Source organism: Actinoplanes sp. CA-252034, assembly GCF_050956125.1.
In the GTDB taxonomy this organism is placed as follows: Bacteria; Actinomycetota; Actinomycetes; order Mycobacteriales; family Micromonosporaceae; genus Actinoplanes.
Genome location: NZ_CP191846.1, coordinates 190001 through 304099 on the forward strand (window position 1 = coordinate 190001; position 114099 = coordinate 304099).

The 114099-nt window shown below is 68.9% G+C and carries 100 protein-coding genes, 1 tRNA gene, 2 rRNA genes, 5 pseudogenes and 1 riboswitch (2 of these 109 only partly in view); of the genes and pseudogenes, 71 read left to right on the top strand and 37 right to left on the bottom strand.

What is annotated here, in order from left to right; all coding sequences use genetic code 11:
• Both ACQPZW_RS00885 and rrf read left to right on the top strand, forming a co-directional pair.
• Nucleotides 1–2660, top strand: a 23S ribosomal RNA gene (locus ACQPZW_RS00885) (it extends 449 nt beyond the left edge of the window).
• A 124-nt stretch (nt 2661–2784) separates the two neighbouring features.
• A 5S ribosomal RNA gene (gene rrf, locus ACQPZW_RS00890) occupies nt 2785–2901 on the top strand.
• 247 nt (nt 2902–3148) lie between these two features.
• On the opposite strand, the gene ACQPZW_RS00895 is transcribed toward rrf, so the two are convergent.
• The gene (locus ACQPZW_RS00895; protein WP_433792956.1) at nt 3149–4360 is read right to left on the bottom strand and encodes a phytase; all 1212 of its coding nucleotides are present in this window, start codon (nt 4358–4360) and stop codon (nt 3149–3151) included.
• 1034 nt (nt 4361–5394) lie between these two features.
• On the bottom strand, nt 5395–5661 hold the full coding sequence (locus ACQPZW_RS00900) for a hypothetical protein (RefSeq protein WP_433792957.1): 267 nt from the start codon (nt 5659–5661) through the stop codon (nt 5395–5397).
• A gap of 228 nt (nt 5662–5889) precedes the next feature.
• On the opposite strand from ACQPZW_RS00900, the gene ACQPZW_RS00905 reads away from it, so the two are divergent.
• Nucleotides 5890–6636 (top strand): hypothetical protein, encoded by a 747-nt coding sequence (locus tag ACQPZW_RS00905; RefSeq protein ID WP_433792958.1) that lies wholly within the window; start codon nt 5890–5892, stop codon nt 6634–6636.
• 27 nt (nt 6637–6663) lie between these two features.
• Here the strand turns inward: ACQPZW_RS00905 and ACQPZW_RS00910 are convergent, their stop codons facing one another.
• From ACQPZW_RS00910 to ACQPZW_RS00940, 7 genes are all read right to left on the bottom strand, one after another.
• Nucleotides 6664–7269: a hypothetical protein gene (locus ACQPZW_RS00910; RefSeq protein WP_433792959.1), complete on the bottom strand. Its 606-nt coding sequence runs from the start codon at nt 7267–7269 to the stop codon at nt 6664–6666.
• Between the two features lie 540 nt (nt 7270–7809).
• Nucleotides 7810–8556 carry a transposase gene (locus ACQPZW_RS00915; RefSeq protein WP_433797365.1) on the bottom strand — a complete coding sequence of 249 codons (747 nt, stop codon included), beginning with the start codon at nt 8554–8556 and terminating at the stop codon, nt 7810–7812.
• A complete protein-coding gene (locus tag ACQPZW_RS00920; protein ID WP_433792960.1) occupies nt 8445–8978 on the bottom strand; it encodes a transposase in 534 nt (177 codons plus the stop codon). The genes ACQPZW_RS00915 and ACQPZW_RS00920 overlap by 112 nt, the downstream gene beginning before the upstream one ends.
• Before the next feature lie 505 nt (nt 8979–9483).
• Nucleotides 9484–10392: a hypothetical protein gene (locus ACQPZW_RS00925; protein ID WP_433792961.1), complete on the bottom strand. Its 909-nt coding sequence runs from the start codon at nt 10390–10392 to the stop codon at nt 9484–9486.
• Nucleotides 10389–10952, bottom strand: coding sequence for an RNA polymerase sigma factor (locus ACQPZW_RS00930; protein WP_433792962.1), 564 nt, complete (start codon nt 10950–10952; stop codon nt 10389–10391). The genes ACQPZW_RS00925 and ACQPZW_RS00930 overlap by 4 nt, the downstream gene beginning before the upstream one ends.
• A 219-nt stretch (nt 10953–11171) precedes the next feature.
• Entirely contained in the window at nt 11172–11882 is a 711-nt protein-coding gene (locus tag ACQPZW_RS00935) for a hypothetical protein (protein WP_433792963.1), read from the bottom strand.
• Nucleotides 11883–11892: 10 nt separating this feature from the next.
• A complete protein-coding gene (locus tag ACQPZW_RS00940; RefSeq protein WP_433792964.1) occupies nt 11893–12519 on the bottom strand; it encodes a hypothetical protein in 627 nt (208 codons plus the stop codon).
• A 422-nt stretch (nt 12520–12941) separates the two neighbouring features.
• Between ACQPZW_RS00940 and ACQPZW_RS00945 the strand changes: the two genes are divergently transcribed.
• The 4 genes from ACQPZW_RS00945 (at nt 12942) to ACQPZW_RS00960 (ending at nt 16259) form a co-directional block, all read left to right on the top strand.
• Nucleotides 12942–13169: a hypothetical protein gene (locus ACQPZW_RS00945; protein ID WP_433792965.1), complete on the top strand. Its 228-nt coding sequence runs from the start codon at nt 12942–12944 to the stop codon at nt 13167–13169.
• Nucleotides 13170–13559: 390 nt separating this feature from the next.
• Nucleotides 13560–14279, top strand: a complete 720-nt coding sequence (locus ACQPZW_RS00950; protein ID WP_433792966.1) for an IS6 family transposase — start codon at nt 13560–13562, stop codon at nt 14277–14279.
• Nucleotides 14280–14881: 602 nt separating this feature from the next.
• The gene (locus ACQPZW_RS00955; protein WP_433792967.1) at nt 14882–15115 is read left to right on the top strand and encodes a hypothetical protein; all 234 of its coding nucleotides are present in this window, start codon (nt 14882–14884) and stop codon (nt 15113–15115) included.
• Complete coding sequence (locus ACQPZW_RS00960; RefSeq protein WP_433792968.1) at nt 15105–16259, top strand: sigma-70 family RNA polymerase sigma factor; 1155 nt, start codon at nt 15105–15107, stop codon at nt 16257–16259. The genes ACQPZW_RS00955 and ACQPZW_RS00960 overlap by 11 nt, the downstream gene beginning before the upstream one ends.
• A 34-nt stretch (nt 16260–16293) precedes the next feature.
• On the opposite strand, the gene ACQPZW_RS00965 is transcribed toward ACQPZW_RS00960, so the two are convergent.
• Complete coding sequence (locus tag ACQPZW_RS00965; RefSeq protein ID WP_433792969.1) at nt 16294–16869, bottom strand: hypothetical protein; 576 nt, start codon at nt 16867–16869, stop codon at nt 16294–16296.
• A 118-nt stretch (nt 16870–16987) separates the two neighbouring features.
• On the opposite strand from ACQPZW_RS00965, the gene ACQPZW_RS00970 reads away from it, so the two are divergent.
• From ACQPZW_RS00970 to ACQPZW_RS00990, 5 genes are all read left to right on the top strand, one after another.
• Nucleotides 16988–17254 (top strand): hypothetical protein, encoded by a 267-nt coding sequence (locus ACQPZW_RS00970; RefSeq protein ID WP_433792970.1) that lies wholly within the window; start codon nt 16988–16990, stop codon nt 17252–17254.
• The gene (locus ACQPZW_RS00975; protein WP_433792971.1) at nt 17247–20915 is read left to right on the top strand and encodes a M4 family metallopeptidase; all 3669 of its coding nucleotides are present in this window, start codon (nt 17247–17249) and stop codon (nt 20913–20915) included. Before ACQPZW_RS00970 ends, ACQPZW_RS00975 begins: the two co-directional genes overlap by 8 nt.
• Nucleotides 20916–21360: 445 nt before the next feature.
• A tRNA-Lys gene (locus ACQPZW_RS00980) sits at nt 21361–21432 on the top strand.
• An 85-nt stretch (nt 21433–21517) separates the two neighbouring features.
• Nucleotides 21518–21850 (top strand): hypothetical protein, encoded by a 333-nt coding sequence (locus ACQPZW_RS00985; protein WP_433792972.1) that lies wholly within the window; start codon nt 21518–21520, stop codon nt 21848–21850.
• A gap of 508 nt (nt 21851–22358) precedes the next feature.
• The gene (locus ACQPZW_RS00990) at nt 22359–22796 is read left to right on the top strand and encodes a hypothetical protein (RefSeq protein WP_433792973.1); all 438 of its coding nucleotides are present in this window, start codon (nt 22359–22361) and stop codon (nt 22794–22796) included.
• 5 nt (nt 22797–22801) lie between these two features.
• Here ACQPZW_RS00990 and ACQPZW_RS00995 read toward each other — a convergent pair whose 3' ends face one another.
• A complete protein-coding gene (locus tag ACQPZW_RS00995) occupies nt 22802–23578 on the bottom strand; it encodes a L,D-transpeptidase family protein (RefSeq protein ID WP_433792974.1) in 777 nt (258 codons plus the stop codon).
• Nucleotides 23579–23706: 128 nt separating this feature from the next.
• Here ACQPZW_RS00995 and ACQPZW_RS01000 point away from each other — a divergent pair, with 128 nt between their 5' ends.
• Both ACQPZW_RS01000 and ACQPZW_RS01005 read left to right on the top strand, forming a co-directional pair.
• Entirely contained in the window at nt 23707–24306 is a 600-nt protein-coding gene (locus tag ACQPZW_RS01000; protein ID WP_433792975.1) for a CGNR zinc finger domain-containing protein, read from the top strand.
• A 42-nt stretch (nt 24307–24348) separates the two neighbouring features.
• Nucleotides 24349–25140, top strand: a complete 792-nt coding sequence (locus ACQPZW_RS01005) for a zf-HC2 domain-containing protein (protein WP_433792976.1) — start codon at nt 24349–24351, stop codon at nt 25138–25140.
• On the opposite strand, the gene ACQPZW_RS01010 is transcribed toward ACQPZW_RS01005, so the two are convergent.
• From ACQPZW_RS01010 to ACQPZW_RS01020, 3 genes are all read right to left on the bottom strand, one after another.
• On the bottom strand, nt 25137–25370 hold the full coding sequence (locus ACQPZW_RS01010) for a hypothetical protein (protein WP_433792977.1): 234 nt from the start codon (nt 25368–25370) through the stop codon (nt 25137–25139). The two genes, ACQPZW_RS01005 and ACQPZW_RS01010, sit on opposite strands and share 4 nt — an antisense overlap.
• A gap of 60 nt (nt 25371–25430) precedes the next feature.
• Nucleotides 25431–25883: a large conductance mechanosensitive channel protein MscL gene (gene mscL, locus ACQPZW_RS01015; RefSeq protein ID WP_433797366.1), complete on the bottom strand. Its 453-nt coding sequence runs from the start codon at nt 25881–25883 to the stop codon at nt 25431–25433.
• An 88-nt stretch (nt 25884–25971) separates the two neighbouring features.
• On the bottom strand, nt 25972–26325 hold the full coding sequence (locus ACQPZW_RS01020) for an STAS domain-containing protein (RefSeq protein WP_092549777.1): 354 nt from the start codon (nt 26323–26325) through the stop codon (nt 25972–25974).
• A 165-nt stretch (nt 26326–26490) separates the two neighbouring features.
• Between ACQPZW_RS01020 and ACQPZW_RS01025 the strand changes: the two genes are divergently transcribed.
• Genes ACQPZW_RS01025 through ACQPZW_RS01070 form a run of 10 tightly spaced genes read left to right on the top strand, consistent with a single transcriptional unit; the run spans nt 26491 to nt 36341 of the window.
• Complete coding sequence (locus tag ACQPZW_RS01025) at nt 26491–27327, top strand: STAS domain-containing protein (RefSeq protein ID WP_433792978.1); 837 nt, start codon at nt 26491–26493, stop codon at nt 27325–27327.
• A 1-nt stretch (nt 27328) separates the two neighbouring features.
• Nucleotides 27329–27748 carry an STAS domain-containing protein gene (locus ACQPZW_RS01030; protein WP_433792979.1) on the top strand — a complete coding sequence of 140 codons (420 nt, stop codon included), beginning with the start codon at nt 27329–27331 and terminating at the stop codon, nt 27746–27748.
• Nucleotides 27745–28149, top strand: coding sequence for an ATP-binding protein (locus tag ACQPZW_RS01035; protein ID WP_433792980.1), 405 nt, complete (start codon nt 27745–27747; stop codon nt 28147–28149). The genes ACQPZW_RS01030 and ACQPZW_RS01035 overlap by 4 nt, the downstream gene beginning before the upstream one ends.
• Nucleotides 28146–29177, top strand: a complete 1032-nt coding sequence (locus ACQPZW_RS01040) for a SpoIIE family protein phosphatase (RefSeq protein WP_433797368.1) — start codon at nt 28146–28148, stop codon at nt 29175–29177. The genes ACQPZW_RS01035 and ACQPZW_RS01040 overlap by 4 nt, the downstream gene beginning before the upstream one ends.
• Nucleotides 29174–30514, top strand: coding sequence for an ATP-binding protein (locus ACQPZW_RS01045; protein WP_433792981.1), 1341 nt, complete (start codon nt 29174–29176; stop codon nt 30512–30514). The genes ACQPZW_RS01040 and ACQPZW_RS01045 overlap by 4 nt, the downstream gene beginning before the upstream one ends.
• Complete coding sequence (locus ACQPZW_RS01050) at nt 30511–32046, top strand: SpoIIE family protein phosphatase (protein WP_433792982.1); 1536 nt, start codon at nt 30511–30513, stop codon at nt 32044–32046. The genes ACQPZW_RS01045 and ACQPZW_RS01050 overlap by 4 nt, the downstream gene beginning before the upstream one ends.
• 59 nt (nt 32047–32105) lie before the next feature.
• On the top strand, nt 32106–32642 hold the full coding sequence (locus ACQPZW_RS01055; protein WP_433792983.1) for a PadR family transcriptional regulator: 537 nt from the start codon (nt 32106–32108) through the stop codon (nt 32640–32642).
• The gene (locus tag ACQPZW_RS01060) at nt 32639–33328 is read left to right on the top strand and encodes an ABC transporter ATP-binding protein (RefSeq protein ID WP_433792984.1); all 690 of its coding nucleotides are present in this window, start codon (nt 32639–32641) and stop codon (nt 33326–33328) included. Before ACQPZW_RS01055 ends, ACQPZW_RS01060 begins: the two co-directional genes overlap by 4 nt.
• A 59-nt stretch (nt 33329–33387) precedes the next feature.
• Nucleotides 33388–34851, top strand: coding sequence for an FtsX-like permease family protein (locus tag ACQPZW_RS01065; RefSeq protein WP_433792985.1), 1464 nt, complete (start codon nt 33388–33390; stop codon nt 34849–34851).
• Nucleotides 34848–36341, top strand: a complete 1494-nt coding sequence (locus ACQPZW_RS01070; protein WP_433792986.1) for an ABC transporter permease — start codon at nt 34848–34850, stop codon at nt 36339–36341. Before ACQPZW_RS01065 ends, ACQPZW_RS01070 begins: the two co-directional genes overlap by 4 nt.
• Nucleotides 36342–36649: 308 nt before the next feature.
• On the opposite strand, the gene ACQPZW_RS01075 is transcribed toward ACQPZW_RS01070, so the two are convergent.
• Nucleotides 36650–38713, bottom strand: coding sequence for a S9 family peptidase (locus ACQPZW_RS01075; RefSeq protein ID WP_433792987.1), 2064 nt, complete (start codon nt 38711–38713; stop codon nt 36650–36652).
• Between the two features lie 107 nt (nt 38714–38820).
• Here ACQPZW_RS01075 and ACQPZW_RS01080 point away from each other — a divergent pair, with 107 nt between their 5' ends.
• Nucleotides 38821–39795, top strand: coding sequence for an FAD-binding oxidoreductase (locus tag ACQPZW_RS01080; protein WP_433792988.1), 975 nt, complete (start codon nt 38821–38823; stop codon nt 39793–39795).
• Entirely contained in the window at nt 39792–39932 is a 141-nt protein-coding gene (locus ACQPZW_RS01085) for a hypothetical protein (protein WP_433792989.1), read from the top strand. Before ACQPZW_RS01080 ends, ACQPZW_RS01085 begins: the two co-directional genes overlap by 4 nt.
• 220 nt (nt 39933–40152) lie before the next feature.
• Here the strand turns inward: ACQPZW_RS01085 and ACQPZW_RS01090 are convergent, their stop codons facing one another.
• The 3 genes from ACQPZW_RS01090 to ACQPZW_RS01100 all read right to left on the bottom strand — a co-directional run bounded on the left by ACQPZW_RS01090 (nt 40153) and on the right by ACQPZW_RS01100 (nt 45417).
• Complete coding sequence (locus tag ACQPZW_RS01090; protein WP_433792990.1) at nt 40153–40767, bottom strand: dihydrofolate reductase family protein; 615 nt, start codon at nt 40765–40767, stop codon at nt 40153–40155.
• A gap of 1531 nt (nt 40768–42298) precedes the next feature.
• Nucleotides 42299–42859 (bottom strand): dihydrofolate reductase family protein, encoded by a 561-nt coding sequence (locus tag ACQPZW_RS01095; RefSeq protein ID WP_433792991.1) that lies wholly within the window; start codon nt 42857–42859, stop codon nt 42299–42301.
• A 521-nt stretch (nt 42860–43380) separates the two neighbouring features.
• Entirely contained in the window at nt 43381–45417 is a 2037-nt protein-coding gene (locus ACQPZW_RS01100; protein WP_433792992.1) for a SpoIIE family protein phosphatase, read from the bottom strand.
• 112 nt (nt 45418–45529) lie between these two features.
• On the opposite strand from ACQPZW_RS01100, the gene ACQPZW_RS01105 reads away from it, so the two are divergent.
• The 5 genes from ACQPZW_RS01105 (at nt 45530) to ACQPZW_RS01125 (ending at nt 53492) form a co-directional block, all read left to right on the top strand.
• On the top strand, nt 45530–49924 hold the full coding sequence (locus tag ACQPZW_RS01105; protein WP_433792993.1) for a HAMP domain-containing protein: 4395 nt from the start codon (nt 45530–45532) through the stop codon (nt 49922–49924).
• A 61-nt stretch (nt 49925–49985) separates the two neighbouring features.
• A complete protein-coding gene (locus ACQPZW_RS01110) occupies nt 49986–50534 on the top strand; it encodes a response regulator (protein WP_433792994.1) in 549 nt (182 codons plus the stop codon).
• A gap of 144 nt (nt 50535–50678) precedes the next feature.
• Nucleotides 50679–52160, top strand: coding sequence for a pectate lyase (locus tag ACQPZW_RS01115; protein ID WP_433792995.1), 1482 nt, complete (start codon nt 50679–50681; stop codon nt 52158–52160).
• 61 nt (nt 52161–52221) lie between these two features.
• Nucleotides 52222–52734 carry a SigE family RNA polymerase sigma factor gene (locus ACQPZW_RS01120; RefSeq protein WP_433792996.1) on the top strand — a complete coding sequence of 171 codons (513 nt, stop codon included), beginning with the start codon at nt 52222–52224 and terminating at the stop codon, nt 52732–52734.
• The gene (locus ACQPZW_RS01125; protein WP_433792997.1) at nt 52731–53492 is read left to right on the top strand and encodes a hypothetical protein; all 762 of its coding nucleotides are present in this window, start codon (nt 52731–52733) and stop codon (nt 53490–53492) included. Before ACQPZW_RS01120 ends, ACQPZW_RS01125 begins: the two co-directional genes overlap by 4 nt.
• Nucleotides 53493–53528: 36 nt before the next feature.
• Here ACQPZW_RS01125 and ACQPZW_RS01130 read toward each other — a convergent pair whose 3' ends face one another.
• Nucleotides 53529–53855: an STAS domain-containing protein gene (locus tag ACQPZW_RS01130; protein ID WP_433797370.1), complete on the bottom strand. Its 327-nt coding sequence runs from the start codon at nt 53853–53855 to the stop codon at nt 53529–53531.
• Between the two features lie 125 nt (nt 53856–53980).
• On the opposite strand from ACQPZW_RS01130, the gene hemL reads away from it, so the two are divergent.
• The 6 genes and pseudogenes from hemL to ccsB all read left to right on the top strand — a co-directional run bounded on the left by hemL (nt 53981) and on the right by ccsB (nt 59857).
• A complete protein-coding gene (gene hemL, locus ACQPZW_RS01135; protein ID WP_433792998.1) occupies nt 53981–55324 on the top strand; it encodes a glutamate-1-semialdehyde 2,1-aminomutase in 1344 nt (447 codons plus the stop codon).
• Nucleotides 55321–55971 (top strand): annotated as a pseudogene (locus ACQPZW_RS01140) (histidine phosphatase family protein); the annotation flags it as partial. The gene hemL and the pseudogene ACQPZW_RS01140, both read left to right, overlap by 4 nt.
• A gap of 4 nt (nt 55972–55975) precedes the next feature.
• Complete coding sequence (locus tag ACQPZW_RS01145) at nt 55976–56536, top strand: TlpA family protein disulfide reductase (RefSeq protein WP_433792999.1); 561 nt, start codon at nt 55976–55978, stop codon at nt 56534–56536.
• Nucleotides 56536–57327, top strand: a complete 792-nt coding sequence (locus ACQPZW_RS01150) for a cytochrome c biogenesis CcdA family protein (RefSeq protein ID WP_433793000.1) — start codon at nt 56536–56538, stop codon at nt 57325–57327. Before ACQPZW_RS01145 ends, ACQPZW_RS01150 begins: the two co-directional genes overlap by 1 nt.
• Complete coding sequence (resB, locus tag ACQPZW_RS01155; protein ID WP_433793001.1) at nt 57324–58916, top strand: cytochrome c biogenesis protein ResB; 1593 nt, start codon at nt 57324–57326, stop codon at nt 58914–58916. Before ACQPZW_RS01150 ends, resB begins: the two co-directional genes overlap by 4 nt.
• On the top strand, nt 58916–59857 hold the full coding sequence (gene ccsB, locus ACQPZW_RS01160) for a c-type cytochrome biogenesis protein CcsB (protein ID WP_433793002.1): 942 nt from the start codon (nt 58916–58918) through the stop codon (nt 59855–59857). Before resB ends, ccsB begins: the two co-directional genes overlap by 1 nt.
• Here ccsB and ACQPZW_RS01165 read toward each other — a convergent pair.
• On the bottom strand, nt 59854–60693 hold the full coding sequence (locus ACQPZW_RS01165) for a hypothetical protein (protein WP_433793003.1): 840 nt from the start codon (nt 60691–60693) through the stop codon (nt 59854–59856). The genes ccsB and ACQPZW_RS01165 overlap by 4 nt on opposite strands.
• Before the next feature lie 74 nt (nt 60694–60767).
• Between ACQPZW_RS01165 and ACQPZW_RS01170 the strand changes: the two genes are divergently transcribed.
• The 3 genes from ACQPZW_RS01170 to ACQPZW_RS01180 are packed head-to-tail and all read left to right on the top strand — an operon-like array spanning nt 60768 to nt 63864.
• Entirely contained in the window at nt 60768–62228 is a 1461-nt protein-coding gene (locus tag ACQPZW_RS01170) for a menaquinone biosynthesis decarboxylase (RefSeq protein ID WP_433793004.1), read from the top strand.
• A 50-nt stretch (nt 62229–62278) separates the two neighbouring features.
• On the top strand, nt 62279–63208 hold the full coding sequence (gene mqnP, locus ACQPZW_RS01175) for a menaquinone biosynthesis prenyltransferase MqnP (RefSeq protein WP_433797372.1): 930 nt from the start codon (nt 62279–62281) through the stop codon (nt 63206–63208).
• 32 nt (nt 63209–63240) lie between these two features.
• Nucleotides 63241–63864 carry a UbiX family flavin prenyltransferase gene (locus ACQPZW_RS01180; RefSeq protein ID WP_433793005.1) on the top strand — a complete coding sequence of 208 codons (624 nt, stop codon included), beginning with the start codon at nt 63241–63243 and terminating at the stop codon, nt 63862–63864.
• 4 nt (nt 63865–63868) lie between these two features.
• Here the strand turns inward: ACQPZW_RS01180 and ACQPZW_RS01185 are convergent.
• Nucleotides 63869–64135, bottom strand: a pseudogene (locus ACQPZW_RS01185) (BldC family transcriptional regulator); the annotation flags it as partial.
• A 211-nt stretch (nt 64136–64346) separates the two neighbouring features.
• Here ACQPZW_RS01185 and ACQPZW_RS01190 point away from each other — a divergent pair.
• From ACQPZW_RS01190 to ACQPZW_RS01205, 4 genes are read left to right on the top strand one after another with little or no spacing between them, the layout of a single operon-like run.
• Nucleotides 64347–64796, top strand: a complete 450-nt coding sequence (locus ACQPZW_RS01190; protein WP_093620032.1) for an Lrp/AsnC family transcriptional regulator — start codon at nt 64347–64349, stop codon at nt 64794–64796.
• Between the two features lie 8 nt (nt 64797–64804).
• Nucleotides 64805–65902: a PLP-dependent cysteine synthase family protein gene (locus tag ACQPZW_RS01195; protein ID WP_433793006.1), complete on the top strand. Its 1098-nt coding sequence runs from the start codon at nt 64805–64807 to the stop codon at nt 65900–65902.
• A gap of 33 nt (nt 65903–65935) precedes the next feature.
• On the top strand, nt 65936–67219 hold the full coding sequence (locus tag ACQPZW_RS01200; RefSeq protein WP_433793007.1) for a hypothetical protein: 1284 nt from the start codon (nt 65936–65938) through the stop codon (nt 67217–67219).
• 56 nt (nt 67220–67275) lie between these two features.
• Nucleotides 67276–68733 (top strand): hypothetical protein, encoded by a 1458-nt coding sequence (locus ACQPZW_RS01205; RefSeq protein ID WP_433793008.1) that lies wholly within the window; start codon nt 67276–67278, stop codon nt 68731–68733.
• Here ACQPZW_RS01205 and ACQPZW_RS01210 read toward each other — a convergent pair.
• The 4 genes from ACQPZW_RS01210 to ACQPZW_RS01225 form a co-directional block, all read right to left on the bottom strand.
• Entirely contained in the window at nt 68717–69346 is a 630-nt protein-coding gene (locus ACQPZW_RS01210; RefSeq protein ID WP_433793009.1) for a putative glycolipid-binding domain-containing protein, read from the bottom strand. The two genes, ACQPZW_RS01205 and ACQPZW_RS01210, sit on opposite strands and share 17 nt — an antisense overlap.
• A 317-nt stretch (nt 69347–69663) precedes the next feature.
• Nucleotides 69664–71556 carry a DEAD/DEAH box helicase gene (locus ACQPZW_RS01215; protein ID WP_433793010.1) on the bottom strand — a complete coding sequence of 631 codons (1893 nt, stop codon included), beginning with the start codon at nt 71554–71556 and terminating at the stop codon, nt 69664–69666.
• 280 nt (nt 71557–71836) lie between these two features.
• The gene (locus tag ACQPZW_RS01220; protein WP_433793011.1) at nt 71837–72133 is read right to left on the bottom strand and encodes a hypothetical protein; all 297 of its coding nucleotides are present in this window, start codon (nt 72131–72133) and stop codon (nt 71837–71839) included.
• A 2108-nt stretch (nt 72134–74241) separates the two neighbouring features.
• Nucleotides 74242–75948, bottom strand: coding sequence for a C40 family peptidase (locus ACQPZW_RS01225; protein WP_433793012.1), 1707 nt, complete (start codon nt 75946–75948; stop codon nt 74242–74244).
• A 200-nt stretch (nt 75949–76148) separates the two neighbouring features.
• Between ACQPZW_RS01225 and mqnE the strand changes: the two are divergent.
• The 8 genes and pseudogenes from mqnE to fliQ all read left to right on the top strand — a co-directional run bounded on the left by mqnE (nt 76149) and on the right by fliQ (nt 82067).
• A pseudogene (mqnE, locus tag ACQPZW_RS01230) lies at nt 76149–77317 on the top strand (aminofutalosine synthase MqnE).
• A gap of 19 nt (nt 77318–77336) precedes the next feature.
• Nucleotides 77337–77744 (top strand): hypothetical protein, encoded by a 408-nt coding sequence (locus ACQPZW_RS01235; protein WP_433793013.1) that lies wholly within the window; start codon nt 77337–77339, stop codon nt 77742–77744.
• Between the two features lie 12 nt (nt 77745–77756).
• Entirely contained in the window at nt 77757–78074 is a 318-nt protein-coding gene (locus tag ACQPZW_RS01240) for a DUF4229 domain-containing protein (protein ID WP_433793014.1), read from the top strand.
• 64 nt (nt 78075–78138) lie between these two features.
• Nucleotides 78139–78465: a PadR family transcriptional regulator gene (locus tag ACQPZW_RS01245; RefSeq protein ID WP_433793015.1), complete on the top strand. Its 327-nt coding sequence runs from the start codon at nt 78139–78141 to the stop codon at nt 78463–78465.
• A gap of 184 nt (nt 78466–78649) precedes the next feature.
• Nucleotides 78650–78708: riboswitch (cobalamin riboswitch) on the top strand.
• Between the two features lie 111 nt (nt 78709–78819).
• Nucleotides 78820–79749, top strand: a complete 930-nt coding sequence (locus ACQPZW_RS01250) for an ABC transporter substrate-binding protein (protein ID WP_433793016.1) — start codon at nt 78820–78822, stop codon at nt 79747–79749.
• A 38-nt stretch (nt 79750–79787) separates the two neighbouring features.
• Complete coding sequence (locus ACQPZW_RS01255) at nt 79788–80807, top strand: FecCD family ABC transporter permease (RefSeq protein ID WP_433797373.1); 1020 nt, start codon at nt 79788–79790, stop codon at nt 80805–80807.
• 80 nt (nt 80808–80887) lie between these two features.
• A complete protein-coding gene (locus ACQPZW_RS01260) occupies nt 80888–81670 on the top strand; it encodes an ABC transporter ATP-binding protein (protein ID WP_433797374.1) in 783 nt (260 codons plus the stop codon).
• A gap of 127 nt (nt 81671–81797) precedes the next feature.
• On the top strand, nt 81798–82067 hold the full coding sequence (fliQ, locus tag ACQPZW_RS01265; RefSeq protein WP_093620045.1) for a flagellar biosynthesis protein FliQ: 270 nt from the start codon (nt 81798–81800) through the stop codon (nt 82065–82067).
• A 161-nt stretch (nt 82068–82228) separates the two neighbouring features.
• Here the strand turns inward: fliQ and ACQPZW_RS01270 are convergent, their stop codons facing one another.
• From ACQPZW_RS01270 to ACQPZW_RS01300, 7 genes and pseudogenes are all read right to left on the bottom strand, one after another.
• On the bottom strand, nt 82229–82381 hold the full coding sequence (locus ACQPZW_RS01270) for a hypothetical protein (RefSeq protein WP_433793017.1): 153 nt from the start codon (nt 82379–82381) through the stop codon (nt 82229–82231).
• A 73-nt stretch (nt 82382–82454) separates the two neighbouring features.
• Nucleotides 82455–82688: pseudogene (locus tag ACQPZW_RS01275) on the bottom strand (S8 family peptidase); the annotation flags it as partial.
• The gene (locus tag ACQPZW_RS01280) at nt 82685–83449 is read right to left on the bottom strand and encodes a VOC family protein (protein WP_433793018.1); all 765 of its coding nucleotides are present in this window, start codon (nt 83447–83449) and stop codon (nt 82685–82687) included. The pseudogene ACQPZW_RS01275 and the gene ACQPZW_RS01280, both read right to left, overlap by 4 nt.
• A 109-nt stretch (nt 83450–83558) precedes the next feature.
• Nucleotides 83559–84299, bottom strand: coding sequence for an ABC transporter permease (locus ACQPZW_RS01285; RefSeq protein WP_433793019.1), 741 nt, complete (start codon nt 84297–84299; stop codon nt 83559–83561).
• A complete protein-coding gene (locus ACQPZW_RS01290; protein WP_433793020.1) occupies nt 84296–85177 on the bottom strand; it encodes an ABC transporter ATP-binding protein in 882 nt (293 codons plus the stop codon). The genes ACQPZW_RS01285 and ACQPZW_RS01290 overlap by 4 nt, the downstream gene beginning before the upstream one ends.
• Complete coding sequence (locus ACQPZW_RS01295; RefSeq protein WP_433793021.1) at nt 85174–85563, bottom strand: winged helix-turn-helix domain-containing protein; 390 nt, start codon at nt 85561–85563, stop codon at nt 85174–85176. The genes ACQPZW_RS01290 and ACQPZW_RS01295 overlap by 4 nt, the downstream gene beginning before the upstream one ends.
• Nucleotides 85560–86192, bottom strand: coding sequence for a transporter (locus tag ACQPZW_RS01300; RefSeq protein WP_433793022.1), 633 nt, complete (start codon nt 86190–86192; stop codon nt 85560–85562). Before ACQPZW_RS01300 ends, ACQPZW_RS01295 begins: the two co-directional genes overlap by 4 nt.
• A 62-nt stretch (nt 86193–86254) precedes the next feature.
• Between ACQPZW_RS01300 and ACQPZW_RS01305 the strand changes: the two genes are divergently transcribed.
• Nucleotides 86255–86683 carry a GNAT family N-acetyltransferase gene (locus ACQPZW_RS01305; RefSeq protein ID WP_433793023.1) on the top strand — a complete coding sequence of 143 codons (429 nt, stop codon included), beginning with the start codon at nt 86255–86257 and terminating at the stop codon, nt 86681–86683.
• Between the two features lie 239 nt (nt 86684–86922).
• Here the strand turns inward: ACQPZW_RS01305 and ACQPZW_RS01310 are convergent, their stop codons facing one another.
• Nucleotides 86923–87789 carry an LLM class flavin-dependent oxidoreductase gene (locus tag ACQPZW_RS01310; protein ID WP_433793024.1) on the bottom strand — a complete coding sequence of 289 codons (867 nt, stop codon included), beginning with the start codon at nt 87787–87789 and terminating at the stop codon, nt 86923–86925.
• Nucleotides 87789–89795 carry a HelD family protein gene (locus ACQPZW_RS01315; RefSeq protein WP_433793025.1) on the bottom strand — a complete coding sequence of 669 codons (2007 nt, stop codon included), beginning with the start codon at nt 89793–89795 and terminating at the stop codon, nt 87789–87791. The genes ACQPZW_RS01310 and ACQPZW_RS01315 overlap by 1 nt, the downstream gene beginning before the upstream one ends.
• A gap of 306 nt (nt 89796–90101) precedes the next feature.
• On the opposite strand from ACQPZW_RS01315, the gene ACQPZW_RS01320 reads away from it, so the two are divergent.
• The gene (locus ACQPZW_RS01320) at nt 90102–90953 is read left to right on the top strand and encodes a menaquinone biosynthetic enzyme MqnA/MqnD family protein (protein ID WP_433793026.1); all 852 of its coding nucleotides are present in this window, start codon (nt 90102–90104) and stop codon (nt 90951–90953) included.
• Between the two features lie 77 nt (nt 90954–91030).
• Nucleotides 91031–92548: a hypothetical protein gene (locus tag ACQPZW_RS01325; RefSeq protein WP_433793027.1), complete on the top strand. Its 1518-nt coding sequence runs from the start codon at nt 91031–91033 to the stop codon at nt 92546–92548.
• 10 nt (nt 92549–92558) lie between these two features.
• On the opposite strand, the gene ACQPZW_RS01330 is transcribed toward ACQPZW_RS01325, so the two are convergent.
• The 3 genes from ACQPZW_RS01330 to ACQPZW_RS01340 all read right to left on the bottom strand — a co-directional run bounded on the left by ACQPZW_RS01330 (nt 92559) and on the right by ACQPZW_RS01340 (nt 97404).
• The gene (locus ACQPZW_RS01330) at nt 92559–93506 is read right to left on the bottom strand and encodes an aldo/keto reductase (protein WP_433797375.1); all 948 of its coding nucleotides are present in this window, start codon (nt 93504–93506) and stop codon (nt 92559–92561) included.
• Between the two features lie 117 nt (nt 93507–93623).
• A complete protein-coding gene (locus ACQPZW_RS01335; RefSeq protein WP_433793028.1) occupies nt 93624–94436 on the bottom strand; it encodes an SWIM zinc finger family protein in 813 nt (270 codons plus the stop codon).
• Nucleotide 94437: 1 nt separating this feature from the next.
• Nucleotides 94438–97404 (bottom strand): DEAD/DEAH box helicase, encoded by a 2967-nt coding sequence (locus ACQPZW_RS01340; RefSeq protein ID WP_433797377.1) that lies wholly within the window; start codon nt 97402–97404, stop codon nt 94438–94440.
• A gap of 125 nt (nt 97405–97529) precedes the next feature.
• Here ACQPZW_RS01340 and mqnC point away from each other — a divergent pair, with 125 nt between their 5' ends.
• The 16 genes and pseudogenes from mqnC to nuoL form a co-directional block, all read left to right on the top strand.
• Nucleotides 97530–98768, top strand: coding sequence for a cyclic dehypoxanthinyl futalosine synthase (gene mqnC, locus ACQPZW_RS01345; protein ID WP_433793029.1), 1239 nt, complete (start codon nt 97530–97532; stop codon nt 98766–98768).
• A 247-nt stretch (nt 98769–99015) separates the two neighbouring features.
• The gene (locus tag ACQPZW_RS01350) at nt 99016–99756 is read left to right on the top strand and encodes a demethylmenaquinone methyltransferase (protein WP_433797379.1); all 741 of its coding nucleotides are present in this window, start codon (nt 99016–99018) and stop codon (nt 99754–99756) included.
• A 49-nt stretch (nt 99757–99805) separates the two neighbouring features.
• The gene (locus ACQPZW_RS01355) at nt 99806–100066 is read left to right on the top strand and encodes a hypothetical protein (RefSeq protein ID WP_433793030.1); all 261 of its coding nucleotides are present in this window, start codon (nt 99806–99808) and stop codon (nt 100064–100066) included.
• A 120-nt stretch (nt 100067–100186) separates the two neighbouring features.
• Nucleotides 100187–101482 carry a geranylgeranyl reductase family protein gene (locus ACQPZW_RS01360; RefSeq protein WP_433793031.1) on the top strand — a complete coding sequence of 432 codons (1296 nt, stop codon included), beginning with the start codon at nt 100187–100189 and terminating at the stop codon, nt 101480–101482.
• A 91-nt stretch (nt 101483–101573) separates the two neighbouring features.
• The gene (locus ACQPZW_RS01365; RefSeq protein ID WP_203896409.1) at nt 101574–101939 is read left to right on the top strand and encodes an NADH-quinone oxidoreductase subunit A; all 366 of its coding nucleotides are present in this window, start codon (nt 101574–101576) and stop codon (nt 101937–101939) included.
• A 6-nt stretch (nt 101940–101945) separates the two neighbouring features.
• Entirely contained in the window at nt 101946–102617 is a 672-nt protein-coding gene (locus ACQPZW_RS01370) for a NuoB/complex I 20 kDa subunit family protein (protein ID WP_433793032.1), read from the top strand.
• On the top strand, nt 102614–103321 hold the full coding sequence (locus ACQPZW_RS01375; RefSeq protein WP_433793033.1) for an NADH-quinone oxidoreductase subunit C: 708 nt from the start codon (nt 102614–102616) through the stop codon (nt 103319–103321). Before ACQPZW_RS01370 ends, ACQPZW_RS01375 begins: the two co-directional genes overlap by 4 nt.
• Complete coding sequence (locus ACQPZW_RS01380; RefSeq protein WP_433793034.1) at nt 103318–104643, top strand: NADH-quinone oxidoreductase subunit D; 1326 nt, start codon at nt 103318–103320, stop codon at nt 104641–104643. Before ACQPZW_RS01375 ends, ACQPZW_RS01380 begins: the two co-directional genes overlap by 4 nt.
• Nucleotides 104640–105464: pseudogene (gene nuoE / locus ACQPZW_RS01385) on the top strand (NADH-quinone oxidoreductase subunit NuoE); the annotation flags it as partial. The gene ACQPZW_RS01380 and the pseudogene nuoE, both read left to right, overlap by 4 nt.
• A gap of 8 nt (nt 105465–105472) precedes the next feature.
• On the top strand, nt 105473–106789 hold the full coding sequence (nuoF, locus tag ACQPZW_RS01390; RefSeq protein ID WP_433793035.1) for an NADH-quinone oxidoreductase subunit NuoF: 1317 nt from the start codon (nt 105473–105475) through the stop codon (nt 106787–106789).
• Nucleotides 106789–109287 carry an NADH-quinone oxidoreductase subunit G gene (locus tag ACQPZW_RS01395; protein ID WP_433793036.1) on the top strand — a complete coding sequence of 833 codons (2499 nt, stop codon included), beginning with the start codon at nt 106789–106791 and terminating at the stop codon, nt 109285–109287. Before nuoF ends, ACQPZW_RS01395 begins: the two co-directional genes overlap by 1 nt.
• A gap of 11 nt (nt 109288–109298) precedes the next feature.
• Nucleotides 109299–110669 (top strand): NADH-quinone oxidoreductase subunit NuoH, encoded by a 1371-nt coding sequence (nuoH, locus tag ACQPZW_RS01400; RefSeq protein WP_433797380.1) that lies wholly within the window; start codon nt 109299–109301, stop codon nt 110667–110669.
• A 1-nt stretch (nt 110670) separates the two neighbouring features.
• A complete protein-coding gene (gene nuoI, locus ACQPZW_RS01405; protein WP_433793037.1) occupies nt 110671–111246 on the top strand; it encodes an NADH-quinone oxidoreductase subunit NuoI in 576 nt (191 codons plus the stop codon).
• The gene (locus tag ACQPZW_RS01410) at nt 111243–111986 is read left to right on the top strand and encodes an NADH-quinone oxidoreductase subunit J (protein WP_433793038.1); all 744 of its coding nucleotides are present in this window, start codon (nt 111243–111245) and stop codon (nt 111984–111986) included. Before nuoI ends, ACQPZW_RS01410 begins: the two co-directional genes overlap by 4 nt.
• Complete coding sequence (nuoK, locus tag ACQPZW_RS01415) at nt 111983–112282, top strand: NADH-quinone oxidoreductase subunit NuoK (protein WP_093620071.1); 300 nt, start codon at nt 111983–111985, stop codon at nt 112280–112282. Before ACQPZW_RS01410 ends, nuoK begins: the two co-directional genes overlap by 4 nt.
• A gap of 11 nt (nt 112283–112293) precedes the next feature.
• Nucleotides 112294–114099, top strand: the 5' portion of a protein-coding gene (gene nuoL / locus ACQPZW_RS01420) for an NADH-quinone oxidoreductase subunit L (RefSeq protein WP_433793039.1). Its footprint extends 114 nt past the window's final position; only the first 1806 of its 1920 coding nucleotides appear in the window; the start codon lies at nt 112294–112296; the stop codon falls past the right edge of the window.

Consider the following 114099-nt stretch of genomic DNA (forward strand, 5'->3'; position numbering starts at 1 on the left):
AACACCCGAGTAGCAGCGGACTCCTAGAATCTGCTGTGAATCTGCCAGGACCACCTGGTAAGGCTGAATACTTCCTGGTGACCGATAGCGGACAAGTACCGTGAGGGAATGGTGAAAAGTACCCCGGGAGGGGAGTGAAATAGTACCTGAAACCGTTCGCCTACAATCCGTCAGAGCCTTTAGGGGTGATGGCGTGCCTTTTGAAGAATGAGCCTGCGAGTTAGTGGCATGTGGCGAGGTTAACCCGTGTGGGGTAGCCGTAGCGAAAGCGAGTCTGAATAGGGCGCTTTTAGTCGCATGTTCTAGACCCGAAGCGGAGTGATCTAGCCATGGGCAGGTTGAAGCGTGGGTAAGACTGCGTGGAGGACCGAACCCACCAACGTTGAAAAGTTGGGGGATGACCTGTGGTTAGGGGTGAAAGGCCAATCAAACTCCGTGATAGCTGGTTCTCCCCGAAATGCATTTAGGTGCAGCGTCGCGTGTTTCTTGCCGGAGGTAGAGCACTGGATGGTCTAGGGGGCCCACAAGCTTACTGAAATCAGCCAAACTCCGAATGCCGGTAAGTGAGAGCGCGGCAGTGAGACTGCGGGGGATAAGCTTCGTAGTCGAGAGGGAAACAGCCCAGATCGCCAGCTAAGGCCCCTAAGCGTGTGCTAAGTGGAAAAGGATGTGGGATCGCATGGACAACCAGGAGGTTGGCTTAGAAGCAGCCACCCTTTAAAGAGTGCGTAATAGCTCACTGGTCAAGTGGTTCCGCGCCGACAATGTAGCGGGGCTCAAGCACACCGCCGAAGCTGTGGCATTCACACTTTACCCCGCTCCAGGACTTGTTTCTGGGGTGCAGGTGTGTGGATGGGTAGGGGAGCGTCGTATGGCGGGTGAAGCGGCGGAGTGATCCAGCCGTGGACGCCATACGAGTGAGAATGCAGGCATGAGTAGCGAATGAAGGGTGAGAACCCCTTCCGCCGGATGACCAAGGGTTCCAGGGCCAGGCTAATCCGCCCTGGGTGAGTCGGGGCCTAAGGCGAGGCCGAGAGGCGTAGTCGATGGATAACGGGTTGATATTCCCGTACCCGCAAAAGAGCGCCCAAGACGAACTTCGTTGTACTAACTACTTGAACAATTCAATGGCTTCGGCCGGCGATGCGGGAGACTAGGACCTTGACGGGTAGTAGTTTAGCGATGGGGTGACGCAGGAAGGTAGATGATCCCGGCCGGTGGTTGTGCCGGGGTAAGCGTGTAGGACGTACCGTAGGCAAATCCGCGGTGCATATAGTCTGAGACGTGATGCCGAGCCGTTCTGGTGAAGTCATTGATCCTATGCTGCCGAGAAAAGCCTCTAGCGATGTTCTGAGCGGCCCGTACCCTAAACCGACACAGGTGGTCAGGTAGAGAATACCAAGGCGACGGGTGAACTGTGGTTAAGGAACTCGGCAAATTGCCCCCGTAACTTAGGGAGAAGGGGGCCGGACGCGTGAAGCCCCTTGCGGGTGGAGCGTGGTATGGCCGCAGAGAGCAGGGGGAAGCGACTGTTTACTAAAAACACAGGTCCATGCCAAGTCGTAAGACGATGTATATGGACTGACGCCTGCCCGGTGCTGGAACGTTAAGGGGACCTGTTAGCTCTTCGGGGCGAAGCGGAGAACTTAAGCGCCAGTAAACGGCGGTGGTAACTATAACCATCCTAAGGTAGCGAAATTCCTTGTCGGGTAAGTTCCGACCTGCACGAATGGCGTAACGACTTCCCCACTGTCTCAACCACAGGCCCGGCGAAATTGCAGTACGAGTAAAGATGCTCGTTACGCGCGGCAGGACGGAAAGACCCCGGGACCTTTACTATAGCTTGACATTGGTATCCGAATTTAATTGTGTAGGATAGGTGGGAGCCGGTGAAGCTCGGACGCCAGTTCGGGTGGAGGCATTGTTGAAATACCACTCTGTTGGGTTTGGGTATCTAACTTGCGGCCCTGATCGGGTCGAGGGACAGTGTCTGGTGGGTAGTTTAACTGGGGCGGTTGCCTCCTAAAGGGTAACGGAGGCGCCCAAAGGTTCCCTCAGCCTGGTTGGCAATCAGGTGTTGAGTGTAAGTGCACAAGGGAGCTTGACTGTGAGACTGACGGGTCGAGCAGGGACGAAAGTCGGGACTAGTGATCCGGCACTTGCGTGTGGAAGCGGTGTCGCTCAACGGATAAAAGGTACCCCGGGGATAACAGGCTGATCTTCCCCAAGAGTCCATATCGACGGGATGGTTTGGCACCTCGATGTCGGCTCGTCGCATCCTGGGGCTGTAGCAGGTCCCAAGGGTTGGGCTGTTCGCCCATTAAAGCGGTACGCGAGCTGGGTTTAGAACGTCGTGAGACAGTTCGGTCCCTATCCGCCGTGCGCGTTGGATACTTGAGAAGGGCTGTCCCTAGTACGAGAGGACCGGGACGGACGAACCTCTGGTGTGCCAGTTGTTCCGCCAGGAGCATGGCTGGTTGGCTACGTTCGGAAGGGATAACCGCTGAAAGCATCTAAGCGGGAAGCCTGCTTCGAGATGAGGTATCCCACCACCTTGAGTGGGTAAGGCTCCCAGCTAGACTACTGGGTTGATAGGCCGGAGATGTAAGCACGGTAACGTGTTGAGTTGACCGGTACTAATAGGCCGAGGGCTTAACCACCCTATACATTGCGCTTGCGTCCACTGTGTGATTCACAGCAAACGAACAACCACCTTGACGGTTGGTCGGCCAGGAATGGCCGGCTCCGGAGAGTTGCTGGTTCTTCGCTGTTGCTGAAAGGTGTTTCGGTGGTCATAGCGGAGGGGAAACGCCCGGTTACATTCCGAACCCGGTAGCTAAGCCCTTCAGCGCCGATGGTACTGCACTCGGGAGGGTGTGGGAGAGTAGGACGCCGCCGGACTCAACGTATGGAAAGGCCCACCCGGGTAACGGGTGGGCCTTTCTGCTTTCCCGGGGCAATCCGGAGCCGTGCCAGGCCGAATGCCGGCGGACGGGTTACCTCGCTGGACGCGGAGCGGGCTGGGTGCCGTCGCGGCGCAGCCGGGAGCTCGGTGGTGCGGTTGTGGGAGTTGTGGCACGTACCGAATCTGGGTTTTGAAAAGGCCGGGCCTCTCCGCGGAGAGAAGCCCGGCCTGGTTGTCTCTGCGTCAGGAAGGCAGGCCCAGCGAGCGCCAGTCGACGAACTTGAAGTTCGTGCTGGTGCGGCCGTCCGCCGGAGTGTTCTCGCCGTCGTGGAGGACCAGGAGGCCCCTCGGGTAGCCCGGGAGGGCGACCGCGGTGACGGCGGCGCCGTCGGAGTGCTGGACGCCGTCGACGTTGCGACCGTCGGTGACCGAGAAGATGGTCAGCGGCTTGTTGGTACGGCGGTCGTAGACGAAGAAGCGGCTGTCACCTTGACTGGAAACGATCAGGTAGCCGCTGCGCTTGCCGGTGGGGTAGATGGCGGCGCCTTCGACGTCGGCGGTGATGCGGCCGCCGAAGCCGTTCACATACTCGACGGTGCACTCCTCCGTCTCCGGGTCGTAGGTGGCCGGCTGGCCGAACTCGCGGACCCGCTCGACCACCCGCGGGATGCTGCTGAACGTGCCGCCGGTCAGGTTGATGCGCCAGAGGGCGACGTCCTCCTGGGCGGCGTAGAGCACGCCCGCCTCCGCGTCGATGACCATGCCCTCGACCTGCGGGTCCTCGCCGGGCTCCAGGCACGGGGTCCAGCGCTCGCCGTTCGGCAGGCGGAACTCGCGCGGCAGGTCCAGGGTGTCGGTGGTGCGGTAGGTGACCTTTCCGTTCTTCTCCTCGAGTCGGAAAATGCCCAGCCGCGTGCTGTGCCGGCGGCTCACCACCGCGTAACGGTCGTAGACGGCGACGCCGTAGCCGGTCGCCTGCTCTTCGACCTCGGCCTCGTCCTTGGAGAAGAGCAGCGGGACATCGGCCGAAGTGATGTCGGTGAGGCCGTTCGCCTCGATCTTGTAGATGCGCAGCTTGTCGAGGCCGCGGTCGGTGACGACGGCGACGTCGATCCTCTTCCGGCCGAGCTTGAAGCCGCTCAGGATGTCGACGTTGTTGAAACGGCCGCCGTCGGGTGTGGCGATCGACTGGATCTCGCGGCCTTTGAGGTCGTAGACGCGCAGGCCGCCGTTCTTGGCGGTGCCGATGACCAGACTGCGGCCCTTGTCAGCCGGGTTGATCCAGATCGCGGGGTCGTCGGCGTCCGCGTCACCGCCGGCCTCGTCGTCGAAGAGGCTCGGGGTCTCGACGGTAGCGGTGATCTCCCGGGGCGGGCGCTCCGCCGCATACGCCGGGAAACCGGCGGCCAGAGTGGTCAGGGCGACGAGCGCGGCAATGCCGGTGGTCCGTTGCATGACCGGTGACGATTCCCGATCCACCTGACCAGGGGGTGGCTGATTGTTGAACACCGAATCCCCCGTTACCTATCCGTGACCGTGATTCCCGAGCGAAGTCGTCGCTCTTCGCATCGCACCTGATGACGGATTGAACAGTAGCCGAGGGAAGGTAACAAGAGATGCGACCGATGATCGCCCCGATCGTGACCCTGGTAGGCGCGGTCACGCAGGCGGTGGTCCGCCGATCAGGGACAGGCCGTTGGAGTCAGCGCGGCGATTTCTCCCTGGTTCTATCCGCACAGGTAGTGACACTTGTCACCGCAAGGGCTCGATTCCGGAGCGAGAGCCCGCCAGTGGGCCACGTTGGTTCGCGGTGCTGCTTCCCGTGATGCTGTGCTCGACAGAGCGCATTTCCCTGTGAGATCAGGGCGATACTTGATCGATGCCACAGATCAACCTGACGAAAGTCCTCGAGGCGACCCACGCCAGGTCGGATTGCGGCTCCGAGGTCGCTCGCCCGTGGGCCCGGTCCGGTTGCCGGAGCCCGAGGCGGCAACGAGGCCCCGCGCACGTCGGAACACCCGAGAATGGCCTCTGAAATGCGGAAACACGTGCTTCGGGGTATCCCGGTGGGCTTCAAGGTCGTACGCCGGCAGTCTGTCTGCTGCGGGCTGCTAGCTCAATGGCAGAGCTGTGGACTTTTAACCCCAGATTAGCTTCGCTGACTCCCTGACCTCCCCGTTGACCTGGATGTTTGCGCCTGCCTTGCATCCACTGTGTACCCCGGCTGCTCCTGTCTTGCTCGGCGGTTGAGATCCGGATAGGGCAAGTTCGAGTGGGACTTCGACACTAACGTCGCTGTCTCCGCTCGTCGGTTTCGCCAAGCCGCGCCTTCTTGCTCCGGAGCCGATATCGCTCGCAGATTGGCGCGCCGTCCGGAGCGGCGATACCCATGCAGACGGCGGTGCGCCGGCAGTACTACTGCCGGCACACCGCCGCTATCTGTGGTGCTCGTAGGTCTCTCGACCTGGACGGGATCTGCGAACTGACGGTCAGTCGAATTGCAGTGTTAGCCGGATCCATATCACCGTGGCCGCTGCCATGGCAGCAATTCCCCACCATCGGGCGCGGGGTAGTAGAAACCACCAGGCGGTGACCGGCCCGGCCAGGCAGGCGAGGGCACCGATGCTGTACAGCGCGAACCACAACTGCCAGGGGTCCTCAGCGAATCGTCCGCCGCCGTATTGGACCAAGGCCATGAAGCCACAGGCAAAGCCTCCGACGGCGCCCACAGCCATCAGTGCACCGGCGATGGTCACGCGAACCGGCAGGGGCAGCCGCGGTCGTCTGCCGCCAGAGGCTGGGGTGCCCATGAGTGACGCTAACACCTCACTCATCGGATGATCCGGACCTTGTCGGTACCGACGAACAGCCGCCGGATGAGGGCGGTGCCGGTGTGCGGGGCTGCAGACCCGGACACCGATGCCCGGGCACCCGGCCAAGGTGGGCCCCGGCAGGCGGTTGATCAAGGTCTTTATGTTGGGGCGGTGACAGCCACGAGAACGCTCGCCGTCGCCCTCGCCGCGGTACTCGGTGTGGGCGGCTGCGCGAAAGCCGGCACCAGCCCCGCCGAGACCGCACCGGCCGATGACGCCAAGGAGGTGATGCGTGTCGGCGACGCCGTCTACCTGCGCTACTTCCTGTACGGCAACGCGGAGCTGCGCGACCAGTACATGACGTTGTACAAGCAGCACGGCGCCACGGCGGCCCAGCTCAAGGACTTCGAGAAGATGAACGCGCTGCTGGACGGCAAGCGGTGGGTGCGCGCCGACGAGAAGAAGTTGACGGCGGCGGCGGCGATCGACGAGCAGAGCGGCCTGGACGCCATGACGCCGCTGCCGAAGGCCGGGGAACACGACCTGCCGAAGGTGGGCGCGCTGCTCACGGCGGTGACGACGGCGGCGCGGTCCGGCGACACGATCACCGGGACGCTCGACGCCACCAAGGTCGACCCGGACGCGAACCTGCTGTTCAGCGAGCCCACCTACCTGTACGGCCCGGCGGCGAGGACCATGTCGTACCAGGCGGTGCTGGACGGGCAGGAGCGGCTGACCGAGTTCACCGTGACGATGCCGAGCCAGCTGGTGTCCGAGCCCGCCGAGGGCCACGAAGCGGAGCCGCCGCTGGTCATCAAGATCTCGGGGTACGGCGAGACGGCCGCTCCCACCGCTCCGAAGGACGCGCCGGAGCTGCCGCAGTCCGCCTACGAGGTGCTGTCCCGCGACATCGACTGAGCTGATCGACCAGGGCTAGCTAGCTAGCTAGCCCTGGTCGATGACGTTACTGTCGGCGTTCTCGAAGTGGCCGATCCACTCCATGCCCGTCCATAGTTCCCACCGTCCCGGAATGTGCGGGGACGGATACATGCCGGGTGGATCGCCGACGGGGATCGGAGCGCGACGCACGGCCCCGGTCGAGGCGTCGAGCAGCCAGAGGCCTCGGAGATTCCACGGCGACCGCACTTCGCCGGTGATGCCGGTGTGGCCCTCGCCGAACCAGAATCCACCCGAGGACCAGTCCAGCGTGGCGTACCCGTGCCGGAACTCGGCGATCAACCGGTCACCGACACGGGCGAGCTGCCGACGAATCAGCAGGAGCATGAGGGCGGCGCCCAGGGTGACCGCGGCCATGACCGCGACTCCGGGGGCTCCAGCGCTGTCGAGGGTCTTGGCGAGCAGGATCGCTGTCAGGCCAGCGATGGCGGTCGTGGCGAGCAAGGTGCGGAACGCGGCGCGCGCGGTGGGCGTGACCAGGAGAGGCGGGGGTTTGGGCGGCACTAGGGGGATGCGGCCGGCTGCGCACGCCTCGGCGTAGCCGGCCGCATCCCGCGGTGGTGTCCTCGTCGTGTCGGGGCGCCTTGACATCATGTCCTCTAGTTCGACCAGATGCCTTGTCGAGGAGCCAAGGTCACCGGCACACATGCGGCCCTGGCCTGCGCCGTCTGCTGCGCGCTCCCGCTACTCATCACGGCCGGAGTGCTCACCGGGGCCGGTGCGGCGCTGCTCGAACATACCCTGCTCGCCCTCGCCGCGGTCTTGGCGGCCGCAGTGCTGGGCATGTGGTGGATGCACCGCCGACGTAGCACTCGCCGGGGCGCCGCAGTTGGCACCACGGGGGGTGCGGAAGCGGTACTTGTGGCTGCTGATCCGCCGGTCACCTGGCGGTATCCCGTCGGCCCGCGGATGCCGATGCCCGTCGTTGGTGGTTTCGCTAGTGGCGTCGTGTTCCCGGTGAGATGTAGGGACTGCCATGATCACCCGTATGGGGTATGACCTGCACATCACCCGGGCACTCAATTGGTTCGACAGCGAGCGTTACCCAATCCTGGGTGCCGAGGTTGACGCGTTGGTACGCGACGAGCCCGAGCTGAGCATCCTGCCCGACGAGCCGCCCCGGCCGGACTCCTGTTACCTCTTATGGAACTGCGCCGCCTCGGAGAGCGAGGGCGGGCTGTGGCTCCGCCGCGGCCAGCTCGAGACCAAGAATCCAGGATCGGAGTTGGTCCGCCGGATGACGGATTGGGCCACGCGACTGGACGCGTGGGTGCTCGGTGACGACGGCGAGGTGTACGAATGGGACGGCGAGCGGGTCTCCCACTGGGAACGCGAGCCGGAGGCCGACGAGTGGGACCAGCGCTTCCTCACCCGGGGCACGTCGTGGAGCGGCAGTAACGCGCAGCCGCCGATCCTGGCCGAGGAGTGGGCTGAGGTGGTTGCGGAGCAGCCGGACTTCGCGATGATGACGCGGATCGAGGCGACGCTGCCCTCCGGCACCCGCTGGATCACCTGCCCGCCGGTCGCGTGCTGGACCGGCCATCCGTCCGGCCGGCCGATACCGTTCTTCCACGACCGGGACGTGATCGAGGTACGCAACGCCGACGAACCGACGATCCACCGGATGGTGGCGCTCGCCCCCACGCTCGCCGCCAGAGTCATCGACGTCGAGGATCGGCCGGTATGACTCGACTGATGGGCCGTGACCGGGACGGATGAGGTATTCGGCATCCGCAGCGTTGGCAGGCCCTTGATCCCGGCATGGCGCATCAGCATCTCGACCGCGTTGTGTCCGACGATGATGCCGTGGCCGAGTCGGAGTTCGGCGTGGACCCTGCCTGCGCCGTAGGTACCGCGCGAAGCCGCATGGACTGCGCGGATCTGCTCGGTGAGCCAGGCATGGCGAAGCGAGCGGGCTGATGGTGGACGGCTGCGCCAGGCGTAATAGCCGGACACCGACACGTCCAGCACAGATCAACGGAGAACCCTTCAGCGGCCAGGGTGGTGATGGCCGCGTACCGAGCTTTTGGGGGCACCGCCTCCTTCAGCAGTTCGGCGGCACGGCGATGGATCGCCAGTTCACCTTCGAGCTCAGCGATCCGCCGAAGGGCCTTGCTCAGCTCGGCCAGCTCGGTCGACGTCACACCGGGCAGTTCGCCGTTGTCGATCGCCTCCTGCCGCCGCCAGACGTAGATCGTCTGACCGCTGATCTGCAAGTCGTTGGCGAGCTGGGTGACGGTCCTGCCGGCTTTCAGCAGGTCGAGGATCTTACGACGGAACTCGGGTCGACAGCTTCTCGGCACGGATCTCCTCCAGGAGCGACCGAGCATAGAAGATCACGCATGCCGACTCCGCGGAACCCGGGGAAGGTCATGGTGATGGGCGCCTTCAGCGTGTCTGGCAAGCGGTCACCGACGGCACGCTGCGCCAACTTTTCTGGCGTCGCCAGCACAAACGGCAGCGGCAACGCGGGTATGCGCATGTCGAAACGTTATCGTTCGAGATCAACTGTCCCTTTGGTCACGGGCTCGTACGGCTGCGTGAACACCAACATTTCGATCATGCGGTGTCCATCTGGGCGGCGTGCCGATCACCCAATCTGTCGTCGTAACGGCTCAGCACCGCTCGAATGTCCTGGACCATGGCGTGAACCTCGGCCGCCGCGGCATGTACGACGGTCTGGGAGCCGCCGAGGACGTCCAACCATTCGGGTAGCTCGCTGTGCCGTGACGCCTGAACGGCCTGGATCCGACCGAGCCAGTGGCGCAGCCCGTACGGTAGCGAAGCCGATCTCGTCAGCAGGTTCGGTCAATTGCCGATCCCGGCGGCCTTGAGTTGTGCTCGCAGGCCCGCGATTCCGGCCGACGGGTTTCTGCGCCAGCCCTCGGGCATGTTCTCGACTTGTTCGTAGGCCCCGACAACAGTCGCCCCTGTCGCCGTCGCGCTTTCGAAGAGCAGGCCCTGGGGGTTCGGTCGGATGAGGCGGGTGCCTGCTGGCCGTCCAGCGTTGTTGTTGGTGAGCCATCCGCCAGGGGGTGCCACCTCGGCGGCGTCCTCACCGAACACCAGGACCTTCGTGCCGGCTGGGATTGCCTTGGTGAAGTCCGCGACCGTGGCGCAGGGGATGTCGCCGGCGCAGGTGGGCTGGGGGAGTTCCACGTAGGCGAAGGCGTCACCGTCGCGGGGGCTCTCGTAGGTCTCGCTCAGGGAGACCTGCATGACCACGTGTTTCTCCTCGAGGCCGGGGCTGGAGACCACACGGCCCTGCGAGAAGCCCTTGACCTCACCGGCGAATACGGAGGTGATTCCCTCCGCCTTTGCCAGGTCCGCCGGGCTCTCGAATACCATGAAATCGGAACTACCGCTCTGGAAAACGGAGGTGTCGACCTTCCGTGCCATGGCGGCGGCGGATGTGGGTGCGGAGCCGGGTGACCGACTGAGCGGCGTCCCGCCGTCGGGCAACAAGCCCCCGGCTGCCGACACGAGGGCGGCCGCAACGACGGCCGCCGCTGTCGCCGGCAGCAGCCATCTGGTCTGAGACGAGCGTCCCGGCTTCTGCGGCCACTGCAACGACCACCGTCGCCGGACGGCCTGTCGTGGTGACCTGCTTTCACTCGCCAGTTCGGCCATGACTCGGTCACGCAGTGTCGCGGGAGGTCCGTCAGGGGCGTCCAGGTGGGCGCCGAGGCGGTTCAACAGGCGCTGGTCGTCGATCATGATTCCTCCATCGTGCGGGCCGGGTCGGCATTTCCCAACACCGTGCGAATCTGGCGACGAGCGCGGTTCAGCCTGGACCGTACCGTCCCGATCGCGATGCCCAGGGCGGTCGCGGTCTCCTCGTAGCTGAGGTCGCCCCACGCGATCAGCAGCAGCACGTCGCGGTCACGGGCTTTGAGGCCGGCCAGGGCGGCCGCCAGTACGCCGCTGGTGGCGGCGGCGCTGACCGCCTCCGCCACCCGATCGGCCAATCCTTCGTCAATCTGCGGGGCAGGCGCGGAGGCGGCCAGGCGCAACCACGTGGTCTCGACCCGGTGGTGCCGGCTGATCTCCTTGACCAGAATCCCGAACAACCAGGGCCGGGCGTCGGCACGGCTGAGGTCGTAACTGGCCCGGCGCCGGAACGCGGCGATGAAGGTCTCCGCCACCACGTCCTCCGCGGCCTCGGCGCCGAGACGCCGGAACGCGAACCGGTACAGCATCGGCGCGTACCGGTCGTAGACGAGACCGAACTCCTCCGGGTCACGGTGCGACGCCTCGATCACGGCTGCGTCGGACAAGCGCTGATCCATGTTCAGCGCCATGGGCGGCGCCGCTTCGTAGCAGCCATGCTTGATCCTCCAGTCGCGAACGGTGTGCTGATGTCTCGCCACCCGGGGCCGAATCGGTTCACGCGGCCCGGCCTGGAGACATCGGGCCTGCGCATGTCACGTGGTTCGGCGGCCCCTCATGGTGATGAAGGGCCGCCGGTCGTGCAGAGAGCCTGTGGGGAATCGGGATCAGTTGCCGATCTTGGCGGTCTTGAGTCTTGCCTTCAGGCCGTCGATTCCGGCGGAGGGGTTCTTGCGCCAGGCTTCGGGCATGTTCTCGACTTGTTCGTAGGCCCCGACAACGGCCGGCCCGGTCGGCGTCGCGCTCTCGAAGAGCAGGCCCTGGGGATTGGGCTGGATGAGGCGGGTGCCTGCTGGCCGTCCTGCGTTGTTGTTGGTGAGGCGTGCGCTGGGGGGTGCGATCTCGGGTGCGTCCTCACCGAACACCAGGACCTTGGTGCCGGCTGGGATTGCCTTGGTGAAGTCCGTGACCGTGGCGCAGGGGATGTCGCCGGCGCAGGTGGGCTGGGGGAGTTCCACGTAGGCGAAGGTGCCGCCGTCGCGCGGTCCCTTGAGGATCTCGTTCAAGGAGACCTTCATGACCACTCGTTTCTCCTCGAGACCGGTGCTGGAGACCACGCGGCCCTGCGAGAAACCCTTGACCTCGGCAGTCAGCACCGACGTGATGCCCTTTGCCTTTGCCAGGTCCTCCGGGGTCTCGAACACCATGTAGTCGTAGTCGATCCCTCGGAACACGGAGGTGTCGACCGTTCCGGCCGGCGTGGCGACCGCAGTTCCTTCCGGCGCGGTAGCCGCGGTGTCAGTCGTTGAGGATGTGCAGGCCGTGGTGGACAACCCGGCAAAGACAGCAATGGCAAGAATCCTGAGAGACTTCGGCACGCAGTTCACCCTAAAAGAATTTGTTGAAATGGGAGGTACGGTGGTGCGAGTTGTAGGTCTTGGAAGCGGTGTTTCCGGAGTCCTGAATGCCGCTCACCAGGCAGTCGGGAGAAACGGCCGATGTAGATTCGACGGGTCCGTTGAATGCGGCGTAGTGCGAGCCGCCAGCAGTATGCCCGAGCTCGTGGCAGGCCGTCTTGCGGTATTGATTGGCATCGTTCGTGGCGTAGGTGTCCATCGCGCCCTTGTTGAGGTTGACCACGTATCGGTCGCATTTGGAGTTGTACCACTTTGCACATTGAGCCCGGCCGAAAGTGGTCGAGCCGAGATCGCCGGTTCCCTCCCACTGGACGTCCGTCTGCCCCGAAGCGGCCGTAGTGTTACACGTTCCCCGAGCGGCGGAGGGAACCTCAGTGGAGCCGATCAAGGTGTACATCGATTCGCTGATATGCGTCTGAAAGACGCTGGGAAGACTGCTGCCGTAGCAGTAGTTGTGCCCCCCGCCATCGGGCGGCGAGTAGACGAAGTCGTCATCCGCCTGAGCCGGTCCGCCAATAGCGACGAGGGCTGTGACTGCGGCCGCCAGAACCGCGGAGAACTGACCGAGCCGCCGATAGGGCCGGTTGGATACCTGCATCAACACTCCGGGTGGGATCTGCGCCGGCTAGAGCTCCGGCCGACGCTTCATAAATGCCTTCTTTCGACGGGCGTCGCCATGCGGATGCCACCTGACATTTCCGCAGCAGCAACCGGTCCGCCGTCGCGGCAGGTGATTCGCAAAAGGTAGATGTCGGAATCGCAGCACGCCTCGTATTGGCAGCCTGGTTTGAGCTCCGTAGGACGAGGCAGTAAGGAAGAGGTACCGATAGGCTCGCTCTTGACAGTGGAAGTCAATGTCCGACCGGACAGACCTTCCGGAACCGGCCACGCTCCCAACCTCTACGCTGCAGCGATCTCCGTGTTCGTCGCCTCGTTTCCACTGCGACCGGCGAAAAGGTCCTGCTGACCGGTGCGGGCCGGACCTCGTCGTCTCCGTTCACCGATCAGGAGAAATATCAGGTGCGCGCGCTGGCCCGCGCACTCGGCGCCGACTACGACGCCGACGGTAAGCGATGGGTCCCGCTGGAGGCCCGGCCCGTCCCGCCCGTTCCCAGCGGTGCTGCCTGGTATTCCGCGCCGGAACAGAACCCCACCGGGTTGATCATCGGCGACGTCGGCGGCATGTACTTCTTCGTCTGCACGAGCTGCACAGGCCGGGCGTTCGCCTACCGCTTCGACAACTCGTGACTTCAGAATTCGGCATCCCCCGCCAGCGCTGGGTTTCCTGCCAGGCGAACTCGTTTGCAGCGTTGCACGGTCGGGCCGGCGTTCAACGCGCGCTCGCGCTTCCATCCGCTCGGCGGCAGTAGAGATGACATGCATCGGCTGTTGCGGTCGGTGGGGTGAGTCGAGGTTTCACTCTTCAGGGGAATTGACGCCCGAGGAAAGTGGAGGCCTCCTCGCCTCAGACGCAGGTCTCCCTGTGTTGGACATCGACGGTCACGGAGCTTGAGGAGGTCCCGAATGTCGATCGTAGGCGGGTTGGACATCCATCGGAAGCAGTTGACATGGCGCTGTTGCGTTGAGCGATCGGGATTTGTGGTGTCGCCTCGCCAGGCGTTCAGGCACCGTTGATCGGTGAGGTCCTCAGTCCGGTCGCGTTCGTGGTCTGCTCCGTCGTCGGCGTTCACCGGTTTCCGGTTTCCGCCGGAGGTGATCGTGGTGGCGGTGCGCTGGTACCTGCGCTACAGCCTGTCCTATCGCGACGTCGAGGAGTTGCTCGCCGAGCGTGGTGTCGAAGCCGATCACGTCACCGTGTATCGGTGGGTGCAGCGGTTCACGCCGCTGCTGGCTGACGCGGCTCGGTTCGCCCGGCATGCTCCGGGTGACCGCTGGTTCGTAGATGAGACATATGTGAAGGTCAACGGCGTTTGGCGGTACGTGTACAGGGCGATCGACCAGTACGGCCAGGTCATCGACGTACTGGTGTCAGCTCGGCGGGACGCTGCCGCTGCCCGCAGGTTCTTCACCCGCGCCCTGAAAGCGTTGAAGACGGTGCCAGTCCAAGTCGTGACCGACGCCGCAGCCATATACTCGGCCGTGCTCGCCGACCTGATCCCGACGGCCTGGCATCACGTCGAACGGTATGCGAACAACCCAGTCGAGGCCGATCACAGTCGGCTCAAACAGCGACTCCGGCCGATGCGCGGGTTACGAACCGACCGCACTGCTCAGACCGTGATCGCCGGCCACGCCTTCGTCCAGAATCTTCGCCGCGGGCATTTCGAGATCGCTACCGAGACGCCAACCCGGCTTCGGCTCGGCGCCGCGTTCGCCGAACTTGCCAAAGCGATCTGACCCGGCGGCCGGGCCATACCGAACGCGTCTCCCGACCGAACAATGCAACAGAGCCCGCCTGCCTCGGTCTGTCACCCACCGTCGCTCGGCCCGCCAATGCCGACGCTGAGGAATCAGGCAATAGCAGCCGGTTGCCTTCAGCGACGTGGGCGGCGCCGATGAGCACGATCGCATTGGCTTGCAGGGCGGCAAACCCACGAGGCCGGTGCGCAGCAAAACCTCGACGACGACAGGTGAAGCATACGAGGAATCGGTCTGGGCGGCGCTCAGCAGTTTCCCGGAGGACGGGTCGTCGAGGGCCTTCGACGGGGGATAGTCCTGCTTACGCTAACCCTGCGGCGCCTGGCGGCCGCGTTCACAGAACTCGCCCCAGCGATCTGACCTCGCCTCGGACCAGGCCGAACGCGTCTCCCGATCGCACAACGCAACAGCATGACGGTGTGCGGACGCTCTTCGTCGAAGCGCCGAGGGCCGGGCTGGCCTCCGTCCCGGGATGGTGCAGAAAACTTCCGACGGGGTCGTAACGGATTTGCGAGGTCGGTGCCCATAGCAGGTGAGGACGTCGGTGCATGGGCCGGCACTGGTCACCCTGTGGAGTGAACATGGATGAGCTTCAGTGGTTGATGCTGGTGGAGTGGGCGGTTCGGCTGGGTGTCTGGCTGCCGTTGGTGGTGGGCCGGCCGCGGCGTGCGCCGAGGGATCCGTATGCCGCGCTGACCTTGGCGGTGCGGCAGCTTCCTGCTGGCGGCGAGGCCGGTGGCCAGCTGCCGGATGGGACGGTTTGGTACGTGCGGATGCCGTCGGCGGGCTGCGGGGAGCGTCGTGATGGCCGTTGATCCGCCGGGCCCGTGGGCCGAGTTCGTCGATCTGCACCTGGAGGCGTTGACGCGCTTTGCGCAGAGCCAGCTTGCCCGCGGTCGGGTGCCGTCCGGCCGGTTGCAGGCAGAGGACGTCGTGCAGCACACGCTCGCCGAGGTATTTGCCCGCTGGCAGGAGATCCAGAGGCCTGAGCGGTACATGTTCACGGTGGCCCGCCGTTTCGTGCAGCGGGCCGTCCGCGAGGGACAGCGCTTCACCGGTGCGGAGCTGCCCGCCGACGCTGACGAGGCTGGCGTGGGTCTGACGTCGTCGATGTCGATGGCGACGGAGCGCGCGGCCCGGCCCGCCGAGTTCGGCGCCTACGACAGGATCGTGGCGCGCGGGCTGTACGCGGCGTTGGATCGGCTAAGCGGCCGGCAGCGCCGTGCTGTCGAGTTGTTGCACCTGCGTGGCGGCTCGCGGGAGGAGACGGCAGCGCAGATGGAGATCTCGGTTGGCGCGGTCTCGGCCCATCGCGACCGAGGCGTGCGAAAGCTGCGCGTGGAGTGCACTTCCTATCGGGGTTTGACCTGGCTGCTGGTGTTGGTTGCTGTTCTCGCGTCGACCGTCGTGCCGTGGGTGTGGCTGCGCGGCGCGCGTGCCTTCGAGGCGGCGGGTGATTCAGGCCCCGATGGCAGCGGCTTTTCGCCGCCGTTGTCGTGGGAGGAGGTCGACTGGTTCAGTGATGGCGGGTTCGTCCTGGCGCTGGCGCTGATCGTCATCGCCTTTCTCTGGTTCCTGTGGGGGCGGATCGCGGCGGTTCTTCGAGGCCGTCCAAACGCGCACAATGTGGGGGAGTTGGTGGCACAGCTGAAGATGGTGGCGCCGGCGACCGCGGCGAAAAGGCTGACGCTGCTGCCTGAGGCTCAGGGTCGTGAGGTGCTCGAGGCGCTCGACGACGTGAGGCTGGCCCGGATGTTGGAGGCGTTGTTCCAAGACCGGCAGGTGGGGGTCCTGCGCTACATCCTGCGCTGGCTGCCCTCGGATCGCCTTGTCGCCGTGTTGAAGGTGATGGACTCCAGTGTCAGCAGCGACATGGTCGCCGCGATGCGGCGATGGGAACAGCAGGCGATGTCGTCACGGGACTACGAGCAGCCTCCCTTCATCGGGAACCTCAGCTGATCAGACTTTCGTGCTGCTGAGTTCGTGCTCTCGATCACGCGGGCGCGGTGGCCCTGCCGTGGCAGCTCGAAGGCAGCGAGCCTCCGGGACGGCAACTGCTCGTCGTCGTGCCCGGCGCCGACTGCCGCACACCCACCGGCGCCGAGGTGACGTCCACGTCGGAGACGGTCACCGTCACGGTCTGGGGCACCGCGCGCAGCGCCTGCCCTAGCGGCGGGAGGCGCAACGCCATCGTCGGCGTCGATCTGCCGGAGCCGCTGAACGGCAGGACGCTCGTGCACGGCGGGTGAAGGGGTCGGGCCTCCGCGGCCCGGCCCCGCCGGTCAGCAGAGCAGGGCCGACCGGTCACCACGTTGACGCCGAACGTCGACGAGAAGTTCTGGATCTGCGTGAAGTTCATGTGCAGTCCGTTCTCGGTGTTGCCGCCGCTGATCAGCCCCACACCGACGAACTCCTCGAACGTGGCGGTGTGCCGCGCGTTCAGCTGGCTCTGCGCGGTCGCCTTGCTCGGGATGCCGGGCGGGGTGGGGGCGGCCGGGCCCGCGATCATGCCGGCGGTGAGGGCTCCAGCGGTGATGGCGGCGGCGAGCAGGTGGGGGGTGCGGCGCATGGAGTGCTCCCATCGAGGGTCCGGTCCTGAACAGACAGCACCAGGCATAGATGGAAGTCAGTGTGAACCTGGGAGGTGTTATCGCCGGACATCCCGTACACGTCCTACGGCCACCAGGATGGCAACGATCGCGCGTCCCGCCGAGGTCATCGAGAGTGGCAGTCGTCATCGTCGGCGTGTTGAGGTCATGACGGGCGCTTGGGAGCTCTGTCAGAACCTGCGCCGCGGACACTACGAGTTCGCGACCGAGACGCCACTCCGGCTCCGCCTGGCCGCCGCGTTCACCGAACTCGTCACCGCGATCTGGCTCCCGCCGTCTCGCCAGGGCGAACGCGTCTCCCGATCGAACAACGCAACAGCGCCCTCTCAACTGCGGGGTGCGTGAGATCGACTACGTCACGCACCGCACCCTCGACCTAAGTAGCTACTATTCGCCTTCATCGATTTTTACGGGGGCAAGAGTAGTGACGGTCAGGCGAAGCCATGCCCGTAAGTTCATCGCGATGGTTGCCGCGGCAGCTCTGATCGGGGCGGGAGCCCATGCCGCGGTGTCGCCCTCGGCCGGCGCCTCCGCAACGGTCGCGGCCGATCCGGCGCCCGAGTCGCCCACGCCGTCGTCGGCGGGTCGGCAAGACCAGGGTCGTGATGCCCAGCGCTCCCCTCGGCCCGTCCTGGTCGGCCGGTCCGTCGCGCCGGCCGCGAAGCCCGCAGTCGTCGAGGCCGCACGCGAGATGGTCCGGGCCAACAGGAAGGCCGTGCACGCCGTCGCGGGGGAGGAATACGAGGCTGACGACGTCGTCATCGACAGCAGCGGGGCCCGGCATGTGCGCTTCGACCGCACCTGGAACGGCCTTCGCGTGCTCGGCGGTGACTTCGTGGTTCACACCACCGACGCGGGCAGGTTCGCCGGCGCCACCATGGCTCAGGACGCCGCCGTCGACGTGTCCCGCACGCCCGCGGTGACGAAGCACGACGCGATCGCCACGGCTGGGAAGCAGACGCCCGGGTCGGCGGAGGCGCAATTGGTCGTCGACGCCCATCAGGGCGAGCCGGCGCTGGCATGGCAGGTGACGATCGCGGACCACCTCGTCGTGATCGTGGACGCCACCACCGGCCGTACCCGGCGCACGTACGACCTGACCAAGCACGCCGACACCGCGACCGGGCACGGGTTGCACAACGGTGAGGTCAAGCTGTCCACCACACGTACCGCGGAGGGCGTCTTCACGCTGATCGACCCGGACCGGGGTGGCAACACGACCCGGGACGCGCTGAACAGCCCCTCCGGGTCGACGCCGGCCAACTCCCGGGCGTTCATCGACGCCGACGACGTGTGGGGCGACGGCACGACCGCCGACCGGGCGACCGCGGGTGTCGACGTGCACTACGGCATGGCCCGGACGTGGGACTACTTCAACGACACCTTCGGCCGCGCGGGCATCAACGGCGACGGCAAGGGCGTCACGGCGTACGTCCACCACGACGTCGACTGGGCCAACGCATCGTGGAACGACACCTGCCTCTGCATGAAGTTCGGCGACGGCGACGCCCGCCGCAAGCCCTATACAGCACTCGACGACGTCGCACACGAGGTGACGCATGGGCTCACCTTCCGCACCGCCGACCTCGTCTATGCGGGCGAGTCGGGGGCGCTCAACGAGGCCACCAGCGACATCTTCGGCACACTCGTCGAGTTCGCGGCGAACAACCCGGCCGACGAGCCCGACTACCTCATCAGTGAGAAGAGCGCTCCGCAACCGCTGCGCTGGATGGACGAGCCGACCCGCGACCGCAAGTCGGTGTCGTGCTGGAGTCCCTCGATCAAGGATCTCGACGTGCACCGCTCGTCCGGTGTGGCCAACAAGTTCTTCTACAACCTAGCCGTGGGCAGCGGCGCGACACGGTGGGGCAGCAGCAGCCCGTGCGGCGGTGCGGCCCCGGTGACCGGCATCGGCAACGACGCGGCCGGCGCCATCTGGTACCGCGCCCTGACCACCTACATGGTGTCGAACACCGACTTCGTCGGGGCGCGGCACGCAACGCTGCAGGCGGCGGCCGACCTGTACGGCTCGGACAGCGCCGAGCGGTCCGCGGTGCAGGCCGCGTGGCTCGCGGTCGGGGTGGACGGTTCGGCCACCGTGCCCCCGTCGGACACCGCACCCGTGATCGACCCGGTCCGGTTCGCGCCGGCGCACCTCGGCACCCCGGTCCAGCATCAGCTGACCGGTCACGACCGGCAAGGACAGGCCATCCTCTGGTCGGCGGAGGACCTGCCGCCCGGCCTGACGCTCTCGGCGGAGGGTCTGATCAGCGGCACGCCGACGGCCAAGGGCGTGTCGTCGGTACGAATCCACGCAACCGATCCGGACGGCAACCGGACCGATGCGGCGGCCCTCTGGTACGTCACCGGACCGCCGACCGTGGCAGGGTTGCTGCCCACCTCGCAGACCTTCAACGTCGGCGTCGCGACCTCGTTCCGGGTGCACTTCGAGGACTACCCCGATTTTCGCATTCTCGGCCAGACCACGACGGTGACGGTGGAGACCACCGGGCTCCCTGACGGCCTGACCGCTACCGCCACCGTCGACCCCGATCTCGAATGGATGACCAAGGTGACCGTGGCGGGCACGCCGAGCACCGCGGGCACCGGGACGATCCGGTTCACCGCGACCGATCCCGACGGTGAGACGGCGACCTTCGCTCTGCCGTACACCGTCGGACCGCCGCTGGCACCCGCGACGCCGGTCGCGTATGTGTACTCCGGCGAGGTCGGCGGCACCGCGACCGTGACGTGGATCGAACCGGCTTCCGGAAGTCCCCAGGTCAACGGCTATGTCATCAAGGTCACGCCCGGCTCGGAGCAGGTGGTGCCGGCGACAACCCGATCGGTCGCCCTGACCGGTCTCGACCCGGCGCAGGCGTACGAGATCGGTGTTCGTGCCCGCGGCACCGCGATCGACAGCGCCGAAAAGATCCTAACGATGAAACCGGCCCAGCTGACGCTGTCGCCGTCGTCGGCGACCGTCGACCCTGGCGGCCCGGTCACGCTGACCGGCACGGTCACAGGTCCGCCCACTCTCGGCCGGCTCTTTCTGGAGCAGAAGGCCTCCACGGCGGGCACCTGGACGCGGGTCTCCGCGCTCACGGCGGATGCGGCGGGGGCGTGGAGACTCACGGTGCAACCCACCGTGACGACTGCCTACCGTGTGTCGTACCCGGCAGGCGCGATCGGCTGGTGGCCGAGCAGCAGTACGACCACGACGGTCCGGGTCGGTACGGCCGGTCCAGCGGGCAGCATCGTGTCTCCGGCGGCCGGCGCGCGTATCAGGGGCTCTGTCAAGGTCGTCTTCCGCGGTGCGGCCGACGTCGCCTCCGCCGAGGTCAACGGCGTGGCGATGCAGCAGGCGGGCAACGACTGGTCCGCGACCGTTGCACCGAGCGGCGGCCGGCTCGTGGTCGAAGCCACCGGCAAGGACGGCTACCACAGCCGATTCACCCAGACCGTGGTGGTCGACAACGACGGCCCGACCGCGACCGTGAACCCGAAGCAGAACACCCACGTCCGTGGCACCTTCACCACCTCGCTCACCGCTGTGAGCGACGCCTCCGGCGTGGCCAAGGCCGAGCTGTGGGCGAACGGGAAGTACTTGGGCGCCGGGTACACGAAGAAGGTCGCGACCGGCCGCAGCAACGGCACCGTCAAGCTCGTCTGGAAGCTGACCGACAAGCTCGGCAACACCCGCAGCTACACCCGGACCGTGATCGCTGACAACAAGGCCCCCTCGCTCTCGATCACCGCGGCGCCGGGCAACAAGGCGAAGGTCAAGGGAACCGTCAAGGTCGCGGTGAAGGCCTCCGACGGCTCCGGCATCGCGCGGATCGAGCTGATCGTGAACGGCAAGGTAGCAGCGACGGACACGACCGCCGGCTACGTGCTGAGCGTCAACACCAAAAAGCAGAAGAAGACCATGACGGTACGGATTCGCGCGTACGACAAGCTCGGCAACATCGCCTACACCAGCACCCGCACCTGGTACCGCAGATAGTGCAGCTCAGCCCAGGCGGTGTGTCAGCGGGGCGAGGCACACCAGCCTGGGCTGGCCATCTGCCGCCGATGACACGCGTTTCTGGCGGTCGGAGGCCGCTCCAGGTCTCCATGCCCCCATGCCGCGTCAGTCGGATCCCCCGCCCATCTGACGCCTACTATTCGGGTGCCGGGCGGCGGTGCACCTTCGTGAGGTTCTCCCCGAGCGATGACCACCTCTCGGCAGCTGAACAAACTGCCACCACACGCGCTCACCGCTCCGTCGAAACGGGGGGAACTCACTCCGCGGTCGCCGTCTCCGCCCCGTGCCTGGTCGTCCGCGCGTAGGCCAAACCGGGCTCGGCACCTGCCCGGTACCGCCGATAATCACCTGTGAGCTGCAGTAACACGTGCTTCGGGGTATCCCGGTGGGCTTCAAGGTAGTACGCCGGTAGTCTGTCTGCTGCGGGCTGCTAGCTCAATGGCAGAGCTGTGGACTTTTAATCCATAGGTTCAGGGTTCGAGTCCCTGGCGGCCCACTGAAACAGCAGGCCAGCACCGGTTCGCCGGGGCTGGCCTGATCTCTTCCCGCGGCCGTACAGCAGCGGCACTCCTGGAGGGGCAGTGACTACTTCCTGGGATGAGGCGGAACTCGCCCATCTGAGCGAGATCACCGGACTCGCCAGCCGGCTCGTCACTGCCGAAAATCCCTACGAGGTCGGCTTGCAGCTCTGGGGCGGTGCGATGAGCCATCCTGGGAAACTGGCCGGTGACGTGCAGGCGCTCTGGGGCTCCTTGACCGACTGGGTGGAGCGCAAGCCAGCCGAGCAGGATCTCGCCAGGGCGGAGATGGTGCGAGCGGCGTACGAGTGGTTGGCCCTCGACCTTTCGGCCCGGGGAACTGTGGACCGCTACTTGGACTACTGGCTGCACGACGCGTGCGGCTATGACCGTTAGTTGTGCCGGGTGCCAGCTGATTGACTTCTGCGGGTCGGGCCGGGTCGACTACTGCCTCCAACTGCGCGAGCCGACCTTCATCACCGCCCGGCAGACCTACTGGGTCGAGCACGAGACCGGCGAACTCTGCGTGGACCGGGGCGCCGGCCGAGTGACCCGGGACCCTGGGCGCACGCGGCTCGTCAGTGGTCAAGGCGCCGCGTAGGTCCGGCGCCAACCGGTCGCGCTCGCCAAGGGCGGTGGCCGGTATCAACCCCACACCGTTCGCGGCACGTGCAATCCGGCCCGGCCCCGGCGGCGTGCTCTGCTTTCCGCTCATGGTCGGCACAGGCCGGTCGAGACGCGGTCCCGGTGTTCCGCCTGTCGCAAGACCGACTCAAAAGAGATTAACCGGATACGTCGGAGATTTCGCGGCTCACCTTTGGGGTGTATTCGCTTGGGGTGTCGGGCTTTGCGTGCCAGGGTCGGAGGCGGGCCGCATCGGGCGGTGGTCAGATCGGAGAATGCCTTGGCGGTTTACGATCCTGGACAGCTGCTGGCCGGTTACCGGTCCATGTGCATGCTGGCCGGCCTCGTCGAGCGGGGTGGCCGACCGGCGGCGGTGACCCCGACGGTGCCGCTGTGGGCCGGTGAGAAGCAGTATGGATGGTTCCCGGTCGATGTGGTCGGGAGTGATCGGCTGCTCGCCGTGGTCACCAACCAGCGGCTGATCCTGGGCGACGAGTCGTTCATGTTGCGTGCGGTCACCAGCCTGCGGCCCCGGCCTGACGAGTGGGCGCTGACGCTGGACGTCCGCGGGCGTGAGACGGTGGAGATCGTCGGGCCGTGGGTGCCGTGGCTGGGTGTGGTGCTCTGTGCCGAGATCCACGGGGCGGCCTGGCCACCCGGATATGCGCCGGTGATTCCCGCGCCGCGACGGGCGCGGCGGCTGGAAACGGTGCGGTGAACGCGTCAATACACCCAGACCTGCGTTTTCAGGGGAATGGCGTCGTTCTTCCACAGCCAGTTCATCGCGGCTACGGAGACGCGGGCACAACCGTGTGACGCCGGGTAGGGCGGAACACTCGGGGCGCCGTGCACCGCTATGCCGCCGTTGAAGTATTTGGGGCGCCACAGCAGACCCAGCGGGGCGTTGCGCCAGCCGTCGATCTGGCGGCTCACCTTGAACTTCCCTCGCGGGGTGTCGGCCAGGTAGGTCTCACCCTCCTGCTGGTAATACTCGTTGGAGCCGGTCGACGTGTTGAAGGTCTGGGTGATCCCGCCATCGGTCACCAGGAGCAGCAACTGGCGTTTCAGATCGATCTCGACCATTTCCCCGGTAGTTGAGCGCGCCTTCGGGCGTACCCCCTGGTCCAAAGCTTTCTGGGTTTTGGGGCCGACCGTGCCGTCGCGGTTGATGCCGGCGGCTTTCTGCAGTGCGAAGACGGCCTGCTGGGTGGTCGAGCCGAATTTCCCGTCCGCCTTGCCGTTCCAATAGCCCAGCTCGGTGAGGCGTTGCTGCAGTGCTAAAACGTCGGGACCCTTGAGCCCGGTCTTCAATTTCCGTTTCGGCCCCGGCGATGCGGGGGCCGAGGAGACGGTGGGCGCGGGAGCCGGCTGCGACGGCGATCCGGTGGGCGAGCCAGGCGACGACGGCGAGGGTACGCCCGGAGTCGGCGCCGTCGCGGTCGGTGTCTCCGACTCGCAGCCGGCGGCGAGGGTCAGTGCCACCGCGGCCGCGATCGTCATCGCCAGAGCTCTACGCACAGCTGAAGTCTAGAGACTCATTCACGACCGTCCACCGATGAACGGCAATCGTCCACTCGCGCGGGTGGCGTTCCGGGCGCACGGGAAAAAGAGCCGAGTAGGCTTTGGATATGTCATGGAAGGCCAGCGCGCGACACGGCGTACGGGAGGCGCCGGGCGGTTTCGCTCTCGTGCAGGAGCTGCTGAATACTCGCCCGGCGATGTCCTATGCCCCTGATCTGCTGGCCAGCGTCGAGGACGCCCAGTGGTGGGTCACCGATGCGCTCGGCCTCTGGTCGCACGTGTCGGGGCTGCCGGGGCCGACTCTCCTGCTCTCCGTCGCCGATCTGCGGTCGATGCGCCGGCTGCGCAACGCTTTCGAGCATGTGGTGTCGGCGGGGGCGGGCCCGGAGGTGGACGAGGCGTTGCTGCCGCCGGCTGACGTCCAGGTGAGCCTGGTGCCCGACGGGACCGGGTGGGTGCGGGTCGTGCCGACCGGCCGTGGGGTGCGCTGGCTGGCGTCGGCGCTGTGGGCGGAGGCGCTGCTGGCCCAGCAGGCGGGGATGTGGCCGCGGCTGAAACTGTGCAACAACCAGGTGTGCCGTGCCGCCTTCTTCGACACGTCGCGCAACAACAGCGGCGTCTGGCACGACGTCAGCACCTGCGGCAACACGGCGAACCTCCGCGCCTTCCGTGAGCGGCGCCGGATGCTCGGCCACGAACAACAGTGACCCGGCGGGAACTCGGGCGGCCGCGCAGGCGACTATCAGGTCATGGCATGTGAGCGGTGGCGCGAGATGCTCTCCGCGCAGCTGGACGGCGAGGACGACCCGGTGACGCGGCCGCTGGTCGACGAGCACCTGGCCGGGTGCGCCGGCTGCCGGGACTGGCTGGACCGGGCGGCGGTGGTGAACCGGCTGACCCGGACCGCGCCTGTGTCGGAGGTGCCGGATCTGACGGCCGCGATCCTGGCGGCCCTGCCGGATCAGCCGCCGGCTCGGCGCCGGTGGCGCCCACGGGTGCCGGTGGCGACCCTGCTCTACGTGGCTCTGGCTCTGGTCGGGGCGGTGCAGCTGATCCTCGGGCTGACCCAGGTCGGGGGCGGGGCGACCGTGGACCATGCGCACAACGGGCTGGGTGCCTCGCAGGGGCACCTCTGGCACGAGTCGGCGGCATGGAACGTCGCGGTCGGTGCCGGCTATCTCTTCATCGCGCTGCGGCGGACCCGGCCGACGGGTCTGGTGCCGATGCTGACCGCTTTCGTCGGGATGCTGCTGCTGATCTCGGTCACCGATCTGACCGGCGGTCGCGTGGACATCGGCCGGCTGGTCGGCCACGGTTTCGTGATCGTCGGATATCTGCTGGTGGTGGCGCTGTCTCGTGGCGCCGGCGGGGAGAGCCGGCCGCCCGGCTCCCGGGTGGGTGTGGGCTGGCGGGCTCGTTTCGACGCCGAGACCCAGGAAGCCGAGGCCCAGGAAGAGGCTCCCCGGCCGGGTCTCCGGCTCCTGCCACCACCGCGCGGCCCGCTGACCGCGCGGCATCAGGACGACCACCGGGCGGCCTAGCGGTCGGCGGGCCGGACCGAGAGCTCACGCCACTCGTCGGGGCCGGCGAGGAGGGCGCGGACCATGTCGAGGGCCGCGTCCTCACTGTCGTACTCGAAGAAGTGCGACATCCCGTCCGAGCCGCCGGCGCGCTGCTCGACATACCACTGATCACCGCTGGTGCGTAAGTAGACGTCCTTGCGGGCCAGCCGCCCCCACTTGCTGTTCCACCAGTGCTTACGCTGCTCCATCCCGGCACTGTATCGAACATGTGTTCTAACCGTGCCGGGAGGGCGGATCTTTTCAGCTCGTCAGCGGGGCTGCTCGGGATACGGCCTCTTGAGGACGTCATCGAGGGCGCTGTTGGAGACCTGGTGGCCCTGGCCACGCAGCAGAGCGTCCCGGATCTCGGTGAGCAGCTTGACCTCCTCGCTGGGCGACTTCGGCGGCGGCTCCTCACCGCGACGACGGCGCTCGGCCAGGCGGTTCAGCGGCATGACGACGAAGAAGTAGAGGACCGCGGCGGTCAGCAGGAAGGTGATGAGGGCGTTGAGAAACGCGGCGTAGGTGAAGATCACACCCTTGACCGGCTCCCACGAACCCTTGAGCTCTCCAGTGCCGCCCGAGATCAGCTTGATCAGCGGTTCCAGGAACGACTTGGTGAAGCTGGAGACGACCGCGGTGAACGCAGTGCCGATCACGACGCCGACCGCTAGGTCGACGACGTTGCCGCGCATGATGAAGTCTTTGAAGCCTTGGAACATCTTGCTCACGGGCACACTCCTGGGGCCGGTTTCAGTCCGGCGACGGGGTGCCCGCCACCGGTCGACGACAAACTACGCCGACCGGATGTCAGTCGAGAGCAGGCTCCTCGGCGGCGACCGCCTCGTCAACCGTGGGGTAGGTGTGCAACACCTCGACCAAGCCGCTCACCTCGAGGATGCGGAGCACCCCGCGCTGTGGCGCTGCCAGTCGAACGGTGCCGCCCGCGTCGTCGGTGCTGTTCTTTGCGCGGACGAAGACCGACAGGCCCGTCGAGTCGCAGAAGGACACCTCAGCGAGGTCGAACACCAGGCGGGTCCGGCCCTTCTCCAGCAGGTCACTGATCTGATCCTGCAGCTGGGGGGCGGTTGCCATGTCAAGCTCACCAGCGACCGACACGACCACCATGTCGTCACGCTGTTCCGTTTGTACCGTCAGGGACATTCGCCGACCTCCAGTTATTGCTGAACGGTACTCCACGTACCCCATGGCGCGCAGAACGGGACGCGCCTTTGGCCTCGGTCCGTTACTTGGCTTACGGCAACTATTGGACATGCTGATGGTAAAGTCCGGCCGTTGCGCAGGATCGCTGTAGTAGGGGAGGCACTGATGCCGCTCAGTCCGGACGAGGCGAGGCGCTTCGCCGAACTGCTCGAGAGTCGGGCTGAGCAGTTGGCGGGCCGCTGGACCGAGCTGGTCGGCGCAGGTCTGCGGGGCCGGCTCAGCAGTGCCGAGCTGCGTCGGCAGACCTCCGACCTGCAGCGTGGATTCCAGCAGGCGCTCGCCGGCGGAGCGGTCGATCTGAGCCAGGAAGCGGCGGCCGAGCTGCGCGCCCAGCTCAACGAGCTCTCCAGCACCCGGGCTCGGCAGGGGTTCAGTGCCACCGAGACGGCGGTCAGCGTCTACGCCTTCAAGGACGCGACGCTGGAGATCCTCGGCGATCAGAACGACATCGCCACCCTGCGGGACTACGTGGCCTTCTCGAGCTTCGTCGACCAGGCCGCGCTCTTCACCTTCGACAGCTACGTGCGGATCCGCGAGTCGATCATCGCGGATCAGGCCGAGCAGTTGCTGGAGCTGTCCACGCCGGTGGTCAAGCTGTGGGAGGGCGTCGTCGCGGTGCCCCTGGTCGGCACCCTCGACTCGGCGCGCGCCCAGGTGGTGATGGAGCGCCTTCTGCAGACGCTGGTGGATACCGGCTCGCCGTACGCGATCATCGACATCACCGGTGTGCCCGCGGTCGACACCCAGGTCGCCCAGCACATCCTCAAGACCGTCGTGGCGGCCCGCCTGATGGGCGCCGACTGCATCATCTCCGGCATTCGCCCGCAGATCGCACAGACCATCGTCGCCCTGGGCATCGAGTTCGGCGACATCGCCACCAAGGCGTCGCTCGCCGACGCGTTGCGGTATGTGATCAGCCAGAACAAGCGGTCGGGACGCTGACGTGGAGCGCGTCCCGGTCCTGAAGATCGGCGACATCCTGCTGGTCTCGATCCAGATCGACATGGAGGACCAGGTCGCCCTGCAACTGCAGGAGGACCTGGCCGACCGGATCGTCGCGACCGGTGTGCACGGCGTGATCATCGACATCAGCGCGCTGGACATCGTCGACTCGTTCGTGGGCCGTACCCTCGCCGCCATCGCCTCGGTCTCTCGGGTCCTCGACGCCGAGACCGTCGTGGTCGGCATGCGCCCGGCCGTGGCGATCACGCTCGTCGAGTTGGGTTTGTCACTGCCCGGCATTCGGACGGCGCTCAACGTCGAGCTGGGCATCGAGATGCTCGGCAGCCGTGCCGACCGCGGCGACGACCTGCTGTTCGACGATGACGACGAACCCGGTGCGGCAGCGGTAACCACGTCGTGAGCGACGAGAGCCAGCGCCTTCCGGTGGTGACCGACCAGGACGTCGTCCGGGTCCGGCAGCTGGTGCGCACCGTCTCGGTGGCCGTCAAGCTGTCCCTGGTTGATCAGACGAAACTCGTCACCGCGGCGAGCGAGCTGGCCCGCAACACCCTGGTCTACGGCGGTGGCGGTGAGGTCGAGGTGACCCGCGTCCACAACGAGCGGCGGCCCGGCATCCGGATCGTCTTCGCGGACCAGGGCCCCGGTATCGTCGATCTCGACCTGGCACTCACCGATGGCTACACCACCGGAGGCGGGCTCGGCCTCGGACTCAGTGGCGCACGTCGCCTGGTCGACGAGTTCACGATCGACACGGCACCGGGTAAGGGTACGACCATTACGATCGTCAAGTGGTGTCGATGAGCGGAGGCGCGGTGGCGTCCCTACCCGAAGGACTCCTGGACGGAGGGGTCTGGTTCCGGGTGGAGGAGCCGGGGACGGCCTCGGCCGTGCGCCGTGCCGCCGAGCGCCTGGCGGCCGAGCTGGCCATGCCGGAGCGCCGCATCGCCGACCTCTCCATCGTCGCCGCCGAGGCGGCCGGCAACCTGATCAAGCATGCCGATCAGGGCGCCATCCTGGTGCGCGTGGTGCGGTCGGCTGACCACGCCGGGGTCGAGCTGATCGCGATCGACAGCGGGCCGGGCATGGACGACATCACATATTCCATGGGTGACGGAAACTCCACGGCTGGGACACTCGGCATCGGGCTGGGTGCGATCCTGCGCCAGGCCAGCCGGTGGGACCTGCACTCGGTGCCCGGCCGGGGCACCGTGCTGAGCGTGCAGGTCTGGCCCGGCGAGGTGCCCGAGCAGGGATGGGCGGCGGGACTGACCCGGCCCCTGAGCGGCGAGACGTCCTGCGGCGACGCCTTCGCGTTCCGCGAGATCGACGGCCGACGGCAGGTCCTGCTCAGTGACGGTCTCGGGCACGGCGGCCTGGCTGCGGCGGCGTCGCACGAGGCGGTGCGTGTGTTCCACCGGGCTGCGGCTGTTCCGCCCGCTCAACTGGTGGAGGTGTTGCACCGTGCCCTCGGGCACACCCGTGGCGCCGCGCTCGCCGTCGCCGAGGCGGACCTCGAAGCCGGGGTGGTCCGCTATGCGGGTCTCGGCAACATCTCCGGCACCGTGCTCGCGCCGGACGGTGGGCGGCGGGGGATGGTCTCCATGCCCGGCATCGTCGGACATCAACGACGGCAGGTGCGGGAGTACGACTACCCGCTCGCTCCCGGCGCGATCCTGGTGATGCACACCGACGGACTGGTCGACCGGTGGAAGCTCACCGACTATCCCGGCCTGATCACCCGTACGCCCGAGGTGATTGCGGCCACCCTTCTGCGGGATGCCGGCACCCGCCGGGACGATGCCGGTGTGCTGGTGGCGCGGTTCTCATGACCGCCGAGCCGCTGATGCGGATACGCCTGCGGGTCGAGCAGGACATCTTCGTGGTGCGGCAACTCGGCCGGGAGGTGGCCCGGACGGTCGGCCTTGAGTCGCAGGACCAGACCCGGGTCGCCACCGCGATCAGTGAGATCGGTCGGGTGCTGCTCACGGCCGGGTACGCCGACGTCACGTTCACCGCTGAAACGATCGGGGTACCTACTCTCCACGTAGCCATGGCCCAGCCCGGAACGGGGCCGGCGGGTCGGCTCGCTGAACAGCTACAGCAGGTCGGCCGCCTGGTCGACACGATGGAGGTCGACGATGACGGGACCGGCACAGTCGTCCGGATGGCCCGGCGGTTGCCGCCCGGCGCTCCTCGGCTGACCCCCGACCGGATGGATGAGATCCGCGCCCGACTGGCACGGCATGTGCCTGGCACTCCGCTGGATGAGCTGGCGGTGCAGAATCAGCAGCTCATCGCCGCCCTTGACGAGGTGCGTGCGCAACGTGACGACCTGGCCCGGCTCAACGCCGAGCTGGAGGAGACCAACCGTGGGGTGATGGCCCTCTACAACCAGCTCTCCCAGGAGCTGGAGGAGACCAACCGCGGCGTGGTCGCCCTTTACGCCGAGCTCGACGAGAAATCGGCGCAGCTCGCGGCGGCCAGCGAGGCGAAGAGCCGTTTCCTGGCCAACGTCAGCCACGAGCTGCGGGCCCCGGTCACCGCGATCATCGGCCTCGGCCGACTGCTCACCGACTCCGGCTCCGACGAGCTCACCACCGAGCAGCGTCGCCAGGTCGACCTGATCCGCGGCTCGGCCACCGATCTGTTGACTCTGGTCAACGGCCTGCTCGACCTGGCCAAGGCGGAGGCCGGCCGGATCGAGCCGACCTGGTCCGAGGTGGATCTGAGAGCCGTCTTCGGTCAGCTGCGCGGCACGCTGCGCCCGCTCGCCACCCGGCCCGAGGTCGACTTCACGGTCGAGGAGCCGGGCATCCCCACCCTTCACTCCGACGAGGTGCTGCTCGCTCAGGTGTTGCGCAACCTCCTCACGAACGCGCTCAAATTCACCGAGGCCGGCTCCGTCCGGCTCAGCGTGCGCCGGATCGACGGCGATGCGGAGTTCGTCGTCGCCGACACTGGTTACGGCATCCCGCCCGAGCTGCAGGAACGCATCTTCGAGGAGTTTTACCAGGTGCCGGGGAGCAAGCCGGTCAGCGGCAAGGGCACCGGCCTCGGCCTGCCTTACGCCCGCCGGCTCGCCGGGATCCTCGGTGGCGCCCTGCGCGTCGACTCGACCCCTGGTGAGGGCAGCACCTTCACCCTCCGGCTCCCACTGGCGTCATGACGCCCGCGGCCACCGTCCTCGTCGTCGACGACAGCGCGACCAAGCGATACCTCCTGGTCAGCTGGCTCAGCCGGGCCGGATTCACGGTGCACGAGGCGGAGACCGGCGGGGCGGCGCTGACCCGGCTCCTGGAAGACACCTTCGACCTGGTCGTCCTCGACGTGAAACTGCCCGACATGAGCGGTTTCGACGTCTGCGAGACGATCAAAGGCGATTCGCGGTACGGCGTACTCCCGGTGATCCACGTGTCCGCCCACGCCGTCGACGTCGTCGACCGCACCCAGGGACTGAACCGGGGCGCCGACGCCTACCTCGTAGAGCCGATCGAACCCGACGAGCTGATCGCCACGGCCCAGGCCGTGCTCCGCTATTACCGTGCACGGCAACGCGCGGAGCTGCTCGCCGAGCGGATGGTCCGGCTGGCCGAGACCACCCTGGCGATCAACTCGGCGCCCACGCTGCCCACCCTGCTCGCGGCCGCCGCCGAGGGCGCGGTCGACATCTTCGGCGGGCCGGTCGCGGTGGTCGCCGAGACCTCCGACGGCGAGAGCCTCGCGGCGACGGGGAAGCCCTCGACAGTGCGCCGGTGGGCCGTCCCCGTGCATCGAGTGGCCGTCGGATCGCTGGTGCGCAGCGACGAGCCGGCCGACTGGGACGTCGTCGACTGGCCGGACGGCGAGACCGTCGCGGTCGCCGCGGCCCGCCTGCGCGCCGACCGGCCGCCCGTTTACGTCGCCGTGCCCGGCAGCTCGCAGACCCCCGGTTTCCCCGTGCTCCGGCAGCTCTCCCAGGCGGTCGCCGCGGCGGTGGAGGCGCAGCGGTCCTTCGACGAGGAACACCGGATCGCGGTCACCCTCCAGCGCAGCCTGCTCCAGTCGCGCCTGCCCGAGGTGCCCGGCGTCGACCTCGCCTTCCTTTACGAGCCGGCGGGCGCGCAGACCGAGGTGGGCGGCGACTTCTACGAGCTGACGATGCTCGACGACCGGCTCCTGGTGGCGATCGGGGACGTGGCGGGGCACTCGCTGCACGCCGCCACGGTGATGGCCGAGATCCGCCACGCCGTCCGCGCTTACGCCGTCGAGGGGCACTCGCCCGGGGCGGTGCTGGAACTGGTCAACCGATTCATGCGGACGGTGCTGCCCGACGAGTCTGCGACGCTCTGCCTGCTCACCCTGGAGCCGGTCACCGGACGGATCCGGATGGCCAGCGCCGGACACCTGCCGCCGCTCGTGCACGTCGACGGCGAAGTGGGATACCTCGCCCCGCGCGGAGCGCTGCTCGGCATCGCGGCGCCCCCTCGCGCCGAGCTCGAATACACCCTGCCGCCCGGCGGCACGCTCGTGCTTTACACCGACGGCCTGATCGAACGCCGGGACGCCGACCTCGACCAGGGGATGAGCGCGCTCGCGGCCGAGGCCGTCCACGTCGAGGCCGACCTCGGCGACTTCTGCCGGCGCCTGCTCACCCGGCTCACCGGTGCCCGGGAACAGGCCGACGACATCGCCGTCGTCGCGCTGCGCCGCTCGCTCTGACATCGAGTCCTCCCGGGGGTGGCTTGACGGCGGCTATTCACTGAGTGAATAGTAGCGCCATGTCCACGGCGCATGTGCTCCTGGGGTTGCTCGCCGGAGGCCCGCGACACGGTTACGACCTCAAGCGGGCCCACGACGAGCGGCTGCCACAGGCCAAACCACTGGCGTACGGCCAGGTCTACTCGACGCTCGGTCGCTTGGAGCGGGACGGGTTCGTCGAGCAGTCCGGCCAGGAGCAGGAGGGTGGGCCGGAGCGGACGGCGTACACGCTGACCCGTTCCGGCCGTGAGCGGCTCGCCCACTGGCTCACCGAGATCGAGCCCCCCGCGCCGTATGTGACGAGCACCCTCTTCGCCAAGGTGGTGGTCGCCCTGCTCGCCGCCGACGCCGACCGCGCCCGGAGCTACCTGACCGCCCAGCGGGTCGCCCACATGACCCGGCTGCGCGAGCTGACCGCCGTCAAGTCCGCGCCGGGCGCCACGGTCGGCGACGTGGTCGCCGCCGACTACGCCATCGGCCACCTCGACGCCGACCTGCGCTGGTTGCAGACCACGCTGGCCCGAGTCGCCGACCTACAGAAGGAAGTGACCACGTGAGTGCTGCGCTGCTGACCGGGACAGGGATCACCAAGGACTACGGGGCCACCCCAGCACTGCGCGGAGTCGACCTGAGCGTCGCCGAGGGCGAGATCGTGGCGGTCACCGGGCCCAGCGGCTGCGGCAAGTCCACCCTCCTGCACTGCCTCGCCGGGATCCTCCGTGCCGACCAGGGCACGGTGGTCTTCCGCGATCAGAGCATCGGGCTCTGGTCCGAGGCGGCGCGGTCCCGGCTGCGGCGCAGCGAGTTCGGGGTGCTGTTCCAGTTCGGGCAGATGGTGCCGGAGCTGACCGCTGCAGAAAATGTCGCCCTGCCCTTGCTTCTCGCCGGTTCGGGGCGGCGAGAAGCAAGGGAGGCGGCGCTCTCCTGGCTCGATCGATTCGGCGTCGCCGGCGTCGCCGACCAGATGCCCGGCGCGATGTCCGGAGGGCAGCAGCAGCGCTGCGCGGTCGCCCGCGCCATGGTGACCCGTCCCCGGGTTCTCTTCGCCGACGAGCCCACCGGCGCCCTCGACCAGCTCAACGGCGAGCAGGTCATGCAGGCGATCGTCCGGGCGGTGCGCGAGGAGGGTACGGCGGTCGTGCTCGTCACCCACGAAGCGCCGGTCGCCGCCTACGCGGACCGGGAGATCGTGCTGTGTGACGGCGTCGTCGACCCGACCGGCCTCGGAGTGGGGACGCTGTGAGAGCAGCCACCCTGGTGCGGCTCAGCACGGCAGGGACCAGGACGGACACGTTACGGACCGTGCTCACGGCCACGAGCGCGGCCCTCGCCACCACAGCGATGCTCGCCGCCGCCACGGTCGCCGCCATCCACGGTGGGGAGCCGGTCGAGCATCCGGACGGGAGCTCGACGGCTCCCGGCGCCGAGCACTACACCAGCCCGCTGCTGCAGGAGCCAGGCCTGCGGCCGGGCGTGATCTTCGGGCTGCTGCTGCTCACCCTGCCGGTGCTCGCACTGGCCGGGCAGTGCATCAGGCTCGGCGCCCCGGCCCGCGATCGGCGACTGGCAGCCATCCGGCTGGCCGGCGCCACACCGGGACAGGCGATCCTGATCGCGGTCGCGGAGACCGTCGCGGCGAGCGGCCTCGGGTCGGCGACGGGCTTCGGGCTCTACCTCGGTCTGCGCCGAGTGCTGCATGACCCCGGGCCTGGCGGCTCACTGGCGTTGCCCACCGACGCGTTCCCGGCGCCTGTTCCCCTGGCGGCGGCGGTCGTGGCGGTGCCGGTGCTCGCCGGCTTGATCGGCCTGATGCTGATCCGCGGGGTGGCGGTCACCCCGCTCGGTGTGGTGCGCCGCCATCGAGAGCACGGCCCGCGGCCCTGGCCCGGGCTGGCCATCGGCGCCGGCGTCCTCGTGTTCAACGTGCCCGTCTGGCTCTCCGACCGGATGGAGATGCCCGGATTCCTCTTCGGCCTGCTGATGCTGCTCGGCGCGGTGCTGGTGATGGCCGGCGTGGTCGTCGGCACCGGCTGGATCTCCTACACGGCGGGGCGGCTCCTGCACCGGTTCGGCCGCGGACCGGTCACGCTGCTGGCGGGGAGGCGGATGATGGCCGACCCGTGGAACGGCAGCCGGACCCTGGGCGCGCTGCTCGGTGCCACGGTGATCGGCGGCGCGGCCATGGGATATCACGCCCTCTTCGTGACCCAGGACCGTGCGGAGAAGCAGTTGAACGCCCTGACCGGCAACAGCCAGGGGCTTCCCGACCCGCTCGACGGCTTCTACGTCGGTACCGCACGGCTGGTGCTGATCGCCGTCGGTGTCGGCGTGGCGGTCTCGGCGGCGGGCATGCTGGTGGCACTGGCTGAGAGCGTGGTGGCACGGCGACGGACCAACGCGGCGCTGACCGCCGCCGGCACCTCCAGCGGCACCCTCGCCGGCACACTGCTGTGGCAGACCATGGCGCCGCTCGTCCCCGCGCTCGCCCTGGCCGTCGTCTCCGGGCTGGTCCTGGTCCGATCGCTCTATCACGAGGTCGCGGTCGGCGGAGGGATCACCGAGTCATGCACCGATCCGGCGGCTGACTTCGCGACCTGCGCGCGGACCGTCGTGACCGACCCGATCGTGACGCTTCCCGTGCCGGTGCCCTGGCAGCAGCTGACCGTGCTCGGCGGCGGCACAGTTCTGCTCATGCTGGTGGTGGCCGCGATCGGGATGCTGGTGCTCCGCAGCAGCACCGACCTCGAAGAGATCCGTGCCGCATGACCACGATGACCACTCCCGGAAGACACGACACCCCGACCGCTTCCCCGATCCGGCCTGCGGTGCTGTTTCGCCTGGCCACGGCCGGTGGGCGCGCCGACCGGATCCGGACGACGCTGACCGCTGCCAGCGCGGCGCCGGCCGCCGTGGCCCTGCTGGCCGCGGCCACGGTCGCGGCGATCCCCGACGGTGATGCCCTCTACCGGACCGAGATGATCGCCCGCGGCGAGCAACGGACCGCGGTGATCGCGGCACTGCTGCTGGTGGCGGTGCCGATCCTCGTGCTGGCCGGGCAGAGCATCCGCTTCGGCTCGCCCGGCCGCGACCGGCGGTTCGCCCTGCTGCGACTGGTCGGCGCGACCCCGGGACAAGCGGTTCAGGTGGCGGTGTGGGAGACAGCGCTGGCCGCGGCACTCGGATCGGCGGTCGGTCTCGGGTTCTTCCTGGCAATGCGGGCGGCCCTCGACCAACCGGCGCAGGACGGCAGCCGGGCCCTGCCCACCGACGTGCTGCCATCGGTGGTGGTGATGGGCGCGGCATTGCTGCTCGTGCCGGTGATGGCCGCGATCGGTGCGGTGATCCTGCTGCGGCCGGTGATCATGACGCCTCTCGGGGTGGTGCGACGGGTCCGCGACCGCCGGCCGGCGGGCTGGCCCGGTCTGCTGATCATCGGAGGCGTGCTGGCACCGGTGATCGTCGACCCGTTCGGCGGCTGGCTCCTCGACAGTGCGGATGAGGCCGAGCCCGGGCCGGGCCTGGCGGCGCTCACCCTGGCCGCGGTCGTGCTGCTGGCCACCGCCGGGGTTCTGATCGGGTCCGGCTGGATCGCCTACACCGCTGGTGAGCTGTTGCAAAGGTTCGGCAGGCGGCCGGGAATGCTACTCGCCGGGCGGCGGCTGACAGCCGACCCGTGGAGCGGCAGCCGGTTGCATGCCGCGCTGTTCGCCGCCCTGATCGTCGGCGCGGGCGCCTGTGCGGTGCGTGCCTATGTGGTGGCGATGCAGGACGCCGGCGACCGGATGGCCCACCTCAGTGGGCGGCCACCCGTTCCCGGCGGCCAGTACCAACTGAGTCCGATCACGTTGATCGACCTGGCGGTGGCCACCGTCATCGCGCTCGCCGCGGCCGGCATCCTGGTGGCCCTGGCGGAGGGCATCACCAGCCGGCGTCGGGTCTATGCCGCACAGGTGGCGGCCGGAGTGCCCCGCCGGGTGCTGGGAGAGGCGATCGCATGGCAGGCGCTCGGGCCGGCGGTGCCGGCCGTACTGATCTCGCTGACTCTCGGCTGGTCGATCGTGCGGTCCCTCGGGTCGACGGTCACGGTCGGCGAAGCGGACCAGCCAGGGCTCCGGGTGACCATGCCGGTCGAGGTGCCGTGGAGTGACCTGCTGCTCCTCGGGGGTGGCGCGGTGGCGGCGCTGACCCTGGTGGCGGTGGCCGGCGCGCTCCTGCTGCGAACGAACACGGACCTGGAGGAGATCCGAGTGGGCTGACCTTATCGTTCGCGCCGGGCGGGCTGAGCTCGTGCTTGCGCCGGATCGGCTGAGCTCGTGCTCGCGCCGGGTGGGCTGACCTTGTGTTCGCATATGCCCGGATGCGGGCGTTGCGGTCCGGGGCGGGGGCTACGTCGCCTGGTAGCTCCGGGACGGCCATGATCGGCGGGGCGGGTCCGTCCGTACCGTCGGAAGGGTTTGATCTTGGGGGAATGCTGCGGGAGCTCGGCGCCGGACCCGGAGCGCAATGCCATGTGGGTCGAGCGCCGCGGCATCCGTGAGTGCGGATGCCGCGGCGGCCGGATCGGTCAGGCGGGCTGCAGGACGTCCAGGATCCAGGCGAGGTTGAAGGCCTCTTCCTTCCATGCGTCGTAGCGGCCGCTCGGGCCGGCGTGGCCCGCGCCCATCTCGGTCTTGAGGAGATAAGTGCCGTCGGGAGCCACGCTGCGCAGCCGGGCGATCCACTTGGCCGGCTCGTGATAGAGGACCCGGGTGTCGTTCAGGCTGGTCACCGCGAGGATTCGGGGGTAGTGCTGCTTGATCACGTTCTCATACGGGCTGTAGGCCTTCATGTAGGCGTAGACCTCGGCCGACTCGATCGGGTTGCCCCACTCCTCCCACTCGGTGACTGTCAGGGGTAGCGACGGGTCGAGGATCGAGGTGAGCGGGTCCACGAAGGGCACCTCGGCGAGGATGCCGGCGAACGCCTCCGGGGCGATGTTCGCGATCGCGCCCATGAGCAGGCCCCCGGCCGATCCGCCACGGGCCACCAGACGGTCGGCGGATGTCCAGCGGCTCCGGACCAGGGCCTCGGCGACCGCCACGAAGTCGGTGAACGTGTTGCGCTTGGCGAGCATCTTGCCCTGCTCATACCACTGCCTGCCCATTTCGCCGCCGCCGCGGACGTGGGCGATCGCGAAGACGACACCACGGTCCAGGAGGGACAGTCGGGCGATCGAGAAGTACGGGTCGATCGAGTGCTCGTAGGAGCCGTAGCCGTAGAGCAGCGCCGGTGCCGAACCGTCCCGCTTCACGCCCTTGCGTGCCACGATCGAGATCGGCACACGGGTGCCGTCGGGGGCCGTCGCCCACTCGCGGAACTGCTCGTAATCGCTCGGCTGGTAGTCGCCGAGGACCGGCTTCTGCTTACGCAGCGTCATCGACCGGGTGATCAGGTCGACGTCGTAGACCGAGTCAGGGGTGACCAGCGAGGTGTAGGCGATCCGGACGGAACTCGTCTCATACTCCGGGTTGCCGGCCAGCCCGACGCTGTACAGCGGCTCGGGGAACTCCATGTCGTAGGAGGCCGTGCTGCCGTCGGCGATCACCCGCAGACCGGTCAGGCCGTCACGCCGCAGCGAGATCACCAGGTGGCGGGAGAACGCGTCGACCGACTCGAGGCGCGTGCCCGGCTGGTGCGGGATCATCTCGATCCACTCGCCCGGGTTGTCCACCGAGGTCCAGGCGACCGCGAAGTCCTCGGCATCACGGTTGTGCAGGATCAGGAACCGGTGGCCGTGGTGCTCGATCGAATACTCCACGCCCTGCTGACGCTCGGTGATCAGCATCGGCTCGGCGTCGGGGGTGTCCGAGGGGATCACCCGCACCTCAGAGGTGATTTTGCTCTGGGTGTCGATGACGATGAACTTCTCACTCCGGGTGAGATCGACGCCCACCCAGAACCGCTCGTCCGGCTCCTCGAAGATCAAAGTGTTGTCGGTGCTGCCGACCGTGTGGCGCCACACCCGGTTGGGCCGCCACGCCTCGTCCACAGTGATGTAGAACAGTGTGGTCCCGTCGGCTGACCAGGCGCTGCCGTAGAAGACGTCGGTCACCTCGTCGGCCAGCACCTCGCCGGTCGCCAGATTCTTGACCTGCAGAGTGAAACGTTCGTCACCGTCGAAATCGGTCGAATAGGCCAGCCAGTTGCCGTCCGGGCTCACATCGAAGGTGCCGAGCGCGAAGAAATCCTTGCCCTCGGCCAGCTCGTTGCCGTCGAGAAGGACCTGCTCACCGGGCTTGTCGACGCCCATCGGCGGGTCCGTCTCACCCGCGCGCACGGGGACACGGCAGTGAATCCCATACTGCTTGCCCTCCTCGGTACGCGTGTAATACCAGAATCCGCCCTTACGGCTCGGAACCGACAGATCGGTCTCCTGAGTACGGCCCTTGATCTCCTGGAACACCGTCTCCCGGAGACTCGCGAGGTGCGCGGTCGCCTGCTCGGTCCAGGCGTTCTCCGCCTCCAGATGAGCGATGGTCGCCGGGTCGTCCTTGGTCATCAGCCAGGCGAACTCGTCGACGACCGTGTCGCCGTGGAAGGTGCGCTCGGTGGGCGCCTGCCGCGCGGTGGGTGGGCCTTCAATCGTCACCGGAAACACGTTACCGCCCGGATTTCCCGGGCACACGAACCTCGGTCATTCGTACATGTGTACGATGTGCCAGAGTGGACGATCTTCGCTGTGGGGGAGGCATCGGAGTGAGCGGTTCTCTTCTCGCCGAGCTCGTGGAGATCTGCGGTCCCGGTGCCGCGCGTGTCGCACAGGGTGACGATCGGGTCGCCGGGCGCCACGCCGACTACGTCGCCGCGCCGGCGACCTCCAACGCCGTCTCCCGGCTGCTGCGCCTTGCCGCGGAGCACGGGCTCGGCATCCGGCCACGCGGTTCGGGGAGCAAAATCGATTGGGGTACGCGTCCTCAGCGCTTGGACATCATCGTTGATACCAGCCGTCTCCACGGCATGTGGGATCACGACGGCTCGTCCGCGATCGTGGCCGCCGGCACTCCTGTCGATGCGGTGCAGGCCGCTCTCGCCCGGCACGGCAGACGTCTCGTCCTCGACCCGCCGTCGCCCGGCGCCACGATCGGTGGAGTGCTCGCCGTCAACGAGTCCGGGCCGCTGCGGCATCGCTTCGGCTCACCTGCCGGCCAGGCGGTCAGTGTCGCGCTCGTCGACCCGGTGGGCGAGATCGTCGACCTCGCCGAGTGGGAGAGCCCAGCGCCCGGAGTGATCACGTCGGCGGTGCTGCCGGTCGAGGAGCTGCCGGAGGCGCGGCGCTGGGTGGTCCGGCCGGTGTCCACGCCGACCGAGGTCAACGACCTGGCGACCCGGATCGTGGCGCAGGAGTTCGCGTTGAGCGCCGTCGAGATGGACATGCCCGCGACCGGGCCCGGTTCTTTTGCGATGCTCCTCGAGGGGACGGCCGGCGCCGGGCGGCCGGCGCCGGGCGGCTGGCGCGTGAGCTGGGTCCGCTCGCGGTCATCCGGGCCGAGGCGCCGGAGTGGTGGGGGAGCTATCCGTTCCGGGCGTCCGATGTGGCGTTGCGCCTTCGGGTCCGGTCCCGTGACCTGCATGCGGTCGGGTTCGTGCTGCGTGATGCCGTCGGATCGGCGGTGGCGGTCCGTGGCTCGGTCGGGGCCGGGGTGGTGCATGCCGTTCTGCCGCGGGGGTTGAGCCCAGCCCGCATCGGCGACATCGTCGCCGGCCTGGAACAGGTGCTGATGGCCCGGCGTGGGCGGGCCGTCATCGTGACCGCCCCACCCGACCTGGCCGAGCGCATTCCGATGGCCGAGCCCGAAGACCTGTTCTGACCTGGTCGTGGAGCGGGATTGTCCGGCTTGGGCGTGTGGTTTCGGTCCTTCGACGGATCCCGCTCGTTCGGCGGTTCGGTCTTCCCTAGTCTTCCCGCGGTTTGGGCTTTCCCGCGGTTTCGGCTCTCCCGCGATTCCGGCCTTCCGCGGGCCCGGCATCCCCGCGGGCCCAGCCTTTCTCGCGGTTGCGGTCGGTGCCGTGGTTTCGGGCTCTCGCTGATCAGAACGGGGCGGGGATCAGAGCGGCGGTTTCGGCGGCCAGATGCCGGCCCATGCGGGCTACGTCACCGACCGCGTAGGTGAGGTAGGCGAACTGGCCGACCTCGCGGACACCCGTGAGGATCAGATCGTCGACCAGCAGGCGGCGGCGCAGCATCGGAATCCCCTCGCCCAGGATGGCCGGGGCTATACCGAGGATGAGCTCATCCAACAGACCCTCGGCGACGAACTGGCTCACCAGATTGCCGCCGCCGGCCAGCCAGACGTTCTTGCCCTGGGCGGCGACGTGCATCGCCTCGTGCACCCGGCGGACATCACCGCTGATCATGAACACGTTGGCGTCGGGGACGGGCGGCAGGTCGCGGTGGGTGAAGACCCAGCACGGTACGTCGCCGTACATGTCGTGCCAGTTCTCTGGTTCCTCGAGCAGGTTGTCGTGCTTGAGGACCCATTCGTAGGTGGTCGCGCCCATGGCGAACGCGCCGACACCCTCGAAGAACTCACCGAACGGGTTATCGGTGCCCTCGTCGACCTCGAAGAGCCAGCCCAGCGAGTGGTTCTCGTCGGCGATGTAGCCGTCGATGCTGGTGGCGGTGTAGTACTGCGTCTTCGCCATGACCAACACCATGCCATGCCAGGCGCGGCAAAAAGGGCAGATCGATCAGGACCGGCTCGTCCTGCCGGATTCGTATCCGGGCCGTCATTCGCCTGATCGTCCTGCCCCGGCCAAACTGCCCCCCCCGGCCTTCGTGGTCACCCTCGCGGTCGTCCTGGGCTCGCGATGGTCCGGGCGAGCGGTCGTCCGGGACTTGCGGTCATCCGGGACTCGCCATGGTTCGGGATTCGCCGTGGTCTGGGACTGGCGGTTGCCCGGCCTTGCGGTCGTTCGGGACTTGCGGTCATCCGGGATTCGCCGTGGTTCGGGATTCGCCGTGGTCTGGGACTGGCGGTCTTCCGGGCGGGCGGTCTTTTGACCGGCTCACGGCTGCGTTACATCGAACCCCCGGCCGGCCGTCCATGTCCGACCGCAACATCGTCGGGGCGCTCTCCCACCTCTCGATCTTGGGAGCCTCGAAGCCGCGGCTGACGTTGGAGTATCGGCTGACGTTCACAAGATCGCTGCGGGTGGATGCCCGGCCATGGCGTTTGGGGGCATTCGTAGCCGAGATCTGTGTCGGCGCCGTGGCCAGGATTTCGTGAGTGGCGAGCGATCTTCGTCGTCAGGAAACCCGAGTCGGCCAGGAAACGGAGGGTGCCGGTGGCGGGTGGGGTGTTGCCGCACCCAGCCCGCCACCGTCACCGGCTCGACGCCGCGGCCTCGGGGAATTCCGGCTGCGGGGTCCCACACCGTACTCCAACGGACGGGACCACGGGACCGACTCTCACATCTCGGATCGGCGTCGGTGGTCGGCGTGTCCACACTGCTCAAACGCAAGAGCGCGCGTGGAGTTCCAGCCCGTAGTCGAGAGATTCCCCGTGGGTGTCCGGTGATCCGCGTCGGTAGGAAGCAGCCGCGAAAGAGTGGAGTTCAGTGGCTGAGGACAGCGGCAGGTTCGGCGTGATGGCGGGGCCCGGTAACGGTGGATGTGACCGGTGGCTGTGCGCGGTAACGGTCGAGACGGCGGAGCAGCGGCTGCGGGATCAGCGGTGACGGGCTGGTGGCGAAGACTCGGGCAAGGCAGAACACAGATACGTGAGGGATGCCAGGCGGCAAGATCACCCGGCTGTGAACGGCGGCCGAATCTGGACCTCTCTTGGGCGCTTGGGTTCCAGGCGCCGCCTGGGGGTCAGTTTTCACGCGCCGCCGATACCGGCCACAGGAAAGCGGAAGGAAAGAGGATGGCGGCCCGGGAGCGGATGGCGGCCAGCGTGAGGCCCAAGGCGAGCGTCGTCAGGCCAAGGCGAGCGTCGTCAGGCCAAGGCGAGCGTCGTCAGGCCAAGGCGAGCGTCGTCAGGTCGATGGGAGGCGTGTCGGGTCGAGGTGAGGGCCTCGCGTCAAGGTGAAAGTGTCGGGTCGAGGTGAAGGCCCGGGCCAAGGTGAAGGTGTCGGGTCGAGGTAAGCGGCGGCGGGTTGCGGTGAGGGGTGTCAGGCCAGGGCGGGCGGCGTTGGGCCGGGGTGAGGGGTGCCGGGCCGATGAGATGGAGCGTCAGGTTGGCGGGCGGACTGCGTAGGTGAGGTAGGCGAACTGGCCCAAGCGGCGGGTGTCGGTCAATGCGTATCGGGATGAGGTGATTCGGCGGGGTAGGACGGGGGCGCCGGCGCCGAGGGTTACCGGGGCTACTCCGAGGATCACCTCGTCGAGCAGGCCGTGATCGGCGAACTGGGCCACCAACTCACCGCCACCGACCAGCCAGATGTTCTTTCCGGCGGCGGCCGACACCATCTCGGCGTGGACTGGGCGGACGTCACCCCGTACGAAATGAAGGTTTGCTCCTGGAATGACCGGCAGCTCACGGTGAGTGAAGATCCACGCCGGTGTGTTGCCGTAAGGCTCCAGCCAGGAGGAGGGGTGCCCCAGCGCCTTTTCGTGGGCCAGCACCCACTCGTAGGTGGTGGCGCCCATCGCGAACGCGCCGACACCCTCGAAGAACGAGGCGAACGGATTCTCGCCGGCCTTGTCGTCGACCTCGAAGAGCCAGTCCAGCGAGTTGTCCTCATCGGCGATGTAGCCGTCGATCGTGGTCGCGGTGAAGTACTGCGTCTTCATGCCAAGACCCTGCCACGAGGGTCTGACAGAAACAGGGCCTCGAAGGTGCGACAGAGGAGGCGAGGAGGAACCGCGAACGAGAGCGGGAGGAGAACGAGAGGGGGGAGAACGAGAGGGGGAGAACGAGAGGGGGGAGAACGAGAGCGAGAGGAAACCAGAGGGGGAGGAGAACGAGAGCGGGAGGAGAACCAGAGGGGGAGGAGAACCAGAGGGCGAGGAAAACGACGAAAGAAGGTGCCGGGCACAACGGCGGAGGGCGAGGGCGCGCGCAGCAGAGGAGGGACGGGCCGGTTGAGAGAGCTCGGGGAGGCCGGGGAGGGAGACCGCGCGGGGAGGGAGGCCGCGCGGAGAGGCCAGGCAGGGATACCGCGCGGGAATACCGGGCAGGGAGACAAAGGGGGAAACCGGGCAGGGAGGCCGGCCGGGCGGGGAGACGGGCGGGCGGGGAGATTGGCGGGGAGACCGGGGAGTGAGACCGCGGAGGGAGAACCCGGGAAACAGCGCCGCAGGGAAGCCGGAATTCAGGCGTCGTTGCGGAGGACGAGGATCGCGATGTCGTCGCGGGGTTCCTCGACCGAGAAGTTGATCGTGGTGGAGCGCAGCCGGGCCGCCATCGCGTCTGCCGGGTAACCGGCGAGTGGGGCCGCGGCCTCCTTCAGGCGGGCGGATCCGAAGAGCTCACGGCCGCGCCGTCGCTCGGTGACCCCGTCGGTGTAGAAGATCAGTGAGTCGCCCGAGTTGAGGGTGATCGTCACGTCCGGTGAGGTGATGCTCTCCAGCAGGCCGAGGGCCGTGCCGCCCTCGCCGACGAACGTGGTCTTGCCGTCGGCGCGGACCAGCACCGCCCGGTCATGGCCGGCCAGGTGCAGGCAGACGGTGAGCGCGCCGCTCGCCTGCCGGGTCACCGAGGCCATCGCCAGCGTGCAATACCGGCCGCCGCCGCGCTGGACCAGGGTCCGGTTGACCCGCCAGAGGATCTCGCCGAGCGCCTTGCCGTCGTCGACCAGGATCCGGATGACGTCGCGGACCAGGCCGGTCACGGTGGCCGCCTGCACACCCTTGCCGGAGACGTCGCCGACCACGACGAGCCACTGATTGACGCCGGACGGGACCACGTCGTAGAAGTCACCGCCGACCTCGGAGCCGGTCGGCACATACTCGGCGGCGAAGCCGATGCCGTCGACGCGGGGCAGGGCCGGGGGCAGGAGCGAGGCCTGCAGCGTACGCGCGACCGTGCGCCGCTCGTCGTGGATGCGCGCGTTGTCGATGGCGAGCGCCGCCCGCCGCGCCACATCCTCGAGGACGGCGACCTCGTCGGCGTCGTGCCGGTGTTTCGGATGGCGCCCGACGGCGAGGGTGCCGAGCCGGGCGCCACGGGCCACGAGCGGCACCGCATAGCCCTCCAGCGGCGAGTTGAACATGACCTGGGTGCCGAGCCGGGACGACTCCTCAAGCCGGGCCAGCAGCGACTCGGGGCCGGGCTCGGCGAGGGTCGCGTGCAGCTGGGCCAGCGCGGACTCGTCGGCGTGGGTGGCGGCGGCCAGTTGCAGGCGGCCCCACGCGTCGGTGGTGTGGACGGCGCACCACTGACCGAGCCGGGGCACCACGAGCTGCGGGATCAGCGCCATCGTGAGGTTGACGTCGAGGGACTGGGCGAGCAGCTCGCTGGCCTCGGCGAGGAACGTGATCCAGGTCTGCCGGCGGATGTCGGCGCGGCGCAGCCGGTCATTTTCCAGATGGAGGGCGAACCGCTCGGCGACCATGGTGGCCAGGGCCAGGGCGTACCCCTCGGGGGCGGCGTCGAGCTCCAGCTCGCCGGCGTAGGGCCGCTGCACGGCCAGGGGCACCCGGATGGTGTCGGCGTTGTCACGGGGCGCCCGACCGTACCGCGCGAGAAGTTGTCTGCCCATGCCCTCGCCCCGGTCGAGCCGGACCACTCCGCCGGCCGCGCCGGTGAGGCGCGCCAGCCGGGAGAGGAGGTCGGCGGCGAGGTCGGCGAGCCCTTCGTCGGAGTGCCGGTCGGTGCCGCTGCGCAGCAGCCCGGTGAGCGCGCCGAGGCTCGGGGTCTCGGAGGCGCTGGGCAGCCGCACCGGGACGCCGGCGCCCTCGCGCTGGTCTATGCGGAACCAGACGCCTTTGCCGTCGCCCTCGTGCACGGTGCCCCAGCGGCTGGCGAAGTGGTCGACGAGCAGCAGGCCCCGGCCGCGCTCGGCGACCTCACCGATCTCGGAGCTCTCGTTCTTGGGCCCGATGGTGAGCTGCTCGACGGGCCCGGAGGCGAAGTCGGTGACGGTGACGGTGAGCCCGCCCGGGTCGGCCGAGACCTCTATCTCCAGCTCGGTGTTGGCGTGCACGACGGCGTTGGTGGAGAGCTCGGTGGTGAGCAGGAGAGCCTCGTTGAGCAGGCCGACCAGACCGGTCTCCTCGAGCACCGAGCGGACCAGCGCGCGGGCCGCCGCGGGGGTCCGCCGATCGTTGGGCAACCTGGTCCGGCGCACCAACGCCTCGGACGGGGCTCCCGATGGGATGCTCGTCCTGAATCCGACCTCGGCTGGCACCCATGCATCCTCTCCCGTCGAAGGGTGGATGCACAAAGTCGTGTCTCGCATTGACCCGGTCGGGCGAGAGAGGATAGGGAGCCCCCGGCGATAGACAGCGAGTGAGGACAGCATGACTGCGGCTAAAGAGGCCAGCGTCGGCGTGCCCGACGAGACCGTTCTGCTCGGTGAGCTCGCTGACGCGTTGCGTCGCGTACGCCGTGGCGATCTGAAGGTCCGGCTTCCCCGGCGGAGTGGCATGGCCGGCGCGGTGGCGGAGGCGTTCAACGAGGTCGTGTCGCTGCAGGAGCGGCAGAACCTGGATCTGCGCCGGATAAGCCGCATCGTCGGGCGGGACGGCCGGCTCACCGAGCGGCTCGACGAGGAGGGGCTGGACGGCTCCTGGGAGGACAGCGTCCGCTCGGTCAACTCGCTGATCGACGACCTGGCCCGGCCCACCACCGAGATCTCCCGGGTGATCGTGGCGGTGGCCGAGGGCGACCTCTCGCAGCACATGGCCCTGCAGATGGACGGCCGCCCGCTGCGCGGTGAGTTCCTGCGGATCGGCCGGACGGTCAACACGATGGTCGACCAGTTGTCGTCGTTCGCCGACGAGGTGACGCGGGTGGCCCGCGAGGTGGGCACCGAGGGCGAGCTGGGCGGTCAGGCCGACGTGCGCGGTGTGGCCGGCACCTGGAAGGATCTGACCGACTCGGTGAACACGATGGCGTCGAACCTGACGCACCAGGTGCGGTCGATCTCGCAGGTGGCGACGGCGGTGGCCCGCGGCGACCTGTCGCAGAAGATCACCGTCTCGGCCCGGGGCGAGGTGGCCGAGCTGTCCGACACCATGAACGGGCTGACCGACACGCTGCGGCTCTTCGCCGAGCAGGTGACGCGGGTGGCCCGTGAGGTGGGCACCGAGGGCAAGCTGGGCGGCCAGGCCGACGTGCCGAACGTGGCCGGCACCTGGAAGGACCTCACCGACTCGGTGAACTCGATGGCGTCGAACCTGACGAGCCAGGTGCGCAACATCGCCCAGGTGTCGACGGCGGTGGCGAAGGGTGACCTGTCGCAGAAGATCACGGTGGCCGCGCAGGGTGAGATCCTGGAGCTCAAGGACACCGTCAACACGATGGTCGACCAGTTGTCGTCGTTCGCCGACGAGGTGACCCGGGTGGCCCGTGAGGTGGGCACCGAGGGCCGGCTCGGCGGTCAGGCGCAGGTCCGTGGCGTCTCCGGCACCTGGCGTGACCTCACCGAGAACGTGAACCAGCTCGCCGCGAACCTGACCGCCCAGGTGCGCAACATCTCGCAGGTCTCGACGGCGGTGGCCAAGGGTGACCTGTCGCAGAAGATCACGGTCGACGCGCGCGGTGAGGTCCTCGAGCTGAAGAACACCGTCAACACGATGGTCGACCAGTTGTCGTCGTTCGCGGACGAGGTGACGCGTGTCGCGCGCGAGGTCGGCTCGGAGGGCAAGCTGGGCGGACAAGCCCAGGTCAAAGGCATTTCTGGTACGTGGCGCGACCTCACCGACAACGTCAACTACATGGCGTCGAACCTGACCAGTCAGGTGCGGAACATCGCGTCGGTCACCACGGCCGTGGCCAAGGGTGACCTGTCGCAGAAGATCACCGTCGACGCGCGTGGCGAGATCCTGGAGCTCAAGTCGACCGTCAACACGATGGTCGACCAGCTGTCGTCGTTCGCCGACGAGGTGACCCGGGTGGCCCGCGAGGTGGGCACCGAGGGCAAGCTCGGCGGTCAGGCCCAGGTGCGCGGGGTCGCCGGCACGTGGCGTGACCTGACCGACAACGTCAACTCGATGGCGTCGAACCTGACGAGCCAGGTGCGCAACATCGCCCAGGTGTCGACGGCGGTGGCCAAGGGTGACCTGTCGCAGAAGATCACGGTCGACGCGCAGGGCGAGATCCTGGAGTTGAAGAACACCGTCAACACGATGGTCGACCAGTTGTCGTCGTTCGCCGACGAGGTGACGCGGGTGGCCCGTGAGGTGGGCTCGGAGGGCAGCCTCGGCGGTCAGGCCCAGGTGCGTGGCGTCGCCGGCACGTGGCGTGACCTGACCGACAACGTCAACTACATGGCGTCCAACCTGACGGCCCAGGTCCGTAACATCGCCTCGGTCACCACGGCCGTCGCGAAGGGTGACCTGTCGCAGAAGATCACGGTCGACGCCCGAGGCGAGATCCTGGAGTTGAAGAACACCGTCAACACGATGGTCGACCAGCTGTCGTCGTTCGCCGACGAGGTGACACGAGTCGCGCGCGAGGTCGGCTCGGAGGGCAAACTCGGCGGACAAGCCCAGGTCAAGGGCGTTTCCGGTACGTGGCGCGACCTCACCGACAACGTGAACCAGCTCGCCTCCACCCTGACCATCCAGCTGCGCGCCATCGCCGAGGTGTCCACCGCGGTGACCCGCGGTGACCTGACGCAGAGCGTCGCGGTCGAGGCGCAGGGCGAGGTCGCCGAGCTGAAGGACAACATCAACCGGATGATCGTCACGCTGCGCGACACCACGAAGGCGAACGCGGAGCAGGGCTGGCTCGACTCCAACCTCGCTCGCATCGGCGGCCTGTTGCAGGGCCAGCGTGACGTCGGCGAGGTCTGCCGCATGATCATGACCGAGGTGACGCCGCTGGTCGACGGCCAGCTCGGCGCGTTCTTCCTGGTCGACAACGAAGAGGCGGTCATGCGCCTGCGGCTCAACGCCGCCTACGGCTACGTCGCCCGGGACCACGACGTGATCTTCGGGCCGGGGGAGGGCCTGGTCGGTCAGGCCGCGGTCTCCCGCCGGACCATTCGGGTACGCGCCACCCACGACGGCATACTGACGATGCGCTCCGGGCTGCTCGCGATGCCGCCGAACGACCTGGTCGTGCTGCCCGTCCTGTTCGAGGGCGAGATGCTCGGCGTGATCGAGTTCGCGTCGGTGGCGGCGTTCTCCGGGCTGCATCTGACGTTCCTGGAGCGGCTGGTTGCGACGATCGGGATCGCTCTCAACACCATTCAGGCCAACCGGCGTACGGAGGAGTTGCTCGCCCAGTCGCAGCGGCTGGCCCGGGAGATGCAGGACCAGTCGGCCGAGCTGCAGCGCACCAACGCCGAGTTGGAGGACAAGGCGAAGCTGCTCAGCGACCAGAAGGCGAACATCGAGCTGAAGAACCGGGAGATCGAGCTGGCCCGGCTCGGCCTGGAGGAGAAGGCGCAGCAGCTGTCGCGGGCGAACACGTACAAGTCGGAGTTCCTCGCCAACATGAGCCACGAGCTGCGGACCCCGCTGAACTCGCTGCTCCTGCTGGCCCGGCTGCTCGCCGACAACACCGAGCGCAACCTGACCAGTAAGCAGATCGAGTTCGCCAAGACCATCCACAGTGCCGGCTCGGACCTGCTGTCGCTGATCGACGACATCCTGGACCTGTCCAAGATCGAGGCCGGCCGGATGGACGTCGAGGCGGACGTGGTCGACTTCGACGGCATCCGCAGCTATGTCGAGCAGGCGTTCGTGCCGCAGGCGGAGATCAAGGGCCTGGACTTCCGGGTGGACGTGGCGCCCGAGTTGCCCGACTCGATCGTCACCGACCCGCAGCGTCTGCAGCAGATCCTGCGCAACCTGCTGTCGAACGCGGTGAAGTTCACCGACAACGGCTCGGTGACGCTGAGCATCTACTCGACCCCGCTGGACTCGGGCGTCGACGCGCCCCCGCTGCTGCACTCGGCGCAGCAGGTGGTGGCGTTCGCGGTGTCCGACACCGGCATCGGCATCTCCGACGAGAAGCTGGCGCTCATCTTCGAGCCGTTCCAGCAGGCCGACGGCACCACCACCCGCAAGTACGGCGGCACCGGCCTGGGCCTGTCGATCAGCCGCGAGTTCGCGGCCCTGCTCGGTGGCACCATCGCGGTCTCCTCGGTGCCGGGTGAGGGCTCGACGTTCACCCTCTACATGCCGGAGGCGCTGACACCGGACGCGATCCCGATGCCGGTGCTGCCGCCGGTGCCGGCGAAGGCGGTCTCGGTGCGCTCGGCGGCCTCGCTGGGCCTGCCGCTGATGGAGATGCCGCCGCGGGTGGAGGAGAAGCCCGCGGTGAGCCCGGCCGGCCGGAAACTGGAGGGTGTCACCGTCCTGATCGTGGACGATGACGTGCGTAACGTCTTCGCCCTGACCAGTGCCCTCGAGATGCATGGACTCAACGTGCTGTACTCGGACAACGGGGTGGACGGGGTTCGGATCCTGGCCGAGCATCCGGAGATCGACATCGTGCTGATGGACGCGATGATGCCGGACCAGGACGGCTACGAGACGACCAGGGGAATTCGGCGCAATCAGCGTTTCCGGGACCTACCGGTAGTCTTCCTGACGGCGAAGGCGATGCCGGGTGACCGGGAGTCGGCCCTCGCGGCCGGGGCGAGTGACTACATCACCAAGCCGGTCGACCTGGACGAGCTGATCGAACTGATGGACCGCTGGGTGAACGCGGAGGGAACCGGAGCCCCCGAGGAAGGCTGAAACCGGCCGGAACGGGGTAGCGCCATGGGAGGGAAACTACCGGTGGGTGAGGTGAGCACGGGTGGGTGAGCGTGCCAAGGCGCTGCTGGTCGACGACCGGCGGGACAACCTGCTGGCCCTGGAGGCGATTCTCCAGGGCCTGCCCGTGACAGCGGTCGCCGTGGAGAGCGGCGAGGCCGCCCTCAAACAGTTGCTCACCGACGACTTCGCGGTGATCCTTCTGGACGCGCACATGCCCAACATGGACGGCTTCGAGACGGCGAGCCACATCAAGCGCCGTGAACGCACCAGGCACGTGCCGATCCTGTTCCTCACCGCCGCCGACCGGGACGCCCAGTTGGCCCTGCGCGGTTACGCGGTCGGTGCCGTCGACTACCTGACCAAGCCCTTCGACCCGTGGGTGCTCCGGGCGAAGGTCTCCATCTTCGTCGAGCTGTGGACGAAGAACCAGCAGCTCAAGTCGCAGGCCGAGGCGTCCAAGGAGCGCGAGGCCCAGTGGCAGCGGCTGACCGGGACGGTCGACGAGGCCGCCCGGGTGCTGCGGGCCGGCGGCGAGCAGGCCGCCACCGAGGCTCTCGACCTGCTGGAGAAGGCCCGCTGGGGAGACTGATCCCAGTTCAAATGTGACCTGGGTCACTACCGGCAACCTTGCTGGGCAGCCGCACCACTACCGGGGCGTGATCGCTTATCATGCGACGTCCGCCGTCACGACGGTGGCCTCATCCCCCTGAGTAGGAGCAACATGCGGCACGCAATGCCCAGCGCGACCCCGAGCCGGCGGCGTCGTCGTCTGGTGGCCGGTCTCGGCGCGGCCGGTGCGGCCGGCGCCGTCACCGCGCTGGTCGCCATCCTCGTCCCGTCCGCCTCGGCCAGCACGCTTTTCAGCGACGACTTCGAGAACGGCGCCGGCAACTGGTCGAAGTCGGGTGGCACCTGGTCCGTGGTCTCCGACGGATCCAAGGTCTACAAGCAGGCCAAGGTCGACAGCGAGCTCGCCCGGGTCTTCGCCGGCGAGGCGTCCTGGACCGACTACTCGGTCGAGGCCAAGGTCAAGGGGCTCGACCTCAGCAAGGGCCTGGCCGGTGTCGCAGCCCGGGCCAGCGGCTCCTCCACGATGTACCGGCTCGCCCTCACCTCGGCCGGCAAGGCCGAGCTGCAGTCGGTCAAGGGCAGCGCGGTCACCGTCCTCGGCTCGGCCGCGGTCGCTGACCCGGCCGCCTGGCACACCCTGAAGGTGGACGTCTCCGGCAACAGCGTCACCGGTTACGTCGACGGCGCCAAGATCGCCTCCGGCGCGGGCTCGCTGACCGGAACCGGCCGCATCGGCCTGGTCACCAGCTTCGCCTCGGCGGAGTTCGACGACGTCGCCGTGAACCCACTGGGCGCCGCGGCTCCCACCTCGGCGGCCGCGACGGCGACCGCCACCAGGACGGCGACGGCGAGCCCGACCGCGAGCGCCTCCAAGACGGCGAGCGCGAGCCCGACGCCCACCAAGACCGCCGGCGCGACGCCGAAGCCGACCGCGACGGCCACCCCGGCCCCCACCAGCCCGTCCACCGCGTGGCCGAAGGCGGCCGGCGAGAAGCCGGTCACCGCCACCATTCCGGTCTCCGGCACGCTGGACGGCGGCAACGTCCGCTACTTCGGCAGCGGCGCTCTGGGTGGCGACGGTCAGGACGAGGGCCAGGACCCGCTCTTCAAGCTCGCCGACGGCGCGGTCCTGAAGAACGTCATCCTCGGCGCTCCGGCCGCGGACGGCATCCACTGCTCCGGCTCCTGCACGCTGATCAACGTGTGGTGGGAGAACGTCGGCGAGGACGCGGCCACCTTCAAGGGCGGCGCGTCGGCGGCGTACACGGTGGACGGTGGCGGCGCCAAGGGGGCCGACGACAAGGTCTTCCAGCACAACGGCGGTGGCACGCTGACCATCAGGAACTTCCAGGTCGAGGACTTCGGCAAGCTCTACCGCTCGTGCGGCAACTGCTCGACCCAGCACAAGCGTGCGGTCGTCGTGCAGAACGTGGTCGCCACCGCCCCGGCCGGCAGCCTGGTCGGCATCAACACCAACTTCGGCGACACCGCGAAGATCTCCGGCGTCACCGTGATCGGCAAGAAGAGCCTGGACATCTGCGTCAAGTTCACCGGCAACAGCTCCGGCAAGGAGCCGACCAAGATCGGCAGCGGCCCGGACGGCGTCAACTGCCTCTACAACGAGTCCGACATCACCTTCAAGTGATCGTCCGTGGCCGCCGGCGGCTCTTGCCGGCGGCCACGGCCCGCGAACCACAGGGATGCTGATGCGTGACGCCGCCTTCCGCGAATACTTCGAGCGCCACCACGACTCGATGTCCCGGCTCGCCTACCTGATGACCGGTGAGGCGGAGATCGCCGACGACCTGGCCGCCGACGCTCTCACCGAGGTGTGGCGGCACTGGGACCGGGTCACCGCGGCGGACGATCCGGCCGCCTACGGGCACGGCATCCTGATGAACCTGGCCCGCAACTGGGTCCGGCGGCGAAGCCGGGAACGGCTGCTCGCCCTGGAGCCTCTGCGCCGGGCCCTCGACCCGGACGTGTCGGCCGTCGTCGACGTGCGCGGCGCGTTACGGCGGCTCCCGCACCGGCGGCGGGCCTGCGTGGTCCTGCGCTACTCGTTCGACCTCTCCGAGAAGGAGGTCGCGACGATCCTCGGCATCTCGGTCGGAGCGGTCAAGAGCGCGACCTCGCGCGGCGCCCGGCAACTCGCGGAACTACTCGGCGGCAGCAGTGTCGCCCTCGCACGAATCGACGGTTGGGAGGCGGCGCGATGACGCTCATCGAATCAGAGCTGCGCGCGGCACTGCGCGCCGAGGCGGCGGCGCACCGTCCCGACCGGGAGGCGATGCTCGACCGGGTCACCCAGGCCGCGATGCGCAACAAGGGGCCGCGCTTGCGGATCACCGGCGCTGCCATCGCTGTCGCAGCGGTCCTGGGCGGTGGAGGCTTCGCCCAGTGGGCGGTCGCCGGAGACGGCGATCCCCGCCCCGAGCCGGGCCCGAGCGTGATCGTCTCGATGTCACCGACGCCGAGCGTGGCACCCTCGCTCAGCGCGACCGGGCCCACGGTGAAGCCCAGCAAGCCGTCCCGATCGCGGCAGTCCAGCCGGTCGCCGAGCCCGTCCGCCTCCTCCGCCGGCACGACCACGGCCCAGGGGGCCCTGTGGTCGGACGGCTCGGTCGCCCCGGACGGCGGCTCCCAGGGCAGCAGCGTGGTGACGGTGACGACGAGCGAGCGGCTCACCGCCCTCGAGGTGACGATCCGCCTCGACCGTACGGACGGGCTGGCGGCGCGCGGTGGCAGCCAGCAGGTGCCGGGGGCCAGCGTGACCAGCACGGTCATCGAGGAGCCGGGGGCGTACGCCTACCGCTTCGTGCTCTCCTCCGGCGACACCCTCGACCCGGGGACGTACACGTTCGCCGCGCGGTACACCCATCCCGAGGGCGGCCGTGATGCCGGTCGCGACTCCTACGCCGCGGCGGCCACGACCGAGGGCGGTGCGGCGCCCACGGTCAGCGGCGACTTCCGCTGAGACGTCCCCCGGCCGACGGGATCCGGTCGGGGGAGCTCAATTCGTGCTGATCATCAGGGCCGACCGCAGGCCCGTGATGTCGAGCACACGCATGAGGAAATCTCCGACGTTCGCCAGAGCCAGAACGATCTGCGCGTGCTGTGCTTTACGACTCAGCACCACCAGCGTGCCGAGGCCCTGAGAGTCACAGAACGTGACCCCGGACATGTCGAGCACAATGCGATTGAGCTGGTCATCGACCACCAACTCGTTGACGACCGTGGACAACTCGGTGACCGTGAGCACGTCGATCTCCCCGGCGAGCTGAATCGTCACCTCGTCGGGTGCGCGCTGAACCGTGATGGACAGCTCGGGTCGCTCCACGCCGGTCAGCCTATCCTCTTCGGGGCGAATCAGCCCGTCCGGCACGGTCAGACCAGGTGCTGGGCGGAGATCATCCGGTGACGTGAGGAACCCTCTCGCAATACTCGTTCCATGCCGCTGACAGAATGGGGACCGCTGTGACCACGACATATCCCACCGTGGGACTTCCGTACCCGGAGGACGCCCCGGTCTCCCAGGCCCTGTTCGACCGCGCCCAGGCCATCGTGCCGGGCGGGGTGAATTCACCTGTGCGTGCTTTCCGTGCGGTCGGCGGCACACCCCGGTTCATGGCCTCGGGCTCCGGCCCCTGGCTCACCGACGTGGACGGGCGGCGCTACGTCGATCTGGTCTGCTCCTGGGGCCCGCTGATCCACGGCCACGCGCACCCCGCGGTGATCGAGGCGGTGCAGAGGGCCGCGGCCCTCGGCACCAGCTTCGGCACACCCACGGCCGGCGAGGTCGACCTGGCCGAGGAGATCGTCCGGCGCACCTCGATCGACGAGGTCCGCCTGGTCAACTCGGGCACCGAGGCGACGATGACCGCGATCCGGCTGGCCCGTGGATTCACCGGCCGGTCCAAGGTGGTGAAGTTCGCGGGCTGCTACCACGGCCACGTGGACGCGCTGCTGGCCGCGGCCGGGTCCGGCGTGGCCACGCTCGGCCTGCCCGACTCGCCCGGCGTCACGGGGGCGGCGGCGAGCGAGACGATCGTCCTGCCGTACAACGATGTCGCCGCCGTCGAAGCCGCCTTCGCCGCCGAGGGTGGCGAGATCGCCGCGATCATCACCGAGGCGGCGCCCGGCAACATGGGTGTGGTCACCCCCGGTGACGGTTTCAACGAGAAGCTGGCCGAGATCGCGCACCGGCACGGCGCCCTGCTCATCATCGACGAGGTGATGACCGGCTTCCGGGTCTCCGCCGGCGGCTGGGCCGGGCTGCACCCGGTCGACGCCGACCTGTTCACCTTCGGCAAGGTGATGGGCGGCGGCCTGCCCGCGGCGGCGTTCGGCGGACGCCGCGAGATCATGTCCCGGCTGGCCCCGGCCGGCCCGGTCTACCAGGCCGGCACCCTCTCCGGTAACCCGCTGGCCTGCGCGGCCGGCCTCGCCTCGCTGCGGCTCGCCGACGAGGCCACCTACCAGCGGCTGGACGAGTTGGCCGCCACGATCGGCTCGCTCTGCGCCGGCGCGCTCGCCGCCGAGGGAGTGCCGCACCGGCTGCAGTACGCCGGCAACATGTTCTCGATCTTCTTCACCGACACCGAGGTCGTCGACTACGACGCCGCGAAGACGCAGAACGCGGCCGCGTTCAAGGCGTTCTTCCACGCCATGCTGGCCAACGGCGTCTACCTGCCGCCGAGCGCCTTCGAGTCATGGTTCGTGTCGACGGCGATCGACGATGCAGCGCTGGAACAGATCGCCGCCGCGGCGCCGCTCGCGGCCCGAGCCGCCGCGGGGGAACAATCGTGAGTGAGCCGACCAGGACCACCGTGCACGTGCTGCGGCACGGCGAGGTCCACAACCCCGCCAAGATCCTGTACGGCCGTCTGCCCGACTTCCACCTCTCGGAGCTGGGCAACCAGATGGCGAAGGCGGCGGCCGAGGTGCTGGCCGGGCGGGACATCACGCACGTGGTGGCCAGCCCGCTGGAGCGCGCACAGGAGACGGCCGCCCCGTTCGCCGCCGAGTTCAAACTGGACATCGCCTCCGACGTGCGCCTGATCGAGAGCGCCAACTACTTCGAGGGCAAGCGTGTCTCGGTCGGTGACGGCGCGTTCAGCAACCCGCGGCACTGGTGGGTGCTGCGCGACCCGATCACCCCGTCGTGGGGCGAGGCCTACCTGGTGATCGCGCAGCGGATGTTCGCCGCCGTGCAGGCCGCCCGGGTCGCCGCCGAGGGGCACGAGGCGGTCTGCGTCTCGCACCAGCTGCCGATCTGGACGCTGCGCCGCTACGTCGAGGGCAAGCGCCTCTGGCACGATCCGCGTAAGCGCGAGTGCGGACTCGCCAGTCTCACGTCGTTCCGTTTCGAGGGATCGAAGGTGGTCGGTATCGACTACTCGGAGCCCGCGGCCCACCTGGTCGCCATGTCAGCGACGGCCAAGACCGCCAAGGGGCCTGATGCGCCGCCTCGCCGCCGTCACCGTCGCCGCGGTCGTGGCCGCCGGGCTTCTGACCGGCTGCGGCGGCGAGGAGAATTGGGCCAAGAAGTGCTCGACCAACAACCTGGTGGTCGAGTGCACCCCGGAGCAGCGGCCACTGGTCTCCGGCGTGACCGGGGAGCTGCTGGCCGGCGGCACCTACGACCTGGCGAACGACCGCGGCAAGGTGGTCGTGGTCAACTTCTGGGGCTCGTGGTGCGCGCCGTGCCGGGCCGAGGCCGACGACCTGGAGAAGACCTACCAGGCGACCAGGGCCAAGGACGTGACGTTCCTGGGGGTCAACACCCGCGACGACCGCGACTCGGCCAAGGCTTTCGAGCGGGGTTACCAGGTCACATACGGCAGCGTCTACGACTTCCGCGGTGAGGTCGGGCTGAAGTTCGACGTCACGCAGAACGCGATCCCGAGCACGCTGATCCTGGACCGGCAGGGCCGGATCGCGGCCGCCGTCCGCCGGGCCACCACGCTCGACGAGCTGCAACCACTGGTCGAGAAGATCGCGGCGGAGGCGACCGGCTGATGGGCGGCGCCTTCGAGGGTGTGGTGACCGACGGGCCGATGCTCCTGGCGATCGGCGCGGCGTTGATCGCCGGACTGGTCAGCATCCTGTCACCGTGCGTGTTGCCGCTGATCCCAGGCTACCTCTCGTATGTCACCGGGCTGGCCGGTTCCGACATGGAGTCGGTGATGGGCCGTGGCGACACCACGACCAAGACCCGGACCATGGTGATCAAGAGCCGGGTCCTGGCCGGCAGCGGCCTCTTCGTGCTCGGCTTCACGGTCGTGTTCACGCTGATGGTGACCCTGGTGTCGAACATCGCGCTGCAGCTCACCAGCCACAAGGAAGTCCTGAACACGGTGATCGGCGTGGTGATCATCGTGCTGGGTCTCGGCTACCTGGGCTGGATCCCCGGCTTCCAGCGGGAGGCGCGGATCACCAAGCTCCCGGCGGCCGGGCTGGCCGGAGCGCCGATCTTCGGAGCGGTTTTCGCGCTGTCGTGGATCCCGTGCGTGGGCCCGACCCTGGGCGCCGTGATGGGCCTTGCGACGACCACGGGGCAGACCGACCGGTCGGTCGTCCTCGCGATCGCTTTCAGTCTCGGGCTCGGCGTTCCGTTCGTGCTGTTCGGGCTCTTCTTCCGTCGGCTTCTCGGCGTCTTCACCGTGATCCGCCGCAACAGCCGCTGGGTGACCCGGATCGGCGGGGGCCTGCTCATCCTCGTGGGTCTGGCCCTGGTCACCGGCGCCTGGGACCACTTCCTGATCTGGCTGACGACCGTCGTCGACTTCACGGAGGTGCCGGTGCTGTGACCGTTGTCGAGGACCGGCCCGCCACCGCCGACGCGCCGCCGCCGAAGCGCCCCAACCCGGTCTGGGCGCTGCTGCGCAACTCGTGGCGGCAGCTCACCAGCATGCGGACCGCGCTGATCCTGCTCTTCCTGCTCGCGGTCGCGGCGGTGCCCGGTTCGATCTTCCCGCAGCGGGGGGTGAACCGGGAGAACGTCTCCGAGTACTTCACCGGGCACCCGGAACTGGCGCCGGTGCTGGACCGGTTCTTCGCCTTCGACGTCTACTCGTCACCCTGGTTCGCGGCGATCTACCTGCTGCTGTTCACGTCGCTGATCGGGTGCGTCGTACCCCGCCTTCGTGAGCATGCTCGGGCGCTCACGACCGTACCGCCGGATGCTCCGAAGCGCCTGGACCGCCTGCCGCACCACGTCGACGGCGGGCGACGGGCGGAGGAGCCCGCGCCCGCGGCCGCGGAGATCGCGAAAGTGCTGCGCCGCGGCCGGTTCCGGACCCGGGTGCGGGAGACGCCGGACGGCTGGACGGTCGCGGCCGAGAAGGGCTACCTGAAAGAGACCGGCAACCTGCTCTTCCACTTCGCCATGCTGGCGGTGCTCGTCGGGGTCGGTTTCGGTCAGTGGTACGGCTGGCACGCGAACCGTCTGCTGATCGCCGGCGAGGATCAGGGCTTCTGCAACGCCGTCACGCAGCACGACGAGTCGGTCCTCGGGCCTCGGGTCGACGCCTCCGACCTGCCGAACTTCTGCCTGTGGATGACCGATTTCAGCTCCACCTTCCAGGAGAACGGCATTCCCAAGTCGTTCCGGGCCAGCGTGCAGGTCAGCGAGGACGGCGGCGCCTACCGGCAGACGTCGTTCTCGGTCAACGACCCGCTGCGGCTGGACGGGGCGAACATCAATCTGATCGGCCAGGGCTACGCGCCGGTGCTGCGCTACACCGACCGGTTCGGCGCGACCCAGGAGAAGGTCGTCGCCTTCCTGCCCACCGACAACATGCTGACCAGCGAGGGCGTCGTCCAGTTCCCGGACGTCAACATCGATCCGGCCACCAACACCCGCGACCCGAAGCTGCAGATGGGATTCGAGGGTGTCTACCTGCCGACCGGCGGTGACGACGGCAGCGCGATGTCGAAATACCCGGCCGAGGACAATCCGGTGCTCTACCTGGCCGCCTACCGCGGCGACCTGGGCCTGGACTCCGGAAAACCGGGCTCGGTGTACGCGCTGAACCGCGGCCAGATCCAGGACGGCGACCTCACGAAGATCAGCGGCGAGCGGCCGTACGTGCTGCGGCCCGGCGAGAAGTGGACGCTCGACGACGGCACCACGCTCGAGTTCGTCGGCACCCGCCGGTTCGCGACGATCTCCATCCGGCACGACCCGACCCAGTTCCTCATGCTGGTCGGAGCGTTGCTCGGCCTGGCCGGGCTGATGCTCTCGCTCTTCGTGCACCGGCGTAGGGTCTGGTTCCGGGTGGTTCCCGCGGAGGGCGGCAGCGCGATCGAGGCCGGCGGCCTGCCCCGTACCGACTATTCGGGTTTCGGCGATGAGTTCGCGGCGCTCACCCGGCACATCAAGGAAGGGACGCCCTGATGGCGGAGTTGTCCAATCAGCTCATGGCGGTGACCGTGCTGGCCTATCTGGCCGCCATGGTCTGCTACGCCGGGGAGTATGCGTTCGGCAAACGCAGCCACATCGGCCGGGCCGCCACACGCCAGCTCGTCGGCGCCGGAGCCTTCGTGCCGGACGACGTGGTGGTCGCCAAGCCCGAGGAGCCCGGCAAGGGTGAGCTGGTCGGCCGCATCGCCGTCGTGCTCAACCTGATCGGTCTGGCCCTGCACCTGGCCACCACCGCCACCCGGGGCATCGCCGCCGAGCGGATGCCCTGGGGCAACATGTACGAGTACATCCTCTCCGCGACGCTGGTCGGCGCCGCGGTCTGGGCCGGTGTGCTGCTCCGCAGGCCCGCCGTGCGCCACCTGGGCCTCTTCGTCTCGCTGATCCTCGTGGTGTTGCTCGGGGCGGCCGCCCTGGTCGCCTACACCCCGGTCGGGCCGCTGGTCCCCGCGCTGAACTCGTACTGGTTCATCTTCCACGTCTCGACGATCATCATCTCCTCCGGCATCTTCCTGCTCGGGGCGGTGCCGGCCGCGATGTTCCTGATCAAGGACGGGTGGGACGCGGGTAAGCGGGGCTTCCCGTACACCCTGGGCCGCCGGGTCGGTGACGCCGGCTCGCTGGAGCGGCTCACCTTCCGCCTGCACGCGTTCGCCTTCCCGCTGTTCACGTTCGGCGCGCTGATCGCCGGGCCGCTGTGGGCCGAGGCGTCCTGGGGCCGCTACTGGGGCTGGGACCCGAAGGAGGTGTGGGCGTTCATCTCGTGGATCGTCTACGCCGCCTACCTGCACGCCCGGGCCACCCCGAGCGTCAAGCGGACCACCGCCACCTGGATCGCGATCATCGGTTTCGTGACGATGCTGATGAACCTGTTCGGCGTCAACCTCTTCTTCGAGGGCCTGCACTCGTACGCCTAGGGCTTGCCGTCGGGGCAGTCGCCGGCGCTCCAGGTGTCGTAACGGGTCTTCCAGTCCAGGCAGAAGCCGCCACGCGAGGGCGCCGCGGTCTCGGTCGCGACGTCCTCGCGCCAGTAGCGTGCGGGCCCACCGCCGGCCGGCCGCAACTGCACGTTGTCCACGGTCACCTTCGGCATGTCGATCTTGGCTTGCCGGGACGCGTCGACGTGCACCTCGACGTACTGCTCGATCCGGGCGCTCGGGCCCAGCGGCAGCCGCTGCTGGGTGAGCAGGTTCCACCGGTTGTTCCACCACAGCCAGGCCCGCCAGATCCCGGCCCGGTCGGTGTTGATGTCCAGCCATACCTGGTCGCCGGGGCGGACCGCGTACTGGTCGTAGAAGCGCCACCGGTTGGTGTTGGTGTCGAAGGTGTAGATGCGCTGGCGGCCCGGTGAGGCCCAGCCGGTCTCCGACCATCCGGCCTCCAACCAGGCGATCCGCCCGCCGCCCAGGTCGCGTTTGGCCATGAACCGGCCGACCACGAAGTCGTAGGTCTGCGGCCGGATCGAGCCGTCCACCACCGAGAACCGTCCGGACACCCCGCCCCATTCGCCGCGCGTGCCGGCCCCGAGATGGTGATAGCCGCTCGGTGTGAAGGCGAACTCGTCCGACTCCAGGGCCGGGCCACCGCCGCGGCAGGCGCCCGGGCTGTCCACCGTGGCGGGGCCGGTCGGCGGGCTGGTCGGGGCCGGGCCGGGAGCGCCGCATGCGGGCAGTCGCGCCTCGGTGGACGAGATCGCCGGGGCCGGGACCGCGAGAGCCGCGGCCAGACCGGTCAGCAGACACCATCGGGTCACGTTCCGCAGCTTCATGAAACGCCCAACGGGAGTCCCGGATCTCCAGTGACGGACCCTGGTGCCAGACTGGGGGTATGGCGCCGCGTGGATTCCCCTATGCCGATCTGCAGAGCTTCATCGCCGCCCTCGAGGCCGCGGGTGAGCTGCGTCGAGTCACCGTGCCGGTGGATCCGACGCTGGAGATCAGCGAGATCGTGACGCGAACCGTGCGGGCCGGTGGCCCGGCGCTGCTCTTCGAGCGCCCGACCCGGGGCGACATGCCACTGGTGATCAACCTGTTCGGCACCGAGAAGCGGATGGCCATGGCCCTCGGCGTCGACCGGCTCGACGAGGTCGGCGAGCGGATCGGCGCACTGGCCAAGCCGGAGCTGCCGGTCGGCTGGTCCGGGATCCGGGAGGGCATCGCCAAGGTGCTCCAGCTCAAGTCGGTCCCGCCGAAGAAGGTGAGGAGCGCCGCCTGCCAGGAGGTGGTGCTCAAGGGCGACCAGGTCGACCTGGGTCTGCTCCCCGGCCTGCAGGTCTGGCCCGGTGACGGCGGCATCTTCCACAACTTCGGGCTGACCCACACCAAGCACCCGGAGACCGGCAAGCGCAACCTCGGGCTCTACCGGCTGCAGCAGCACTCGAAGAACACGCTCGGCATGCACTGGCAGATCCACAAGGACTCGACCGCGCATCACGCGGTGGCGGAGCGGCGCGGCGAGCGCCTTCCGGTCGCCGTCGCGATCGGTTGCGACCCCGTGGTGTCGTACGCGGCGAGCGCCCCCCTGCCCGGCGACATCGACGAGTACCTGTTCGCCGGGTTCCTCAAGGGCGAGCGGATCGAGATGGTCGACTGCGTCTCCGTCCCGCTGCAGGTCCCGGCTGAGGCGCAGATCGTCCTGGAGGGCTACCTGGAGCCCGGCGAGCGCATGCCGGAGGGCCCGTTCGGCGACCACACCGGCTACTACACCCCGGTCGAGCCGTTCCCGGTGCTGCACATCGAGACCATGACGATGCGCAAGAAGCCGGTCTACCAGTCGATCGTCACGTCGAAGCCGCCGCAGGAGGACCACGGTCTCGGCAAGGCCACCGAGCGGATCTTCCTGCCGCTGGCCAAGATCCTCATCCCGGACATCGTCGACTACGACATGCCGGCCGCCGGTGTCTTCCACAACTGCCTGATCGTGTCGATCCGCAAGCGCTACCCGAAGCACGCACAGAAGGTGATGAACGCCATCTGGGGCGCCCACCTGCTGTCGCTCACCAAGCTCGTCGTCGTGGTCGACGAGGACTGTGACGTCCACGACTACAACGACGTCGCCTTCCGCGCCTTCGGCAACGTCGACTACGCCCGCGACCTGCTGCTCACCGAGGGGCCGGTCGACCACCTGGACCACTCGTCCTACCAGCAGTTCTGGGGTGGCAAGGCGGGCGTCGACGCCACCCGTAAGCTGCCGTCCGAGGGCTACACCCGGGGCTGGCCGGAGGAGATGACCATGTCTCCCGAGGTGGTCAGCCTGGTCGACAAACGGTGGAAGGAATACGGGCTGTGACGGCTACCGAGGAGAAGCCCGGCAAGGTCAAAGCCTTCCTCCGGCTGGTGATGATCGAGCACTCGATCTTCGCGCTGCCGTTCGCCTACCTTTCCGCGCTGATCGCGATGGCGCAGCCGGCCGGTGGCCTGAGCACGGACGGCCGGGTCATCCGCGATCTGCCGTCCGGCGCGACGATCAGTTCCGGCGTGCACTGGGTGGACCTGTTGCTGATCACGGTCGCCATGGTGTCCGGGCGGACCTTCGCGATGGCGGCCAACCGGATCCTGGACCGCAAGATCGACGCGCTGAACCCGCGCACCCAGAACCGGGAGCTGGTCACCGGCGCGGTCAGTCTGCGGACCGCCTGGACCGGTGCGGGCATCTCGCTGGTGCTCCTGATCGTCGCGGCCGGTCTGCTCAACCCGCTCTGCCTGCTGCTGTCGCCGCTCGCGGTGATCCCGCTGGTCATCTACCCGTACGCGAAGCGATTCACGAGCTTCCCGCACTACGTGCTGGCGCTGGCCCAGGCGGTCGCCCCGGTCGGAGCCTGGCTCGCGGTCACCGGCACGTTCGCCGGTTCCTGGCCGGCCTGGGTGCTCGGCGTCGCGGTCGGCCTCTGGATCGGCGGGTTCGACATCATCTACGCCTGCCAGGACATCGAGGTGGACCGGAGGATCGGCGTGCACTCCACCCCGGCCCGTTTCGGGGTCCGGACCGCACTGCACATCTCCACGGTCACGCACGTGGTCTGTTTCGCGCTCTTCGCATGGTTCGGGCACCTCGTCGGCCTCGGCTTCTTCTGGTGGATCGGCCTGCTGATCACCGGCGCCGGCCTGGTCTACCAGCACGTCGTGGTGACGCCGAACGACCTCTCCAAGATCAACCGGGCGTTCTTCACGGCGAACGGGTTCATCGCGATCGCCCTCTTCCTCTTCGCCCTGCTCGAGCTGATCGTCGACGGACGCTTCGTTCCGTTGGGGGTCGCGGCACCGATGTGAGTTACCGGCGCGGTGACGGCACACTGGTAGACATGCGCGAACCTTGGATCGTCGGCGTCTCCGGAGCGTCGGGAACGCCCTATGCCAAGGCGGTTCTGACCGCCCTGCTGGACGCCGGCGAGTCCGTCGACCTGGTGATCTCCCGGGCCGCCCGGCTGACTCTGCTGGACGAGACCGGAGCGACCGTCCGGGACGCGCACTGGAAAGACGATGTGGGCGCCTGGCTGGGCCGGGACCTCGGTGATCTGGCCTACTGGCCGGCCGGGGACCTGGCCGCCGGCCCGAGTTCCGGGTCGTACCCGGCGCGCGGGATGGTGGTGGTCCCGGCGAGCACCGCGGCATGTGCCGGGATAGCTGTCGGGCTGTCTAAGGACCTGCTGCAACGAGCGGCCGAAGTGAGTCTGAAGGAGCGCCGGCGCACGGTGGTCGTGCCCCGGGAGACCCCGGTCACCCGCAGTCACCTGGAACATCTGATCGGCCTGCACGACGCCGGGGCCGTGGTGCTGCCGGCCAGCCCCGGATTTTACGGATCCGGGGCCGGCGCGACGGCACGACAACTGGTCGACTTCGTGGCCGGAAAGGTGCTGGACGCTTTGGGCGTACCACACACGCTTTTTCGCAGATGGACAGGGGAATTGGGTGAGAGGAACGCTTAGCGCAAGCCGTTGGGGGGCCGAAGCCCGTCCCGGGATTGCTAGGACCGTTGTTCCGCGGCTTGTTCGCGGCGTCGTCCTCGCGCATCTCCTCGATCACGCCATCGCCCTCGAGCAATGCGCGAACTTCTGACTCACGGAATCGGCGGTGTCCACCCGGAGTACGGATACTGCCGATGCGCCCGGCGGCGGCCCAGCGTGTGACCGTCTTAGGGTCGACGCGGAACAATGCGGCCACCTCGCCCGGTGTCAGCAGACGATCTCCAGTGTCCACAACCCCCTCCTCGGTTTGGTTTCTGGAGCGGCCGTGGTCACGGAGAGTGTCGGCGTGCTCGATCGGGACGTAAAGCCATTAGAGCACCGCCCCCGAACCAAGTCCGTGAAATGCGGAAAAAGCCCCGATTGCGACAGTGGTCATTATCCTGCCGCCCATTCGCCGCTACCGGGCGTGAAGGCGGGAGCGCCACCCGATTAGGGTTTCAAGCATGGACTCCATCGACCTCCGGCTGATCGACCTGCTACGGGAGAACGCGCGCTCGTCGTACGCCGAACTCGCCCGCAAGGTCGGGCTCTCCGCCCCCGCCGTGCACGAGAGAGTGGGTAAGCTCGAGACCGCCGGAACCATCCGTGGCTACCGGGCCGACGTCGATCACGAGGCGATCGGGCTGGGTGTCACCGCACTGATCGGCATCATCGAGGACTCCGGTGCCGACACCGACGACGTCCTCGCCGCCGTCCGAGCCATGCCCGAGGTGGAGAGCTGCTATTTCATGGCCGGCGTGGAGTCCTATCAGCTCACCGTGCGGGTCGGCACGATCGCGGAACTGGAGCAGTTGATCGTGCGAATAAACCGGACACCCGGGGTCGCCTCGACCCGGACAGCGATCGCGCTCTCCACGAAGTGGGAGAACCGTCCGCAGCCCGGCCTGGGCTGAGGCCGGGGATGGACGTCACCAAGCTCGACCGCTCGGACAGCGTGGCGCGCGACTGGGCACGCGACGCGATCGCCCTGGTCGAGGCGGATGCCAACCGATCCGCCGACACGCACCTGCTGCCGTACCCTCTGCCGGTCTCCTGGGGCATCGACCTCTACCTCAAGGACGAGTCGTCACACCCCACCGGCTCACTCAAGCACCGCCTGGCCCGCTCGCTGTTCCTGTACGCGCTCTGCAACGGCTGGATCGGCCCGCAGACCACGGTCGTCGAGGCGTCCTCCGGCTCGACCGCGGTCAGTGAGGCGTACTTCGCCCGCATGCTGGGCCTGCCGTTCATCGCCGTGATGCCGGCCTCCACGTCGCCGGAGAAGGTCTCGCTGATCGAGTTCCAGGGCGGCCGATGTCACCTCGTGGCCGATGCCACCCAGGCGGTGCCGGAGGCGCGTCGGCTCGCCGCGGAGCTCGGCGGGCACTTCATGGACCAGTTCACCTACGCCGAGCGGGCCACCGACTGGCGGGGCAACAACAACATCGCCGAGTCCATCCACAGCCAGCTGGCCCTGGAGCGGCACCCGGTCCCCGCGTGGATCGTGGTCGGCGCGGGCACCGGCGGCACCAGCGCCACCATCGGCCGGTACGCGAGATACCGTCGCCTGGCCACCAGAGTCTGCGTCGTCGACCCCGAGGGATCGGCGTTCTGGCAGGCTTACATCGCCGGTGACTGGACCACCGTGACCGGCCGGGGCTCGCGTATCGAAGGGATCGGCCGGCCCCGGGTGGAGCCGTCGTTCCTGCCGTCGGTCGTGGACCGCATGATCCACGTGCCGGATGCCGCGTCGCTCGCCGCCATGCGGGCCGGCTCGGAGATGCTGGGCCGGCGGCTCGGCGGGTCGACCGGCACCAACCTGTGGGGCGCCTTCCGGCTGATCGCCGAGATGCGGGCAGCCGGGCGTACCGGATCGGTGGTGACGCTGATCTGCGACGGTGGCGAACGCTACGCGGACACCTACTACTCCGACGACTGGGTGGCCGGCCAGGGGCTCGAATTGTCCCCTTACTCCGGGGTGATTGAGCGATTCATGGACGGCGGCGACTGGCCGGGCTGACATGCATCGACGAGCCGTGATTAGATCCGGCTCGTGGAGGATGATCTCGATCATCGATCGAGCCGCGACTGGGTGGCGCGGGTCTTCGCGGCCTTCGGTGTGCTGCTGCTGGCTGCCTCCGCCGCCGGCGTGGTCCTGTGGCCCGAGCCCCGGCAGTCCAGGCCGGCCACCGCCGCGCCCGTCGTCCTCGACACCTCCGCGCTGCTCGAGCGGGAGGTCCAGTCGGTCCTGCGGGGCCAGGTCGACGCTCTGCTCAACGGAGACGAGAAGGGCTGGTTGACACCGGTCGATCCGGCCGCGCGGAGCCGCTACCGGGCCATCTACCGCAACCTGCGCAATCTGGAGGTCAGCCGGGCCGACTACGGCGTGGAGATCCTCGACCGGAGCACCCGCAGCACGGTGAACGCCCGGGTCATGATCGGCTACTGCATCCGCGGCACGACCTGTCCGGCCTGGGCGGACCGGGTCGACGTGGGCAGCCCGAAACTCCTCTACGACCTGACCCTGACGCGACGCGACGGCGAGTACGTGGTCACGAAGATCGCCGACGTCGAGGACGGGAACTACCTGCAACCCACCCCGTGGGAGAACGTCGAGCTCCGGTTCGCGCGCGGCACGCGGGTCATCGTCGCGGGCCCGCCCGGACAGGCGAAGAACCTCCGGCAGGTGCTGGCCGCCGCCGAGAAGGCCGCCACCGTCGTCGACCGCTTCACCACCGAGCCGCCCGCGCGCTACCGGATCTACCTGGCCGACGACAAGTCATGGAAACGGTGGTATGGCGGACAGCTCTCGAAATGGGTCGTGGGATACCACCTCGCCCTGAACCAGGCCGGCAGCGACATCGTCCTCAAGGCCAGCGAGGTGCTCGACTCCGATCGCCAGCTCGCCCTCACCGTCCAGCACGAGATGGCACACGCGGTGACCATGGTTCCGTCGTCCAACCGCGATCCGAACGAGGACCTGTGGCTGATCGAAGGGGTCGCCGACTACATCGGGTTCTTCCCCGGGGAACCACAGAACACCGAGAGCCGGTACGCGCTGCGCGCCTGGGTCGACGAGCACGGCGCCATCAAGACGATCGCCCGGCCGGAGCTCACCGACAAGTCCGACGACCTGACGGTCAGCACGCTCTACGCCACCGGGCACTACGCGGTCGGCTGCCTGGTCGACCGCTATGGCCAGACCCGGATGCTCGACTTCGTCAAACGGGTCGTCCGGGACGGTCAGGAGCTCGATCCCGCCTCCCGGGCGTCCTTCGGCAAGCCCTTCAAAACCGTCGACAAAGCATGCGTCACCTGGATCACACAACGGATATGAGCATCGGTCGGTATTGGGATAGAGGCCGATCGAACCACATGGTTAGATCCTCGATCATGGATGAGACGCCCGAGTCGATGCCGTCGTCCGGGCCGTCGCCCGAGCCGCCGTTTCCACCTGCCGCCCTGCCTTCGGCCGAGCCGCAGGAGGAGCCTGCGGCCGAGTCCGCGGAGGAGCCTCCGACCGAGTCTCAGGCCCAGTCGCCGGAGGAGCCTCCTGCCCCGTCCTCGCCGCGGAAGACCTCGGCGCTTGTTGCCGGTCTGACCGCCGTGGTACTGGCCGCGAGTGCCGGCGCGGTGGTCTTCTGGCCGGACCGTCAAGAGCCCGCCACCGCGACCCCGGTCGCCTCGGCTTCAGCGTCGCCATCGGTCTCCGCCACCCCGCTCACCCCGTTGCAGCAGGCCGAGGTGGCGCTTGCCGGCCAGGTCCAGGCGCTGCTCAAGGGCGACGAGGCGGGCTGGCTGGCCCCGGTCGACGCGAAACTGCGGTCGCGGTACCGGACGATCTTCCAGAATCTGCGGGCGCTGGAGCTCACCTCAGCCGACCTGACGATCGAGGGCCAGCCGAAGATGACCGGCGCGGTGATGAAGATCCGCGTCGACCTCAACTACTGCTTCAGCGGCGTGGAATGTCCCGCTCACCGCTCCGACCCGCTGGCCGGCGCGCCGATGATGATCAACACGCTCACCCTGACGCCCCGTGACGGCTCCTACGTGATCACCGGGATGGGCGCCTCCGGCGTCGAGAACTATCTGCAGCCGGCCCCGTGGGAGTCGGCCCCACTGGCCGTCGTGCGGGGGCAGCGGGTGATCGTGGCCGGCCCGAAATCACAGGCCCAGAACATCAGCCGGGTGCTGCCGCTGGCCGAGAAAGCCGCCGCGGTCGCCGACCGGTACGGCACACGGCTGCGCAACGAGCAGCAGAAGTACCGGATCTACCTGGCCGACGCCAAGGGCTGGAAGAGCTGGTATGACGGTCGCGCCCCGAACTGGTCCGTCGCGTACCACCTACCGCTCAACGGCATCGGCAGCGACATCGTCATCAAGGTCAGCGAGGCGCTGTCCGGCACCGACCGTCAGGTCACCGAGATCATCCAGCATGAGATGGGTCACGCCGTCACCCTCAACGGCAACCGCAACTGGGACGACGAGGACGACCTGTGGCTGATCGAGGGCGTCGCCGAGTACATCGGCTACCAGCCCAGCAAGCCGCAGAACAGCTACAGCCGTGACGCGCTCCGCTACGTCCAGTCCCGCAAGGGCGCCATCAAGACCATCGCGCTGCCGCGGCTCAACGCCAAGTCCGACGACCTGACCGTAACCCGGCTCTACGCCACCGGCCACTTCGCGGTGGGCTGCATCGCCGAGAAGTTCGGCGAGGAGAAGATGTTCAACTTCGTCTCCCTGGTGTTGCGCGAAGGGGTGCAACCCGACGTCGCCTCCCAGGTCGCCCTCGACAAACCCTTCAAAACGGTCGACAAGGCCTGCGTCAGCTGGATCAAGCAGAAGCTATGACGCGGCGGGCCAGTCCCGGCCGGTCCATCACGAGGCCGTCGGCGTCGCAGTCCAGGTCGACGCTGGCGGTCTCGTCGGCGAACCGCACCCGCCCGTCGCCCAGCGGCGTGTAGATCTGATCCGCCTGCACCACCTCCAGGCTCGGCAGTAGCACCCACGCCACGCTCAGCCGATGCGACACGCCCGCCTCCGACCCGAGCAGGCCAAGCCGGCGGATCGGCAACGTGGCGAACAGCGCCGACCCGCCGAGGCCGACGTCGAACGCGCCATACAACAGATCCGGATCCGCGCACCCGGGCAAGCCCGCCCGAGCATGACCGCTTCTGGTCAGTGCGTCATCGAGATCACCCTGTTCTGAACCGGTCACCCGCCAGCGGCCGGCCGCCAACTCCAGGCGCATCCCACGCGCCCAGCCGGCGCCCTCGGCCCGCACATCCAGCCGGGCGGTCGCCCAATCCGGTCCGGTGCGCACCTCGTAATGGCAGGCGAACGGGATGGGCGCGGCGGTCAACAGGGTGCCCTGCGCATACAGGCCGTCGCGCGCCTCCAGCAGGGCATGCTCGGCGCCGGGAGCGTCGCTGCGCTCCCAGAACACCGCGATCGGCAACGGCATGCCGGTAACCTACCTGATTTTCACCATTTTGTACGGCTACAAAGGTCCCGTGACCACCACGCGACGCAGCCGACACTAGCGCTCACCAGCGCGTCCTCCGGGCGGATGCCGCTGCCTACCGTCACCCCGAACGGCACGGCGCCGGAGCCGTACGTAGCCACGCCGGGCCGGGGAGGGAACGCCTCAGCCCGGAAGGGCGTTTCGGCCGGGACGGACCGCCTCCGTCGCGGGGTAGCCACTCGACCTTGGTGCGGCGTACCCGATAAAAGGCCGAAGCCCCGACCGCGTGGAGGCGATCGGGGCTTCGGAGGGGTTGATCAGTAGCTACGAGCCGGGCGGGAGGTGCCGTAGCGGCCACCCGGCCCCTCGCGACGGTCGCCGCGGCCATCGGTGCGGTGACCCTCGCGACGGGGACCCGCCGGACGGTCGCCGAAACGGTCACCGGCCGGACGGTCACCGAACGCACGCTGCGGGCGGTCGCCGGTCGGGCGGTCGCCCGTCGGACGGTCGCCGAACGAACGCTGCGGGCGGTCGCCGTAGGAACGTTGCGGACGGTCGCCGGAAGGCCGGTCACCGAACGAGCGGTCCCCCTGGGGCCGGTCCGAACGCGGGCGGTCGCCGAAGCCGCGGTCGCCACCGGACGGGCGGTCGCCACCGGACGGGCGGTCGCCGAAGCTGCGGTCACGGTCGCCGAACGGGCGGTCCGAGCGGGGACGGTCGCCGAACCCACGGTCGCCCCGGTCACCGGCCGGACGGTCGCCGTAGGGACGCTGCGGGCGGTCCCCGAAGGTCCGCTCGTTGCGGTCACCGAACGAACGCTGCGGGCGGTCGCCGTAGGAGCGCTGCGGGCGGTCGCCACGAGGACGGTCGCCGAAGCGGCCACGGCCGCCGCCGGAACGCTCGCGACGGGGCTCCGGCTCCTCCACCACCGGGACGCCGCTGGGCTCGCGAGCGCCGGCGATCTCGGCCAGGTTGTCGTCGCCCAGGCGGACGCGGGTCTCGGTGGGAGCGACCCCGGCCTTCGACATCATCGCCTGCGTGGTGCGGCGCTGCTTCGGCAGAACCAGCGTCACGACCGCGCCCGACTCGCCGGCCCGGGCGGTGCGGCCGGCCCGGTGCAGGTAGTCCTTCGGGTCCTTCGGCGGGTCCACGTGCATGACGAGCGAGATGCCGTCGACGTGGATGCCACGAGCCGCCACGTCCGTCGCGACCAGGACCTTCGTCCGGCCTTCCTTGAACTCGGCCAGCGTACGGGTACGAACCCGCTGCGTCTTGCCGCCGTGCAGGGCGCCGGCCCGGACACCGACCGCCGCGAGCTGCTCGACCAGCCGGTCCACGCCCATCTGGGTGCGGGCGAAAACGATGGTCTTGCCGTCCCGGTTCGCGATCCACGAGGTGATCGGGAACTTGTCGGCCGGCGGGATCAGCAGCAGGTGGTGATCCATGGTGGACACGCTCGCCTCCGCCGGGGCGGTCGAGTGCGTCACCGGGTCGTGCATGAACCGCTTGACCAGCGTGTCGACGTCACCGTCCAGAGTGGCCGAGAACAGCAGCCGCTGCGCGTTCTCCGGCGTCTTGGCCAGCAGGTCGGTGACCTCGGGCAGGAAGCCCATGTCGGCCATCTGGTCGGCCTCGTCGAGGACGGTGACCTCGACGTCGTCGAGCCTGCAGGCGCCGCGCTCGATCAGGTCGGCGAGCCGGCCCGGAGTGGCGACGATCACCTCGACGCCGCGGCGCAGGGCGTCCATCTGACGGTCGTACGGAACCCCGCCGACCGCGGTCTTCAGGAACACGCCGACCGCCCGGCCCACCGGCGTCAGAGCGTCGGCGACCTGCATCGCCAGCTCACGGGTCGGCACCAGGATCAGCGCCTTCGGGTAGTGCGGGCGAGCCCGGCCGCTCTGAGCGGTGCGAGCGAGCACCGGCAGGCCGAACGCCAGAGTCTTGCCGGAGCCGGTCTGGCCACGGCCCAGGACGTCCCGGCCGGCCAGCGCGTCCGGCACGGTCGCGGTCTGGATCTCGAACGGGCTGGTGATGCCCTCACGGTTGAGGACACGCACGATCTCGGCGGGCACACCGAGGTCAGCGAAGGTCTTGACCGGCGCCGGGGCGGCCTCAGCCGCGGCGACGATGGTCTCGGGAGCTTCGTTTTCCGGGGTGGAGCTGTCGAAGACGGACGGGAACGTGCTGGAATCAGCGAAAGTGGTCAAGAGAACCTCTCTACGGGGGCGCATGCTCGCGAATGGCCCGCCACGGTCACTGGAGACCGCTCGCTGAAATGCCCGCAAGAACGCCCGTGGCGTGCGCCGGGTGGGCACGCCGCGTCAATAACTACCATCAGTGTACGGGTGAACGCCTGAACCGCCGACCGCATTCCGGCCGGGTAGTGGGCATGCTCACGTTGAAGCGCAACCTCGCCAGTTTAAATCTTCCAGGCCCGAACGGCAAAAAGCCGAGGACTCTTGGCACTGTCGGGACTGCGTCAGTCACTCATTTGCCGGTCAGATTGCCTAGAAAATCGGTGAACGCGTCACCCGCTGTGAAGACGAACACAAGACTCACCGTCACCAGCAGGCCGAGCACCGCGAGCATGGCGATGACCACCTTCAGATTACTGCGGCGCTGGTCGACCGGAGCGTCATACCACCCCTGAGCGAGGATGTGGCCGGTCAGCGAACCCGAGTTCTCCACCGGGTCGGACACCGGCATCGTCATGTCGATCGCCGGGTAGCCGCCCGTGCTGTACACCGTGCCCTGGCCACGCTGCTGCGGCACGTTACCGGCCACGGGGCTGATCGGGGTGGTCGGCGGATTGCCGTACTGGGACGGCTGTGGGGGTCCGGCGGAGACCGGCTGGGTCATCTCGATGTTCTCCGGTGACGACGGGAAGCCCCGGTACGGCGTTCCACGGGGAGCGCTCGGCGGAGCCGGTGGCAGGCCTGCCGAGGCGGCGGTGGGCGGCAAGGAGTAGCTGGGCAGGCCGTTTCCGCTCGCGGGTCCGTTGCCGCTGGCCGGACTGTTTCCGCTTGCCGGGTTGCTTCCGCTCACCGGGCCGGTTCCGCTTCTGGGACTGTTTCCGATCATGGGAGCGGGCGGGACTGGGCCGGGCGGCACCGGACCCGGGCCGGGCGGGATCGGGCTGGGACCAGGAGCGGGCGGGACCGGGCTCGGCGGCACGGGCGCGGGAGGGATCGGGCTCGGCGGCACGGGCGCGGGAGGGATCGGGCTCGGCGGCACGGGTGCCGGCGAAATCGGCCCCGGGGGGACCGGCTTCGGCGCTGGTGCGGGTGGCGGCGCGGGCGCCGGGAACGGCGTCGGCGGCCGGGCGGGCTCGGGCTGGGTCGGTTTGGGCTCAGCCGGTTTCGGTGGGGTCGGGCGGGCCGGTGCCGGTTCCGGCTTCGCCGGTTCGGGATCAGCGGGGCTGTTCGGATCGGGGCTCTTGCCCGGCTCATCGGGCTCGGGCCGGGCCGGGTTCGGCTCGGCAGACTTGGCCGGGTCGGCAGTCTTCGGGTCGGCCGTACTCGGGTCGGCCGTCCTCGGGCTCGCAGTCTTGGGGTCGGCCGTCTTGGTGTCAGCGGCCTTGGGGTCGGCCGCTTTCGGGTCGGCGGGCTTCTCCGGCTCGGCTGGTTTCGCCGAGCCGGGCGATGTGATGCCGACGACAGAGGCCGAGCCGATTGGTCGCGGCGCCGAACCGTAGACCGTTGGCTGCCCCGCCGCACGTGCCGAGACGGGAACCTCGTCAGCGGCCGGGCGAACCACCCCGGGCACGGAGACACGCGCGGCACCCGAGCCGGGTACCGCCGAGACCGGACGTGCCGACGATCCACCAACCGGAGTGGAGGCCGCGCGGACACCGGAAACCGGCGACGCCGAGGCGGTCGAGGCAGAGGCGCCAGAGACCGACGGGCTGGAAGCGGGCGCCGAGGGCGGCGGGGTAGCGGCGGGTGTGCCCGAGTCAGGCGTGGCCGAGGGCTGAGCAGCAGAGACGGATGCCCGAGCGATGGGTGCCGCCGAGCCGGGTGTGGCCGAGACGGCGGCACCGGCCGCCGGAACGGCTGCTCCGGCAGGGGAAGTGGGAACGGCTGCTCCGGCGGCCGGCGCGGCCGAGACCGGCGCGGAGGCGCTGATCCGAGTCGCGGGCGGCGTGGACACGGGCACCGACGCGGAGGCCTTCACCGCCGGGGCGGCAGAATCCGGACCGGCCGCCGGCGTGGCAGAGGCCGCTGAGGGCGACACCGGGGCGGTGGGCGAGGTCGCCGAGGGCGGAGTGGAGACCGGAACGACCGCAGCGGATGCCCCGGAAGCCACAGCTGCAGCGGGCGCGGTGGAGACGGGTTTGGCTGCGGGTGCCGAGTCGACCGGAGTGACCGCGGCGGACGCCGTGGCGACGGAAACCGGAGCCCCGGACGTCGGCGCGGCGGATACCGGAGCGCCGGATACCGGAGCGCTGACGGGCTCTGCGGGGGCCGGGACACCGGTTTCGGACGCCACGGAAGCGGTAGGCGCAGACGCGGTCTCTGCGGAGGCCGGCGCGCCGGGCTTGGACGCCACGGGAGCGGGCGGGGCAGAGGCGGGCTTGGGATCACCGGCCGAGGCGGCCCACAACGCGCCCGGTGGGGGCGGTGGCGGAGGAGCGTACCCCTCGGTGTCGTCGGCGGGCGGCCGGACGGCAGACGTTCCGATCTCGCCGTCCTTGGTCGCCTGCTGCTCGTCCATGGGTCCTCCCGACCACCGCTGCCGACGATGTCTCGGACGTCGGGCGCTGACCATAACCGTGCCACATCAGTCGGTGTGAACACACCCGGCATCAGCGTCACTCGCCCGGCAACGACCGTCCGATGGCCGACCGGCCGTTTCGGGCCCTTGTGCCCGGCCCATTCTGTTTGCTTACCGGACTAATCATCACCGGAACCGGCGCTGGCCGAAGCGGACTTCGGGGTCGATTCCGACGCGGCCGACGACCCGGAGGACGTGGCAGCCGCCTTGGAGGAGGTGGCAGCCGCCTTGGAGGTCGTGGCAGCGGCCTTGGAGGCCGCCGCCGAGCCGGAGGCGGCCGCCTGCGACGCGCTCGCCGCAGCCGATCCGGTGGTGCTGCCGACCGAGGCGCTCGGCGTGTTCGCGGAAGGCTCGGCCGAGTCCTCCCCGTCCGGCGGCTGCGGAACCACCGGCGGTGTCGACGCCGACGGCGACGATGACGGCGAGGTGGACGTGCTCGGTGAGGTCGAGGTGCTGGGCGAGGTCGAGGTGCTCGGCGAGGTCGACGTGCTCGGGGACGTCGAGGTGCTCGGCGAGGTGGACGCCGACGTGGACGGGTTGGGGTTACCCGGCTTGGTGCTGCCGCTCGGCGAGGGCGACTTGGGCGGGGTGACCGGCTCGTCGGGGTCGGGGCTGCCGAGGTCGGGCGTCTCCGTCTCGCCCTCGATCGAGCCGTAGATCCGGGTGGCGGCGAAGAGGCGGGTCCACCGGACCGGGGTGAGCCGCACGTTCAGACCGGTACGCGGAGCCTCGACCATCATGCCCTGACCCGCATACATGGCGACGTGGTGAATGCCCGTCCAACTGCTCGACGAGCTGAAGAACAGAAGGTCGCCGGGGAGCAGTGAGTAGCGGGAGACCTGCCGCTCGCGGGTCTGGTAATACTGGTCGCGTGACACCCGGTTGAGCTGGAACCCGACCGAGCGGTAGGCCGCCCACATCAGGCCTGAGCAGTCGTACTGATCCGGGCCCTCCTCGGACCACACATACGGGTCGCCGCGCTGGGCGAGCGCGAACTGCAGCGCCTGGACCGCCCGCGGGTCGGACCCCCGGCCGGCGTCGGCCCCGGCCAGATACTCCGCGCCGAGCTGCTGGTCGGCCGCGTTCGCGGTGCTCTCAGCCGCGCTGATCTCGTCGCGGTGCTCGTTCTCGTACTTGGTCTGTGCCGCCTGCTTCTTGGCGATGGTGGTGTTGAGCTGGGTCCACTGGGCGGCGAGGGCCGAATACCGCGCGTTGGTGGCGACCTGGTCGGTGGACGCGGCCCGGGCGGACTCCTCGGCGGCGATCAGTCGGCGGGCTGCCGCCTCGTACGACGAGGTGGCGTCACCGCGCTGCATGCGGGACAGCGCGTCCAGCTCGGCCCAGCCGGAGTCGAGCGCTCCGGGCGGCATGGCGGCGGCCTGCCGCATGGCGGCGGCCGCGGACTCCTGAGCGACCCGGCGGGCCTGCACCAGCGACTGTTGTGTCTCGGTGACCCGGGCGGTCGCGGCGGTGAGCTGCGTCTGGGCGAGGTCACGATCCTGGCCGAGGCGGATCAGCTGGTCACCCAGGGTGGCGATCTCGGCGCGGCCCTTCTCCACCTTCTGGAGGACGGGGCTCGCGGGGACGCCGGGGGTGATCAGCGAGGGCGTGCCCGGGTTGGGCGTGGCCGGGGTGACGGGTGCGCCGGGAAGGACGAGCGGGCCGACCGCGACGGGCTGGGAGCCGCCGTCCGGCACGGAGGTCATGGTCCCGGGGGCGCCGTTGGGGTCGGCCATCGCCGGGATGGGCTGGAACAGAGTCGCGATCGCGGCGGCCACGGCAGCCGAGATGGCGAACGGGCGCAGACGAGAGCGCACATGACGCATGCGATGCGTAGTGCCTCGCCGCACTGCCTTGGCCATGAGCTCCCCGTCCGTGACGGTTACGACCGTCACTTGTCGTCCCTAAAGGTTCTTACCGCACAGCCCGTACCGGTGTCGATCGAATGAAGGTGAAAGCACGCTGAGAATTTTTCAAATGAACGGTGCCGCAGGTCACCTACGGGTGGCGTCGTACCCTTCTGCACATGGATGCGGGGTTGAAGCGGGAGCTGGAAGCCAAGGTCTACGCGGGTGAGCGACTGTCCCGCGAGGACGGTGTCGCCCTCTACGCGAGCGACGACCTGGCCTGGCTGGGCCGATTGGCACATCACAAGCGGACCGTCATGAACGGCGATCGGGTGATGTTCAACGTCAACCGGCACCTCAACCTCACGAACGTCTGCTCCGCCAGCTGCGCGTACTGCTCCTTCCAGCGCAAGCCGGGGAGAAGGACGCTTACACGATGCGCATCGACGAGGCCGTCGCCAAGGCCAAGGAGATGGAGGACGAGCAGCTCACCGAGCTGCACATCGTCAACGGGTTGCACCCGAGCCTGCCCTGGCGCTATTACCCCAAGGTGCTGCGTGAGCTGAAAGCGGCGCTGCCGAACGTGAAGCTGAAGTGCTTCACCGCCACCGAGGTGCAGTGGTTCGAGAAGATCAGCGGCCTGTCGGCGAGCGAGATCCTCGACGAGCTGATGGACGCCGGGCTGGAGTCGCTGACCGGTGGCGGGGCCGAGATCTTCGACTGGGAGGTCCGGCAGCACATCGTCGACCACGCCTGCCATTGGGAGGACTGGTCGCGCATCCACCGGCTGGCGCACGAGAAGGGCATGAAGACCCCGGCGACCATGCTGTACGGCCACATCGAGGAGCCGCGGCACCGCGTCGACCACGTCCTGCGCCTCCGTGAGCTCCAGGACGAGACCGGCGGTTTCGCGGTCTTCATCCCGTTGCGCTACCAGCACGACTTCCACGACGCCCAGGACGGCAAGATCCGTAACCGGATCCAGGAGCGCACCACGATGGCGGCGCCGGCCGAGTCGCTGAAGACGTTCGCGGTGTCCCGCCTGCTGTTCGACAACGTGCCGCACCTGAAGAACTTCTGGGTGATGCACGGCCTGTCGGTGGCCCAGCTCTCCCTGAGCTTCGGTGCCGACGACCTGGACGGCTCGGTCGTCGAGTACAAGATCACACACGACGCCGACTCGTACGGCACGCCGAACACCATGCACCGTGACGACCTTCTTCACCTGATCTGGGACGCCGGTTTCCAGCCCGTCGAGCGGGACACTCGTTATCAGGTGGTACGCGAGTACGAGAAGGCGCCGTCCTTGGCCGAGCGCCGCAGTGAGCCCCAGAAGATCTGGGCCTGACCGGGGAGACGATGCGCCGATGACCCAGCAGAAAGACGCCGGCGGCCGGTTGGCCACGATCGGTGACCTGCTGGGCTCCGCGTTCGCCGGGCTGGCCGCGGGCGCGGGAGTCCTGTTGGTCTTCGAGACGGTGATGGCGCTGACCGGCCTCGGCGAGTTCGGCGAGTCCAACGGTTGGCTCCTGGTGATCCTTCCCGTCTGGCTGTTCGTCGAGGAGTTCCGGGGTGAGGGCTTCGGCGCGCACCGGATCATGGTGGGTGGCCTGGCCGCCGGTTTCGGGGTGGCGGCCGGTATGACGGTGGCCGGTCTGGTGGCCGAGGTCGCTCCACCCTTGGTCAGCGGCGGCTCCGGCGCGGTGACCGGTACGGTCGTGTATTGCCTGGTCTGGTTCTACGGCCTCCGGTGGCTCGCTCACCGGCCGGGCTGAGGGAGAGAACGCATGAAGCCCGCCGTCAAGTACGCGCTCGGCCGCCTCGGCCTGTTCCTGGTCGTGTTCGCCGTGCTGATTCCGACGACGCCGCTGAACATCCTGGTCAAGGCGATGGTTGCGCTCGTCGCCGCGTCCGGTCTGTCGTTGATCCTGCTCCGTGGCTGGCGTGACCAGTCGGCGGAGCAGTTCGGCGAGATCGCCGCGCGCCGGTCGGCGGAGCGTGAGCGGTTGCGCTCGGCGCTGGCCGGTGACGAGGATGCGGCCGTCGAGGGCGACCGGGTCACCGCCGCCGACATCGTGGAGCACGCGAAGCGCCCAGGCGCCTGATCCCGGCATCGATCGATGCCGGGATCTTGCCATTCAGTAAGTCGAGTTATGTAGAGTTTCGGTCATGCCGAGGACACCACACGCCTCACCGCAGACGGTGCGGCTTTTCGAGGCGCTGATGAAGGAACCCGCCACCTGGCGTTACGGGTATGACCTGAGCCGGGAGACCAGCCTCGCCTCCGGGACGCTCTACCCGATCCTGATGCGCCTCACCGAGCAGTCGCTCCTGGAGGCCGCCTGGGAGCCCTCCGATCAACCGGGCCGCCCGCCCCGGCACACCTACCGCCTCACCGGCGACGGGGTGGCCCTGGCCAAGGTCCGCCTGTCCGACGCCGTGGCGAAGGCGAGTCGCCGGACCACGGCCACCGCCAAGATCGTGAGGCCGGCATGAGACCGGATCGGGAGCCCGCTCAGAGCGAGGCCGGCATGGGACCGGATCGGGAGCCCGCTCAGAGTGGGGCCGGCGTGAGCTCCAAGAGGTTCGCCCACCGGGTGCTGACGGGCGGACACGTTCGCACCGGTGGCGGTTCCCGGCATGTGGTGGGTTAGCGTTTCAGGGACCGCGCCGCAGCGAAGCCGGTGAGAAACCGGAGCTGTCCCGCAACTGTGATCCCTCTTCGGAGGTCTAGCCAGGTCGCCTGGGCGTCGGTCGCGATTCAGCGCTCCCGGGGAGGGGCGCCTCGCGGGCGGCGGCCACGGCGGCCCCTGTCGGCGAGCACCACAGGCCCGGCCGACCGGAGGACCCATGAAACGCCTGTTCACTGCCGCTATAGCGGCCTCCGCACTGCTCCTCACGGGCTGTGCGGGCGACGATCCGAAACCCACCGTCACCCCGACCGCCTCAGGCGCCGCGACCGCGGCGTACCCGGTCACGGTCGGCACGGTGACCCTGGCGGAACGTCCCGCGAAGATCATCTCGCTGAGCCCGACGGCCACCGAGATGCTCTTCGCGATCGGCGCCGGCCCGCAGGTCACCGCGGTCGACGACCAGTCCACCTACCCGGCCGAGGCGCCGAAGACCGACCTGTCCGGCTTCAAGCCGAACGCCGAGGCCATCGCGGCCAAGGACCCGGACCTCGTGGTGATCTCCGGTGACGCGGACGGCATCGTGGCGCAGCTCGGCAAACTGTCGATCCCGGTCTTCGTGTCACCGGCCGCGGCCACTCTCGACGACGCCTACACCGAGATCACCGAGCTCGGTACGCTCACCGGCCATCCGACCGAGGCGACGGCGCTGAACCAGAGGATGGCCACCGAGATCGACACGATCGTCAAGTCGGTGCCGGCCCGCGGCAAGCCGCTCAGCTACTACTACGAGCTGGGCCCGGACCTCTACTCGGCGACCTCGAAGACGTTCATCGGATCGATCTTCGAGCGCTTCGGCATGACCAACGTCGCCGACGCCGCCGACCCGGACGGCAAGCTCGGCGGTTACCCGCAGCTGTCCCAGGAGTCGCTGGTCAAGGCCAACCCGGACACGATCTTCCTGGCCGACACCAAGTGCTGCCAGCAGTCGGCCGAGACGGTCCGGGCGCGGGCCGGCTGGTCCTCGATCACGGCCGTCGCGAAGGGGCAGGTCTACCCCCTCGACGACGACATCGCCTCGCGCTGGGGACCCCGTACCGTCGAATTGGTCAAAACGGTCGCCGACGCGGTGAGCAAGGTCCCCGCGTGACCGTGCGCCGCCGGCCTGCCGGGCTGCGCCCGGTGTGGATGGCGGCGGGTGTCGCCGCGGTGCTGGTGGCGGCGGTTCTCGGCCTCGCCTTCGGCTCGGTTCCGCTGCCGCCCGGCGGGGTCGCGGTGGAGATGTTCAATCTCATTCCGGGGGTACGACTGGACAGCGGCCTGTCCGAACGTGAGGTCGCCATCCTGACCCAGTTGAGGCTGCCGCGCGTGGTCCTCGGTCTGCTGGTCGGCGCTCTGCTGGCGCTGGCCGGCGCCGCCTACCAGGGCGCGTTCCGCAACCCGCTGGCCGACCCGCACCTGCTCGGGGTGGCGTCCGGGGCCGGGCTCGGGGTGACCGCGGTGATCGTTCTCGGCGCGTCGGGAGCCGCTGACGGGCTGACCGACCTGCCGATCGGGGTGCCGGCTGCCGCGTTCGTCGGCGCGGTCGGCGCGGTGCTCCTGACCTGGCTGCTCGGCGCGGCCGGTGGACGGGACCGATCGCCGGCCACGCTGATCCTGGCCGGGGTGGCGGTGTCCGCCTTCCTGTCGGCGGCGCAGACCTACCTGTTGCAGCGTCATCTGGAGTCGGTGCGGGACGTCTACTCCTGGATGCTCGGGCGGCTGTCCACGGCCGGCTGGCACGACGTGCTCGTGGTCCTGCCGTATGCGGTGGTCACCTGCGTGATCGTCCTGGCCCAGCGCCGGGAGCTGGACGTCCTGACCGTCGGCGACGCCGAGGCGACGAGTCTGGGCCTGCACCCGCAGCGCAGCCGGTACCTGCTGATCGTGGCGGCGTCGCTGGGCACGGCCGCCGCGGTCAGCGTGTCCGGGCTGATCGGGTTCGTCGGGATCATCGTGCCGCACACACTGCGACTGCTGGCCGGGCCCGGCAACCGGGCGCTGCTGCCGCTGTCGGTGCTGTTCGGCGCGGCGTTCCTGGTGCTGACCGACCTGCTGGCCCGGACCGCGGGCGGCGACGCGGAGATCCCGATCGGAGTGGTCACGGCGTTCCTGGGCGCGCCTTTCTTCGTCCTGGTGCTGCGCACGAGCCGGACGGCCCCGGAGTGAGGCCCCCAGATGCCGCGCACGAGCCGGGCGGCCCCGGAGTGCGGGCCCCGGGCGCCGCGCACGAGCCGGACGGGCCCGGAGTGGGCTCGGGGGCGACCGCGATCGACGTCGCGGGACTCACCGTACGGCTGGACGGGGCTCTCATCGTCGACGGCGTGGACCTGGACGTCGCCCAGGGCGAGTGGGTGACCGTGATCGGGCCGAACGGGGCAGGCAAGTCGACGGCGCTGCGAGCGATCGGCGGGCTGCTGCCGTTCGGTGGGACGGTCCGGTGGAACGGGCGGGCGGTCGGCGGGATGCACCGGCGGGAACGGGCCAAGGCGGTGGCCACGGTTCTCCAGTCGCCCGTGGTGCCGCCGGCCGTACGCGTCTTCGACTATGTGCTGCTGGGGCGTACCCCGTACATCCCGCCTCTCGGTCGTGAAAGCGCCGCGGACCTGGCGGCGGCCGACGAGGCTCTCGCCGCGCTGGACCTCGTGCCCTTCGCCGGGCGTCGTCTGGACACGCTGTCCGGCGGTGAGAAGCAGCGGGTCTTCCTCGCCCGCGCGCTGGCCCAGGGCGCCGGGATCCTGCTGCTCGACGAGCCGACCAGCGCCCTCGACATCGGGCACCAGCAGGAGGTGCTGGAGCTTGTCGACCGGTTGCGTGCCGAGCGTGGTCTGACCGTTCTCGCCACCATGCACGACCTTTCGACCGCCGGTGAGTATGCCGACCGGATGGTCCTGCTGTCGGGCGGCCGGGTCGTCGCCGCCGGCACGCCGTCCGAGGTGCTGACCGAGGCGAACCTGGCCGAGCATTACCGGGTGAAGGTCCGGATCATCGGAGGAGATCACGGTCCGCTGGTCGTCGCCGTCCGCAAGTGACCACAGTGGTCCGGCGGTGCGGCAGGGGAGGGGCGTACTTGAGAAGTCTGTGGGCGCGAACCGAACGGCAACCGAGTGGCGACCGGTCTGCACTCCGCGGGTCCGGGCAGCGCCCGAACTGAGGGGCATGACGGACGCGCTGGTTGTTGAGATCGCCCTGCAGGCCATGACCGTCGCCGCGAAGATGGCGGCGCCGGTGCTGCTCACCGCTCTTGCGGTCGGCTTCGCCATCTCCCTGTTCCAGTCGGTCACCCAGATCCAGGAGGCCACGCTCTCGTTCGTGCCGAAGGCGGTGGCGATCGGGGCGGCGCTGCTGCTCACCGGCAACTGGATGCTCCGCGAGATGATGACCTTCACGACCGAGCTCTTCGAGAAGCTGCCGGCCATGCTCGGCTGAAGAAGCATGACTCACGAAAAAGGCCGCCCTTCCGGGCGGCCTTTTCGTGTCGGGCGGGGTCCCTCCGGTTGCGGAGCGGAGGGGTGCGGGCCGACCGGAAGGTGCCGGTGCCCGGCAGAAGGGGAGGTCGGAAGGTGCCGGTGCCCGACGGAAGGGGAGGGTCAGAAGGCGCCGGTGTAGAGCAGACGGTTCGGGGAGCCGCTGCCCGCGCCGGTCACTACGCCGGTGGTGGCGTTGTCGACGATCGCCGCGTTGACCGTGGCCACCGAGGCGCCCGGGTTGTCGGCCAGGTAGAGCGCGACCGCTCCGGCCACGTGCGGTGTCGGCGATCCGGACGACCTGGTCGGCCTCGACCGACGCGACCGAGGGGTCACCGGCGAGCCGGGCGGCCTGGGCTGCGGTCAGTCTCGCGGTGTAGCCCTCGACGGCGCTGCCGAAGACCCGGTCGACGTTGCCGCCGTAGCGCTTGGTGAGCCGGTCGGCGCGGACCCGGTCGGCCTCGCCGTTCTTGAAGACGACGACGTACGAGCCGTCGACCGCCGTGGGGCTGTCGGCGTAGCGGACGGTCCCGGTGGCCGGTGCGGCGAACGCGGGGGTCGTGAGGGTGAGAGCGGCTGTTATCGCCGATTGTTCAGAATTGCGAACGTTCCGCCCTGCGGGTCGGTGAGCACCGCATACCGCCCGACCGAGATCGTCGTCGGGGGATGCACGATGCGCCCGCCCAAGTGGTGCGCGTGCTCGGCGGCCGCGTCGCAGTTGCCGACCGCGAAGTAGATGAGCCAGTGCGGCGGCAGATCGTCCGGGAAACCGCTGCCCACCATGAGTTGCATGCCGGCGACCGGCGCGCGGTCCCGCTCGCACATGACGTAGGGCAGGCCGCTGACGTGTGCTTCCCGGAACGTCCAGCCGAACACCGAGCCGTAGAACGCCATCGCGCCCTCCAGGTCCCGGGTGTTCAGCTCGTTCCAGGTCAGCGCGCCCGGCACGTCGAAGACCTCGGCGCCCCGCATCGTCCCCGGCTCCCAGACGCTGAACGGCGCACCGGCCGGGTCCAGGAACGCCGCCATCCGGCCCTGATCCATCACGTCGAACGGCGGCACCAGCACCTTGCCCTGCGCGGCCTCCACCCGGGCGGCCACCACGTCGGCGTCGGCGGCCGCGATGTAGCTGCTCCAGGCGGTCGGCTGACCCGCTCCGAAGAGCGGCCCGGCCCCGGCGACCGGCAGCCCGTTCAGCAGGAACGTGGTGTAGCCGCCGAACTCGTCGCCGGAGACCTGAGCGGTCCAGCCGAACAACTCCGTGTAGAACCGGATCGCGCCATCCAGGTCGGAGGTGGCGAGATCGACCCAGTTGGGCGAACCCGGTGACGACGGTACGGTCATGCCGCGGATCGTCGCATCGTCATGCCCCTGACCGAATGGAACTGTCAATGTTCTGGCCGAACCGGCGGCCCTAACACTTTTCTCGGTCAGTAGTGCCGGATCTTGGGGGTCAGCCGAACCGGCGGCCCTCGTCCCGGCGGTGCGCCCACACCGCCAGCGCCCCGAACAGCACGGTCCATCCGGCCAGGGCCAGCGTCGCGGTCAGGTCGAACGGGAAGTCGGTGACCGTCGTCCACATGAGCCGGACGGCGCCACCGGTCGGCAGGAACGGCGCGAGATCCTCGATGAACCCGGGTGCGCCACCCGGCGGAGTCAGCAGCCCACCGCCGAACGCCAGCGGCAGGAACAGGATCTGCGCCACCACCAGCGCCGCCTTCTGTGGTAGCGCATAACCGATGGACAGGCCCAGCAGGATGAACGGCACCGCGATCATGGCGCACACCGGGACGGCGGCCAGGAACGCGAGCGGGCTCAGCGTGGCCTCGGTGAACAGGGCGGCGATCAGCACCACCGGCGCCAGCGAGACCACCATCATCAGCAGGCCGGTCAGGATCCGGCCGAGGAACCGGGGCGCCGCGCCGGCGGCGAGCGTCCGCACGAACGGATCCCACGGCTGCGCGCGGTCCTCCGAGACGCCGATACCGTACTGGAAGAGGTTGGTGTTCATGATCGCGAAGGTGGTCATCGAGGCGGTCGCGTAGGTGGCGGCCACCGGATCGTCGCCGGCGAACGGCACCACGAACGCCAGCATCGACGCGGCCGGCCAGAACGCGCTGCCCACCACCGCGATCGGGATGCGGAAGAGCTCGAGCGTCTGGAACTTCGCGTGGGTCAGGACAAGGCTCGTCATCTCTGTTCCTTTCCGGTCAACACGAGGAACGCCTCTTCCAGTGAGGTGGGCCGGACCTCCAGATCGCGGAACGGCACGTTCCGCTCGACCAGCTCACGAACCATGCGGTCCGCGTCCGGTGTGAGGAGATGCAGGCGGTCACCCGCCTGCTCCACGGCCATCAGACCCTCAAGATCAAAATCAGTCAGGGGTACGGGTGAAGTAAGGCTGACCCGGCTCACCTTGATCAGCCCGCGCACCGCCGCCACGCTGTCGTCGGCCAGCACCCGCCCCTCGGCGATCACCACCACCCGCTCCGCGAGAGCCTCGATCTCCTCCAGGTAATGGCTGGTCAGCACCACCGTGCCGCCCTCGGCGTGGAATGCTCGCACCGCCTCCCACAGATCCCGTCGCGCCTCCACGTCGAGACCCGTCGTCGGCTCGTCCAGGAAGACGATCTCCGGCCGGCCGACGAACGCCAGCGCCACCGCGAGACGGCGTTTCTGCCCGCCGGAGAGGCCACCGGTCTGCCGCCGGACCAGGTCACCCAGCCCGAACCGCTCGACCAGCTCGGCCTTCGGCAGGGGATTGCGGAAGTGTGCCCGTACGAAATCGACGACCTCACCGACGCGAAGCGAGGCGGGCAGACCCGTCTCCTGCGGTGTGACGCCCAGCGTGCGCCGGTTGCGCGGATCTCGCGGATCGCCGCCGCACAGCTCCACCCGGCCCGCCGTCGGCCGGCGGTTGCCGGTGAAGAGGCTGACCAGGGTGCTCTTGCCGGCCCCGTTCGGGCCCAGCAGGCCGACCAGCTCGCCGGCCCGGACCTCCAGATCGACCCGGTCGAGCGCGAGCGTCGAGCCGAAGCTCTTCGTGACTCCTTCAGCGCGGGCGTGGATCATGACGGTTCCTCTCCCGGAGTGATCAGGGTGCGCAGGGCGGTGACGTACTCCTCGAAGGCGAACCGGCCGCGCTGCGTGAGGTGCACGAGGGTGGCCGGGGTGCGGCCGCGATGGGTCTTGGTGACCTCGACATATCCGGCCTCCTCCAGCTTGCGGAGGTGCACGGAGAGGTTGCCGGCGGTCATCCGCAGGATCTCCTGCAGCCGTGGGAACGTGATCCGGTCGCCACCGGGCAGCTGGGAGAGGGCGGCCACCACCCGCAGTCGCGCCTGGGCGTGGATCACCGGATCGAGCTCCGGTAGACCGCCGTCGAGGCCGGCCATTCGGCTCTCCGGGCCGGTCCCCGGGTCTTCGGGGGCGGTTGCCGCGTCCTCGCCCGCGGTCATCGGCGCCGCATCCAACCGACGAAGCCCGCCACCAGCAGGCCGCCGCCGCCCGCGACGGCGAGGACGAGTGCGTGCCAACCCGGGCCCCAGAGGACGCCGATGACGTTGACCACGCTGATCCAGGCGCCCAGCACGAACATGTCGCGCACATCCCAGATCGCGCTGCCCGCCATGTAGAGCACACCGACCAGGGCCACCATGCCGCCGCCCCAGAGCAGACCCAGCATCTCGTCGGGCACGTGCTCGCTGACCCGGCCGAAGATGATCGCCAGACTGGTGAAACCGGCCGACCACGAGATGCCGTAGGCGGCGCCCTGCCGACTCGACGGACCGGAGATGTGCCGGCTCGCCCTGGCCCCGACGACGCCGGTGAAGATGCCCGCGGCGATCAGCAGACCGGTCAGGGCGATCAGCGGCAGCCAGTCGGGCATGTCCACGAAGGTCTTGCCGTCGGGGCCGAACCGCAGGAACGACAGCCCGAAACTGATCAGCCAGGTGAGGCCCCACGGCCAATACATCAGCCGTGGATCGGGGGTCACGTGGCGCAAGGTGTTGACCTGCTCGCGCTCGATCAGCCGGAGCGCCTCACCGGGATCCTCGAAGTTCGATTCGTCGTCCGTCGATGTCATGGCTCGACTTTACAACACAAAGTCAAAGAACTTTGTGCCACAAAGTTGACTAGGGTGTCGGCATGGGTGAACTGATCTTGCGCACGGCCTCCGCCGGGGAGCTTCCCGCGGTCCTGGAGTTCTGGCAGATCGCGGCCGAGAACGAGAGCCGTCCGCCGGACACCTCCGACGCTGTTCTCGCCATGTTCCGGCGCGATCCGGACGCGCTGATCCTGGCCGTCGACGGCACCGAGATCGTCGGGACGATCATCGCGGGCTGGGACGGCTGGCGCTGCCACCTCTACCGGCTCGCGGTCGCCCCGTGGCGTCGACGGGAAGGCGTCGGCGGCCTGTTGATCGCCGCCGCCGAGGAGCGGTTCCGGTCGTTCGGCGGGACCCGTGCCGACGCCATGGTCCTCGACGACAACCCGGCAGCGCACGGGATCTGGGCCGTTCACGGCTACCGCCGTCAGGCCGGGTGGTCCCGCTGGGTGAAGCCCCTGGCGGGATGACCCCGGTGGTCGGCGACGGCTCGCGGATTCCGGAGCCGCCCCGCCCGATCATCATGAGGCGTGTGAGCCGCTGGACGGGTCGGCCCCACCCGGAGGGGCCCGGGACGGCACCGCGGATCGGTTATCCACAGCCTGCTAGCTCGGGCTGTGGATAACGCGGCGACACGGGCCGCCGCCGCTGATCCGCGCTGATCCGCTCGCCGCCGACCCGTCGCTGCCGGTGTCCGAAATCGAATGGTCTATCGGCCGAGTGCCTTGAGCGCGGCCACCGCCTGACCCAGGTGGTCGTCGCCGAACGGCCGGAGGATCACCGTGTCCGCGCCGCCGTCGGTGAGAACCCGTACCCCGGCCGGCACCTCCGACGCCGGGCCGATCAGCCCGAACACCTCCTCCACCGGCACCCCGAGGAACCCGGCCTGACCGGTCAGCGCCGTCGTCCGGATCGCCGCGGCCCGCTCCGGATCGTCCTCGACGTGCAGGAACGCGAACGTGATGATCTCGTGGTCGTCACCCGCGCCGCCCCGGCGGATGTGCCCGATGGCCTCCTCGATCTGGGCCGGCTGCAGGCCCTCGACCAGGATCGTGCCGTCGGCCACCCGGCCGGACAGCTCCAGCGACTTCGGCCGGACCACACCGGTCACGATCGGCGGGACGACCGCGGGCGGGTGCACCAGTTTGATGTTCTCCAGGTGCACCTCGCGGCCGTCCAGGTCCACCGTCTCGCCGTGGAGCAGGCCGCGGATCGCCACGATGCTCTCCTCCAGCAGCGACAGCGGCGACTTCGGCGCATTGCCTATCCGGCGCATCCAGTCACCCACGCCGTGACCGATTCCGGCCACGAGACGGCCGGGGTGGACCCGGGCCAGCGTGGCGATCTCCATGGCGTACACCGCGGGGCTCCGGAAGGGCGCCGGTGCGATGCCGATGCCGACGCGCAGGCGGGTGGTGGCGGCCAGGGCCAGGGCGGCGGCGCTGACGCCACCGTTCCAGCCGAGGTCCTCCACCACCCACAGATCGTCGGCGCCGGCCGCCTCCAGGGCGACCGCGAAGTCTACGAGCTCCTCGGGGGCGCGGTTACAGTCGAACATGACTCCGATTCGGGACATCACGCGAGCGTAAGCGCCTCCGGCAGCGGCTTCGAGTGCAATACCGAAAGGCGGCTGACCGCCCTGGTCAGGACCACGTAGAGGCGGTTCAGGCCCTTCTGCTCGGCGGCCACGATGTCGGCCGGCTCGTGCACGATGACGTGGTCGTACTCCAGGCCCTTGACGATCGTGGCCGGCACCACCAGGACCCGCGCCGGATTGTCGACGTCGTCCGGTGTCGCGTGCTCGATGCCGGCGGCGTCCAGGTGGGCACGGAGCCGGTCGACCGCGGCGTCGGCCGCGATCACCGCCACCGAGCCCTCGTGCGCCAGCGCGGCGGTCACCTCGGCCACCGTCCGCGCGTCCAGGTCGGCGGCCTCGGGCACGCCGATGACGGCCAGATCACCGTCACGGCGCAACGACACGGCCTCCGGCACATTCACCCCGAGCGCCGGCAGAAGGCGGTTGGCCAGGGCCACCACTGCCTCCGGTACGCGGAACCCGACCGTCAGCGGCACCACCGAGGCATCCGGTTTGCCCAGGTGAAGGAGGATGTCACGCCAATCGGTCGTCGCCCACGGGGCGGTGCCCTGCGCCAGGTCACCGAGCAGCGTGATCGACCCGTGCTCGCTGCGCCGGGCGATCGCGCGGGCCTGCATGGGGGACAGGTCCTGCGCCTCGTCCACCACCACGTGACCGAAGCTGATCTCCCGGTCCAGAAGTCCCGCGGCCTCGTCGAGGAGGACCAGGTCGGCCGCGCTGAACCGGGCCGACTTCACCGTCTTCGGCGGCTTCACCCAGCGGATCGTGTCGCGCTCCTCCTCGGTGAACACGTCACCGGCCAGCTCCGGCTCGGTCAGCAACGCCACCACCAGCGACTCCGGGGTCACCGCCGGCCAGGTCGCCTCCATGAACTCCGTCACCGGCCCGATCCTGCTCATCCGCCGCAGCCACGACTCGCCCGGAGAGTTCCCGGTCCGGTACTCCGACTGGCGCTGGAGCAGGCCCACCACCCGGGCTCGCACCCGCTCCCGGCCCACCGCGTACGGCAGGCCCTTCCGCCGGGCCTCGTCGACGATCCGTCGCAGCGGTTCCACGTCGATGCGCCAGCGGTAGGAGCCGTCCGAGACCATGATCGGGTCGGCGGGCTCGGTGATCCGGTTCCACAGTGCCCGGTGGAGAGCCTTCGCCATCCGTACGTCATGTTTGAGAGCGGTGGCGGCGGCCGAGTCGCCTGCCTTGACCGGCGCCCGGCCGACCAGCTCGTCCAGTGTCGCCTGGAGCACCTCCACCTCGCCGAGTGTCGGCAGCACCGCCGAGATGTAGGAGAGGAACGCCGTGTTCGGTCCGACGATCAGGACCTTCGACTTGCGCAGCCGCTCCCGGTGCAAATAGAGCAGGTAGGCGGCCCGGTGCAGGCCGACCGCCGTCTTGCCGGTGCCGGGCGCGCCCTGCACGCAGATCGAGTCGGCCAGGTCGGCCCGGACCAGCTCGTCCTGTTCCGGCTGGATCGTCGCGACGATGTCACGCATCGGCCCGACGCGTGGCCGCTCGATCTCGGACGTCAGGATGCGGCTGCTCGTGCCCAGCTCCTCACCGCGGTCCAGGTGCTCGTCCTCGAAGCTGGTCAGCTCCCCCTTGACGAACCCGAACCGCCGGCGGGTGCTGATGTGCTGCGGGTCGCGGACGCTGGCCTGGTAGAACGACCGCGACAGCGGCGCCCGCCAGTCCAGCACCATCGGCTCGCCGGCGTCGTCGGTGACGTGCCGCCGCCCGATGTGGAACCGCTCCTCCTCGATCTCTAGTTTTCCGAAGAAGAGCGGGGTGTCCGGGTCGTCGGCCAGCTCCTTGACCCGGCGGGCCATGTGCCGGCCGAGCTGCTCGGCGGTGTAGGAGTCCCCGGCGACCCGGTCACCGGTGGAGAAGAGCGCCTGGGCCCGGTCCCGCATCCGGCGCAACGCGGCCCGGGAGCTCGTCAGATGGTTGCGTTCGGCGGAGAGCTCGGCGTCCAGATCGGTAGTTGTCACAGATCGTCCTCGAAGGTTGAACGAGCTGCTCGCGTATCCGAGAGGACGGGTCGGCCGTCCCTACGGCGCGGGGGACGTCCGGTGCGGTGCATGCTCACCACGGCCGTCAAGCGGCCCTAAACGATACGCCCTCCACCGCCTCCGTCCACCGAATTAGCCTCGCGCGCTCCGACCGTTGGAGGTCGCGGCCGAGCAGATGCCCGACGAGGCGCAAGGTCGCCTGAGTCTTGGCCGCGGGGTGCGATTTCAGCCACGTGCGGTGCCGGAGACCAGCATGCGGGACGGGACGGGGGATAACGTCGCAGCATGAGCGACAGCGTCCGTCGGCCCCGGGTCGGGCATATCCAGTTCCTCAACTGCCTGCCCATCTACTGGGGGCTGATGCGGTCGGGCGCCCTCCTCGACGTCGATCTCCACAAGGACACGCCCGAGCGGCTCAGCGCCGGCCTCGTCGCCGGTGATCTGGACATCGGGCCGATCACCCTCGTCGAGTATCTGCGGCATGCCGACGAGTTGCTGCTGCTCCCGGATCTGGCGGTCGGCAGCGACGGACCGGTCCTCTCGGTCAATCTGATCTCCACCCGGCCGCCGGCCGAGCTGGACGGGCGGCCGGTGGCGCTGGGCTCCACGTCACGGACCGGCGTGATGCTGGCGCAGATGCTCCTCTCCGAGCGATATGGCGCGGAGCCCGAGTATTTCCGCTGCCCACCCGACCTGTCCCAGATGCTCATGGAGGCGGACGCCGGTGTGCTGATCGGCGACCCGGCGCTCCGGGCGATGTATGAGGCGCCAGGCAAGGGCCTGCTGGTGATCGATCTGGCGGAGGCGTGGAAGGAGTGGACCGGCCTGCCGATGGTCTTCGCGGTCTGGGCGGTGCGCAAGGATTTCGCGGCCGCGCACCCGGGGCTGGTCAAGGATGTGCACGAGGCCTTCCAGCGGTCTCGTGACCTGTGCCTGGGCGAGCTGGACGAGGTGGCGGAGGCGGCGGCCCGATGGGAGCCGTTCGACGCGGCGACCCTGGCCAACTATTTCCGGGCGCTCGACTTCTCGCTGGGGGAGCAGCAGATCGCCGGGGTCCGGGAGTTCGCCCGGCGTGCGGCGGATCGTGGCGAAGTGCCGGCTCTGCCCGCCGGTGGGCCGGAATTCGCCGACGTTTGATCTTGGATGGCGGGCGGCCTTAGGATCCGCGGACTCGCCGGCCGAACACCCTGGGCCGGCTCTGGACCCCGAAGTCGGTGACGATGCTGTTACGCACCCGTTTTGCCCTGGCCGGGGCCGCCTCCGTGCTGGCCGTCGGCGGTCTCGCCCTCCCGGCGCGGGCCGCTGACGGCACGGGCGCGTTCGACTACGTCGGCATCCTCAGCCCGGAGACGGTGACCGTCATCAACGGTCAGTCGAAGACGGTGAGGTTCGACCTCTACAACCTCGGCGACGGCGCGGTGAAGGACGTGCGGCTCAGCTTCGGCAGCGCGTCGGAGCCGATCAGCGCCGACCTCGGGTTCACCGCGCCGGCCGGCTGTGCCGCGAACGTCTGCGAGATCGGCGACCTGAAGCCGGGGCAGCGGCGCAGCGTCAAGTTCACGCTGAAGCCGACCACCGGTGGAACGGCCGATCCGGCGGGGACCATCGCGCTGGCCACGTCGATCGAGGGCCAGGCCAGCGACCGGTCGTTGATCACCGTGCTGCGGACCGACAAGGGTGGTGTCGACATCGAGGTCGACGGCATCGCCGACATGAGTCTGAGCCCGGGTGCCTCGGCCGAGGTGCCGGTGGCGATCCGCAACAGCGGCAACCGGGACGTCTCAGCGCTCGGCCTGGTGGTTCTCGCCCCGCGCGGGCTGGACCTGGCGCTGGACTACCGCAACTGCGAGCCGGACCCGGAGATCGGCGGATTCGTCTGTGTCTTCAACGACACGCTGGCCGCCGGTGGAGCCTTCACCCTGCCGGAGACCACCCCGCTGCGGGTGAAGGTGCCGGCGGGTGCGGCCGGGCCCTTCGACTATCCGGTCTTCGTGGCGGCGGTCGGCCTCACCGACAAGTTCGTGTTCGACTTCGCGAAGCGGACCGCCGGCGCGGCCGGTAAGGAGTTGAAGCTGGAGTCCGCCGCGTCCGTGTCGGCCAAGGAGCCGGAGGCCGTCGAGGACCTCAACGAGGACGACAACTTCACCGAGTTCGCGGTCTCCGTGCCGAAGACTCTCGCGGACGGCGCCGCGGTCGGTGGGGTGTTCAAGGGTGCCGTCGGCGACATCGCCACGGTCAAGGTCGGCGTGCACAACCGTGGGCCGTCCGCGACCATCCCGCTGTCCCAGACCACCGTGCAGTACGCGCACGTCCGAATGCCCACCGGTGTCGCCCTGACCGAGCTCGACGATCGATGCCTGCCGGGCAGCTCGATGGACGACATCGACGAGTCGGCCACCGACCTGTCCGAGGTCACCGAGCTGGTCTGCATCATCGTGGAGAGCGTGCCGGACGACGGCCGCTACCTGTTCCCGCTCACTGCCGAGATCCTGGACGCGACCGAGCACAAGGCCGGATCCGTGCAGGTCAAGGGCAGTGTGCAGGACACGAAGGGTGGCAACGACAAGGCGGCCCTGACGGTCGAGCTGACCGCGGGCGGCGTGGGCGGCGGGCTGCCGATCACCGGCGCCCCGGCCGGACTGATCGCCGGCGGGGGCGCTGCCCTGCTGGCGGCGGGCCTGATCGCCTACCGTCTGGCCCGCCGCCGGAGGATCGTCACGGTCGTGGAGTAGCAGGAGCAGGTCAGCCGTTCAGCAGGGTGTCGAGCGCGGCCACGTCGGCCGCGCTCAGCCGCCAGACGCCGGCCGCCGCGTTCGCATGGACCTGCTCGGCCGTGGTGGCGCCGGCGATCACACTGGTCACGCCCGGCTGGGCGGCGAGGCCGGCGACGGCCACCTCGAGCAGGCTGCGATCACGCTCGGCCCCGAACGCGGTCAGCGCCTCGATGGTGTCCCAGTCGGCCCGGGCCAGCCAGGACGCGTACCGCTCGTTGGCCATCCGGGTGCCGGCCGGCGGCTGCTCGTCCCGCCGGTACTTGCCGGTGAGCAGGCCCGACTCGAGCGGGAAGAACGGCAGGAAGCCGAGCCCGAACCGCTCGCACGCCGGGATCACCTCGGACTCGACACTGCGCTCCAGCAGGCTGTACTGATTCTGCGCGCTGATGAACCGGGTCAGGTTGCCGCTGCGGGCGACCCAGTCGGCGTCGGCGATCTGCCAGCCGGAGAAGTTGGAGTTGCCCAGGTAGCGGACCTTCCCGGAGCGGACCAGGTCGTCGAGCGCGGTCAGCGTCTCGTCGATCGGGGTGGCCGGGTCGGGCGTGTGCAGCTGGTAGAGGTCGATGTGGTCGGTCTCCAGACGGCGCAGCGACGCCTCGACCGCCCGCACGATGTAGCGCCGGGACCCACGGGCCCCGAAGTCGCGCCCGTTGAGGCCCTCCATGTCCATGCCGAACTTGGTGGCCAGCACCACCTCGTCGCGACGGCCCTTGAGGGCGGCGCCGAGCAACTGCTCCGACGACCCGTGCGGGGTGCCGTAGATGTCGGCGGTGTCGAACAGGTTGATCCCGGCGTCGAGGGCCGCGTCGACCACCTCGCGGGTGCCGTCGGCGTCGAGTTTGCGGCCGAAGTTGTTGCAGCCGATCCCGACCACGGACACCACCAGACCCGAGTCGCCCAGGCGCCGGTAGGTCATCTCGCTCATGAACCACTCCTGTAGCTAGTTGTCGATGAACACGCCTGGTAGCGTGACGTAACGCTGCGTCCATCGTGGACTAACCCACGATCGGTCCACGGTGGACGCGGCTCTTCATCATTCCTCGCCGGAAACGGCCAGGTCACGGTAGTGCGGCCGGAGCACGTCGGTGAGCGGCACATGGCGTACCTTCACCGGCGGCGCGTCGAGGGCCCGCAGCAGCAGCTCCGGCGGGGTCATCCCGCGGGCCGGTCGCTCGCGCAGCCGGCCCAGGCTGATCGCCGGCGACCAGAAATCGGCCAGCCGGGCGTCCAATGGCTCGTCCTCGACGGCCAGCGGGTCGATCACGTCCGACGGCTCGGGGGTGCCGCGCAGTGCGTCGAGCAGCTCGTCCCGGCCGCGGCCACGCCACGCCAGCACCAGGAACGGGTCGTCGTCGAACGCCTCTGCCAGCACGTAGAGCACCGCCGACCCGTGCTTGCAGGGCACACCCCAGTCCGGGCAGTTGCAGTCGATGTCGAGCCGCTCCGGGAAGAGCGGGGAGCCCAGCTCGGAGAAGAGGTCGACGATCTCGTGCGGCATCTCGCCGGCCAGCAGGGCCGCACGGTAGAGCGCCCGCGCGCCGAGTTGCTCGGTGATCGAATCCCACAGGGCCTCGTCGAAATGACTGATCCGCACGGTGACCTGGTAGGGAGTCGACCGGGAGCCCTGCACCCTGGCCTTGACCTGCCCGGGCGCCAGGGCGAAGTCGATGACCTGGCCCTTCCTGGCGTAGCTCCGGCCACGAGCGAGACGGCCCGGGTCGCAGACCTCCTCCAGGACGTCGACGAACCGGCGCGACCACCACTGCTCGCCGATCTTGCCGCGCTTGGACCGGACGGCCAGACCGCCGTCCACCTCGATCGGGCGGCCGTGCTCGAAGAAGGCCATCTCAGCGCACCGCCCCCGGGTCCAGCGAGAACAGCTCCCGGAGCTGGTCGGTGCTCAGGTCGGTGATCCACTCCTCGCCGGTCCCGACGACCGAGGAGGCGAGCGCCTTCTTCCGCTCGATCATCGCGTCGATCTTCTCCTCCAGCGTCCCGGTGCAGATGAACTTGCGGACCTGCACGTTGCGCGACTGCCCGATCCGGAAGGCCCGGTCGGTGGCCTGGTCCTCGACGGCCGGGTTCCACCACCGGTCGAAGTGGACGACGTGATTGGCGGCGGTCAGGTTGAGCCCGGTGCCGGCCGCCTTGAGCGACAGCAGGAACAGCATCGGCTCGTCGGCCGTCTGGAAGCGCTCGACCAGCTCGTCCCGTCGGACCTTGCTCAGGCCGCCGTGCAGCCAGAGCACCGGGCGCTCGGTGTGCGCGGCGAGGTAGGGCTGCAGCAGCGAGCCCCACTCGGCGTACTGGGTGAAGATCAGGGCCTTGTCGCCGTCCTCGATGATCTCGTCGGCCAGCTCCTCCAACCGGGCCAGCTTGCCGGACCGGCCGGGCAGCCGGGAGGCGTCCTTGAGCAGGTGGGCCGGATGGTTGCAGACCTGCTTGAGCTTCATCATCGCGGCCAGCACGTTGCCGCGGCGCTGAATGCCCTCGCTGCTCTCGATCTCGGCCATCATGTCCTCGACCACCGCCTGGTAGAGGGTGGCCTGCTCGGGCGTGAGCGTGCACCACACCTTCATCTCGTTCTTCTCCGGAAGGTCCGAGATGATGCTCTTGTCGGTCTTGAGACGGCGCAGCACGAACGGTCCGGTAGCCCGTTTCAGGGCGGCGGTGGCGTCCTCGTCCTGCCGGCTCTCGATCGGCTCCTGGAACCGGCGGCGGAACCGTTTCGCCGGCCCGAGCAGCCCGGGATTGCAGAAATCCATGATCGACCAGAGCTCGGCGAGATGGTTCTCCACCGGCGTGCCGGTCAGGGCGACGCGGGTACGCGCCGGGATGGCCCGGACCGCCTGCGACTGCCGCGTCCCGCTGTTCTTGATCGCCTGAGCCTCGTCACAGACCACCCTGCTCCACGTCACAGTGCGTAGCGTCTCGAGGTCACGCAGCGCAGTCCCGTAGGTGGTGATCACCAGGTCCGCCCCGGCCACCGCCTCGTCGAACTCCTCGCCGCGCATCCGGGTGCCGCCGTGGTGCACATAGACCCGCAGTCCCGGCGCGAACCGCCCGGCCTCCTTGAACCAGTTGGTGACCAGCGACATCGGGCAGACCAGCAGCGTCTTCGCGCCCCCGTCGGTGAGCAGCAGCGACAACGTCTGCGCGGTCTTGCCCAGACCCATGTCGTCAGCGAGGATCCCGCCCAGACCGAGACGGCCGAGAAAGGTCAACCACGACAGGCCCCTCTCCTGGTACGGCCGGAGCACCCCCTGGAATCCGGCCGGAGTGGGCATCGGGCTCAGCCGCTCGGCAGCCTGCCCGGAGAGCAGGTCACCGAGATCGCCGTCGGCGTCCACCTCGACCAGCGGCAGATCCTCGTCGCCGCCCTCGACCACCTGTTGCAGCAGCTCACCCGCGGTCATCTCGCCCTCGCGCCGCTGCCCGACCGCCTTGAGCGCCGCCTTGAGCTGCCGGTCGTCGAGCTCCACCCACTGCCCGCGCACCCGCACCATCGGAACCTTGAGCCGGGCCAGCTCGGCCAGCTCCTCGGCGCTCACCACGCTGTCGCCGATCACCAGGTCGAGCCGGAAGTCGACCAGCTGCTCCAGCCCGAACCCGGAGTCCGCCGCGGCCCGGCCAACGCTGGTCTTCGACTTCGTGCGGGTGGTCATCTTCAGGCCCACCGCCTTGCGCCCGGCCCACGCCGGCAGTTGCACCCCGAACCCGGCGGCCTGCAGCAGCGGGGCGGCCTGGCGCAGGAACTCGTACGCCTCGGAGGTACTGAGAGTCATCGCGGCCGGGCGCTGCTCGAGCAGTGCCACGTGCAGTAACGGGAACAGCCGAACCGCCCGGCCCAGGCCGGCGAGCAGGGTCTCGTCGGGCCGCCGGGGCAGCCCGGGGAAGCGCGCGCCGTCCCACAGATCCTCGGCCGGCAGGTAGAGGGCCGGGTCCTCGGCGGACTGGAGGGCGAACTCCATCGCCCACTCGTCGGTCTCCGGCGCCGGCTCGATCAACCGGAAGCTGACCCGGATCGGGCCGTGCGCCTCGTTCGCCGCGCGCATCCAGTCGTCGAGAGCCCGGCGCAGGTCACGGACGTCGGCGTCGGCCGCGCCGGGCAGGGCCGGATCACCGGTGAGAGCAGCGAGCCACCGGTCCGGCAGGGCGGCTTTCGGCCCGGGGCGCTGGCCGACCATGAGACGGTCCGGCAGGACGGCCCGGGCCGCGCTGTCGAGCATCCACTCCAGGGCGTCGCGCACCGTACGCCCGAGGGGTTGCCCTTCGCCGAAGGCCCGGACCACCGGTGGCATGCCGGCCGCGAAGTCCCGGAAGGAGGCCGTGTCGCCGCCGGTCAGCACCGGGCGCCAGCGAGCCGCCGGCACCCCGCCCTCGATCACCAGCTGCGGAAGCATCCGGCCGCGCCGGGCCAGGTCGCACGCATATCCGGCGAGCAGGCTCAGGTATCGCAGCGACGATCCGGCGACCCACGAGCCGTCCGGATCGGGCTCGGCGAGCGCCCCGAGGACCGCGAGTGCCTCGTGACCGGGCACGGTCAGCGCCGGGACCGTCCAGGCGCCGAGCCGGACGCCCCGGGCCGTCGAGTCGAGGCCGGTCTCCGGCGACGGCAGCGGGCCCCGGGCGGTCCCGGGCAGGGTGAGCTGCACCGGTCCGGCGATCGCGCCGGGAAGCTCGGGCAGGTCGGTGGTCGCGAACGGATGCGGCCGGGATCTGGCCCGCGAGGTCGTGCCCGGCGACAGGCCGGGATCCTCGGCCCAGACGAACAGCCCGCGGCCGGGCACCCACCCACCGTGCACGACGAGCACTCGCACCCCCTGAAAGACGGGAGCGAACCCCCCGGAACGACCCGTCGAGCCTATCCGCCGGCAGGGACCACCCCGGTGACCCTCGCCGCTGACGGTTGACGCCGGCTGGACGTACGCTTCAGATCGTGACCGCGAATCCGGAGATCGACAGCATCCTGCAGCGCGGCGCCGACGGTGGGCGGATCACGCCCGAGGAGGCGCTGCTGCTCTACACGGAGGCCCCGTTCCACGCGCTGGGCGAGGCGGCCGACGCGGTCCGGCGCCGGCGTCATCCGGAGGGCATCGTCACCTACCTGATCGACCGCAACATCAACTACACGAACGTCTGTGTGACGGCGTGCAAGTTCTGCGCGTTCTTCCGGGCCCCCAAGCACAACGAAGGCTGGGCACACCCGACCGAGGAGATCCTGCGCCGGGCCGGTGAGGCGGTCGACCTGGGCGCGACCCAGGTGATGCTCCAGGGTGGCCACCACCCCGACTTCGGGGTGGAGTATTACGAGAATCTCTTCTCCTCGGTCAAGCAGGCGTTCCCGCAGCTGGCGATCCACTCGATCGGCCCGAGCGAGATCCTGCACATGGCCAAGGTCGACGGTGTCTCCATCGAGGAGGCGGTGATCCGGATCAAGGCGGCCGGGCTCGACTCGATCGCCGGCGCCGGTGCCGAGATGCTTCCGGACCGTCCGCGCAAGGCGATCGCCCCGCTCAAGGAGAGCGGCGCCCGCTGGCTGGAGGTCATGACGATCGCCCACCGGCACGGCCTCTCCTCGACCGCGACCATGATGATGGGTACGGGTGAGACCAACGCCGAGCGCATCGAGCACATCCGGATGATCCGTGACGTGCAGGACCTGGCCGTGGCCAACGGCTACTCCGACGTGCCGGTCGAGCAGTCGCACGAAGTCGGTGGCTTCCGGGCGTTCATCCCCTGGACCTACCAGCCGGAGAACAACCACCTCAAGGGCCGCACCCAGGCCACCACGATGGAGTATCTGCGTTTCATCGCGGTCTCCCGGCTCTTCTTCGACAACGTGTCCCACCTGCAGGCGTCGTGGCTGACCACCGGCAAGGACGTCGGCCAGCTGTCGCTGCACATGGGCGTCGACGACCTCGGCTCGATCATGCTGGAGGAGAACGTGATCTCCTCGGCCGGCGCCAAACACCGGTCGAACCTCCAGGAGCTGATCTCGATGATCCGCACCGCCGACCGCATCCCGGCCTGGCGTGACACCTGGTATAGGCATCTCGCCGTGCACCACACGCCTGCCGACGACCCGACCGACGACCGTGTGGTCTCGCATTTCTCGTCGATCGCGCTGCCCGGCGGCGGAGTGCGCAAACAGCTCCCACTGGTCGAGGCCTCCTAGGCTGAACCAGTCCGTTCGGGGGTGGCAGTCGTCCGTTCGGCCAGGTTCGGATCGTCGGACCGGTGATGCTGGGTTGCTCCTTCGTAACGAGCCCGCCGGTTGGCTGTACCGGGTCCTTTCCGCTGGTTACGTTGCCTGTGTAAGGCACCGGAACACTTATACGTCGCCTGCCGCGGTCAGCGTGGGTGACGAGCAGTCGGACCCGACCGATGGCGGTCGTATATATAACGCACAAGGCACGGGCGGGATGGGTGACCATCCCGCCCGTTCTGTTATCTGGCAGGCTTGCCTGGTGACGCGCGCAGATCTGGACAAGCAGCCGCACGAGGTCGCCGAGATGTTCGACGGCGTGGCGAATCGGTACGACCTCACCAACACCGTCATCTCCTTCGGGCAGGACCGGGGGTGGCGACGGTCCACCCGGGCGGCCCTGGGGTTGCGGCCGGGCGAGCGGGTCCTGGACGTCGGCGCCGGCACCGGGGTGTCGACGGAGGAGTTGAGCCGGTCGGGCGCGTTCGCGGTCGGCGCGGACATCTCGGTGGGCATGTTGCGGGCCGGCCGCCGGGTGCGGGCCGAGGTGCCGCTGCTGGCCGGTGACGCGCTGCGGTTGCCGTTCGCGGATGCCACCTTCGACGCCGTGACGATCTCCTTCGCGCTGCGCAACGTGGTGGACACCGGGGCCGCACTGCGGGAGTTCGCGCGGGTGACCCGCCCGGGCGGGCGTCTGGTGGTGTGCGAGTTCAGCCACCCGGTCAACGGGCCCTTCCGGACCATGTACCTGCAGTATCTGATGCGGTCGCTGCCGGCGGTGGCGCGTGCGGTGGCGAGCAACCCGGAGGCGTATGTCTACCTCGCCGAGTCCATCCGGGCCTGGCCCGACCAGCAGGGCCTGGCGACCCGGATCGCCGAGGCGGGACCGTGGGACCGGGTCGGCTGGCGCAACCTGACCGGCGGCATCGTGGCGCTCCACCGGGCCACTAGGGTGTAAAAAACGTATTTCGCCGACAACGCGGTGAATGCGCTGTTTTGCTCGGTTCATGACTGATATCGGGCATCTCGACGACACGGACATCGACCTGGCCATCGACGAGGGTGAGGCGGGTGAGCGTCGTGCCACCGAGCTGGCCACCCGGCTCCGGGCGGTCGCGGCGCAGGACCCCGATCTCGCCCAGGATCTCGTCGAAGGGCTGATCGTGGCCCTCGACCGGGCGATGGGCGGGACCATCCGCGAGCATCTCGACGGTCCGGCGCTCGGTGTGGCGGACAGGGTCCTCCAGGTGCCTGAGCAGGGACGTTAGTGCTGTCGAAACAATTAGGCGAACCTAAGCGCAAAGATCTTCGATTGTCGGCCTAGACTCCGATCGAGGCATGCTTGTGAACTAATTCACGAGCGTCCCGGGTGAGACGGAGGTTGGACCGTGAACGACCACGTACCGAGTGGGCCCGTCACCGACGAGGCGGACGTGATCGTGGTCGGAGCGGGCCCGGGCGGTTCCGCGGCGGCGTACCATCTGGCTCGGCACGGCGTCCGGGTCCTGCTCCTGGAGAAGACCGAGTTCCCCCGCGAGAAGGTCTGCGGCGACGGTCTGACCCCGCGCGCGGTCCGCCAGCTCATCCGGATGGGCATCGACACCTCCGAGAAGGCCGGCTGGCTGCAGAACCGGGGCCTGCGGGTGATCGGCGGCGGCGTCCGGCTCGAGCTGGACTGGCCCGAGCTGGCCAGCTTTCCCAACTACGGCCTCGTCCGTACCCGGATGGACTTCGACGACATGCTTGCTCAGCGCGCGGTCGAGGCCGGCGCCCTGCTGCGGACCGGGGTCAACGTCACAGGCCCGGTGCAGAACGCCGACGGGTATGTGATCGGTGTCGAGGCCAAGCTAGGCGCCGATCGGGAGCCGGTTCAGTACCGTGCGCCGCTGGTGATCACCGCGGACGGCGTCTCCGGGAAGTTCCCGCTTGCCCTGGGTCTGGCCAAGCGTGACGACCGCCCGCTCGGCGTGGCGGTCCGGCGGTATTACCACTCGGCGGTGAAGGCCGACGACGACTACCTGGAGTCATGGCTGGAGCTGCGCAGCGCGCAGGACCCGGCACGGCTCCTCCCCGGGTACGGCTGGATCTTCGGGCTGGGTGACGGCCGGGTGAACGTGGGCCTCGGCATCCTCAACTCCTCCGACGCGTTCGGCAAGACGAACTACCGGCACCTGCTCACCGACTGGCTCGGCAGCACCCCCGAGGAGTGGGGCCTGCGCGACGAGGCCAACGCGGACGGCCCGACTCTGGGCGCCGCGCTGCCGATGGGCTTCAACCGGGTGCCGCACTACACCCGCGGCGTGCTGCTGGTCGGTGACTCCGGCGGCATGGTCAATCCGATGAACGGCGAGGGCATCGCCTACGCGATGGAGTCCGGCGAGATGGCCGCCGAGGTGGCGGTGCAGGCTCTGGCCCGCCCGTTCGGCCCCGAGCGGGAGCGGGCTCTCCAGGCGTACCCCGCCGAGTTGAGTCTCCGATTCGGTGGGTATTACCGGATCGGCGGGATCTTCGTGAAGCTGATCGGCAATCCGCAGATCATGCGGTTGGCCACCAAATACGGCATGCCGCAGCCGCTGCTCATGAAGTTCGTCCTCAAGCTCCTGGCCAACCTCACCGACCCCCGGGGCGGCGACGCCATGGATCGCATCATCAACGGTTTGACCAAGGTGGCGCCCTCCGTCTGACCTCAAATCAGGCAAATCAGGCACCCCGACCAAAGGACAGCACAACCACAGTAACTAGTGTGAAGCGGCTAACAGTCGTACGGGAGTAGAAATGACGATCAACCCTTATGTCCCGATCGTCGGGTTGCTGATTCTAGGCGCCCTGTTCGCGTTGTTCTCGGTGTCCGTCGCCCCCATCGTCGGGCCGAAGCGCTTCAACCGCGCGAAACTCGACGCTTATGAGTGCGGAATCGAGCCGGCGCCACAACCGATCGGTGGCGGGCGGTTTCCGGTGAAGTTCTACCTGACCGCCATGCTCTTCATCATCTTCGACATCGAGACCATCTTCCTGTACCCGTGGGCCGTCTCCTTCGACATGCTCGGCCTGTTCGGGTTCGTGGAGATGGTCCTGTTCATCCTCACCGTCTTCATCGCCTACGCGTATGTGTGGCGGCGTGGCGGCCTCAACTGGGACTGATGTGACATGGGAATCGAAGAGAAACTCCCGGCAGGCATCCTGCTGACGAGCGTCGAGAAACTGTCCAACTACGCTCGGAAGTCGTCGTTCTGGGGCGCCACGTTCGGCCTCGCCTGCTGCGCCATCGAGATGATGGCCTCCGGTGGTCCCCACTACGACCTCGGTCGCTGGGGGATGGAGGTGTTCCGCGCCTCGCCCCGTCAGGCCGACCTGATGATCGTGGCGGGCCGGGTCAGCCAGAAGATGGCCCCGGTGGTCCGGCAGATCTACGACCAGATGCCCGAACCGCGATCGGTGATCTCGATGGGTGTCTGTGCGTCGTCCGGCGGGATGTTCAACAACTACGCGATCGTCCAGGGTGTCGACCACATCATTCCGGTCGACGTCTACCTCCCGGGCTGCCCACCGCGCCCGGAGATGCTGATCGACGCGATCCTCAAGATGCGCGAGAAGGTCATGGCGGCACCGCTCGGCCCCAACGGCCGGAAGATGCTCGAAGCTCGGCAGGCCGAGGGCCGAGTTCCGGTCGTCGCTCCGGGAGCCATGCCGTCGTCCTACCGCGCGGACAAGGTCCGTCGTGAGGAATGGACCCAGGCCGTCAAAGAGGGACGCGAAGAGCAATTGCGGATCGAGAACTGGATGAAGCTTCAGCCGCATTTGCGGGAGGCTCACAAATGAGTATTGAGCCCGGAACTCAGGGTAGTGTCCCGGCGGGCGCCGAATTGGGTGCTCCGGCACAGACGCCGCCCAGCCCGGATAAGGGCATGTTCGGCGTCAAGGGGACCGGAGACGTTTCCGGCTTCGGTCGCCTGGTCCGCCCCCGGCCTGCTGTTTTTGACAGCCCACGGCCTTACGGCGAATATTTCGACGACGTCTATGACGCGTTGGAAGAAGCTTATCCGGCCCTCTCCGAAGCTATCGAGAAGGTGGTCGTAGATAGGGCCGAACTCACACTCCACGTACGTGCCGAGCACATCGCCGAGGTGTGTCAGGTAATGCGTGACGACGCCTCGTTGCGGTTCGAGCTCTGTTCCTCGGTTGATGCGGTCGACTATCTGGGCACCGACGAGCGCCGTTTCCACGTCGCTTATCAATTGACTTCGATGACCTATCGCCGCCGGGTGCGGCTCGAGGTCGCGGTGGCCGAGGGCGTCACCATTCCGAGCGTCACCCAGGTCTACCCGACCGCCGACTGGCAGGAGCGGGAGGTCTACGACATGTTCGGCGTCGTCTTCGCCGGGCATCCGAACCTCACCCGCATCCTCATGCCGGACGACTGGGAGGGCCACCCCCAGCGCAAGGACTACCCGCTCGGCGGCGTGCCCGTCGAGTACAAGGGCGCCGAGATTCCGCCTCCCGACCAGCGGAGGGTCTACCAGTGACCACATCTGAGTACGCAGCCGAGCGCGAGACGACCGAGGGCCGGGTCTTCACCGTCACCGGTGGCGACTGGGACAGCATCACGTCCAGCGTCGACCCGCTCAGCAACGAGAAGATCGTCGTCAACATGGGTCCGCAGCACCCGTCGACACACGGCGTGCTCCGGCTCGTGCTGGAGCTCGAGGGCGAGACGGTCACCGAGTGCCGTCCGGTCGTTGGTTACCTGCACACCGGGATCGAGAAGAACCTCGAATACCGGAACTGGACGCAGGGCGTCACCTTCGTGACCCGCATGGACTACCTCGCGAACATGTCGAACGAGACGGCCTACTGCCTCGCGGTGGAGAAGCTGCTCGGCGTCACCGATCAGATCACCGAGCGCACCAACACGATCCGCGTGATGTTCATGGAGCTCCAGCGGATCGCCTCGCACCTGGTCTGGCTCGCGACCACGGGCATGGAGCTGGGCGCGATCTCGATGATGCTGTACGGCTTCCGCGAGCGGGAGTACATCCTCGACATCTTCGAGGAGACCTCCGGCCTGCGGATGAACAACGGCTACATCCGGCCCGGCGGCCTCGCGCAGGACGTGCCGGAGTCCGCGATCCGCAAGATCCGCGACTTCCTCAAGTACCTGCCGAAGAAGCTCAAGGAGTACGAGGACATGCTGTCCGGCCAGATCATCTGGCAGCAGCGGACCCAGGGCGTCGCCGTGCTGGACGTGACCGGGTGCCTCGCGCTCGGCATCACCGGCCCGGTGCTCCGCTCGGCCGGCCTGCCCTGGGACCTGCGCAAGACCATGCCGTACTGCGGTTACGAGAACTACGAGTTCGACGTGCCGACCGCGACCACCGCCGACGTCTGGGGCCGCTACCTGGTCCGGATGGCCGAGATCCGGGAGTCGTTGAAGATCGTCGAGCAGGCCCTGGACCGGCTCAAGCCCGGGCCGATCTGGATCGAGGACAAGAAGATCGCCTGGCCGTCGCAGCTCGCGCTCGGTCTCGACGGGCTCGGGAACTCCCTCGAACACGTCGCCAAGATCATGGGTCAGTCGATGGAGTCGCTGATCCACCACTTCAAGCTCGTCACCGAGGGCTTCCGGGTGCCGCCCGGTCAAGTCTATGTAGCGGTCGAGCACCCGCGTGGCGAACTCGGCGTGCACGCGGTCTCCGACGGTGGCACCCACCCTTACCGGGTGCACTACCGCGAGCCGAGCTTCGTGAACCTCCAGGCCATCCCGGCGATGGCCGAGGGTGCCCTGCTGGCCGATGTGATCGCCGGCGGCGCTTCGCTGGATCCCGTGATGGGTGGGTGTGACCGATGACGACGGTGGAATTCTCGCCGGCCGCCGAACCGCTGGCGGCGAAGCTGCTGGAACCGGCCAGGGAGATCCTGGCCCGGTACCCGGCCGGCCGGGAGCGCTCGGCGCTACTGCCGCTGCTGCATCTGGTGCAGACGGAGGAGGGCTTCGTCAGCCCGAACGGGGTGGCCTTCTGCGCCGAGGTCCTCGGCATCAACAAGGCCCAGGTGGGGGCGGTCGCGACCTTCTACACCATGTACAAGCGCCGGCCCACCGGCGAGTACCTGGTCAGCGTCTGCACCAACACCCTCTGCAACGTCATGGGCGGCCAGGAGGTGTACGACGGACTGGTCGAGCACCTCGGAGTCGGCCACGGCGAGACCTCGGCCGACGGCAAGATCACGCTGGAGCACGCCGAGTGCCTCGCGGCCTGCGACTACGCCCCGGTGGTGACGGTCAACTACGACTTCACCGTCGACCAGGCGACGCCGGAGAGCGCTGTCGAGCTGGTGGAGAACCTGCGTCAGGGCCGGGACCAGGTCCCCACCCGGGGCGCGCGGATCTGCTCGCTCAAGGAGATGCAATACCAGCTGGCCGGTTTCGCCGACCCGCGGGACGGAGCGGTCGCCGACGGGGTGGCCGGAGCGCCGACCCTGCGCGGTGTGCGGCTCGCCCAGGAGCACGGCGTGGCGGTGGCCGGGTTCGACCCGGACACCCCCATCACCAAGACCAAGCCGCTGCCCAAGGACCAGGTGACCAGCAAGGCCGAGGCGGCCGGCGTGGCCGCCAACAAGCCGGCCTCGGACGCCAAGCCCGCCGGTGACGCCCGCCCGAGTGGTGGGGAGGGAGCGAAGTGACACAGCCTCGACAGGAGGTCCTCCAGAAGCTCACCCCGGTCCTGACCAAGCGCTGGCTGTCGCCGGACGCCTGGCAGATCGGGGTCTACGAGCGGCTCGACGGCTACCTCGCGTTGCGCAAGGCGCTGGACGTGCACCCGGACGACCTGATCCAGCTGGTCAAGGACTCCGGCCTGCGCGGCCGCGGCGGCGCGGGCTTCCCGACCGGTCTCAAGTGGGGCTTCATCCCGCAGGGCGACGGCAAACCGCACTACCTGGTGATCAACGCCGACGAGGGCGAGCCGGGCACCTGCAAGGACCTGCCGTTGATGACCTACGACCCGCACTCGCTGATCGAGGGCGCGATCATCGCCTCCTACGCGATCCGCGCGAACCGGGCGTTCATCTACATCCGCGGTGAGGCGGTGCACGCCGCGCGGCGGCTGCGCAACGCGGTCCAGGAGGCGTACGCCAAGGGGTACCTCGGGAAGAACATCCTGGGCTCGGGATTCGACCTCGACCTGGTCGTCCACAGCGGCGCCGGCGCGTACATCTGTGGTGAGGAGACCGCCCTGCTGGACTCCCTCGAAGGGTTCCGTGGGCAGCCACGTCTCCGGCCGCCGTTCCCGGCCATCGCCGGGCTGTACGCCAGCCCGACCGTGGTCAACAACGTCGGCACCATCGCCAGCGTGCCCTACATCGTGCTGGGCGGCGCGGACTGGTGGAAGAGCATGGGCACGGAGAAGTCGTCCGGCCCGATGATCTACTCACTGTCCGGCCGGGTGGTCAATCCCGGTCAGTACGAGTGCGGCCTCGGCATCACCCTGCGCGAGCTGATCGAGCTGGCCGGGGGCATGCAGCCCGGTCACGAGCTGAAGTTCTGGACGCCGGGTGGCTCGTCGACGCCGCTGCTGACCGCCGAGCACATCGACACCCCGATGGACTTCGAGGGTGTGGCGGCGGCCGGGTCGATCCTCGGCACCACGGCGATGCAGATCTTCTCCGACCAGGACTGCCCGGTCTACAACACGTGGCGGTGGCTGGAGTTCTACCACCACGAGTCGTGCGGCAAGTGCACCCCGTGCCGGGAGGGCAACTACTGGATGGTGCGCACCTACCGGCGGATCCTCGCCGGTCACGGCACCGTCAAGGACCTGGACACCCTGCAGGACACCGCCGACAACATCTTCGGCCGGTCCTTCTGCGGCCTCGGCGACGGCGCGGCGACGCCGGTCGTGTCGACGCTCAAGTGGTTCCGGGACGACTACCTCGGCTACATCGAGGGCCGCACCGCCCCGCGGCTCTCCGAGAAGTCCCTCGTAGGAGCGCACTGATGACGGACGTTCAGAAGAGGGCCGACCAGGTCACTCTGATCATCGACGGGGTCGAGGTGACCGCGGACAAGGGCGAGCTGCTCATCCGCGTCGCCGAGCGGATGGGAACCGCCATCCCGCGGTTCTGCGACCACCCGCTGCTCGCCCCGGCCGGCGCCTGCCGGCAGTGCCTCGTCGAGGTGGAGGGCCAGCGCAAGCCGGTCGCCTCCTGCACCCAGACGGTCGCCGAGGGCATGGTGGTCAAGACCCAGCTCACCTCGCCGGTCGCCGCCAAGGCGCAGGCCGGCGTCATGGAGCTGCTCCTGATCAATCACCCGCTCGACTGCCCCACCTGCGACAAGGGCGGCGAATGCCCGTTGCAGAACCAGGCGATGAGCACCGGACGGGCGGACTCGCGCTTCAAAGAGGAGAAGCGGGAGTACGAGAAGCCGATCCACATCTCCAGCCAGGTCCTCCTCGACCGCGAGCGGTGTGTGCTGTGTCAGCGGTGCACCCGGTTCTCCGAGGAGATCGCCGGTGACAAGTTCATCGACCTGATGGACCGGTCGTCCGGCGAGCAGATCAACGTCTACCGCGACGACTTCTTCGGTGGCACGGGCACCGGCGACGGGCAGGTCGGCGAGGGCGAGGGCGACGTCGCGTTCAACTCGTACTTCTCCGGCAACACCATCCAGATCTGCCCGGTCGGCGCGCTGACCGGCGAGCAGTACCGTTTCCGGGCCCGCCCGTTCGACCTGGTCTCCACGCCGAGCGCCTGCGAGCACTGCGCCTCCGGCTGCTCGCAGCGCACCGACCACCGGCGCGGGAAGGTGCTGCGCCGGCTGGCCGGCGACGACCCGGCGGTGAACGAGGAGTGGAACTGCGACAAGGGCCGCTGGGGCTTCCGCTACGCCACCGCCACCGACCGCATCCTCAACCCGCTGGTCCGTGACACCAAGACCGGTGAGCTGCGGGAGGCCTCCTGGAGCGAGGCCCTGCTCGCGGCGGCCGAAGGGCTCGGGGCCGCGCGGGAGCGTGGCGTGGGAGTCCTGCCCGGCGGCCGGCTCACGGTCGAGGACGCGTACGCCTACGCGAAGTTCGCCCGGACCGTCCTCGGCACCAACGACGTCGACTTCCGGGCCCGGCCGCTTCGCGCGACCGGCTCGCCGGTGACCACGACCGAGGAGGCCGACTTCCTGGCCGCCGCGGTCGCCGGGATCACCGAGGTGACGTACGAGCAGGTGGAGAACGCGCCGTCGGTGGTGCTCGCGGGACTGGAGCCGGAGGAGGAGTCACCGATCCTCTTCCTGCGCCTCCGTAAGGGCCACATCCGCCGGAAGCTCCAGGTGACGGCTGTCTCGGCGTACCTCTCCCGTGGTCTGGAGAAGCTCGGCGCCGCGCTCGTCGCGGCAGTCCCCGGTGACGAGGCGCACATCCTCGCGTCCGACACCGCGGTGGCCGAGGCCCTCGGCGCACCCGGCGCCCTGCTCATCGTCGGGGAGCGCCTGGCCACCGCGCCCGGCGCGCTCAGCGCGGCCGCCGACCTGGCCGCCCGCACCGGCGCGAAGCTCGCGTGGGTTCCCCGCCGGGCCGGTGACCGCGGCGCGATCGACGCCGGCTGTCTGCCGAACCTGCTGCCCGGCGGCCGTCCGGTCGACGACGACGCGGCCCGCGCCGCGCTGTCGCTGGCCTGGAAGGTCGACGCCGGAGTGCTGCCCGGCACGCCCGGCCGCGACACCGACCGGATCATCGCGGCCGCCGCGGACGGTTCCCTCGGCGCCCTGCTGGTCGGCGGTGTGGACCCGGCCGACCTGGCCGACCCGACGCTGGCCGAGAGCGCGCTGGACACGGTTCCGTTCCTGGTCAGCCTGGAGATGCGGCAGAGCGCCGTGACCCGGCGGGCCGACGTGGTCCTGCCGATCGCGCCGGCCGTGGAGAAGGCCGGCACGTACATGGACTGGGAGGGCCGGCTCCGGTCGTTCGGCGCGGTGCTCAAGAGCACCGCGATGACCGACGGCCGGGTGCTCGAGGCGATCGCCGCCCTGCTCGACGTCACCCTGAACACCGGGGACGTCAACACGGTCCGGCGTGAGCTGGGCGGCCTGCCCGGCAGCACGCTGCCGAACCCGGTCCGGCCGAGCGTCCGCGCGGCCCGCGCCGCGCAGCCGGCCGAGAACCAGGCGGTCCTCGCCACCTGGCACCAGCTGATCGACCTGGGTTCGATGCTCGACGGCGACCAGGTGCTGGCCGGCACCGCCCGGCCGCCGGTCGCCCGGATCGGCAAGGACCTGGCCGAGTCGCTCGGCCTCGCCGACGGTGACCTGGTCACGGTCGGTACCGAGCGGGGCTCCATCACGCTGCCGGCCGCGATCACCGATCTGCCGCCGCGGGTGGTGTGGCTGCCGACGAACTCGCCGGGCTCGACGGTCCGGCGCAGTCTGGGCGTCACCGCCGGCGCGGTGGTCACCCTGACGGCCGGTGTCCCCGGCCCGATCCTGGCCGAGGAAGTGGCGCGATGACCTCGTTCGTGATGGCGGCGACCGCTGTCGACCCGACTCTCGAGAACTTCGAGAACGAGGTCTGGTGGATCGTCCTGATCAAATTGCTCGGCCTGTTCGTCCTGCTCCTGCTCCTGACGCTCTTCACGATCGTCTACGAGCGGAAGGTCGTGGCCCGGATGGCGGTCCGGCCGGGCCCCAACCAGGTCGGCTGGTTCGGCAGTCTGCAGAGCCTCATGGACGGCCTGAAACTGCCGTTCAAGGAGGAGATCATCCCGAAGACCGCCGACAAGGTGGTCTACTTCATCGCCCCGGTGATCTCGGCGACGGTGGCGTTCACCGCGTTCGCGGTCATCCCGTTCGGCGGCGTCGTCAACATGTTCGGGCAGCAGACCCCACTGCAGCTCGCCGACGTACCGGTCTCGGTGCTGGTGCTGCTGGCCTGCTCGTCGATGGCGGTCTACGGCGTGGTGCTGGCGGGCTGGGCGTCCGGCTCGACCTACCCGCTGCTCGGCGGCTTGCGATCGAGTGCGCAGATGATCTCGTATGAGGTCGCGATGGGTCTGTCGATCGTGGCGGTGTTCATGACCGCCGGCACGATGAGCACCTCGCAGATCGTCGCGGCGCAGGCCGCCGGTGATCCGGTGGAGCTCTTCGGCTTCGAGGTGACCGCCCCCGGCTGGTACGCGGTGCAGCTCCTGCCGAGCTTCATCATCTACCTGATCGCGGCGGTCGGTGAGACCAACCGTGCGCCGTTCGACCTGCCCGAGGCGGAGTCCGAGCTGGTCGGCGGCTTCCACACGGAGTACTCGTCGTTCAAGTTCGCGCTGTTCTTCCTGGCCGAGTACATCAACATGATCACCGTCTCGGCCTTCGCGACCACGCTCTTCCTGGGCGGCTGGCGGGCTCCGGCCCCGATCACCACGTTCTGGGAGGGAGCCAACTCCGGCTACTGGCCGATGCTCTGGTTCTTCGGCAAGGTGCTGATCCTGCTCTTCGGCTTCATCTGGCTGCGGGCCACGCTGCCCCGGATGCGCTACGACCAGTTCATGCGCTTCGGCTGGAAGGTCCTCATCCCGGTCAACCTGGTGTGGATCCTGTTCCTGGCGTTCTTCAAGGTCGCCCGCAGCGGTGCCATCTCGGACACCACCCGCTGGGTCACCACCGGTGTCGTGGCGGTGCTCGTCCTGGGCATCGCCTGGGGCTGGCCGTCGCCGAAGAAACCCAAGCAGCTCTCCATCGAGGAGGAGCTGCACCAGCGGCCGCCGGGCAGTTTCCCGGTTCCGCCGATGGACCTGCAGGTCCCGCCGAGTCCCCGCGCCCGCCGTGCCGTGGCCGAACGCGCCCCGGCCACCGTCCCCGCCTCGGCGGACGGCGACGAGCCCGAAACGAAGGAGGTGTGACGTGGGTACGTTCACCGGTTCCTTCAAAGGGTTCGGCGTGACCTTCGCGCACATGTTCCGCAAGGTGATCACCACCGACTACCCGTTCTCCCCGCCGAAGCCGGCGCCGCGCTACCACGGGCGGCACATTCTCAACCGGCACCCGGACGGCCTGGAGAAGTGCATCGGCTGCGAGCTGTGTGCCTGGGCCTGCCCGGCCGACGCGATCTACGTCGAGGGCGGCGACAACACCGACGACCAGCGGTTCTCGCCGGGCGAGCGGTACGCGAAGATCTACCAGATCAACTACGCGCGGTGCATCTTCTGCGGTCTGTGCATCGAGGCCTGCCCGACCCGTTCGCTGACCATGAGCAACGAGTACGAGCTGGCCCGCGACAGTCGCCAGGATCTGATCTTCACGAAGAAGGAGCTCCTGGCCCCGCTCCTGGAGGGCATGGAGCAGCCGCCGCACCCGATGCGCCTGGGCGAGACCGACCGCGACTACTACGTCGGCGCGCTCACCAACCCGGGCACCTCGATCGGCGCGGAGAAGGCCCCGCTCTACCAGGAGCCTCTCGCTCAGGAGGTCGACGAATGAACGCCGTCTCCACCGGCGAGCAGGTCGCCTTCTGGATCCTCGGCTCGCTGGCCGTGATCGGGGCGCTCGGCATGGTGCTGGCCCGCAACGCGGTGCACTCCGCGCTCTGGCTGGTCGTCACGATGCTGAACCTCGGGTTCTTCTACGTGATCAACTCGGCGCCGTTCCTGGGCTTCGTGCAGATCATCGTCTACACCGGCGCGATCATGATGCTGTTCCTGTTCGTGCTGATGCTGGTCGGCCGGGACGCCTCGGACTCGCTGATCGAGACCCTGCGCGGTCAGCGGATCGCCGCGGTCGTGCTGGGTGTGGCCTTCGCCGCGCTGATCGGCACCGGTCTGGCCCGCGCCCTCGGCTCCACCTTCACCGTCGGCCTGGACAAGGCCAACGCGAACGGCAACGTCGAGGGCCTGGCCTCGCTCCTGTTCACCAAGTACGTCTTCGCCTTCGAGGTCACCTCGGCCCTGCTGATCACGGCCGCGGTCGGCGCCATGATCCTGGCGCACGTCGAGAAGGCCAAGGAGGACAAGCGTGACCAGGTGACCCGGATGAAGGAGCGCTTCCGGCCGGGCAACTACCCCGGTCCGAAGCCCGGCCCCGGCATCTACGCGAACACCATGTCGGTGGCCGCGCCGGCCCGTCTGCCGGACGGCAACGGCGCCGAGCGGAGCATCTCGCCGATCCTGCCGGTCCGCGAGTTGACCCAGGCCGAGGTCGCGCCGAAGGGAACCGAGAAGTGACTCCCGATTACTACCTGGTGTTGTCGGCCATCCTGTTCACCATCGGCGCCGCCGGGGTGCTCGTCCGCCGCAACGCGATCGTCCTGTTCATGTGCATCGAGTTGATGCTCAACGCCGCCAACCTCGCGCTGATCACCTTCAGCCGGATCAACGGCGGCCTGGACGGCCAGATCATCTCGTTCTTCGTGATGGTCGTCGCCGCGGCCGAGGTCGTGGTCGGCCTCGCCATCATCATGTCGATCTTCCGTACGCGACGCTCGGCGAGTGTCGACGACGCGAACCTCCTGAAGTACTGAAGGGGCATTTCGTGGAACACACATTCGCCCCGGCGACGGGAGTGCTGAGCAACATCTGGTTGCTCGTGGCCATCCCGCTGGCCAGCGCGACGATCCTGCTACTGCTCGGCAAACGGGCCGACAGGTGGGGGCACTGGCTCGGCGTGGCCTCGGTGGCAGCGTCGTTCGTACTCGGGCTGATCTTCTTCTTCAATCTCTCCGGTCTGGACGCCGCGAAGCGGTCCGCTGAGCTGAGCCTCTGGGACTTCATCGTCGTCGGTGACCTGAAGGTCGACTTCGGGTTGCTCTTCGACCCGCTGGCCGGCGTCTTCGTCCTGCTGATCACCGGTGTCGGCTCGCTGATCCACCTGTACGCGGTCGGGTACATGGAGCACGACCCCGGGCGCCGGAAGTTCTTCGCCTACTTCAACCTGTTCGTCTCGGCGATGCTTCTGCTGGTCCTGGGCAACAACTACGTGATGCTGTACTTCGGCTGGGAGGGCGTCGGTCTGGCGTCGTACCTGCTGATCTCGTTCTGGTACACCAAGCCGTCGGCAGCGACCGCCGGTAAGAAGGCGTTTCTGATGAACCGGGTCGGCGACGCCGGCCTGGCGATCGGCATCTTCCTGATGTTCACCGAGCTGGGCACCACCCAGTACGACGGCGTCTTCAACGGCGTCGACTCGCTGGCCGCCGGAACCATCCTGGTGATGGGCATCCTGCTGCTGCTCGGTGCCTGCGGCAAGTCCGGCCAGTTCCCGCTGCAGGCCTGGCTCCCGGACGCCATGGAGGGCCCGACCCCGGTCTCCGCGCTCATCCACGCGGCGACCATGGTCACCGCCGGCGTCTACCTGATCGCCCGCTCCAACCCGATCTTCTCGGCGAACTCCACGCTGCAGCTGATCGTGGTCAGCATCGGCGCGATCACCCTGCTGATGGGCTGTCTCATCGGCGCGGCCAAGGACGACATCAAGCGCATCCTGGCCTGGTCGACGGTCTCCCAGATCGGCTACATGTTCCTCGGCGTCGGGCTCGGCGGCGGGGCGTACGCCCTGGCGATCATCCACCTGCTGGCGCACGGCTTCTTCAAGGCCAACATGTTCCTCGGGGCCGGCTCGGTCATGCACGGGATGCACGACCAGGTCGACATCCGGCGGTTCGGTGGCCTGTCGAAGCACATGAAGATCACCTGGCTGACCTTCGGCACCGGCTGGCTCGCGATCATCGGCATCTGGCCGCTCTCCGGCTTCTTCACGAAGGAGCCGATCATCGCGGCGGCGTTCGTGGGCGAAGGATGGCGGCCGTGGGTCTTCGGCGGCGCCGCGATGCTGGGCGCCGGCCTGACCGCCTTCTACATGACCCGGCTCTTCGTGCTCACGTTCCACGGTCCGGCACGCTGGACCGAGGACAACCAGCACCCGCACGAGTCTCCGGCGATCATGACGATTCCGCTGATCCTGCTCGCGATCGGCTCGGTCGGCGCCGGCTTCCTGCTGGCCACCAGCGTGCCGGAATGGCTGACACCGGTTCTCGGTGAGCACGGCGAGGAGGCGCACGGTGTGCTGTCGCACACCGTCATCACCATCCTGTCGCTGCTGGTCACGGTGATCGGCGCGGGCCTGGCCTGGGCGCTGTTCCGCAACGGCACGGCGCTCGAGCCGGAGCCCGCCGGCGTGCTGGTCACCGCGGCGCGGCGCAACCTCTACACCGACGCGTTCAACGAGGCGGTGTTCGAGCGTCCCGGCATCTACCTGACCCGGGCGCTCGTCTTCCTCGACAACAAGGGGATCGACGGCGTGGTCAACGGCATCGCCGCCGGCATCGGCGGTGGTTCCGGC

Excerpts from the sequence above, each read along its gene's own strand:
- ccsB (WP_433793002.1), top strand. The coding sequence starts at position 58,916 with ATGGCGGAGTTGTCCAATCAGCTCATGGCGGTGACCGTGCTGGCCTAT.
- ACQPZW_RS01205 (WP_433793008.1), top strand. The coding sequence starts at position 67,276 with ATGGATGAGACGCCCGAGTCGATGCCGTCGTCCGGGCCGTCGCCCGAG.
- ACQPZW_RS01090 (WP_433792990.1), bottom strand. The coding sequence starts at position 40,767 with ATGGCGAAGACGCAGTACTACACCGCCACCAGCATCGACGGCTACATC.
- mqnP (WP_433797372.1), top strand. The coding sequence starts at position 62,279 with ATGATCGAGCACTCGATCTTCGCGCTGCCGTTCGCCTACCTTTCCGCG.
- ACQPZW_RS00895 (WP_433792956.1), bottom strand. The coding sequence starts at position 4,360 with ATGCAACGGACCACCGGCATTGCCGCGCTCGTCGCCCTGACCACTCTG.
- ACQPZW_RS01365 (WP_203896409.1), top strand. The coding sequence starts at position 101,574 with ATGACGATCAACCCTTATGTCCCGATCGTCGGGTTGCTGATTCTAGGC.
- ACQPZW_RS01020 (WP_092549777.1), bottom strand. The coding sequence starts at position 26,325 with ATGTCCCTGACGGTACAAACGGAACAGCGTGACGACATGGTGGTCGTG.
- ACQPZW_RS01355 (WP_433793030.1), top strand. The coding sequence starts at position 99,806 with ATGACTGATATCGGGCATCTCGACGACACGGACATCGACCTGGCCATC.
- ACQPZW_RS01395 (WP_433793036.1), top strand. The coding sequence starts at position 106,789 with ATGACGGACGTTCAGAAGAGGGCCGACCAGGTCACTCTGATCATCGAC.
- ACQPZW_RS01050 (WP_433792982.1), top strand. The coding sequence starts at position 30,511 with ATGACGCCCGCGGCCACCGTCCTCGTCGTCGACGACAGCGCGACCAAG.
- ACQPZW_RS01245 (WP_433793015.1), top strand. The coding sequence starts at position 78,139 with ATGCCGAGGACACCACACGCCTCACCGCAGACGGTGCGGCTTTTCGAG.
- ACQPZW_RS01330 (WP_433797375.1), bottom strand. The coding sequence starts at position 93,506 with ATGACCTACCGGCGCCTGGGCGACTCGGGTCTGGTGGTGTCCGTGGTC.
- ACQPZW_RS01310 (WP_433793024.1), bottom strand. The coding sequence starts at position 87,789 with ATGTCCCGAATCGGAGTCATGTTCGACTGTAACCGCGCCCCCGAGGAG.
- ACQPZW_RS01190 (WP_093620032.1), top strand. The coding sequence starts at position 64,347 with ATGGACTCCATCGACCTCCGGCTGATCGACCTGCTACGGGAGAACGCG.
- ACQPZW_RS01005 (WP_433792976.1), top strand. The coding sequence starts at position 24,349 with ATGGCATGTGAGCGGTGGCGCGAGATGCTCTCCGCGCAGCTGGACGGC.
- ACQPZW_RS00960 (WP_433792968.1), top strand. The coding sequence starts at position 15,105 with ATGGCCGTTGATCCGCCGGGCCCGTGGGCCGAGTTCGTCGATCTGCAC.
- ACQPZW_RS01285 (WP_433793019.1), bottom strand. The coding sequence starts at position 84,299 with ATGACGAGCCTTGTCCTGACCCACGCGAAGTTCCAGACGCTCGAGCTC.
- ACQPZW_RS01350 (WP_433797379.1), top strand. The coding sequence starts at position 99,016 with ATGGGTGACCATCCCGCCCGTTCTGTTATCTGGCAGGCTTGCCTGGTG.
- ACQPZW_RS01195 (WP_433793006.1), top strand. The coding sequence starts at position 64,805 with ATGGACGTCACCAAGCTCGACCGCTCGGACAGCGTGGCGCGCGACTGG.
- ACQPZW_RS01115 (WP_433792995.1), top strand. The coding sequence starts at position 50,679 with ATGCCCAGCGCGACCCCGAGCCGGCGGCGTCGTCGTCTGGTGGCCGGT.
- ACQPZW_RS01255 (WP_433797373.1), top strand. The coding sequence starts at position 79,788 with ATGGCGGCGGGTGTCGCCGCGGTGCTGGTGGCGGCGGTTCTCGGCCTC.
- hemL (WP_433792998.1), top strand. The coding sequence starts at position 53,981 with ATGGGGACCGCTGTGACCACGACATATCCCACCGTGGGACTTCCGTAC.
- ACQPZW_RS01295 (WP_433793021.1), bottom strand. The coding sequence starts at position 85,563 with ATGACCGCGGGCGAGGACGCGGCAACCGCCCCCGAAGACCCGGGGACC.
- ACQPZW_RS01010 (WP_433792977.1), bottom strand. The coding sequence starts at position 25,370 with ATGGAGCAGCGTAAGCACTGGTGGAACAGCAAGTGGGGGCGGCTGGCC.
- ACQPZW_RS01170 (WP_433793004.1), top strand. The coding sequence starts at position 60,768 with ATGGCGCCGCGTGGATTCCCCTATGCCGATCTGCAGAGCTTCATCGCC.
- ACQPZW_RS01290 (WP_433793020.1), bottom strand. The coding sequence starts at position 85,177 with ATGATCCACGCCCGCGCTGAAGGAGTCACGAAGAGCTTCGGCTCGACG.
- ACQPZW_RS01210 (WP_433793009.1), bottom strand. The coding sequence starts at position 69,346 with ATGCCGTTGCCGATCGCGGTGTTCTGGGAGCGCAGCGACGCTCCCGGC.
- ACQPZW_RS01125 (WP_433792997.1), top strand. The coding sequence starts at position 52,731 with ATGACGCTCATCGAATCAGAGCTGCGCGCGGCACTGCGCGCCGAGGCG.
- ACQPZW_RS01120 (WP_433792996.1), top strand. The coding sequence starts at position 52,222 with ATGCGTGACGCCGCCTTCCGCGAATACTTCGAGCGCCACCACGACTCG.
- ACQPZW_RS01150 (WP_433793000.1), top strand. The coding sequence starts at position 56,536 with ATGGGCGGCGCCTTCGAGGGTGTGGTGACCGACGGGCCGATGCTCCTG.
- ACQPZW_RS01300 (WP_433793022.1), bottom strand. The coding sequence starts at position 86,192 with ATGACATCGACGGACGACGAATCGAACTTCGAGGATCCCGGTGAGGCG.
- ACQPZW_RS01145 (WP_433792999.1), top strand. The coding sequence starts at position 55,976 with ATGCGCCGCCTCGCCGCCGTCACCGTCGCCGCGGTCGTGGCCGCCGGG.
- ACQPZW_RS01250 (WP_433793016.1), top strand. The coding sequence starts at position 78,820 with ATGAAACGCCTGTTCACTGCCGCTATAGCGGCCTCCGCACTGCTCCTC.
- ACQPZW_RS00970 (WP_433792970.1), top strand. The coding sequence starts at position 16,988 with ATGGCAACGATCGCGCGTCCCGCCGAGGTCATCGAGAGTGGCAGTCGT.
- ACQPZW_RS01335 (WP_433793028.1), bottom strand. The coding sequence starts at position 94,436 with ATGGCCTTCTTCGAGCACGGCCGCCCGATCGAGGTGGACGGCGGTCTG.
- ACQPZW_RS01055 (WP_433792983.1), top strand. The coding sequence starts at position 32,106 with ATGTCCACGGCGCATGTGCTCCTGGGGTTGCTCGCCGGAGGCCCGCGA.
- ACQPZW_RS01225 (WP_433793012.1), bottom strand. The coding sequence starts at position 75,948 with ATGCGTCATGTGCGCTCTCGTCTGCGCCCGTTCGCCATCTCGGCTGCC.
- ACQPZW_RS00925 (WP_433792961.1), bottom strand. The coding sequence starts at position 10,392 with ATGATCGACGACCAGCGCCTGTTGAACCGCCTCGGCGCCCACCTGGAC.
- ACQPZW_RS00910 (WP_433792959.1), bottom strand. The coding sequence starts at position 7,269 with ATGATGTCAAGGCGCCCCGACACGACGAGGACACCACCGCGGGATGCG.
- ACQPZW_RS00965 (WP_433792969.1), bottom strand. The coding sequence starts at position 16,869 with ATGCGCCGCACCCCCCACCTGCTCGCCGCCGCCATCACCGCTGGAGCC.
- mscL (WP_433797366.1), bottom strand. The coding sequence starts at position 25,883 with ATGTTCCAAGGCTTCAAAGACTTCATCATGCGCGGCAACGTCGTCGAC.
- ACQPZW_RS00955 (WP_433792967.1), top strand. The coding sequence starts at position 14,882 with ATGGATGAGCTTCAGTGGTTGATGCTGGTGGAGTGGGCGGTTCGGCTG.
- ACQPZW_RS01025 (WP_433792978.1), top strand. The coding sequence starts at position 26,491 with ATGCCGCTCAGTCCGGACGAGGCGAGGCGCTTCGCCGAACTGCTCGAG.
- ACQPZW_RS01235 (WP_433793013.1), top strand. The coding sequence starts at position 77,337 with ATGACCCAGCAGAAAGACGCCGGCGGCCGGTTGGCCACGATCGGTGAC.
- nuoH (WP_433797380.1), top strand. The coding sequence starts at position 109,299 with ATGGCGGCGACCGCTGTCGACCCGACTCTCGAGAACTTCGAGAACGAG.
- ACQPZW_RS01410 (WP_433793038.1), top strand. The coding sequence starts at position 111,243 with ATGAACGCCGTCTCCACCGGCGAGCAGGTCGCCTTCTGGATCCTCGGC.
- ACQPZW_RS01240 (WP_433793014.1), top strand. The coding sequence starts at position 77,757 with ATGAAGCCCGCCGTCAAGTACGCGCTCGGCCGCCTCGGCCTGTTCCTG.
- ACQPZW_RS01320 (WP_433793026.1), top strand. The coding sequence starts at position 90,102 with ATGAGCGACAGCGTCCGTCGGCCCCGGGTCGGGCATATCCAGTTCCTC.
- ACQPZW_RS01375 (WP_433793033.1), top strand. The coding sequence starts at position 102,614 with ATGAGTATTGAGCCCGGAACTCAGGGTAGTGTCCCGGCGGGCGCCGAA.
- ACQPZW_RS01305 (WP_433793023.1), top strand. The coding sequence starts at position 86,255 with ATGGGTGAACTGATCTTGCGCACGGCCTCCGCCGGGGAGCTTCCCGCG.
- ACQPZW_RS01180 (WP_433793005.1), top strand. The coding sequence starts at position 63,241 with ATGCGCGAACCTTGGATCGTCGGCGTCTCCGGAGCGTCGGGAACGCCC.
- ACQPZW_RS01070 (WP_433792986.1), top strand. The coding sequence starts at position 34,848 with ATGACCACGATGACCACTCCCGGAAGACACGACACCCCGACCGCTTCC.
- ACQPZW_RS01095 (WP_433792991.1), bottom strand. The coding sequence starts at position 42,859 with ATGAAGACGCAGTACTTCACCGCGACCACGATCGACGGCTACATCGCC.
- ACQPZW_RS01105 (WP_433792993.1), top strand. The coding sequence starts at position 45,530 with ATGACTGCGGCTAAAGAGGCCAGCGTCGGCGTGCCCGACGAGACCGTT.
- ACQPZW_RS01040 (WP_433797368.1), top strand. The coding sequence starts at position 28,146 with ATGAGCGGAGGCGCGGTGGCGTCCCTACCCGAAGGACTCCTGGACGGA.
- ACQPZW_RS01370 (WP_433793032.1), top strand. The coding sequence starts at position 101,946 with ATGGGAATCGAAGAGAAACTCCCGGCAGGCATCCTGCTGACGAGCGTC.
- fliQ (WP_093620045.1), top strand. The coding sequence starts at position 81,798 with ATGACGGACGCGCTGGTTGTTGAGATCGCCCTGCAGGCCATGACCGTC.
- ACQPZW_RS01280 (WP_433793018.1), bottom strand. The coding sequence starts at position 83,449 with ATGACCGTACCGTCGTCACCGGGTTCGCCCAACTGGGTCGATCTCGCC.
- ACQPZW_RS00940 (WP_433792964.1), bottom strand. The coding sequence starts at position 12,519 with ATGCAGGTATCCAACCGGCCCTATCGGCGGCTCGGTCAGTTCTCCGCG.
- ACQPZW_RS01045 (WP_433792981.1), top strand. The coding sequence starts at position 29,174 with ATGACCGCCGAGCCGCTGATGCGGATACGCCTGCGGGTCGAGCAGGAC.
- ACQPZW_RS00995 (WP_433792974.1), bottom strand. The coding sequence starts at position 23,578 with ATGACGATCGCGGCCGCGGTGGCACTGACCCTCGCCGCCGGCTGCGAG.
- ACQPZW_RS01000 (WP_433792975.1), top strand. The coding sequence starts at position 23,707 with ATGTCATGGAAGGCCAGCGCGCGACACGGCGTACGGGAGGCGCCGGGC.